125 protein-coding genes and 4 pseudogenes are annotated in these 105,082 nt (G+C 70.8%); 93 read left to right on the top strand and 36 right to left on the bottom strand.

What is annotated here, in order from left to right:
* The 3 genes and pseudogenes from AB0I73_RS17515 to AB0I73_RS17505 all read right to left on the bottom strand — a co-directional run.
* Nucleotides 1–823 (bottom strand): annotated as a pseudogene (locus AB0I73_RS17515) (Fic family protein); the annotation flags it as partial.
* 129 nt (nucleotides 824–952) lie between these two features.
* The gene (locus tag AB0I73_RS17510; RefSeq protein WP_363038236.1) at nucleotides 953–2,494 is read right to left on the bottom strand and encodes a M28 family metallopeptidase; all 1,542 of its coding nucleotides are present in this window, start codon (nucleotides 2,492–2,494) and stop codon (nucleotides 953–955) included.
* A 325-nt stretch (nucleotides 2,495–2,819) separates the two neighbouring features.
* Nucleotides 2,820–3,500, bottom strand: a complete 681-nt coding sequence (locus AB0I73_RS17505) for an endonuclease (protein WP_363038234.1) — start codon at nucleotides 3,498–3,500, stop codon at nucleotides 2,820–2,822.
* Between the two features lie 451 nt (nucleotides 3,501–3,951).
* On the opposite strand from AB0I73_RS17505, the gene AB0I73_RS17500 reads away from it, so the two are divergent.
* The 4 genes from AB0I73_RS17500 (at nucleotide 3,952) to AB0I73_RS17485 (ending at nucleotide 5,785) form a co-directional block, all read left to right on the top strand.
* Nucleotides 3,952–4,206, top strand: a complete 255-nt coding sequence (locus AB0I73_RS17500) for a hypothetical protein (RefSeq protein ID WP_363038232.1) — start codon at nucleotides 3,952–3,954, stop codon at nucleotides 4,204–4,206.
* 114 nt (nucleotides 4,207–4,320) lie between these two features.
* Entirely contained in the window at nucleotides 4,321–4,746 is a 426-nt protein-coding gene (locus tag AB0I73_RS17495) for a CBS domain-containing protein (RefSeq protein WP_363038230.1), read from the top strand.
* Nucleotides 4,747–4,758: 12 nt separating this feature from the next.
* On the top strand, nucleotides 4,759–5,100 hold the full coding sequence (locus AB0I73_RS17490; protein ID WP_363038228.1) for a DUF6343 family protein: 342 nt from the start codon (nucleotides 4,759–4,761) through the stop codon (nucleotides 5,098–5,100).
* Nucleotides 5,101–5,128: 28 nt separating this feature from the next.
* Nucleotides 5,129–5,785: an alpha/beta family hydrolase gene (locus AB0I73_RS17485; protein WP_363038226.1), complete on the top strand. Its 657-nt coding sequence runs from the start codon at nucleotides 5,129–5,131 to the stop codon at nucleotides 5,783–5,785.
* Between the two features lie 511 nt (nucleotides 5,786–6,296).
* Here AB0I73_RS17485 and AB0I73_RS17480 read toward each other — a convergent pair.
* The 4 genes and pseudogenes from AB0I73_RS17480 to AB0I73_RS17465 all read right to left on the bottom strand — a co-directional run.
* Nucleotides 6,297–6,443 (bottom strand): annotated as a pseudogene (locus tag AB0I73_RS17480) (class I SAM-dependent methyltransferase); the annotation flags it as partial.
* Between the two features lie 403 nt (nucleotides 6,444–6,846).
* Nucleotides 6,847–7,578 (bottom strand): hypothetical protein, encoded by a 732-nt coding sequence (locus AB0I73_RS17475; RefSeq protein WP_363038224.1) that lies wholly within the window; start codon nucleotides 7,576–7,578, stop codon nucleotides 6,847–6,849.
* Nucleotides 7,568–8,083, bottom strand: a complete 516-nt coding sequence (locus tag AB0I73_RS17470; RefSeq protein WP_363038222.1) for a SigE family RNA polymerase sigma factor — start codon at nucleotides 8,081–8,083, stop codon at nucleotides 7,568–7,570. Before AB0I73_RS17470 ends, AB0I73_RS17475 begins: the two co-directional genes overlap by 11 nt.
* A 218-nt stretch (nucleotides 8,084–8,301) precedes the next feature.
* Nucleotides 8,302–9,105 carry a nuclease-related domain-containing protein gene (locus AB0I73_RS17465; protein ID WP_363038220.1) on the bottom strand — a complete coding sequence of 268 codons (804 nt, stop codon included), beginning with the start codon at nucleotides 9,103–9,105 and terminating at the stop codon, nucleotides 8,302–8,304.
* A gap of 118 nt (nucleotides 9,106–9,223) precedes the next feature.
* Between AB0I73_RS17465 and AB0I73_RS17460 the strand changes: the two genes are divergently transcribed.
* Complete coding sequence (locus AB0I73_RS17460; RefSeq protein ID WP_363038218.1) at nucleotides 9,224–9,730, top strand: dual specificity protein phosphatase family protein; 507 nt, start codon at nucleotides 9,224–9,226, stop codon at nucleotides 9,728–9,730.
* Between the two features lie 33 nt (nucleotides 9,731–9,763).
* Here the strand turns inward: AB0I73_RS17460 and AB0I73_RS17455 are convergent, their stop codons facing one another.
* Nucleotides 9,764–9,946: a hypothetical protein gene (locus AB0I73_RS17455; protein ID WP_363038216.1), complete on the bottom strand. Its 183-nt coding sequence runs from the start codon at nucleotides 9,944–9,946 to the stop codon at nucleotides 9,764–9,766.
* A gap of 16 nt (nucleotides 9,947–9,962) precedes the next feature.
* On the opposite strand from AB0I73_RS17455, the gene AB0I73_RS17450 reads away from it, so the two are divergent.
* The 4 genes from AB0I73_RS17450 to AB0I73_RS17435 all read left to right on the top strand — a co-directional run bounded on the left by AB0I73_RS17450 (nucleotide 9,963) and on the right by AB0I73_RS17435 (nucleotide 13,755).
* Entirely contained in the window at nucleotides 9,963–10,346 is a 384-nt protein-coding gene (locus AB0I73_RS17450) for an SH3 domain-containing protein (protein ID WP_363038214.1), read from the top strand.
* Between the two features lie 43 nt (nucleotides 10,347–10,389).
* Entirely contained in the window at nucleotides 10,390–11,769 is a 1,380-nt protein-coding gene (locus tag AB0I73_RS17445; protein ID WP_363038212.1) for an FtsW/RodA/SpoVE family cell cycle protein, read from the top strand.
* On the top strand, nucleotides 11,766–13,223 hold the full coding sequence (locus AB0I73_RS17440) for a penicillin-binding transpeptidase domain-containing protein (RefSeq protein ID WP_363038210.1): 1,458 nt from the start codon (nucleotides 11,766–11,768) through the stop codon (nucleotides 13,221–13,223). The genes AB0I73_RS17445 and AB0I73_RS17440 overlap by 4 nt, the downstream gene beginning before the upstream one ends.
* A gap of 67 nt (nucleotides 13,224–13,290) precedes the next feature.
* On the top strand, nucleotides 13,291–13,755 hold the full coding sequence (locus AB0I73_RS17435) for a DUF3291 domain-containing protein (RefSeq protein ID WP_363038208.1): 465 nt from the start codon (nucleotides 13,291–13,293) through the stop codon (nucleotides 13,753–13,755).
* Here AB0I73_RS17435 and AB0I73_RS17430 read toward each other — a convergent pair.
* Complete coding sequence (locus tag AB0I73_RS17430; protein ID WP_363038206.1) at nucleotides 13,718–14,338, bottom strand: Uma2 family endonuclease; 621 nt, start codon at nucleotides 14,336–14,338, stop codon at nucleotides 13,718–13,720. The genes AB0I73_RS17435 and AB0I73_RS17430 overlap by 38 nt on opposite strands.
* A gap of 225 nt (nucleotides 14,339–14,563) precedes the next feature.
* On the opposite strand from AB0I73_RS17430, the gene AB0I73_RS17425 reads away from it, so the two are divergent.
* From AB0I73_RS17425 to AB0I73_RS17410, 4 genes are all read left to right on the top strand, one after another.
* The gene (locus tag AB0I73_RS17425) at nucleotides 14,564–15,514 is read left to right on the top strand and encodes a diiron oxygenase (RefSeq protein ID WP_363038204.1); all 951 of its coding nucleotides are present in this window, start codon (nucleotides 14,564–14,566) and stop codon (nucleotides 15,512–15,514) included.
* 35 nt (nucleotides 15,515–15,549) lie between these two features.
* A complete protein-coding gene (locus AB0I73_RS17420; RefSeq protein ID WP_363038202.1) occupies nucleotides 15,550–16,203 on the top strand; it encodes a helix-turn-helix domain-containing protein in 654 nt (217 codons plus the stop codon).
* Between the two features lie 57 nt (nucleotides 16,204–16,260).
* Entirely contained in the window at nucleotides 16,261–16,587 is a 327-nt protein-coding gene (locus AB0I73_RS17415; protein WP_363038200.1) for a hypothetical protein, read from the top strand.
* 102 nt (nucleotides 16,588–16,689) lie between these two features.
* Entirely contained in the window at nucleotides 16,690–17,937 is a 1,248-nt protein-coding gene (locus AB0I73_RS17410; protein WP_363038198.1) for a C40 family peptidase, read from the top strand.
* Here AB0I73_RS17410 and AB0I73_RS17405 read toward each other — a convergent pair.
* From AB0I73_RS17405 to AB0I73_RS17385, 5 genes are read right to left on the bottom strand one after another with little or no spacing between them, the layout of a single operon-like run.
* On the bottom strand, nucleotides 17,898–19,163 hold the full coding sequence (locus AB0I73_RS17405) for a styrene monooxygenase/indole monooxygenase family protein (protein WP_363038196.1): 1,266 nt from the start codon (nucleotides 19,161–19,163) through the stop codon (nucleotides 17,898–17,900). The two genes, AB0I73_RS17410 and AB0I73_RS17405, sit on opposite strands and share 40 nt — an antisense overlap.
* A gap of 55 nt (nucleotides 19,164–19,218) precedes the next feature.
* Nucleotides 19,219–19,857 carry an ATP/GTP-binding protein gene (locus AB0I73_RS17400; RefSeq protein ID WP_363038194.1) on the bottom strand — a complete coding sequence of 213 codons (639 nt, stop codon included), beginning with the start codon at nucleotides 19,855–19,857 and terminating at the stop codon, nucleotides 19,219–19,221.
* Nucleotides 19,838–20,260, bottom strand: coding sequence for a DUF742 domain-containing protein (locus AB0I73_RS17395; protein ID WP_363038193.1), 423 nt, complete (start codon nucleotides 20,258–20,260; stop codon nucleotides 19,838–19,840). The genes AB0I73_RS17400 and AB0I73_RS17395 overlap by 20 nt, the downstream gene beginning before the upstream one ends.
* Entirely contained in the window at nucleotides 20,257–20,805 is a 549-nt protein-coding gene (locus AB0I73_RS17390; protein ID WP_363038191.1) for a roadblock/LC7 domain-containing protein, read from the bottom strand. The genes AB0I73_RS17395 and AB0I73_RS17390 overlap by 4 nt, the downstream gene beginning before the upstream one ends.
* Complete coding sequence (locus AB0I73_RS17385) at nucleotides 20,802–23,690, bottom strand: nitrate- and nitrite sensing domain-containing protein (RefSeq protein ID WP_363038189.1); 2,889 nt, start codon at nucleotides 23,688–23,690, stop codon at nucleotides 20,802–20,804. The genes AB0I73_RS17390 and AB0I73_RS17385 overlap by 4 nt, the downstream gene beginning before the upstream one ends.
* Before the next feature lie 431 nt (nucleotides 23,691–24,121).
* Between AB0I73_RS17385 and AB0I73_RS17380 the strand changes: the two genes are divergently transcribed.
* Entirely contained in the window at nucleotides 24,122–24,907 is a 786-nt protein-coding gene (locus AB0I73_RS17380) for a protein phosphatase 2C domain-containing protein (protein ID WP_363038187.1), read from the top strand.
* Between the two features lie 212 nt (nucleotides 24,908–25,119).
* Here the strand turns inward: AB0I73_RS17380 and AB0I73_RS17375 are convergent, their stop codons facing one another.
* Nucleotides 25,120–25,614 (bottom strand): MarR family transcriptional regulator, encoded by a 495-nt coding sequence (locus AB0I73_RS17375; protein WP_363038185.1) that lies wholly within the window; start codon nucleotides 25,612–25,614, stop codon nucleotides 25,120–25,122.
* 216 nt (nucleotides 25,615–25,830) lie between these two features.
* Between AB0I73_RS17375 and AB0I73_RS17370 the strand changes: the two genes are divergently transcribed.
* Nucleotides 25,831–26,658 (top strand): lysozyme, encoded by an 828-nt coding sequence (locus AB0I73_RS17370; protein WP_363038183.1) that lies wholly within the window; start codon nucleotides 25,831–25,833, stop codon nucleotides 26,656–26,658.
* Between the two features lie 120 nt (nucleotides 26,659–26,778).
* Here AB0I73_RS17370 and lon read toward each other — a convergent pair whose 3' ends face one another.
* On the bottom strand, nucleotides 26,779–29,211 hold the full coding sequence (lon, locus tag AB0I73_RS17365; protein WP_363038181.1) for an endopeptidase La: 2,433 nt from the start codon (nucleotides 29,209–29,211) through the stop codon (nucleotides 26,779–26,781).
* A gap of 188 nt (nucleotides 29,212–29,399) precedes the next feature.
* On the opposite strand from lon, the gene AB0I73_RS17360 reads away from it, so the two are divergent.
* The 7 genes from AB0I73_RS17360 to AB0I73_RS17330 all read left to right on the top strand — a co-directional run bounded on the left by AB0I73_RS17360 (nucleotide 29,400) and on the right by AB0I73_RS17330 (nucleotide 38,790).
* On the top strand, nucleotides 29,400–30,113 hold the full coding sequence (locus AB0I73_RS17360) for a spermidine synthase (protein ID WP_363038179.1): 714 nt from the start codon (nucleotides 29,400–29,402) through the stop codon (nucleotides 30,111–30,113).
* Between the two features lie 122 nt (nucleotides 30,114–30,235).
* Nucleotides 30,236–30,976 (top strand): response regulator transcription factor, encoded by a 741-nt coding sequence (locus AB0I73_RS17355; RefSeq protein WP_109378072.1) that lies wholly within the window; start codon nucleotides 30,236–30,238, stop codon nucleotides 30,974–30,976.
* The gene (locus tag AB0I73_RS17350; protein WP_363038177.1) at nucleotides 30,973–32,085 is read left to right on the top strand and encodes a HAMP domain-containing sensor histidine kinase; all 1,113 of its coding nucleotides are present in this window, start codon (nucleotides 30,973–30,975) and stop codon (nucleotides 32,083–32,085) included. Before AB0I73_RS17355 ends, AB0I73_RS17350 begins: the two co-directional genes overlap by 4 nt.
* 302 nt (nucleotides 32,086–32,387) lie before the next feature.
* The gene (locus AB0I73_RS17345) at nucleotides 32,388–36,218 is read left to right on the top strand and encodes a multifunctional oxoglutarate decarboxylase/oxoglutarate dehydrogenase thiamine pyrophosphate-binding subunit/dihydrolipoyllysine-residue succinyltransferase subunit (protein WP_363038175.1); all 3,831 of its coding nucleotides are present in this window, start codon (nucleotides 32,388–32,390) and stop codon (nucleotides 36,216–36,218) included.
* 90 nt (nucleotides 36,219–36,308) lie between these two features.
* On the top strand, nucleotides 36,309–36,491 hold the full coding sequence (locus AB0I73_RS17340; protein ID WP_019058231.1) for a DUF6104 family protein: 183 nt from the start codon (nucleotides 36,309–36,311) through the stop codon (nucleotides 36,489–36,491).
* Nucleotides 36,492–36,866: 375 nt separating this feature from the next.
* The gene (locus AB0I73_RS17335) at nucleotides 36,867–37,745 is read left to right on the top strand and encodes a DUF4097 family beta strand repeat-containing protein (protein WP_363038173.1); all 879 of its coding nucleotides are present in this window, start codon (nucleotides 36,867–36,869) and stop codon (nucleotides 37,743–37,745) included.
* Nucleotide 37,746: 1 nt separating this feature from the next.
* On the top strand, nucleotides 37,747–38,790 hold the full coding sequence (locus AB0I73_RS17330) for a helix-turn-helix transcriptional regulator (RefSeq protein ID WP_363038171.1): 1,044 nt from the start codon (nucleotides 37,747–37,749) through the stop codon (nucleotides 38,788–38,790).
* A gap of 120 nt (nucleotides 38,791–38,910) precedes the next feature.
* Here the strand turns inward: AB0I73_RS17330 and AB0I73_RS17325 are convergent, their stop codons facing one another.
* Both AB0I73_RS17325 and AB0I73_RS17320 read right to left on the bottom strand, forming a co-directional pair.
* Nucleotides 38,911–39,876: a zinc-binding dehydrogenase gene (locus AB0I73_RS17325; RefSeq protein WP_363038169.1), complete on the bottom strand. Its 966-nt coding sequence runs from the start codon at nucleotides 39,874–39,876 to the stop codon at nucleotides 38,911–38,913.
* A gap of 197 nt (nucleotides 39,877–40,073) precedes the next feature.
* Nucleotides 40,074–41,312, bottom strand: a complete 1,239-nt coding sequence (locus AB0I73_RS17320) for an NADP-dependent malic enzyme (protein ID WP_363038167.1) — start codon at nucleotides 41,310–41,312, stop codon at nucleotides 40,074–40,076.
* Between the two features lie 583 nt (nucleotides 41,313–41,895).
* On the opposite strand from AB0I73_RS17320, the gene AB0I73_RS17315 reads away from it, so the two are divergent.
* Genes AB0I73_RS17315 through AB0I73_RS17305 form a run of 3 tightly spaced genes read left to right on the top strand, consistent with a single transcriptional unit; the run spans nucleotide 41,896 to nucleotide 44,610 of the window.
* Nucleotides 41,896–42,864 carry an ABC transporter substrate-binding protein gene (locus AB0I73_RS17315; protein ID WP_363038165.1) on the top strand — a complete coding sequence of 323 codons (969 nt, stop codon included), beginning with the start codon at nucleotides 41,896–41,898 and terminating at the stop codon, nucleotides 42,862–42,864.
* A gap of 37 nt (nucleotides 42,865–42,901) precedes the next feature.
* Nucleotides 42,902–43,840 carry an amino acid ABC transporter permease gene (locus AB0I73_RS17310; RefSeq protein WP_363038163.1) on the top strand — a complete coding sequence of 313 codons (939 nt, stop codon included), beginning with the start codon at nucleotides 42,902–42,904 and terminating at the stop codon, nucleotides 43,838–43,840.
* Nucleotides 43,837–44,610 carry an amino acid ABC transporter ATP-binding protein gene (locus AB0I73_RS17305; protein WP_363038161.1) on the top strand — a complete coding sequence of 258 codons (774 nt, stop codon included), beginning with the start codon at nucleotides 43,837–43,839 and terminating at the stop codon, nucleotides 44,608–44,610. The genes AB0I73_RS17310 and AB0I73_RS17305 overlap by 4 nt, the downstream gene beginning before the upstream one ends.
* Nucleotides 44,611–44,700: 90 nt before the next feature.
* On the opposite strand, the gene AB0I73_RS17300 is transcribed toward AB0I73_RS17305, so the two are convergent.
* On the bottom strand, nucleotides 44,701–45,474 hold the full coding sequence (locus AB0I73_RS17300; RefSeq protein WP_363038160.1) for a class I SAM-dependent methyltransferase: 774 nt from the start codon (nucleotides 45,472–45,474) through the stop codon (nucleotides 44,701–44,703).
* Nucleotides 45,475–45,574: 100 nt separating this feature from the next.
* Here AB0I73_RS17300 and AB0I73_RS17295 point away from each other — a divergent pair, with 100 nt between their 5' ends.
* Nucleotides 45,575–46,225, top strand: a complete 651-nt coding sequence (locus AB0I73_RS17295; protein WP_363038158.1) for a CGNR zinc finger domain-containing protein — start codon at nucleotides 45,575–45,577, stop codon at nucleotides 46,223–46,225.
* Here AB0I73_RS17295 and sodX read toward each other — a convergent pair.
* Complete coding sequence (sodX, locus tag AB0I73_RS17290; protein ID WP_363038156.1) at nucleotides 46,108–46,542, bottom strand: nickel-type superoxide dismutase maturation protease; 435 nt, start codon at nucleotides 46,540–46,542, stop codon at nucleotides 46,108–46,110. The two genes, AB0I73_RS17295 and sodX, sit on opposite strands and share 118 nt — an antisense overlap.
* Nucleotides 46,543–46,687: 145 nt before the next feature.
* On the opposite strand from sodX, the gene sodN reads away from it, so the two are divergent.
* Nucleotides 46,688–47,083, top strand: coding sequence for a superoxide dismutase, Ni (gene sodN, locus AB0I73_RS17285; RefSeq protein WP_363038154.1), 396 nt, complete (start codon nucleotides 46,688–46,690; stop codon nucleotides 47,081–47,083).
* A 137-nt stretch (nucleotides 47,084–47,220) separates the two neighbouring features.
* On the opposite strand, the gene AB0I73_RS17280 is transcribed toward sodN, so the two are convergent.
* A complete protein-coding gene (locus AB0I73_RS17280) occupies nucleotides 47,221–48,585 on the bottom strand; it encodes a LysM peptidoglycan-binding domain-containing protein (protein WP_363038152.1) in 1,365 nt (454 codons plus the stop codon).
* 422 nt (nucleotides 48,586–49,007) lie between these two features.
* A complete protein-coding gene (locus tag AB0I73_RS17275; protein ID WP_363038151.1) occupies nucleotides 49,008–49,433 on the bottom strand; it encodes a helix-turn-helix transcriptional regulator in 426 nt (141 codons plus the stop codon).
* Between the two features lie 176 nt (nucleotides 49,434–49,609).
* Between AB0I73_RS17275 and AB0I73_RS17270 the strand changes: the two genes are divergently transcribed.
* From AB0I73_RS17270 to AB0I73_RS17165, 22 genes are all read left to right on the top strand, one after another.
* Nucleotides 49,610–49,855 (top strand): helix-turn-helix transcriptional regulator, encoded by a 246-nt coding sequence (locus tag AB0I73_RS17270; RefSeq protein ID WP_363038149.1) that lies wholly within the window; start codon nucleotides 49,610–49,612, stop codon nucleotides 49,853–49,855.
* Between the two features lie 9 nt (nucleotides 49,856–49,864).
* On the top strand, nucleotides 49,865–50,092 hold the full coding sequence (locus AB0I73_RS17265; RefSeq protein ID WP_363038147.1) for a hypothetical protein: 228 nt from the start codon (nucleotides 49,865–49,867) through the stop codon (nucleotides 50,090–50,092).
* Nucleotides 50,093–50,184: 92 nt separating this feature from the next.
* Nucleotides 50,185–50,526 (top strand): hypothetical protein, encoded by a 342-nt coding sequence (locus AB0I73_RS17260; RefSeq protein WP_363038145.1) that lies wholly within the window; start codon nucleotides 50,185–50,187, stop codon nucleotides 50,524–50,526.
* The gene (locus AB0I73_RS17255) at nucleotides 50,523–51,317 is read left to right on the top strand and encodes a hypothetical protein (RefSeq protein ID WP_363038143.1); all 795 of its coding nucleotides are present in this window, start codon (nucleotides 50,523–50,525) and stop codon (nucleotides 51,315–51,317) included. Before AB0I73_RS17260 ends, AB0I73_RS17255 begins: the two co-directional genes overlap by 4 nt.
* Entirely contained in the window at nucleotides 51,314–51,514 is a 201-nt protein-coding gene (locus AB0I73_RS17250) for a hypothetical protein (protein WP_363038141.1), read from the top strand. Before AB0I73_RS17255 ends, AB0I73_RS17250 begins: the two co-directional genes overlap by 4 nt.
* A complete protein-coding gene (locus tag AB0I73_RS17245; protein ID WP_363038139.1) occupies nucleotides 51,511–51,984 on the top strand; it encodes a hypothetical protein in 474 nt (157 codons plus the stop codon). The genes AB0I73_RS17250 and AB0I73_RS17245 overlap by 4 nt, the downstream gene beginning before the upstream one ends.
* A 67-nt stretch (nucleotides 51,985–52,051) precedes the next feature.
* Nucleotides 52,052–52,591, top strand: coding sequence for a WhiB family transcriptional regulator (locus AB0I73_RS17240; protein ID WP_363038137.1), 540 nt, complete (start codon nucleotides 52,052–52,054; stop codon nucleotides 52,589–52,591).
* The gene (locus AB0I73_RS17235) at nucleotides 52,588–52,806 is read left to right on the top strand and encodes a hypothetical protein (protein WP_363038135.1); all 219 of its coding nucleotides are present in this window, start codon (nucleotides 52,588–52,590) and stop codon (nucleotides 52,804–52,806) included. The genes AB0I73_RS17240 and AB0I73_RS17235 overlap by 4 nt, the downstream gene beginning before the upstream one ends.
* Nucleotides 52,806–53,162: an HU family DNA-binding protein gene (locus AB0I73_RS17230; protein WP_363038133.1), complete on the top strand. Its 357-nt coding sequence runs from the start codon at nucleotides 52,806–52,808 to the stop codon at nucleotides 53,160–53,162. The genes AB0I73_RS17235 and AB0I73_RS17230 overlap by 1 nt, the downstream gene beginning before the upstream one ends.
* Nucleotides 53,159–53,380, top strand: coding sequence for a helix-turn-helix domain-containing protein (locus AB0I73_RS17225; protein ID WP_363038131.1), 222 nt, complete (start codon nucleotides 53,159–53,161; stop codon nucleotides 53,378–53,380). The genes AB0I73_RS17230 and AB0I73_RS17225 overlap by 4 nt, the downstream gene beginning before the upstream one ends.
* Nucleotides 53,377–53,802: a hypothetical protein gene (locus tag AB0I73_RS17220; protein ID WP_363038130.1), complete on the top strand. Its 426-nt coding sequence runs from the start codon at nucleotides 53,377–53,379 to the stop codon at nucleotides 53,800–53,802. The genes AB0I73_RS17225 and AB0I73_RS17220 overlap by 4 nt, the downstream gene beginning before the upstream one ends.
* A 54-nt stretch (nucleotides 53,803–53,856) precedes the next feature.
* Nucleotides 53,857–54,693, top strand: a complete 837-nt coding sequence (locus AB0I73_RS17215) for a hypothetical protein (RefSeq protein WP_363038128.1) — start codon at nucleotides 53,857–53,859, stop codon at nucleotides 54,691–54,693.
* The gene (locus tag AB0I73_RS17210) at nucleotides 54,690–54,932 is read left to right on the top strand and encodes a hypothetical protein (protein WP_363038126.1); all 243 of its coding nucleotides are present in this window, start codon (nucleotides 54,690–54,692) and stop codon (nucleotides 54,930–54,932) included. Before AB0I73_RS17215 ends, AB0I73_RS17210 begins: the two co-directional genes overlap by 4 nt.
* A gap of 50 nt (nucleotides 54,933–54,982) precedes the next feature.
* Entirely contained in the window at nucleotides 54,983–55,345 is a 363-nt protein-coding gene (locus AB0I73_RS17205) for a hypothetical protein (RefSeq protein WP_363038124.1), read from the top strand.
* Nucleotides 55,342–55,902, top strand: coding sequence for a histone-like nucleoid-structuring protein Lsr2 (locus AB0I73_RS17200; protein WP_363038123.1), 561 nt, complete (start codon nucleotides 55,342–55,344; stop codon nucleotides 55,900–55,902). Before AB0I73_RS17205 ends, AB0I73_RS17200 begins: the two co-directional genes overlap by 4 nt.
* 76 nt (nucleotides 55,903–55,978) lie before the next feature.
* Complete coding sequence (locus tag AB0I73_RS17195) at nucleotides 55,979–56,527, top strand: hypothetical protein (protein WP_363038121.1); 549 nt, start codon at nucleotides 55,979–55,981, stop codon at nucleotides 56,525–56,527.
* A complete protein-coding gene (locus tag AB0I73_RS17190; protein WP_363038119.1) occupies nucleotides 56,524–56,697 on the top strand; it encodes a hypothetical protein in 174 nt (57 codons plus the stop codon). The genes AB0I73_RS17195 and AB0I73_RS17190 overlap by 4 nt, the downstream gene beginning before the upstream one ends.
* Nucleotides 56,694–56,903 (top strand): hypothetical protein, encoded by a 210-nt coding sequence (locus tag AB0I73_RS17185; protein ID WP_363038117.1) that lies wholly within the window; start codon nucleotides 56,694–56,696, stop codon nucleotides 56,901–56,903. The genes AB0I73_RS17190 and AB0I73_RS17185 overlap by 4 nt, the downstream gene beginning before the upstream one ends.
* On the top strand, nucleotides 56,900–57,067 hold the full coding sequence (locus tag AB0I73_RS17180) for a hypothetical protein (protein WP_363038116.1): 168 nt from the start codon (nucleotides 56,900–56,902) through the stop codon (nucleotides 57,065–57,067). The genes AB0I73_RS17185 and AB0I73_RS17180 overlap by 4 nt, the downstream gene beginning before the upstream one ends.
* The gene (locus AB0I73_RS17175) at nucleotides 57,064–57,240 is read left to right on the top strand and encodes a hypothetical protein (RefSeq protein WP_363038115.1); all 177 of its coding nucleotides are present in this window, start codon (nucleotides 57,064–57,066) and stop codon (nucleotides 57,238–57,240) included. The genes AB0I73_RS17180 and AB0I73_RS17175 overlap by 4 nt, the downstream gene beginning before the upstream one ends.
* On the top strand, nucleotides 57,237–58,349 hold the full coding sequence (locus AB0I73_RS17170; protein WP_363038113.1) for a hypothetical protein: 1,113 nt from the start codon (nucleotides 57,237–57,239) through the stop codon (nucleotides 58,347–58,349). The genes AB0I73_RS17175 and AB0I73_RS17170 overlap by 4 nt, the downstream gene beginning before the upstream one ends.
* Before the next feature lie 154 nt (nucleotides 58,350–58,503).
* On the top strand, nucleotides 58,504–59,223 hold the full coding sequence (locus AB0I73_RS17165; protein ID WP_363038111.1) for a hypothetical protein: 720 nt from the start codon (nucleotides 58,504–58,506) through the stop codon (nucleotides 59,221–59,223).
* Between the two features lie 138 nt (nucleotides 59,224–59,361).
* On the opposite strand, the gene AB0I73_RS17160 is transcribed toward AB0I73_RS17165, so the two are convergent.
* Entirely contained in the window at nucleotides 59,362–59,628 is a 267-nt protein-coding gene (locus AB0I73_RS17160) for a hypothetical protein (RefSeq protein ID WP_363038109.1), read from the bottom strand.
* 138 nt (nucleotides 59,629–59,766) lie between these two features.
* Here AB0I73_RS17160 and AB0I73_RS17155 point away from each other — a divergent pair, with 138 nt between their 5' ends.
* The 32 genes from AB0I73_RS17155 to AB0I73_RS17000 all read left to right on the top strand — a co-directional run bounded on the left by AB0I73_RS17155 (nucleotide 59,767) and on the right by AB0I73_RS17000 (nucleotide 85,173).
* Entirely contained in the window at nucleotides 59,767–59,943 is a 177-nt protein-coding gene (locus AB0I73_RS17155) for a hypothetical protein (protein WP_363038107.1), read from the top strand.
* Complete coding sequence (locus AB0I73_RS17150; protein ID WP_363038105.1) at nucleotides 59,943–60,137, top strand: hypothetical protein; 195 nt, start codon at nucleotides 59,943–59,945, stop codon at nucleotides 60,135–60,137. The genes AB0I73_RS17155 and AB0I73_RS17150 overlap by 1 nt, the downstream gene beginning before the upstream one ends.
* 71 nt (nucleotides 60,138–60,208) lie before the next feature.
* Nucleotides 60,209–61,330 carry a hypothetical protein gene (locus AB0I73_RS17145; protein ID WP_363038103.1) on the top strand — a complete coding sequence of 374 codons (1,122 nt, stop codon included), beginning with the start codon at nucleotides 60,209–60,211 and terminating at the stop codon, nucleotides 61,328–61,330.
* Between the two features lie 169 nt (nucleotides 61,331–61,499).
* A complete protein-coding gene (locus AB0I73_RS17140; RefSeq protein ID WP_363038101.1) occupies nucleotides 61,500–62,114 on the top strand; it encodes a hypothetical protein in 615 nt (204 codons plus the stop codon).
* Nucleotides 62,111–62,623 carry a hypothetical protein gene (locus tag AB0I73_RS17135; RefSeq protein ID WP_363038099.1) on the top strand — a complete coding sequence of 171 codons (513 nt, stop codon included), beginning with the start codon at nucleotides 62,111–62,113 and terminating at the stop codon, nucleotides 62,621–62,623. The genes AB0I73_RS17140 and AB0I73_RS17135 overlap by 4 nt, the downstream gene beginning before the upstream one ends.
* Nucleotides 62,620–63,225 carry a hypothetical protein gene (locus AB0I73_RS17130; RefSeq protein ID WP_363038097.1) on the top strand — a complete coding sequence of 202 codons (606 nt, stop codon included), beginning with the start codon at nucleotides 62,620–62,622 and terminating at the stop codon, nucleotides 63,223–63,225. Before AB0I73_RS17135 ends, AB0I73_RS17130 begins: the two co-directional genes overlap by 4 nt.
* Nucleotides 63,226–63,318: 93 nt before the next feature.
* Complete coding sequence (locus AB0I73_RS17125) at nucleotides 63,319–63,828, top strand: hypothetical protein (protein WP_363038096.1); 510 nt, start codon at nucleotides 63,319–63,321, stop codon at nucleotides 63,826–63,828.
* 394 nt (nucleotides 63,829–64,222) lie between these two features.
* Entirely contained in the window at nucleotides 64,223–64,516 is a 294-nt protein-coding gene (locus AB0I73_RS17120) for a hypothetical protein (RefSeq protein WP_363038094.1), read from the top strand.
* Nucleotides 64,517–64,532: 16 nt separating this feature from the next.
* Nucleotides 64,533–64,805 (top strand): HNH endonuclease, encoded by a 273-nt coding sequence (locus tag AB0I73_RS17115; RefSeq protein WP_363038092.1) that lies wholly within the window; start codon nucleotides 64,533–64,535, stop codon nucleotides 64,803–64,805.
* A 2-nt stretch (nucleotides 64,806–64,807) separates the two neighbouring features.
* Nucleotides 64,808–65,053: a hypothetical protein gene (locus AB0I73_RS17110; protein ID WP_363038090.1), complete on the top strand. Its 246-nt coding sequence runs from the start codon at nucleotides 64,808–64,810 to the stop codon at nucleotides 65,051–65,053.
* A gap of 169 nt (nucleotides 65,054–65,222) precedes the next feature.
* Nucleotides 65,223–65,666, top strand: a complete 444-nt coding sequence (locus AB0I73_RS17105; RefSeq protein WP_363038088.1) for a hypothetical protein — start codon at nucleotides 65,223–65,225, stop codon at nucleotides 65,664–65,666.
* 440 nt (nucleotides 65,667–66,106) lie between these two features.
* Nucleotides 66,107–66,364: a hypothetical protein gene (locus tag AB0I73_RS17100; RefSeq protein ID WP_363038086.1), complete on the top strand. Its 258-nt coding sequence runs from the start codon at nucleotides 66,107–66,109 to the stop codon at nucleotides 66,362–66,364.
* A gap of 61 nt (nucleotides 66,365–66,425) precedes the next feature.
* Nucleotides 66,426–67,892 carry a terminase gene (locus AB0I73_RS17095; RefSeq protein WP_363038084.1) on the top strand — a complete coding sequence of 489 codons (1,467 nt, stop codon included), beginning with the start codon at nucleotides 66,426–66,428 and terminating at the stop codon, nucleotides 67,890–67,892.
* Nucleotides 67,874–68,071, top strand: a complete 198-nt coding sequence (locus AB0I73_RS17090; protein WP_363038082.1) for a hypothetical protein — start codon at nucleotides 67,874–67,876, stop codon at nucleotides 68,069–68,071. Before AB0I73_RS17095 ends, AB0I73_RS17090 begins: the two co-directional genes overlap by 19 nt.
* Entirely contained in the window at nucleotides 68,071–69,453 is a 1,383-nt protein-coding gene (locus AB0I73_RS17085; RefSeq protein WP_363038080.1) for a phage portal protein, read from the top strand. Before AB0I73_RS17090 ends, AB0I73_RS17085 begins: the two co-directional genes overlap by 1 nt.
* 1 nt (nucleotide 69,454) lies before the next feature.
* Nucleotides 69,455–70,501, top strand: coding sequence for an HK97 family phage prohead protease (locus tag AB0I73_RS17080; RefSeq protein ID WP_363038078.1), 1,047 nt, complete (start codon nucleotides 69,455–69,457; stop codon nucleotides 70,499–70,501).
* Entirely contained in the window at nucleotides 70,501–71,997 is a 1,497-nt protein-coding gene (locus AB0I73_RS17075) for a phage major capsid protein (protein WP_363038076.1), read from the top strand. Before AB0I73_RS17080 ends, AB0I73_RS17075 begins: the two co-directional genes overlap by 1 nt.
* A 75-nt stretch (nucleotides 71,998–72,072) precedes the next feature.
* On the top strand, nucleotides 72,073–72,333 hold the full coding sequence (locus tag AB0I73_RS17070; RefSeq protein WP_363038074.1) for a hypothetical protein: 261 nt from the start codon (nucleotides 72,073–72,075) through the stop codon (nucleotides 72,331–72,333).
* Nucleotides 72,334–72,343: 10 nt separating this feature from the next.
* Entirely contained in the window at nucleotides 72,344–73,159 is an 816-nt protein-coding gene (locus tag AB0I73_RS17065; protein ID WP_363038072.1) for a hypothetical protein, read from the top strand.
* Complete coding sequence (locus AB0I73_RS17060) at nucleotides 73,159–73,611, top strand: hypothetical protein (RefSeq protein ID WP_363038070.1); 453 nt, start codon at nucleotides 73,159–73,161, stop codon at nucleotides 73,609–73,611. The genes AB0I73_RS17065 and AB0I73_RS17060 overlap by 1 nt, the downstream gene beginning before the upstream one ends.
* Nucleotides 73,612–73,625: 14 nt before the next feature.
* On the top strand, nucleotides 73,626–73,784 hold the full coding sequence (locus AB0I73_RS17055; RefSeq protein WP_363038068.1) for a hypothetical protein: 159 nt from the start codon (nucleotides 73,626–73,628) through the stop codon (nucleotides 73,782–73,784).
* Nucleotides 73,784–74,275, top strand: a complete 492-nt coding sequence (locus AB0I73_RS17050; protein WP_363038066.1) for a hypothetical protein — start codon at nucleotides 73,784–73,786, stop codon at nucleotides 74,273–74,275. The genes AB0I73_RS17055 and AB0I73_RS17050 overlap by 1 nt, the downstream gene beginning before the upstream one ends.
* A gap of 60 nt (nucleotides 74,276–74,335) precedes the next feature.
* A complete protein-coding gene (locus AB0I73_RS17045) occupies nucleotides 74,336–74,785 on the top strand; it encodes a hypothetical protein (RefSeq protein ID WP_363038064.1) in 450 nt (149 codons plus the stop codon).
* A gap of 13 nt (nucleotides 74,786–74,798) precedes the next feature.
* Nucleotides 74,799–75,248 (top strand): hypothetical protein, encoded by a 450-nt coding sequence (locus AB0I73_RS17040; protein WP_363038062.1) that lies wholly within the window; start codon nucleotides 74,799–74,801, stop codon nucleotides 75,246–75,248.
* 131 nt (nucleotides 75,249–75,379) lie between these two features.
* Complete coding sequence (locus AB0I73_RS17035) at nucleotides 75,380–78,181, top strand: hypothetical protein (RefSeq protein ID WP_363038060.1); 2,802 nt, start codon at nucleotides 75,380–75,382, stop codon at nucleotides 78,179–78,181.
* Complete coding sequence (locus AB0I73_RS17030) at nucleotides 78,182–79,159, top strand: phage tail protein (protein ID WP_363038058.1); 978 nt, start codon at nucleotides 78,182–78,184, stop codon at nucleotides 79,157–79,159. It abuts the gene before it with no gap.
* The gene (locus AB0I73_RS17025) at nucleotides 79,156–80,343 is read left to right on the top strand and encodes a siphovirus ReqiPepy6 Gp37-like family protein (RefSeq protein WP_363038056.1); all 1,188 of its coding nucleotides are present in this window, start codon (nucleotides 79,156–79,158) and stop codon (nucleotides 80,341–80,343) included. The genes AB0I73_RS17030 and AB0I73_RS17025 overlap by 4 nt, the downstream gene beginning before the upstream one ends.
* A 44-nt stretch (nucleotides 80,344–80,387) precedes the next feature.
* Nucleotides 80,388–81,281 (top strand): hypothetical protein, encoded by an 894-nt coding sequence (locus AB0I73_RS17020; RefSeq protein ID WP_363038054.1) that lies wholly within the window; start codon nucleotides 80,388–80,390, stop codon nucleotides 81,279–81,281.
* Between the two features lie 3 nt (nucleotides 81,282–81,284).
* On the top strand, nucleotides 81,285–83,858 hold the full coding sequence (locus AB0I73_RS17015) for a hypothetical protein (protein WP_363038052.1): 2,574 nt from the start codon (nucleotides 81,285–81,287) through the stop codon (nucleotides 83,856–83,858).
* 62 nt (nucleotides 83,859–83,920) lie between these two features.
* Nucleotides 83,921–84,718 carry an N-acetylmuramoyl-L-alanine amidase gene (locus AB0I73_RS17010; RefSeq protein ID WP_363038050.1) on the top strand — a complete coding sequence of 266 codons (798 nt, stop codon included), beginning with the start codon at nucleotides 83,921–83,923 and terminating at the stop codon, nucleotides 84,716–84,718.
* Nucleotides 84,719–84,727: 9 nt separating this feature from the next.
* Nucleotides 84,728–84,913 carry a hypothetical protein gene (locus AB0I73_RS17005; protein WP_363038048.1) on the top strand — a complete coding sequence of 62 codons (186 nt, stop codon included), beginning with the start codon at nucleotides 84,728–84,730 and terminating at the stop codon, nucleotides 84,911–84,913.
* Entirely contained in the window at nucleotides 84,913–85,173 is a 261-nt protein-coding gene (locus tag AB0I73_RS17000; RefSeq protein WP_363038046.1) for a hypothetical protein, read from the top strand. The genes AB0I73_RS17005 and AB0I73_RS17000 overlap by 1 nt, the downstream gene beginning before the upstream one ends.
* Nucleotides 85,174–85,237: 64 nt before the next feature.
* Here the strand turns inward: AB0I73_RS17000 and AB0I73_RS16995 are convergent, their stop codons facing one another.
* Nucleotides 85,238–85,801 carry a hypothetical protein gene (locus AB0I73_RS16995; protein WP_363038242.1) on the bottom strand — a complete coding sequence of 188 codons (564 nt, stop codon included), beginning with the start codon at nucleotides 85,799–85,801 and terminating at the stop codon, nucleotides 85,238–85,240.
* Nucleotides 85,802–86,112: 311 nt separating this feature from the next.
* On the opposite strand from AB0I73_RS16995, the gene AB0I73_RS16990 reads away from it, so the two are divergent.
* Nucleotides 86,113–86,700: a hypothetical protein gene (locus AB0I73_RS16990; RefSeq protein WP_363038044.1), complete on the top strand. Its 588-nt coding sequence runs from the start codon at nucleotides 86,113–86,115 to the stop codon at nucleotides 86,698–86,700.
* A gap of 316 nt (nucleotides 86,701–87,016) precedes the next feature.
* Here AB0I73_RS16990 and AB0I73_RS16985 read toward each other — a convergent pair whose 3' ends face one another.
* Entirely contained in the window at nucleotides 87,017–87,262 is a 246-nt protein-coding gene (locus tag AB0I73_RS16985; protein WP_363038042.1) for a GntR family transcriptional regulator, read from the bottom strand.
* Between the two features lie 147 nt (nucleotides 87,263–87,409).
* Between AB0I73_RS16985 and AB0I73_RS16980 the strand changes: the two genes are divergently transcribed.
* Nucleotides 87,410–87,775: a hypothetical protein gene (locus AB0I73_RS16980; protein WP_363038040.1), complete on the top strand. Its 366-nt coding sequence runs from the start codon at nucleotides 87,410–87,412 to the stop codon at nucleotides 87,773–87,775.
* Nucleotides 87,776–88,018: 243 nt separating this feature from the next.
* Here AB0I73_RS16980 and AB0I73_RS16975 read toward each other — a convergent pair whose 3' ends face one another.
* The 3 genes from AB0I73_RS16975 to AB0I73_RS16965 form a co-directional block, all read right to left on the bottom strand.
* The gene (locus tag AB0I73_RS16975) at nucleotides 88,019–88,249 is read right to left on the bottom strand and encodes a helix-turn-helix transcriptional regulator (RefSeq protein WP_363038038.1); all 231 of its coding nucleotides are present in this window, start codon (nucleotides 88,247–88,249) and stop codon (nucleotides 88,019–88,021) included.
* 343 nt (nucleotides 88,250–88,592) lie between these two features.
* Nucleotides 88,593–89,747 (bottom strand): site-specific integrase, encoded by a 1,155-nt coding sequence (locus AB0I73_RS16970; RefSeq protein ID WP_363038036.1) that lies wholly within the window; start codon nucleotides 89,745–89,747, stop codon nucleotides 88,593–88,595.
* Nucleotides 89,748–89,771: 24 nt separating this feature from the next.
* Nucleotides 89,772–90,272: a helix-turn-helix transcriptional regulator gene (locus AB0I73_RS16965; protein ID WP_363038034.1), complete on the bottom strand. Its 501-nt coding sequence runs from the start codon at nucleotides 90,270–90,272 to the stop codon at nucleotides 89,772–89,774.
* Between the two features lie 121 nt (nucleotides 90,273–90,393).
* Between AB0I73_RS16965 and AB0I73_RS16960 the strand changes: the two genes are divergently transcribed.
* The 5 genes from AB0I73_RS16960 to AB0I73_RS16940 all read left to right on the top strand — a co-directional run bounded on the left by AB0I73_RS16960 (nucleotide 90,394) and on the right by AB0I73_RS16940 (nucleotide 95,811).
* Nucleotides 90,394–90,588: a helix-turn-helix domain-containing protein gene (locus tag AB0I73_RS16960; RefSeq protein WP_359918228.1), complete on the top strand. Its 195-nt coding sequence runs from the start codon at nucleotides 90,394–90,396 to the stop codon at nucleotides 90,586–90,588.
* 520 nt (nucleotides 90,589–91,108) lie between these two features.
* Nucleotides 91,109–92,365: a DUF3631 domain-containing protein gene (locus AB0I73_RS16955; protein WP_363038032.1), complete on the top strand. Its 1,257-nt coding sequence runs from the start codon at nucleotides 91,109–91,111 to the stop codon at nucleotides 92,363–92,365.
* A gap of 180 nt (nucleotides 92,366–92,545) precedes the next feature.
* Nucleotides 92,546–93,256: a hypothetical protein gene (locus AB0I73_RS16950; protein ID WP_363038030.1), complete on the top strand. Its 711-nt coding sequence runs from the start codon at nucleotides 92,546–92,548 to the stop codon at nucleotides 93,254–93,256.
* A complete protein-coding gene (locus tag AB0I73_RS16945) occupies nucleotides 93,246–94,943 on the top strand; it encodes a mobilization protein (RefSeq protein ID WP_363038028.1) in 1,698 nt (565 codons plus the stop codon). The genes AB0I73_RS16950 and AB0I73_RS16945 overlap by 11 nt, the downstream gene beginning before the upstream one ends.
* 742 nt (nucleotides 94,944–95,685) lie before the next feature.
* Nucleotides 95,686–95,811: a hypothetical protein gene (locus AB0I73_RS16940; protein ID WP_361456608.1), complete on the top strand. Its 126-nt coding sequence runs from the start codon at nucleotides 95,686–95,688 to the stop codon at nucleotides 95,809–95,811.
* On the opposite strand, the gene AB0I73_RS16935 is transcribed toward AB0I73_RS16940, so the two are convergent.
* Both AB0I73_RS16935 and AB0I73_RS16930 read right to left on the bottom strand, forming a co-directional pair.
* The gene (locus tag AB0I73_RS16935) at nucleotides 95,808–96,368 is read right to left on the bottom strand and encodes a DUF5994 family protein (RefSeq protein ID WP_363038026.1); all 561 of its coding nucleotides are present in this window, start codon (nucleotides 96,366–96,368) and stop codon (nucleotides 95,808–95,810) included. The genes AB0I73_RS16940 and AB0I73_RS16935 overlap by 4 nt on opposite strands.
* A gap of 132 nt (nucleotides 96,369–96,500) precedes the next feature.
* Nucleotides 96,501–97,052, bottom strand: a complete 552-nt coding sequence (locus AB0I73_RS16930) for a transposase family protein (RefSeq protein ID WP_363038024.1) — start codon at nucleotides 97,050–97,052, stop codon at nucleotides 96,501–96,503.
* Between the two features lie 202 nt (nucleotides 97,053–97,254).
* On the opposite strand from AB0I73_RS16930, the gene AB0I73_RS16925 reads away from it, so the two are divergent.
* Nucleotides 97,255–97,812: a DUF5994 family protein gene (locus AB0I73_RS16925; RefSeq protein ID WP_363038022.1), complete on the top strand. Its 558-nt coding sequence runs from the start codon at nucleotides 97,255–97,257 to the stop codon at nucleotides 97,810–97,812.
* Between the two features lie 210 nt (nucleotides 97,813–98,022).
* Here AB0I73_RS16925 and AB0I73_RS16920 read toward each other — a convergent pair whose 3' ends face one another.
* From AB0I73_RS16920 to AB0I73_RS16905, 4 genes are all read right to left on the bottom strand, one after another.
* Nucleotides 98,023–98,271 (bottom strand): hypothetical protein, encoded by a 249-nt coding sequence (locus tag AB0I73_RS16920; RefSeq protein ID WP_363038020.1) that lies wholly within the window; start codon nucleotides 98,269–98,271, stop codon nucleotides 98,023–98,025.
* 88 nt (nucleotides 98,272–98,359) lie between these two features.
* Nucleotides 98,360–99,601 (bottom strand): PP2C family protein-serine/threonine phosphatase, encoded by a 1,242-nt coding sequence (locus AB0I73_RS16915; protein ID WP_363038018.1) that lies wholly within the window; start codon nucleotides 99,599–99,601, stop codon nucleotides 98,360–98,362.
* A 519-nt stretch (nucleotides 99,602–100,120) separates the two neighbouring features.
* Nucleotides 100,121–100,486, bottom strand: coding sequence for a hypothetical protein (locus AB0I73_RS16910; RefSeq protein WP_363038016.1), 366 nt, complete (start codon nucleotides 100,484–100,486; stop codon nucleotides 100,121–100,123).
* A complete protein-coding gene (locus tag AB0I73_RS16905; RefSeq protein ID WP_363038014.1) occupies nucleotides 100,486–100,695 on the bottom strand; it encodes a hypothetical protein in 210 nt (69 codons plus the stop codon). Before AB0I73_RS16905 ends, AB0I73_RS16910 begins: the two co-directional genes overlap by 1 nt.
* 151 nt (nucleotides 100,696–100,846) lie before the next feature.
* Here AB0I73_RS16905 and AB0I73_RS16900 point away from each other — a divergent pair, with 151 nt between their 5' ends.
* Both AB0I73_RS16900 and AB0I73_RS16895 read left to right on the top strand, forming a co-directional pair.
* Nucleotides 100,847–101,329 (top strand): Asp23/Gls24 family envelope stress response protein, encoded by a 483-nt coding sequence (locus tag AB0I73_RS16900; protein WP_363038240.1) that lies wholly within the window; start codon nucleotides 100,847–100,849, stop codon nucleotides 101,327–101,329.
* Nucleotides 101,330–101,406: 77 nt separating this feature from the next.
* Complete coding sequence (locus tag AB0I73_RS16895; RefSeq protein WP_181384007.1) at nucleotides 101,407–101,577, top strand: hypothetical protein; 171 nt, start codon at nucleotides 101,407–101,409, stop codon at nucleotides 101,575–101,577.
* A 383-nt stretch (nucleotides 101,578–101,960) separates the two neighbouring features.
* Here the strand turns inward: AB0I73_RS16895 and AB0I73_RS16890 are convergent.
* Nucleotides 101,961–102,185, bottom strand: a pseudogene (locus AB0I73_RS16890) (acyl-CoA desaturase); the annotation flags it as partial.
* A gap of 127 nt (nucleotides 102,186–102,312) precedes the next feature.
* Between AB0I73_RS16890 and AB0I73_RS16885 the strand changes: the two are divergent.
* Nucleotides 102,313–103,520 (top strand): annotated as a pseudogene (locus AB0I73_RS16885) (PP2C family protein-serine/threonine phosphatase).
* 84 nt (nucleotides 103,521–103,604) lie between these two features.
* On the top strand, nucleotides 103,605–104,873 hold the full coding sequence (locus AB0I73_RS16880; protein WP_361456584.1) for a bifunctional GNAT family N-acetyltransferase/ATP-binding protein: 1,269 nt from the start codon (nucleotides 103,605–103,607) through the stop codon (nucleotides 104,871–104,873).
* Between the two features lie 38 nt (nucleotides 104,874–104,911).
* Here the strand turns inward: AB0I73_RS16880 and AB0I73_RS16875 are convergent.
* A partial coding sequence (locus AB0I73_RS16875) for a DUF5994 family protein (RefSeq protein ID WP_363038238.1) occupies nucleotides 104,912–105,082 on the bottom strand: 171 nt, incomplete at its 5' end.

The following is a 105,082-nucleotide window of genomic DNA, read 5'->3' as shown; positions in this document are numbered from 1 at the left end:
GCGACGGCGAAGACGCGCAGTGCACGGCGGTGATCCGGTTCGGTCGGGGCTTTCCTTCGGCGTCCCGCACCTCGCAACTTCCCGGTGCTCCCGGTGGAGCTGTGCCGGACCGTCGGCAGGAGCTGACGAACGCCGGGGGCACTTCGGGCAAGGCCATGACCGATCGCCGCACAGACCCGGACCCGTACCGGGAATCGTAAGGACCGCGGATCGGGTGGCGGCGTTGGGCGGCGTCGCGGACGTCCTGGGGAAAGCGGTCGCCGGCCACATGGTGTCGGCCCTTGGTCCGACCGACCGCGGTGAGGATGCCCGCCTTGACGAGGGCCTGCATGTCACGAGTGGCCTGCTGGGAGTTCAGCCCTTCGCTCCTCTCGTGGCGTGAGCGGCGCACGCGTCCGGCCAGGGCCACTTCGTGGAGGGCGGCGACCTGCCGTTCGCTGACATCCAGGGCGTCAGCGTGCTGGTCGAGCAGAACCCAGACGTCGGTGGAACGCCGCACACGGTGCTGCACTCGCTGTGCCTGCTCGTGATGGGCGCGCGAGTCGAAGCGGATCCACGGACCGGTGTCGCGCTGCGGCGAGCAGACGGGTCCGCCGACTTCGCGGAGCACCTTGTGGTGGTCCCAGGTGTTTCCAGGCATGCCGAGCCGCTCCTCGAGGGAGGGGAACTCAGGCGCAAGAACGCGCCGACGGGCGATGACAAGGGTTTGCGGGCCGCGGGACATGCGGCCGTCGCCGTCCTCCCACGGGTGGATCTTCACCAGGTCGAGGTGAGCCATCGCGGCGCGGATCAAGGGATCCGCGCCGAGGTCGCCCTCATTGAGCCAGTCGACCGGTTCTCCAGTGAGAGCCGGGAGTTGATCCTCGTGGGGCCCCTCGTGTTCCGTGCTGAGCGGATCACCCGCGGCGAAGGGGAGGGCCGGACCGGCCGGCCCTCCCCTGTGTGCCGGGAGTTACTCGGTGACCTCGTGGTCGTGGCCCTCGTGCAGGCCGCCGCCGCTGCCCGCCGAACCCTTGGTGTTCCGCGGCGCCACCGGCTTGCTCAGCAGGCTGGTGTCCCAGGCGTACTGGCCCGCCGCATTGGCGATGACGTCGATGTTGACGTCGAACGCCTTCATGTCGATGTTCTTCAGGTTGTCGCAGGCGGCGTGGTAGCAGGCGTCGTACGCGACACCGACCTTGCCGCCGTACGCCTTCGCCTGCTCGGCCGTCTTGATGCCCTCGGCACCGGTGAAGGTGCCGCCCGAGGGGATGCCCACCTCGATGAACGGCCCGTAGTCCGACCGGCCGGTGAAGTCGGTGCCCTCGTGCGGGATGCGCCGGCTGTCCAGGTAGTCGGTGATCTGCCGCTCCAGTTGCGCCGAGCCCTCCGGACCGGGGCCGGCACCGACCTGGTCGGAGTCGTCGCCGTCGTAGACGAACTGGGCGTAGTTCGGCGAGGCGATCATGTCGAAGTTCAGGTACAGCTTGACCTTCGCACGGTCCGCCGCCGAGAGGCTGTCGACGTACGCCTCCGAGCCCAGCAGGCCGAACTCCTCAGCCGACCACCAGCCGAAGCGCACCTTGTTCTTGGTCTTCTCGTGGGCGAGGTTCAGGGCCACCTCGAGGATGCCGGCGGAGCCGGAGCCGTTGTCGTTGATGCCCGGGCCGTCCGCCACCGAGTCCAGGTGGGCGCCGAACATCACCACGTTGTCGGCGGCGCCGCCCTTGGTCTCGGCGATCACGTTGTAGGTGCGCCGGGTCTCCGAGAAGGTGCGGATCTCCAGGTTGACGGACACCGCGCCGGCGGCGGCCTTGGCCGCGAGCGCCTCGCCGTCCGCCTGCGTGACGCCGCCTGTCGGGATCTTGGCGACGGCGGGGTCTCCCAGGGTGCCGCTGAGCGCGCCCTCGGTGTTGTTGTAGATGATCGCGCCGACCGCGCCCGCGCCGGCGGCGGCCTCCTGCTTCTCCGCGAAGGTGCAGCCGCCGCGCTTGATCAGCGCGACCTTGCCGGTGAACGTCCCGGAGGCGTAGTCCCCCGGCTCGCAGCCGGTGGTGTCGTCGACCGGCACCACCGCGACCGGGGCGGTGATGCCGCCGACCGGGCTGCTGGCGGAGTACGTCATGGCGGTCACCGGGACGTCCTGCTGCTGCGGCGACACCACCCGCAGGCTCTGCGCCAGCGTCTCGGTGAACGGGAAGTCGAACTCGTTCCGGGTCACCGAGTACCCGGCCTTCCGCAGCAGGCCTTCGACGTACTCGGCCGACTTCCGGTGTCCCTCCGACCCGGCCACCCGGGTGTTCCCGTTCTTGTCGGCGATCCGCTGGAACTGTCTCAGATGCTCGTGGGCATCCTTGGCGTCGCTCTTCTTGACGAGCTTCTTCGCGAGCTTGGCAGCCTCCTTGGCAGGGTCGCTGTGGGCGGAGGCGGTGCCCGAACCGATCAGCAGCAGCGGCGTTATGAGCCCTGCGACGGATACGGCGACTACCGTGGTGCGGCGGTTCCGAGCGTTCAAAGCGCTTCCTTCCGGCGGTCCATGAGGAACGGGCGTAAAACCGAAGACAGGCCGAACGATGTGCGGCGGTACTCCGGGCAGGCAGGGATGGCTGGATCGCTCTGCCCCTGCCACCGGCAAGGAGAAAGGTATCTGCTCACTAAACGCTTGGTAATGGGTTGACGGGAATCTTCGGCGTCGACATCACCCGTACGCACTGACCGGCCCTCGTTACAACGAAGTTGACCGGAAGTCACCGGCACCGGCCGGTGCCGCATCAGGCGGCGTTCGCCCCGTGGCGGTGTGTCACCCGGTTGCCGTGCCCCGTTCCCTGCGGAGGGTTCTGTCAGGCCGCCCCGGCGGCGGCGAGCACCTCGTCCGCCAACGGCTTGTCGAGGGCCGCGTGGACCAGGCCGTCCGCCAGCCGGGGCACCTCACGGGCGGAAACGAGGCTGCTCAGCCTGTCGGGCGAGGCCGGCAGTCCGAGCCGCCGGGCGCCGTCCAGTGCCTTGCGGTCGATGTACGGCGCGTACTCCGGCCACACGCCCTGCACATCACGCAGGAAGATGTCGACCCCGGTGGGCCCGATCCCGGGTATGTCCATCAGGGCCTTCTTCGGGTCGGGTTCCTCACGCAGTCGGCGCAGATCGCCGCCGTGGCGCTCCAGCAGCAGTTCGGCTCCCTTGCCCAGCATCGTGGAGGTCCGCTCGTCGTAGCGTCGGTAGCCGCCCTCGCCGAGTGCGTCGACGCGCTGCTGCCAGGAGGCGTCCGCCATCGCCCGCGGGGTGCGCATGCCGGCGTCGAACAGCGCCCTGGCCGCCGCCACCGCGGTGCCGGACCTGATGGGAGCGCTGAGGAGGATCGCGAGCACGAGCGTCTGGTACAGCGGCGCCGGGGTGTTGCGCAGCCGGATGCCCGCCTGCGCCGCATAGGTGCGCCGCTGCCGGTCGAGCAGTGCGCGCGCCACGGCTTCGTCCGTCGCGCCGGCCGTCTTTTCACCGGTCTTCCCCGTGGCTTTCGTAGTCATCGTCCGGTCACCCATTCGACGGTTCAGCGGTTCACCGGTGAGTCGGTCCCCCCGGCTTTCCCTGGGAGGCATCACCCACCTCGTTCGAGTACCCCTCCTCGTTCGATGAGTTCCTGCCGGGTCGCGGGGCTGTGCCGGTGACGTCACAGGACGTCGTACGACGCCGCCCGGCCGTCTTCGAGCTGGTCGCCCGGCAGGGCCTTCCGGGACGAGCTGCCGGTCCGGGAGAAGGCCACACCCGCGAGGGCGACGCCCTCGCTGCCCCGGGCCTGACGACGCTTCCCACCTCGGACCCCGGGGATCCCCTCGCCCCGTGCGGCTCTCGCATCACCGTCATCCCGGTCTGACGCCGACGTCCCGACGGGGTCGCACGGCTTCGCGGATCGTTCGGTGGCGCGCCACCTGCTGGAAGAGGACCCTGGATGCAGGGGCGACGTGATGGAGAGACGCCATGACCCGGACCAGCACAAGCCGCAAGGCGCACACACCGTTCTTTTCCCGCCCCGGCGTCCGCCGCCTCACGCCGTTCGTCCTGATCACCGCGATCGCTCTGATCTTCATCTTCGAGAACCGCGCGAGTGTCGAGATCCGGCTCCTCATTCCGATGGTGACCATGCCGCTGTGGGGCGCCCTCCTGATCGCCTGGGGCCTCGGCATGCTCGCCTGTCTCTTCACCGTGCGCCGACGCTCGAACCGGCGCTCATGACGGACGGGGTGAGTTCCTGCGTCGGCACCGCGTCCCTCCCGAACGGTTTACCGTCGGCGGTGCGGGCTACGCGGGCGGTGCGACACACCGCCGACGCAGGACCCGGAGGTTCCCATGACCACGCGGATACGTGACGTGATGTCGCCCGGCACGGCCGCCGTCGAGCCCATGACCACGGTGGCGCGAGCCGCCCGGCTGATGCGTGAGCAGGACATCGGCGACGTCCTGGTGACGTACGACTGTGATCTGTTCGGCATGCTCACCGACCGGGACATCGTGATCCGGACCCTCGCCGAGGGCCTCGACCCCGCCGTCACGTCCGTCGGCTCGGTGTGCACCCGCCCGCCGGTGGTGACCCTGGCGCCGGACGACACCACCGATCACGCGATCGACCTGATGCGGCAGTACGCCGTGCGTCGCCTGCCGGTGGTGGAGCACGGGGGCTGCCCGGTCGGCATCGTCAGTCTCGGCGACCTCGCCACCACCGACGACCCGCACTCGGCCCTGGCGGGTGTCAGCAGGGCCGCCCCCAACCGTTGACGGAGGTGCAGCGTGCGCGACGAAGAGCCCGACGCGACGACACGGGAGGCGCCGAGGGCGCGCTCCGGGTCGATCGGCCGGCGTTGGCCGCGAACGGGTACCGAACCGATCACCGCCCGCAGTCCGCTCCGGCTGCGGCTGCTGCTGGCGGGTGCCTTCCTGCCGCTCTTCACCGCGGCAGCCGTGCTCTTCGGCCTCTGGGCGGCGGAATCCGGGCCCGGCGACAGCCCCGGCCGCGGCGAGCTGGTCGTGATCACGGTCATATGCGGTGTGCTCGCCCTGTCGGCGGCGGCCGATCTGGGGGTCGTGATCCGTCGGCTGCGGCGCGAGCGGGAAGCCGGGGCCTCAAGGTAGCGGGGCAGCGAGGAAAAGGGTGAGGCGGATGTTCTCCCGAGTGTGCACGGTGCCCGCCGACGACATCGAGCTGACGGGCGACCTCGACGTGCCGACGTCCGCGCGGGCGGTCGTGCTGTTCGCGCACGGCAGTGGCAGCTCCCGGCACAGCCCGCGCAACCGTGCGGTCGCCGCCGAACTGCGTACCGCGGAGCTCGGCACCCTGCTGATCGACCTGCTCACCGAGGAAGAGGAGCGGCGTGACACGGTGACCGGCGAGCATCGCTTCGACATCGCCCTGCTGGCCCGCCGTCTGGTGGCCGCGATCGACTGGCTCGAGGTCCGGTCCGAGACCCGGGGCCTTCCCGTCGCCCTGTTCGGCGCCAGTACCGGTGCGGGCGCGGCCCTGGTCGCCGCCGCCGAGCGGCCTGCCCGGGTGCTGACCGTGGTGTCGCGCGGCGGACGGCCGGACCTGGCGGGCGACGCCCTGGAAGCCGTACGGATGCCGGTCCTGCTGATCGTCGGCGGGCGGGACGACCAGGTGATACGGCTCAACCAGGAAGCGGCCCGCAGGCTGAGCGGTCCGCACACCCTGCGGATCGTGCCGGGTGCCACCCACCTGTTCGAGGAGCCCGGCGCGCTGGAACAGGTCGCCGAGGCCGCCCGCCGGTGGTGCGACGAGCAGCTGCGGGCCGCGGCCGGCTGAGGGGCCCGGGACAGCCGTCCGCCTCGGATCCGGGCCCGGGTCCGGGTCCGCTCAGCCGTCCGTCGCCGGCCGGGTGGCGGTCGCCGGCCAGCGGCGGGCGGTGAGGCGTACGTCCTCGTCCGTCCCGTACGCGCGGAAGGCGTCGGCGGCGGTCCGCCGGGCCCGGTCGACGGCTTCGGAGCCGCGTCGCGCAGCCAGTGGCGCACAGGCCCCGGCCGAAGAGGAAGCGGGCGGCGTCCTCCGCGTCCGCGCCCCACCTCTGCGGAACTTCGGCCGGCTCGGCGACGGCCGTGTCGAAGCCGGCGTCGCACAGGACGTGTGTGGTGCGTGCGGGGTCCGCGAAGGAGGCGGGGCCGGTCTCCGTCTCCTCGGACGGACCGGGCAGGGGCACGTGCTCGGCGACGGCCGCGAAGATCACCGACTGGTCCGTCCGCTCGAAGGACCGCGGGCAGACGGAGGCGAGCCGTCCGCCCGGCCGCAGGGCGCGTCCGATGTGCGCGAACGCGGTGACCGGATCGGCGAAGGACATGCCCCCGAAGCGGCTCAGGGCGACGTCGAAGGCGGCTTCCTCGAACCGGTGCACCTGGACGTCTGCCTGGATGTGGGAGACGTGGCCGGGGTGTTCCGCGGCGGCGCTCGCGCGGGTCCGCTCCAGCATGGGCGCGGACAGGTCGACGCCGACGGCACGGTCCGCGGTGCGGCGGCCGGCCGGGTCAGGTGTGCGTTGCCGCAGCCGATGTCGAGGACCCTGTCCGTGTCCCGGACGCGGGCGGCGTCCAGGAGCGGGGTGTCGGCGGGGGCGTTGAGCGCGTCGTGACGCGACCGGTGTCCGGCCCGATGCCGGCCCCCGCGATGCTGCCGTCGGTGCTCGCCTTCCTGGCGCTGCAGCGCTCGTTCATCCGGGGGCTGACGTCGGGAGCGGTCAAGGGATAGGGAAAAGAGCAAGAACAGAGACAGGAACACGGACAGGAACACGGACAGGGACAGGCGCGGGGAGTCGGCCCGCTCCGGACTCCGGCACCTGGCGGGCTGACCGGGCGGGCCGGCCGGACGGCGGCCGTTCAGCCGGCGTGGGCCGCCGACCGGGTCGGCGGGGCCGGTGCACCCGGTTCCGGGACGGGCGTGGACGTGATCTCGATGAGTTCGCCCTGCCGGACGCGGGCGTAGAACCACCGTGCGTCCTTGACGCTCAGGCCCAGCCAGCCGGTCTTCGCGCCGAGGGCGCCCAGGTGCTTGGCGCCGCCGGCCAGGGCGCCCGCGTAGACCGGCATCCGGTTGCCGGTACTCAGCTCCACCACGTACGGGACCTCGGCGCCACGGCGGTTCTCGGCCCTCGGGTCGCCCGGCAGCGTCATGGCCTCGTGCTTGGCGCGCACGGTCAGCCGGTGGCCGGCAGGCAGCGCGGCGACGGCGTGCGAGTCGACACGCATGACGTGGCCGCCGATCGTGAGCGTGCGGCGGCCCAGGTCGAGGAAGCCGTCCGTGGCGGAGGCCGAGCGGGTGGGCGCCCCGGCGGGCGCCGACGTGCCGGAGGTCGTCGGGGTACCGGATTCCTGGGCGCCGGCCGAGGCGGCCGGGACGTGACGGTTCGGGCCGGGCTCCTCGGCGTGCACGGTGAGTCCGATCGTCGTCAGCACACAGACCGCCGTGGTCACCGTGCCGAACGCGACCGCGGTCCGGCGGCGCCGGGCGCGGCGCCGCGCCCGGATGCGCACCTCGGCGGCCGGCACGGGCGGCGGGGCTTCGTGGTCCGCCGCCAACTCGCGCAACGCGGTGGTGAGTTCATCCGACACGGCCGCCCTCCCTCCAGGCCGGGTCAGCGGCCTCGTCCACCGCCAGCTCCCTGGCCAGTGCCGCCCGCCCCCGGGACAGCCGGGTCTTGACCGTCCCCACGGGCGCGCCGGTCTCGGAGGCTACCTGCTCGACCGTGAGGTCGCACAGATGGTGGAGGACGACGGCCATGCGCTGGGTTTCCGGCAGTCGGCGCAACGCGGCCACCAGCGCGGTGCGTTCGGGGCCGGGGCCGGGGGTCGACTCCGGCGGTGCGGAATGGCGCACCAGCTCCAGCCAACGCCTCGCCCGTCTCCAGCGGCTGACCGCCAGCCGCATGGCGACCGTACGGACCCACGCCTCGGGCGCCCCGTCGGCCCGGAGCTTGTGACGCCGGTCCCAGGCCCGTACGAACGCCTCCTGGACCACGTCCTGGGCCTCGCCCAGATCCCCGGTGAAGGCGAAGAGCTGCCCGGTCAGACGGGGGAACGCGGCCGCGTAGAAAGCGTCGAACTCGTCCTCGGTCATGCCCTCCGCCGGTGTCCGTGAATGTCCCTTGCGACCCGGCCGTCCCTGTCACACGTGCGCAGGTACCGCAGATCACGCACATGGAAGCACAGCCCTGAGAGAAGACGCCGAACACGGGTCCGAGGATCCATCGACCGCCGTACGGGTGAGCCCGCACCGCGACAGGCCCGGGACAGGCCCGGCAGGTCAGCCCGCTCGGCCGGTTCCGCCCGCCCCGTTCACAGCCGGGCCCACGTGTTCCGGTCCCGTGCCATCGCGTGCAGGGCCTCCACGTCGGCCGGTTTCAGCACTCCCCCCAGACGGCCCAGGCCCTCCACGTCGCCGTCCGTCAGGACGCGCACCTCGCGCGGCGGAGTCGCCACCGTCACGTGGGACGCGCCGACCAGGACCAGCACCGGACGGGCCTCCGCGGTCAGGGCGTACGAGACCCGGTCGGCGTCGGCGCGGAGGCGGCGCAGCAGGGGGCGCGGCTCGCGGCGGCCGAGGGCCACCTCGGGGTCGGCGACCGTCACCCGCTGCTTGTGGGCGTACAGGGCGTGGACGGCGTACAGCCCGCCGGGGCCGATGAGCAGGTGGTGGACGCGGTCACCGCCGGGGAGCGGCACCGAGTGCAGGGTGCGTACGCCCAGGCCGTCCATGCGGTCCAGGGCCTCGCCCACCGCCCGCTCCGCCGTGAGCGCCTGCCGGCGCGGGTCGGCGCGGAAGCGGTGGGCCGGGCCGGGGTCGCGGTCGAGGGCGATCAGCAGGGCCTCGCCCGGGCGGTTCGGCGCGAGATCGTCGTCGGGGTGCAGGGAGAGTCTGGCCAGCTCGGCGGGGGTGGGGACGGGGGGCGGGCCGACCGAGACCGGGCCGGTGAGGAAGGGGCCGAGCGCTTCGAGCACATCCGTCTCGTGCTCCTCGCCGAGCACGTTGACCCTGGCCGACTCACGGTCGTACCAGGCGAGGTTCCTGCCGTCCGGGAGACAGACGTACAGCCGCTCCTGGCCGTGCCGCCAGGCCGGTATGACGCGCAGACCGTTCATGCACCATCACCCCATGTTCCATGGGAACAGGCGGGTGCCCCCGGGGCAAGAACACGGATACCTTTGAGAGGACTCAGGCGGCGATGTCGGTGATGTCGGTGATGTTGGGGAGGCACCGTTGCACACCCGCAGGAACCCATCCGATGTACCGGCACCGGACAGTCCGTGGAACGAGATCGCGCCCGGCCTGTGGATGGGCGGGCACGAGTTCAGGGGCCGGTCGGGGCAGCTGGAGCTCGCAGTGGTCCGACAGGAGTTCGATCTTGTGCAGACGCTGCTGCGGCTGCCGGGGCACGGGCCCGGTCCCGGGGTCGAGCACCATGTCTGGCCCATCCCGGACGGGCCGCTCGACGGAACGCAGCTCCTGGGGGTCATGCGGCTCGCCGAGGCGGCGTGCGAGGCGCTGGACGACGGCCGCAAGGTCCTCGTGCGTTGCTACCACGGGTACAACCGCTCCGGCCTGGTCGTCGCACACGCGCTGATGCGCCGGGGCAGCTCCGCCGATGCGGCCATCCAACTGATCCGGGCCCGCCGTTCGGGCTGGGCCCTGCACAACGAGCTGTTCGCCGACTACCTGCGAGCGGGGCTGACGACGGCCCGGCTGCTGGAGGAACTCACCGATTGACATCCTCGCCCGGTGAACGGGGGCGATTCCCGCCTACCGCGCCGTTGAAGGCCGCGGTGTCGGGTGGGTTCCCGCTTCGCCGCGCGGTGCCGGGACGAGTCCCGGTCTCACCTGCGCTCCACGGGCTGACACGGCCAGTCCGGCCGCCTTGGCGACGTTGACCGCCGCGTTCACATCCCAGCCCAGGACCGCCCCACAGGCTCCACAGGTCCACACACGGACGTGCAGAGGCTTGGGGCCGTCCTGGACGCCGCATACGGAGCCACACCTGCAAGGTGGGCTCAAAGCGGCCGATCCGGACGAAGGTGCGCCCGTACCGGGCTGCCTTGTACTCCAGCATGGCCACGAACGCCGACCATCCGGCGGCAACCACGGCGACCGGGGCAAGTTCAAGGGCGTCGTCACAGCCCACTCGCCGGCCCTGCGCAGCTCGCCGCACCGCGGCTCCCGCGTCATCCGCTACGCCCGCAAGGGCGAAGTCGTCTCGATCCACTGCAAGGTCGGCGGGGACTCCGTGCAGGGCGATTCGCTCCGGTACCTCCTCACCGACGGCACCTGGGCCTGGGGCCCCGCCCGCCATATCGACAACATCGGACCCGCGCCACGCTGGCGCTGACACGCAAACCACCTAAGACGCCACATATGGGTAAGTTCCGCACATGAGCAAGGCCGGAATCTCCCTGACGACGGTTGATCCGCCCACGTCCGCTGCTCCCCTCCCCCGGCGCCGTGGCATCGAACTCGCCCTCATCGTCCTGGCCGTCCTGCTGTCGGTGTTCGGCTACTGTGCCGTCGGACTCGCCAGGAACGGCTCCGTCCCGCCCGGCGCCGCCGGTTACGGCGCCGGGCTCGGCGTGCTCGCCCTGGTCGCGCATCTCGCGATGCGCTTCCGGGCCCCCTGGGCCGACCCGCTGCTGCTGCCCATCGCCGTCCTGCTCAACGGGCTCGGTCTGGTGCTGATCTACCGGCTCGACCTGGAGACACCCGGCGACCGGGCCGCCCCGACCCAACTGGTGTGGTCGACGCTGGGGGTGGCGCTGTTCATCACGGTCGTCCTGCTGCTGCGCGACCACCGGATGCTCCAGCGCTTCACCCGCGCCTGTGCCGCCTCCGCGCTCGTCCTGCTCACGGTGCCGATCCTCTTCCCGGCGGTGAACGGGGCCCGTATCTGGATCCGGGTCGCCGGATTCTCCATCCAGCCGGGCGAGTTCGCGAAGGTACTGCTCGCGGTGTTCTTCGCCGCGTACCTGGCTCAGAACCGGGCCGCGCTCACCTACGCCGGCCGCAGGGTCTGGGGGCTCCAGCTGCCCACCGGCCGGGTGCTCGGACCGATCGTCGCGGTGTGGTTGGTGAGCGTGGGCGTGCTGGTACTGGAGCGGGATCTCGGCACGTCTCTGCTGTTCTTCGGCCTGTTCGTCGTCCTGCTGTACGTCGCCACCGGCCGCACCGGCTGGCTCGCCGTCGGCCTGCTGCTGGCCTCGCTGGGCGCGGTGGCCGTGGGCCGGCTGGAGCCGCATGTGCACAGCAGGATCGAGACCTGGCTGCATCCGTTCGCCTCGATCGAGGCGGGCGAGGGCCCGAACCAGCTCGCGCAGTCCCTGTTCGCCTTCGCGGAGGGCGGGCTGCTCGGTACCGGGCTGGGGCTCGGGAACTCCGTGCTCATCGGCTTCGCGGTCAAGTCCGACTTCATCCTGGCCACGGCGGGCGAGGAACTGGGGCTGGCCGGTCTCTGCGCGATCTTCCTGCTGTACGGGCTGCTGGTGGAGCGCGGCTACCGCACGGGGCTGGTGCTGCGCGACCCGTTCGGCCGACTGCTCGCCGTGGGGCTCGCCGCGATCGTGGCACTCCAGGTGTTCGTCATCGCGGGCGGGGTGACCGGGCTGATCCCGCTGACCGGGATGGCGATGCCGTTCCTGGCGCAGGGCGGTTCGTCGGTGGTCACCAACTGGGCGATCGTGGCGCTGCTGGCCCGGCTGAGCGATTCGGCACGGCGCCAGGGGAAGGGGTGCCGTCCGGGGGGCGGAGGTGCCGGGTCGTGACGCGGTACATCCGGCACGCCGCCGTCTTCTGCGCACTGCTGCTGCTCGCCCTGCTGCTGAACGCCACGCGCGTGCAGGTGCTGCGGGCCGACGCCTACGACGACAACCCGGCCAACCGCCGTGACGCCATCGCCCGCTACGGCCAGCCGCGCGGGGACATCCTGGTCGACGGCCGACCGGTCACCGGTTCGCGGGACACCGGGGAGCATCTGCGCTACGAACGGACCTATGGTGCCGGGCCGTTGTACGCGCCGGTGACCGGGTACGCCTCGCAGGAGTACGGAACCACCCTGCTGGAGGAGGCGGAGGACGGACTGTTGTCCGGCACCGCCCCGGTGCTCCAGCCGCTGCCTTTGTGGAACGACTTCACGCGCTCGCGCAACGCGGGCGGAAACGTCGTCACGACGATCGACCCGGCCGCGCAGCGGGCCGCGTACGAGGGGCTGCGCTCGCGCAAGGGCGCGGTGGCGGCGGTGGAGCCGTCGACCGGACGGATCCTGGCGCTGGTGTCCGTCCCGTCGTACGACCCGGAGCTGCTGTCCGGGAACGGGGCGGCGGCGCGCGGCGCCTGGGAGCGGCTGAACGCCGATCCGGACAAGCCGATGCTGAACCGGGCGGTGCGGCAGACGTATCCGCCGGGGTCGACGTTCAAGGTGGTCACCGCGGCGGCGGCGCTGGACGCGGGCGCGGTCACCGACCTCGACGCACCGACCGACTCCCCCGACCCGTACATCCTGCCGGGGACGACGACACGGCTGACGAACGAGTCCCGGGGCTGTGCGGACGCCTCGGTGCGGGAGGCGTTCACCTGGTCCTGCAACACCGTGTTCGCCAAGCTGGGCGTGGCCACGGGCCTGGCGGACCTGACGACCACGGCCGAGGGCTTCGGCTTCAACGACGGCGGGCTGCGGGTGCCGTTCGCGGTGGCGCGCAGCACCTTCGACACCACGATGGACCGGGCTCAGCTCGCGCTGTCGTCGATCGGGCAGTACAACACGCGGGCCACCCCGCTGCAGATGGCGATGGTCGCGGCGGCCGTCGTCAACAACGGGCAGGTGCGGGAGCCCTATCTGGTGGAGCGGACGACCCGGGCGGGCGGCGGCACGGTGTCGACGGCCGGCTCGCGTCCGACGCGGCGTGCCATGTACCCGTCGACGGCGCTGCGGATGCAGGAGCTGATGCGGGGGGTGGTGGAGGGGGGCACCGGCGCGAACGCCGCCATCCGGGGTGCCGTGGTCGGCGGCAAGACCGGCACCGCCCAGCACGGCATCGGCAACTCCGGTACGCCGTACGCCTGGTTCGTGTCCTGGGCGCAGGGCGACGGGGACGCGGAGGCGAAGGTCGCGGTGGCGGTGGTGGTGGAGGACGCGGCGGCGAACCGCCGGGAGATCAGCGGCGGCGGAACAGCGGCGCCGATCGCACGGGCGGTGATGGAAGCGGTGCTGAACTCATAGGCAGGGAAGCCCGCTTGGTGAGACAGGGGCTACCGAAGCGTCCCGTTCCCGGCTTACCTTCCGGTGCATGACCGAAGCCGGCACCACCCATGAACTCGCCCAGGTGAACATCGCCCGTCTCAAAGCCCCGTTGGACTCGCCGCAGTTGAAGGACTTCGTCGACCACCTCGATCTGGTGAACGCGGACGCCGAGGCCGCCGACGGCTTCGTCTGGCGCCTGCAGAGCGAGGAAGGGAACGCCACCGACGTGTCGGTCTTCGGCGACGCGTGGCTGATCGTCAACATGTCGGTGTGGCGGGACACCGACGCCCTGACCGCGTACATGTACCAGGGACGGCACCGGGAGATGCTGGGGCGGCGCACAGAGTGGTTCGAGCGGGTGCGGGAGGCGATGACGGCCCTGTGGTGGGTCCCGAAGGGCCACCGCCCCACGGTGGCGGAGGCGGAGGCGCGCCTGCTGCACCTGCGCGCCCACGGCCCGACGCCCTACGCGTTCACGCTCCGAACGTCGTTCCCGGACGGCTCGGCCTGACGGCGGTGAGGTCGATGTCGATGGGGAAGGGGACGGTGAGCTTGAGGCGGTTGTGGAAGATGCCCATGGGCACGTACACCTTGGTCGCGGCGTCCAGCTCGTAGACGTAGACCACGGGGAGCCCGTCGTTCTCCTCGACGCGCCAGAAGTGCGCGATACCCGCGGCCGCGTATTTGCGGGGCTTGGCCTCGCGGTCCCGCTCCACCGAGTCCTTGGAGACGACCTCGATAGCGATCACCACGTCCTCCGGCCGATACCAGGTCTGACTCGGGCCGGTGTCGGCGTCTGCCCGGAACACCAAAACATCGGGCTCCGGCCGATTGCGCTGGTTGAGCTTGATGGTCATCTCACGGATGACGTCAAGCTCGTCCGGCACCTGAGCCAGCAAGGCGTTATCCAGCAGGCGAATGACACGTGAGTGGAAATTGGTCTGCGGACTCACGAAGACAAGGCTCCCGTCGATCAGCTCCGTGTGCGGAGGCAGGTTGGGAAGCTTGTCGAGGTCGTCCGCTGTCCAGCCGTCCTCGGGCGGACGGGGCCACTGATAGTCGTCGTCCAGTTCGGAGTCGCGTGCGGCGCTCATGATTGCTCCCATGCGCTGGAGTCTGACCGGCACGGTCAGCCTACCCAGGGTGAACGCCGATTCGCCGCTCCATGAGGTGATCCGGAGGGCGCACCATTGACGCCCGCGAGAAGGGGAGCCTCCGCCGACAAGTCGAGCACAGGGGATTGACGGGCTTGCTGACAAGCAGTCTCATAAGTGGGGTGAACCGCCGGTAACCCGATGTGCCCTCGAGGTGGAGCCGCCGTGACGAGCCAGAACCGGACCCTGACGGAAGCCGACGCGCTCGATGGGCTGCGCGACGCGCTCGGCCTGCTCAAGGACCGGGAACAGGTGGCCCAGCGGCTGCTCGACGCCTCCGCCAAGCACTCCTTCGACCCGGACGAGGAGCTGGACTGGGACGCTCCGTTCGAGGAGGGCAAGTGGTTCTGGCCGCCGGAGCTGGTGTCCCTGTACGGCACCCCGCTGTGGAAGCGGATGAGCGAGGAGCAGCGCATCGCGCTCTCCCGGCACGAGGCCGCGGCGCTCGCCTCGCTCGGCATCTGGTTCGAGCTGATCCTGATGCAGCTGCTGGTGCGGCACGTCTACGACAAGGCCGCCACGAGCGCGCATGTGCGGTACGCGCTCACCGAGATCGAGGACGAGTGCCGGCACTCCAGGATGTTCGCCCGGGTGATCACGCGTGGCGGCACCCCGTGGTACCCGGTGAGCCGGTCCCATCAGCAGCTCGGACGGCTGTTCAAGACGATCTCCACCACGCCCGGCTCCTTCACGGCGACCCTGCTCGGCGAGGAGGTCCTGGACTGGATGCAGCGGCTGACCTTCCCGGACGAGCGCGTCCAGCCGCTGATCCGGGGCGTCACGCGCATCCACGTCGTCGAGGAGGCCCGGCACGTCCGCTACGCCCGTGAGGAGCTGCGGCGCCAGATGGTGACCGCGCCGAAGTGGTCGCAGGAGTTCACCCGGATCACCTCCGGCGAGTTCGCCCGCGTCTTCTCGGTGGCGTTCGTGAACCCCGAGGTGTACCCGAACGTCGGGCTGGACAAGCGCGAGGCCGTCGCCCAGGTCAGGGCGAGCGGGCACCGGCGGGACGTGATGCGGCAGGGGTCGAAGCGGCTGACGGACTTCCTGGACGACATCGGCGTGCTGCGCGGGGTCGGACGGCGGCTGTGGAAGTCGTCCGGGCTGTTGGCATAGGCGGCCACCGGAAGCCGTTGGTTACGCTGCGGGGCATGACCCCGCAGGCCCCCACCCCCGCCTACCGGCGCCTCGGCGTCGAGGAGCGGCGCAGTCAGCTGCTCGACGCCGCGCTGTCCCTCTTCGCCCACCGCGCGCCCGACGAGGTGTCGCTGGACGACGTGGCGGAGGCGGCCGGGGTGTCGCGCCCCCTGGTGTACCGGTACTTCCCGGGCGGCAAGCAGCAACTGTACGAGGCGGCGCTCAGGTCCGCCGCCGACGAGCTGCGGCACTGCTTCGACGAGCCGCGCGAGGGGCCGCTGCTGCCCCGGCTGTCCAGGGCCCTCGACCGCTATCTCGCCTTCGTCGACGGGCACGGCCCCGGGTTCAGCGCGCTGCTGCAGGGCGGAAGCGTCGTGGAGACCTCCCGTACGACCGCCGTCGTCGACGGTGTGCGCCGGTCCGCCGCCGAGCACATCCTCAGCCATCTCGGGGTCACCGAGCCGGGGCCCCGGCTGCGGATGACCATCCGGATGTGGATCACCGCCGTGGAGGCGGCCTCGCTGATCTGGCTCGACGAGGACAGGCTCCCGCCGGTCGACGAGCTGCGGGACTGGCTGGTGGAGCAGTTCCTGGCCGCCCTGGAGGTGACCGCGCGGCGCGACGCGCAGACCGAGGCACTCGTCCGGGCCCTGTTGGCGGACGGCTGACGCACTGCCGCCGCCGACGGCGGACGGCCCGCGTGGGGCATGGCCGACACTGGAGGCGTGAAGAGTCAGGACACCCCCTTCGAGGGCGGGCCCATGGACGGGCGCGTCCTGCCCGTGCTGCTGGGCATCACCGGGCACCCGCCCAAGACGTACCGCATTCCCGTCCCGGCCCCGGACGGCGGCTCGGCCACCGTGCTGATCTACCGGCGGGTGCCCCGGGAGCAGGGCGGGCGGATCGGGCTGACGCGGGGGTGGAAGTACCTGTACGACCCGAGCGGGGCGGCGACCGGCCGGCCGAGGTGGCCGTGGCCGGGGCGCACCCGAAAGCCCGCCGTCGATCCAGACGCCACGCCGGGTGGCAAGCCGGACGACGCCGACGGGTGACGCCGTTGCGCCGAACCGCGCACACCCGGCGAGCGGGCCCGGCCAGGCCGCCGGATGCTCGCGATGCGGAGCGGAGGATCCGCCCGCGTCGGAGGTGATGGCATGTCAGGAATGCTTCTGTGTCTGGTGTGTACGGCGGCGGTCGCGGCCGGGACCGTTCTCGCACCGGTGCCCGCGACGGCCGTTCCGAAGCCACCGGGGAGCACCGCAGTGCGGCTTCCCAGGGGCGACGACGGAGCCCTCGAACCGCCTGCGGGCACCGCGGCCGAACCCCGCAAGCGGTCCGTCGCCGAGTTGCTGACGGACCTTCAGCGGCTGTACCACGCGGTGGGGAAGGCCACCGCGGCCTACGAGGCCACCAGGGAACGGCTGACGAGGCAGCGCGCCGAGACCCGGCGGCTGGAGAGCGCCCTCGCCCGCGCCCGGCTCTCCCTGCGCCACAGCCGGGGCACGGCCGGGCGGCTGGCCCGGCACCAGTACCAGAACAGCACCGGGATCTCCCCGTACGTACGGCTGCTGCTGGCACGCGATCCGCAGCACGCTCTCGACCAGGGGCATGTGATCGGGCGGCTGGCGCGCAACCGGGCGGACGCGGTGGGCCGGCTGACCGGCAGTGAGAAGCGGGCCGACGAGCTCGCCCGGCGGGCCCGCAGGGCGCTCGACGACCGGCTCGCCCTCACCGAACGGCGCGGGAAGGAGCGGGACGCGGTGCGTGAGCGGCTCGGCGAGGTCGAGAAGCTGCTCGCCTCGCTCAGCCCCGAGGAGCTGGCCGCCCTCGCCGAGCGGGAACGGGCCGAAGTGGCCCGGGACCAGGCGGAGTTCCTGGCCTCCGGCGCCCTGGGCGCACCCGGTGCTCCCGGCGGCGGGCGCACCCCCTCTGCGGCCGGCGAACAGGCCGTGCGGTACGCAGTCGAGCAGATCGGGAAGCCGTACGAGTGGGGTGCGGAAGGCCCCGGGGCGTACGACTGTTCGGGGCTGACGTCCGGGGCGTGGGGTGCCGCCGGAACACCCGTCCCCCGGACCAGTCAGGAGCAGTGGGCGCGGCTGGAGCGGGTCGCGCTGGACGAACTACGGCCGGGTGACCTCGTCGTGTACTTCCCCGAGGCCACGCATGTCGCCCTCTACCTGGGTGACGGCATGGTGGTGCAGGCACCCCGGCCCGGCGCGCGGGTCAAGGTCTCCCCGATCGCGGCCAACCCGGTCCTGGGCGCCGTACGCCCCGACCCGGGCGGGGAGCCCCTGCGGCGCTATGTGCCGCCGGAGCTCCCCGAGGGGGCGACGGAGGGACCCGACCAGGGCTACGCGCGCGCCTACGCGCCGCCCGCCGCCGCCGAGACCTCCGCCAGGTAGGCCCCGGCCTTCTCCGGGTCGTAGAAGAAGTTCTCGAGGTCGGCCGGGTCGTCGAAGCAGTTGACGAACCGGTCGGCGACGGGCTGGAGGCTGCCCGCGGCGCCGAGCACCTCGAGGACGTGCGCGGGCGGCGGGGCCAGCATGGCGTTGGTCCACTTGGTGACGTGCTGGGCCGTGTCCCAGTAGCGGTCGAAGGTCTGCCGCATCCACGCCTCGTCGAACGGCTGCTCACCGTGCTCGACGATCGAGGCGAGGTAGGAGGCGGCGCACTTGGAGGCCGAGTTGGAGCCCTGGCCGGTGATCGGGTCGTTGGCCACGACCACGTCCGCGACGCCGAGGACCAGGCCGCCGCCGGGCAGCCGGCCGACGGGGTTGCGGACGGTCGGGGCGTAGCGGCCGGCGAGGGTGCCGCCGGCGTCGGTCAGTTCGACCTTGCCGGTCCGCGCGTGCTCCCAGGGGAGGAACCTCTCCATGAGTTCCAGGGTCAGGGAGAGGTGCTCCGCCGGGTCCTTGACGTCCTTGAAGGCGTCCAGCGGGCCGCCGGGTATGCCCTCCCAGAACAGGATGTCGGCGCGGCCCGAGGTGGTGAGGGTCGGCATGATGAACATCTCGCCGACGCCGGGGACGATGTTGCAGCGGACCGCCTCGGTGTCCGGGTGCTCCGGACGCGGCTCCAGCCCGTGGACGTAGGCCACCGCGAGTGCCCGCTGCGGCTCGGCGTACGGGGAGCGCGAGGCGTCGCGGCCGAACATCCGCACGAGTTCGCCCTTGCCCGCGGCGACGAGCACGAGGTCGTACGTACGGGAGAAGTAGTCCAGGTCGCCGACGGCCGCGCCGTGGATGACCAGCTGGCCGCCGCGCTGCGCGAACGTGTCCATCCAGCCCGCCATCTTCACCCGCTGGTCGACCGACTGCGCGAACCCGTCGAGCAGGCCCAGCCAGTTGATCGCGCGCTGCGTCGGGCCCGGGTCGTGCGAGCCGGGGGCCGCGACCGAGACACCGAGCCCCTGGATCTTCGGGGCCTGGGACTCCCAGAAGTTCAGCTGGAGATCGCGCTCGTGCTGCAGGGCCGTGTGGAACATGCACTGCGTCGACATCACCCGTCCGGTGCGGATCTCGTCCGCGGTCCGGTTGGACATCAGGGTGACCTCGTACCCGTGCGACTGAAGACCGAGGGCGAGCTGGAGACCGGACTGGCCGGCTCCGACGACGAGTATTTTCCGCATGCGGGGAGTTCTCCTAGGGGACGGGGGCTTCCGGCAGCCGAGCGGGGCTTCCGGGCTACTCCGGGGTTTCCTCGAGCGCGTGACCCACCAGGGACAGGAGGGTCTCGACGACCGAGATCCGGCTCCGGGCGTCCATGATCATGACAGGTATGCGGGCCGGGATGGTGAGCGCCTCCCGCACGTCGTCCGGCTCGAACAGCTCGGTCTCGTCGAAGTGGTTGACCGCGACGATGTACGGCAGTCCGCAGCTCTCGAAGTAGTCGAGCGCCGGGAAGCAGTCCTTGAGCCGGCGGGTGTCGGCCATGACGACCGCGCCGATCGCACCGCGCACCAGGTCGTCCCACATGAACCAGAACCGCTGCTGCCCCGGCGTGCCGAAGACGTAGAGCACCAGGTCGTCGTCGAGCGTGATGCGGCCGAAGTCCATGGCCACGGTGGTGGTCAGCTTGTCCGGCGTGGCGGTGAGGTCGTCGGTCTCGGCGCTCGCCTCGGTCATCAGCGCCTCGGTCTCCAGAGGCTTGATCTCCGAGACGGTGCTGACCAGCGTGGTCTTGCCGACTCCGAAGCCGCCGGCCACCACTATCTTCGTGGCGATCGGGGCGCGGGTACGGTCCGTCTGCCAGGGCAGCAACTGCTCGTCGTCCTCGACGAGCGGGGAGACGCCTTGAACTGCGTCAGAGACGGCGGAGTCCACTCAGCACCCTTTCCAGCAGCACGCGGTCCGGGCGGCCCGTGCCGTGGCCGGTTCCCGTTCCGTAGACACGGATCTTTCCCTGGTCCGCGAGGTCGCTCAGGAGCACCCGGACCACGCCGAGCGGCATCCTCAGCAGCGCGGCGATCTCGGCCACCGTGCGCATCCGGCGGCACAGTTCGACGATGGCCTGCATCTCCGGCATGATCGTCGACTTCAGCGAGCCCTTCGTCAGCTCCTTGCGCTGCTCGGCGGCCTCCAGTTCGGCGGTGGCCGCCACGAACGTCTCGACGAGGAGCACATGGCCGAAGCGGGTACGGCCGCCTGTGAGCGAGTAGGGGCGGACCCGGGCGGGTTTGCGGTCCCCGCCGCGGATCGGGAGGTTCTTCCTGGTTTTACCGCTCAACAGGGGCTCCCGGTGGACTCGTTCTCCAGGGTCTTGTTCTCCATGGACTTGCGCAGTTCGCTGCGGAGTTCGGGGGTCAGGACATGGCCGGCCCGACCAACGAACAGGGCCATGTGGTACGCCACCACGCTCATGTCGCACTCCGCGGAGCCGTGCACCCCGAGCAGCGAGCCGTCGCTGATCGACATCACGAACAGACTGCCCTCGTCCATCGCCACCATGGTGTGCTTGACCTGGCCGTAGTCCATCAGCTTGGCGGCGCCGACGGTCAGGCTGCCAATGCCGGAGACGACGGTGGCCAGATCGGCGGCGGAGCCTCGCGGGCCGGCGCGCTTCCCGGTCCGCGCCTCGAGTGCCCCGGCGGCGGCCTCGCCCCGGTTCGCCCGGGCGGGCACGAGATCGGGGTCGGAGGAGAGCAGCAGCAGCCCGTCGGAGGAGACCACGGCGACCGAGAGGATGCCGGGCACCTCCTCGACGAGGTTGGTCAGCAGCCAGTGCAGGTTGCGGGCCTCACTGCTCAGTCCGAAGGTACTGGGCGTGGTCAACTGCTTGCCTCCTCGACGGTGCCCCCCGTGGCTTCTTCGGATGGTGCGGCCGCGGTGGACGGCGGGCGGTGCGGTCCCGTCTCCTCGGCGATCTCCACTTCGACGTCCCGGCGTCCGGCCTCCGCCCCCCGGCGGAAGCCGCCGAGGCGGCGCCGCAGGGCGTCGGCGTCCACCGAGCCGGTGCGCTGCCTGGGGGCCTCGGCGCGCGCGGCGATCTTCGGTGTGCGTTTGGGCAGGCCCTTGGCAGTGACCGGCTCCTCCTCCACCGCCGGGCCGTCGGGCACGCGCGTGTGCTCGGCGTCGGGGGCGGGGGCGGGCACCGACCGGGTCGGCGGTGCGGCCGGAGACCCGGGCCCGGTGTCCGGCTGGGCGCCCGGGGCCTTCGCGTCCGCCGTCGCGGTCGCGTCGGGCGCGGGCGAGGGCGACGGGATCAGCAGTTCCATGGTGGTCTCGGCGGGCCGCTGATGCGTCCCGTCCACAGCCTCGGGGCCACCGTCGCCGTCGCTGTCACCGGCTCCGGCGAGGGGCTCGGCGGCGGCCTCGGCAGGGACGGTCTCCGCAGGCTCCTTCGGCGCGTCGTCCGCGGGCTCCTGCTCGGTGGGAGTCTCCGCGGCCGGCGCCTCCGCGGCGGGGTGCTGCTGCTGTACCGCCTGTTCCGCCAGAGCGACCAGCGGGTCGTCGCTCTCCGTACGGCCGTGCAGGACGTTGGCGTTGGCCTCGGCGTCCGCGCCCGGCAGGGAGACGCGCTCCGCACCGGCGGCGCCGGAACCGGAGGCGGGTACGGCGGTGGGCGGGGCGGGCTTGGCGGCCAGCAGGGTCGTGGGAAGGACCACGACCGCGGCGACACCGCCCTGCTTCTGCTCCCGCAGCCGCACCCGCACCCCGTGCCGCTGGGCGAGCCGGGCCACGACGTACAGGCCGAGTCCGAGGCCGTCCTCGCCCTCGTGCTTGTAGTGCGCCTCCGGGTCGGATTCGGACAGACGGGCGTTGAGCCGCTCCAGCCGCTCCCCGTCCATGCCGATGCCCTCGTCCTGCACGGAGAGCATGACCTCGCCGCTCTCCATCAGCCAGCCGGAGATCTCGACGGGCAGGTCGGGCGGGCAGAACGAGGTGGCGTTCTCCAGGAGTTCGGCCAGCAGATGGCTGAGGTCGTCGGCGGCGAACCCGGCGATGTGCGCGTGCGGCGGCAGCGAGCCGATCCTGACCCGCTCGTACCGCTCGATCTCGCTGACCGCGGCCCGTACGACGTCGACGAGCGGCACCGGGCCCGCCGCGTGCTGGACGTGTTCGGCGCCGGCGAGGACGAGGAGGTTCTCGCTGTGCCGGCGCATCACCGTGGCGAAGTGGTCGAGCTTGAACAGGGTGGCCAGGCGGTCCGGGTCGTCCTCGCGCTCCTCCAGGCCCTCGATTACGCCGAGCTGCCGTTCGACCAGGCCGAGGGTGCGCAGCGCCAGGTTGACGAAGGTGCCGCCGATGCTGGTGCGCAGCTGCTCCAGACGGGCGGCGGACTCGGTGAGCTCGGTGCGCAGCTCCTCGCGGGCGTCGGCCATCCGCTGCCGCTGCGCGACGAGGTGCTTGCGGTCGGCCTCGAGGGTGGCGATCCGCGTGGCGAGCTGCGCGGCGTGCGCGTGCAGGGCGTTGACGGAGCGGACGACCTGGGCGAACTCGTCGTTGCGTCCGGTGAAGGTGACCGGCTCTTCGACGCTCGGGTCCTCGGCCCCGGCGAGGCGGGCCGAACCGCGGCGCAGCACGGACAGCGGGCGGGTGAGGGTGCGGGCCATGGCGGTGGCGACGCCGACCGCGAGCAGCATGAGAGCGCCGAGGACGGCGACGTGGATCTCCAGCGCGGTGACGTCGTCGTCGCGCAGCTGGGCGAGGTCCTTGGTGCGCTTCTCGAAGAGGGCGGACTCCACTCCGCGCATCGTCTCGACGCGGGCGGTGAGCGCGGCCTCCAGCTTCTTGGTGTCGGTGGCGAGTTCGTCGTCGGAGAGGGACGGCTGGTCGGTGAGGCTCGCGAGGTACTTCTCGGCGGAGTCGACCTCGGGTCCGGTCACCGTGGAGTCGTAGGACGCGCGGGCCGCCTTGGGCGCCGTGTCGCGGAAGTCGGCGAGGGCGGCGTCGGAGCGCAGGCGGGCCTGGAGGGCCGCGGCGGTCAGCTCGTCGCGCCGCTCGGTGTCGGCGTCCGAGGAGGCGGTGGACGTGGTGGGCAGACCGGTGATCGGGTCGATGACGGTCTGGGTGGTGCTCGGCACGTTGAGTGCGGCGAGCAGCAGCCCGCGGGTGGCGGCTGCCTGCTGGACGGCGGAGTCCAGTTCGGCGAGCGCGTGGGCTCCGGAGCCCGCACGGGGCGGGGTCCGCTCCGCGAGCTGCTCGGCGAGCCGGTGCAGCTGGGTGATGGCGGTGGAGTACGCCTGGTGCGCCTCGAGCGCGCCGCTCTTGCCGGTGAGCGCCGCCCTGCGCACGGCCGCGATGGCGTCGAGGTCGTCGCGCATGGCTTCGGGGGTGCCGGTGTCGGCACGCAGCTCCTCGACCTGGCGGTCGACGCGGGCGCTGTCCTGTTCGGCGGGTGCCTTGGACTTGGGGCGGCCGGCCGCGATGTAGGACGTGACCTCGTCCCGTTCGTCGGCGAGGGAGTGCGCGAGCGTCAGGGCGTCCTGGGTCCGCTCGGCGAGGGTCACCAGGCTCTGGGAGTCGTTCAGTTGCCCGGAGGCCGCCAGCACGGACGGTGTTCCGGCGCCCGCGATCGCGGCGGCCACCACCGCGACGGCCACGATGAGCCGGTTGCGCACATGGGTGGGACGGCCCTTGCCGACGGTGGGCTTCTGGTCGGCGTCCCCCGCGGGGGCCGTCTGCTTGCCTGTGCGACGAGGCCGCGTCTTCTGCACCGGTGCTCGCATTCCTGACTCGTGTACCCGTGGGTCCGGGTGACGCTCCGTCAACAGGCGTCTACGCCCTGCTCGTGGCAGGCACCTGCGTCCTGCCCGGACTGTCGACCGCGCTGGGCCCGTGAGACGCCCCCATCGCTTCCCGACCCTCCCAGCGCCTCTGGGCACTGGATGCGCATCACCTGACCCGCCACTCGAAGGAGTGAACATCGGAGGCGAGTTGAGGGGCAAGTCCCGCCACGCCCCGCAGCGGCCGTGCGCGGCGGGCCGGTTGGACGTCTGCGGCGGCCAATGGCAGGATTCGCCGCCACGCGCGCCCGGAGCGCGGCATTCCCGCCCAAACTCGGCCACTGACCTGCACGGTCTCGGGAAATCAGCGAACATGTCCGGCCTCCGGCGGTCCTCGTGGAGGCCTCGTGCAGACTGGAAGAATGCGTACTGAACTCGCCTCGGAGCCCGGCGACGCGGACCGCCCCAACGAGGACTTCGCCAGTGTCGGACTTCCGGCCTCCGGACAGGGCGGTTCACTGGTCGTACTGGACGGCGTCACGCCCCCGCGGGACGGGGCGGGCTGTCGGCACTCCGTCCCCTGGTTCACCGCGCGGCTCGGCGGAGCACTGGCCGAACTGACCGTTTCACTCCCGGATGTCCCCCTGGCCGATCTGCTGTCCCGGGCCCTTGTGCGTACCGCCGACGCACACCTCGAAACCTGTGACCTTTCTCACCCGCGCACTCCTCAGGCGACGGTGGTGCTGGCCCGCTGGTCACCGGAGTCCGTCGAGTACCTGGTGCTGGCCGACTCGGTCCTGCTCGTCGAGTCCCCCGACGGGGCGGTCACCCCGCTGCTGGACGACCGACTGGCCCTGCTGCCCCGCTCGGCCCTGGCCACGGACGCACTGGTGGACGCCACGGTGCGGAACAAGGAGGGCGGCTTCTTCACCGCGGCCGCCGATCCGTCGGTCGCGGCGCGCGCGGTCACCGGGACCCTTCCGCGTGCCGAGGTGCGCGCCCTGGCCGCGCTGACGGACGGGGCCGCGCGCTGGGTGGAGAAGTTCCGCGAGGGTGACTGGACGGAGTGTCTCGCCCTCGTCCGCAAGGAGGGGCCGCGGGCGCTGGTGGATCGCGTACGGGCCCTGGAGCGGGCGGACACGGACCGGGTGGCGCTGGGCCGGAGCAAGACGCACGACGACGCGACGGTGGTGTACGTGGAGTTCTGACTCCCCGTACGCCGTCCCGTTCACCCGGACGCCGCCGGGCTCCCCCGTACGCCGCCGGGCTCGATCGCTCCGGTACGCCGAACGGTGCCCCGCTTCCCGCGAACGGCACCCCGCCCACTCCGATTACCCGGATCATCCGGATCACCCGGATTACTCCGAACGGGGCCGTACATCCCCCGGACGGTGCCGAGTTGCCCCGAACGGCGCTCCGGTCACCTGTCCGTCCCGCGGTTCAGCTGGCGCAGCAGCCGGGCGAGTTCCGTGACCTCGCCGGTGTCCCAGTCGGCGAGGCGGCGGGCGTAGCGCGCGCGGCGGGCCTCGCGGACCCTGCTCATCCGGTCCCGGCCCTCCGGGGTGAGGGCGACCAGCCAGGCGCGGCCGTCGGCGGGGTCCGGCTCGCGGGTGACGAGCCCGAGTTCCTCCAGGGCGTGCAGCTGACGCGACATCGTCGCCTTGCCAACGCCGATGTAGGCGGCGAGTTCGGTGGCCCGCTGCTTGCCGCGCTCATCCAGACGGACGAGCAGACCGTACGCGGACGGTTCCAGGTCCGGATGGACCTCGCGGGACATCTCGCCCTGGCTGGCTCTGGCGCGGCGCAGCAGCACCGTCAACTCCCTTTCCAGAGCGAGGAATCCGGGCTGGTCCACACCGCTCGCGGGCGCCTCGGACGAGGTGTCCTCTGCGCCGCCGTTTCCGCCTTCGTGCACGTCAGTTCCTGCCTCGGTTTTCCCGGTCGTCCGTGTTCCCGCCGAGTGGCGACGCCGCTACGGCTCCGCAAGTATTTCGCAGACGCGGCCCGGCGGCGGTTTCCGAATCCCCAGGGAGCCCCGGGGACCCTCAGGGCGCACGTCGCGGTCCGCGTGCGTCGCCTCCCTTGCTTCCCCTTCTCAAGGGGCTCGCACCAAGTTCCTCGGAGACACGTCATGCCCGTGCACAGATCCGGCTTCACCCGTCTACGCGCGTTCACGACCGTCACGGCGGTCCTGCTCGCGATCCTCGCGCTTCCCCGCGCGACGCCCGCGGCCATGGTGGCCGCCCCCGGCGTCCCGCCGCGCGGCTCCGCCCACATGGGCATGGGCGTCGTCGCCCATGACGGCCAGGACGGCGCGCCCACCCATCGCACCGCCTGGACGGAGGGCGTGGACGTCTCCAGCCACCAGGGCGACGTGCCCTGGTCGACCCTCTGGAACAGCGGGGTCAGATGGGCCTACGCGAAGGCCACGGAGGGGACGTACTACAAGAACCCCTACTACACGCAGCAGTACAACGGTTCGTACGACATCGGCATGATCCGCGGGGCGTACCACTTCGCGACCCCCGACCGGACGAGCGGCGCCGCCCAGGCCGACTACTTCGTCGACAACGGCGGCGCCTGGTCACGCGACGGCATGACACTGCCGGGCGTGCTCGACATGGAGTGGAACCCCTACGGGGACACCTGCTACGGCAAGTCGCAGAGCGCCATGGTGAGCTGGATCCGCGACTTCCTGGACCGGTACCGGGAGCGCACCGGCCGGCACGCCGTGATCTACACGGCGACCAGCTGGTGGAAGCAGTGCACCGGGAACCACGCCGGGTTCGCCGCCGACAATCCCCTGTGGATCGCCCGGTACGCCTCCACCGCGGGTGAGCTGCCCGCGGGCTGGGACTTCTACACGATGTGGCAGTACACCTCGACCGGGCCGACGGTCGGGGACCACGACCTCTTCAACGGCACGGTCGACCGGGTGCGGGCGCTGGCGCTCGGCTGACGCCACCGCCTCGCGCCCGCCCCTGCCCCTGCCCCTGCCCCTGCCCCGCACGGTGACGGCCCGGGCCTCCCTCACGGGACCCGGGCCGTCGCCCTTCCGGTGGCGGGCGGCGGACGGTGATCAAGCCGCCACCGGAACCTCCGGCGCCGCGCCGTCGGCCGCCGGCGCGAGCGCCAGCTCCAGGACCTGGCGGACGTCGGTCACGGCGTGGACGTCGAGCCCGTCCAGCACCTCGGCGGGGACGTCGTCCAGGTCGGGCTCGTTGCGCTTGGGGATGATCACGGTGGTGATCCCCGCCCGGTGCGCGGCGAGCAGCTTCTGCTTCACCCCGCCGATCGGCAGCACCCGCCCGGTCAGCGAGACCTCACCGGTCATCGCCACATCCGTACGGACCAGGCGCCCGGAGAGCAGCGAGGCCAAAGCCGTGGTCATCGTGACGCCGGCGCTGGGGCCGTCCTTGGGCACCGCACCCGCCGGGAAGTGGATGTGCGCGCCCCGTTCCTTCAGGTCGGCCACCGGCAGCTCCAGCTCGGCGCCGTGCGACCGCAGGAAGCTCAGCGCGATCTGCGCCGACTCCTTCATCACGTCGCCCAGCTGTCCGGTCAGGGTCAGTCCGGCGGCGCCCGTCTCCGGGTCGGCCAGGGACGCCTCCACGTAGAGGACGTCACCGCCGGCGCCGGTCACCGCCAGCCCGGTGGCGACACCGGGGACGGCGGTACGGCGCTCGGCCGGGTCCTGGGCGGACTCGGGCACGTGGTGCGGCCGGCCGATCAGTCCTCGCAGATCGCTTTCCGTGACGGTGAACGGCAGCTCCCGCTCGCCCAGTTCGTGCTGGGCCGCGACCTTGCGCAGCAGCCGCGCGATGGACCGCTCCAGGGTGCGCACGCCCGCCTCGCGGGTGTACTCGCCGGCCAGCTTGCGCAGCGCGCCGTCGTCGAGGTCGACCTCGTCCGCGGCGAGCCCGGCCCGCTCCAGCTGACGCGGGAGCAGGTGGTCGCGCGCGATGACGACCTTCTCGTCCTCCGTGTAGCCGTCCAGGCGGACGATCTCCATCCGGTCCGCCAGTGCCTCCGGAATGGCCTCCAGGACGTTGGCGGTGGCGAGGAAGACGACGTCCGAGAGGTCCAGCTCGACCTCCAGGTAGTGGTCCCGGAAGGTGTGGTTCTGCGCCGGGTCCAGCACTTCGAGGAGGGCGGCGGACGGGTCGCCCCGGAAGTCCGAGCCCACCTTGTCGATCTCGTCGAGCAGCACCACCGGGTTCATCGACCCGGCCTCCTTGACGGCCCGCACGATCCGGCCGGGCAGCGCGCCGACGTACGTACGCCGGTGGCCGCGGATCTCGGCCTCGTCGCGGACACCGCCGAGGGCGACCCGGACGAACTTCCGGCCCATCGCGTGGGCGACGGACTCGCCGAGGCTCGTCTTGCCGACGCCGGGCGGTCCCACCAGGGCGAGCACGGCACCGCCGCGGCGGCCCCCGACCACGCCGAGTCCGCGCTCGGCGCGCCGCTTGCGCACCGCCAGGTACTCGGTGATGCGTTCCTTCACGTCCTCCAGGCCCGCGTGCTCCGCGTCGAGCACGGCCCGGGCGCCCCGGATGTCGTACGAAGCGGCGCTGTCATCGGTCCGTTCGTTCCACGGCATCTCCAGGACCGTGTCGAGCCAGGTGCGGATCCACGATCCCTCGGGCGACTGGTCGGAGGAGCGCTCCAGCTTGTCGACCTCCTTGAGCGCGGCCTCGCGCACCTTCTCCGGCAGGTCCGCGGCCTCGACGCGGGCCCGGTAGTCGTCGGACTCCTCGGCGGAGTCCTTGCCGCGCTCTCCGTTCAGCTCGCGCAGTTCCTTGCGCACGGCCTCCAGCTGGCGCCGCAGCAGGAACTCGCGCTGCTGCTTGTCGACGCCGTCCTGGACGTCCTTGGCGATGGACTCGGCGACGTCCTGCTCCGCGAGGTGGTCGCGGAGCTGCTGGGTGGCGAGCTTCAGCCGGGCCACCGGGTCGGCGGTCTCCAGCAGCGCCACCTTCTGTTCGGTGGTCAGGAAGGGCGAGTAACCGGAGTTGTCGGCGAGGGCGGCGACGTCGTCGATGGCCTGGACCCGGTCGACGACCTGCCAGGCGCCGCGCTTGCGCAGCCAGGCGGTGGCGAGCGCCTTGTACTCCGTGACCAGTTCGCCGACCTGGCCGGGCAGGGGCTCCGGCACGGTCTCCTCGATCCGGGTGCCCTCCACCCACAGCGCCGCGCCCGGCCCGGTGGTCCCGGCGCCGATCCGCACGCGGCTCCGGCCCCGGATCAGGGCGCCCGGGTCGCCGTCGGCCAGCCTGCCGACCTGCTCGACCGTGCCCAGGACGCCGGTACCGGCGTAGGTCCCGTCGAGACGCGGCACCAGCAGGACCCGGGGCTTGCCCGGCGCGGACGCGGCGGCGGCCTGGGCGGCCTCCACCGCGGCGCGCACCTCGGAGTCGCTCAGGTCCAGCGGAACCACCATCCCGGGCAGCACGACCTCGTCGTCGAGCGGCAGCACAGGCAGGGCGAGCGAGGTGGACTCAGCAGCCATGATCTCCCCTTCGGCAGTCAAGTTGAGTTCTGCCGACTCAATGCTTGTGAGCCACCGAATGTTCCCCGGGCCGCGTTCGCTCTCAGCGATCACTCGCGGGGGCGAAGAAAGGAACCTCCGCACGACACGGCCCCACGGCCCCACGGCCCCCCGGCCCGCCGAACGGGAAGTGCTGCCAGGATGAACGCATGACCACCCCGTACGACATTCCCGAAGTCCTGGACCGCCGCGAGGGCCCGTACGGGGAGGTGGTGCTCCGCCGGCACGGCAGCCTGCTGCAGATCATCGCGAACGGCTGCTTCCTGATGGACACCTCCGACGGCCGTTCGGAGCGGCGACTGATCGACGCCGCCCTGGCCGCACTCGATGCCGCCGACACCCTCGCGGGACACGGCCCGCGGCCGGGCCCGCACGTCCTCATCGGCGGACTCGGCGTCGGTTTCTCGCTCGCCCACGCCGCCGCCCAGCCCCGCTGGGGGCGCATCACCGTGGTGGAGCGCGAACCCGCCGTCATCGACTGGCACCGGGCGGGCCCGCTGCCCGCGTTCTCGGCGATCTCCGCGCGCGCCCTCGCCGACCCCCGCACGGCGATCGTCGAGACCGACCTGGTGGCGTACGTCAATGAGACGTCCGACACGTTCGACGCGCTCTGCCTCGACATCGACAACGGGCCCGACTGGACCGTCACCGAGGACAACGAAGGGCTCTACTCCCCCACCGGACTCCTGGCCTGCGCAAGGGTGTTGAGGCCCGGCGGGGTACTCGCGGTGTGGTCGGCCAAACCGTCTCCGAATTTCGAAGAAACCTTGCGTAATGCCGGGTTCCAGCAGGTGCGTACCGAAGAGGTCCCGGTTGCCCGGGGCGTTCCGGACGTCGTGCACCTCGGCGTCCGCCCTGGATAGCAAAGGCGCGGTGACTCCCCGTACGCTGCTGCCTTGGCGCCGATCATTCAAGCGTCAATCGCAGTCATGCGCAGGGACGGATCACCCCACGGATTCCGGAAAGCACACTTCAGGGGCGGGCGATGGAGCAGACACACACCTCCCACAACGGCACGGCGGCGACCACTCCGGGCGCACAACGCCGGGTCCTGGTGGTCGAGGACGACGCGACGATCGTGGACGCCATCGCGACCCGCCTTCGCGCCGAGGGATTTCTGGTGCAGACGGCGGGCGACGGTCCGTCCGCCGTCGACACGGCGGAGGCATGGCAGCCCGACCTGCTGATCCTCGACATCATGCTGCCGGGCTTCGACGGCCTGGAGGTCTGCCGGCGCGTGCAGGCCCAGCGGCCGGTGCCGGTCATGATGCTGACCGCGCGCGACGACGAGACCGACATGCTGGTCGGGCTGGGCGTCGGCGCCGACGACTACATGACCAAGCCGTTCTCCATGCGGGAACTGGCGGCACGCGTGCACGTACTGCTGCGCCGCATGGAGCGGGCGGCCCTGGCGGCCACCACACCGCGCAGCGGCATCCTGCGCCTGGGCGAGCTGGAGATCGACCACGCGCAGCGCAGGGTGCGGGTGCGCAGTGAGGACGTCCATCTGACGCCCACCGAGTTCGACCTGCTGGTGTGCCTGGCGAACACGCCCCGCGCGGTGCTCTCCCGGGAGCAGCTGCTGGCCGAGGTCTGGGACTGGGCGGACGCCTCCGGCACCCGTACCGTCGACAGCCACATCAAGGCGCTGCGCCGGAAGATCGGCGCCGAGCGCATCCGTACCGTGCACGGCGTGGGCTACGCCCTGGAGACGCCGACGCCGTGAGCGACCGGCCGGCCACACGGAGAGGCCCCGGGGACCGCGGTCCCCGGGGCGGTGTCCGCCCGTTCTCGATCAACACCAAGCTGGGCGCGCTGGTCGTCATATCGGTGCTGATCACCACCGGTCTCTCCATGATCGCGGTGCACACCAAGACCGAGCTGCGCTTCATCACGGTCTTCTCGATGATCGCCACGCTGCTCATCACCCAGTTCGTGGCGCACTCGCTCACCGCGCCGCTGGACGACATGAACGCCGTGGCCCGGTCCATCTCGCACGGCGACTACACCCGCCGGGTGCGGGAGAACCGCCGGGACGAGCTGGGCGACCTGGCCCAGACCATCAACGTCATGGCCGACGAGCTGGAGGCCCAGGACCATCAGCGCAAGGAGCTGGTGGCCAACGTCTCGCACGAGCTGCGCACCCCGATCGCGGGGCTGCGCGCGGTGCTGGAGAACATCGTCGACGGCGTCACCGAGGCCGACCCCGAGACGATGCGCACGGCGCTGAAGCAGACCGAACGGCTCGGTCGGCTGGTGGAGACGCTGCTCGACCTGTCCCGCCTGGACAACGGTGTCGTCCCGCTGAAGCGGCAGCGGTTCGAGGTGTGGCCCTATCTGTCCGGCGTGCTCAAGGAGGCCAACATGGTCGCCTCCGCGCGCGCGGGCATGGCCACCGGCTCCGGCAGCCACACCCGTACGGACGTCTATCTGCGCCTCGACGTCTCGCCGCCGGAGCTCACCGCGCACGTCGACCCGGAGCGCATCCACCAGGTGGTCGCCAACCTCATCGACAACGCGGTCAAGCACAGTCCGCCGCACGGCCATGTGACGGTCAGGGCACGGCCCGGAACGCAGCCGGATTCGCTGCGGCTGGAAATCCTGGACGAGGGACCCGGCATTCCGCGGAGCGAATGGCACCGCGTCTTCGAGCGCTTCAACCGCGGCAGCGTCAATCTGCCGCACGGCCCGGGCAGCGACGGCGGCACCGGTCTCGGTCTGGCGATCGCCCGCTGGGCCGTCGATCTCCACGGCGGACGGATCGGGGTGGCCGAATCCGAGCGCGGTTGCCGGATTCTTATCACTCTTCCGGGGGCATCCCCCGCGTCAGGTTGACGTAAGGTTCGAAGGAGAGTCACAAGATCCACGTGCGTTCGCCCTGGCGGACACGTGTGATCAGGCAAAGACCCGGGTCGCGAGTGCGCCGGGTCGCGGCCGGTGCGTGCCCGACGCATGACTGATGCGGCCCGAAGAAGCGGAACCAGGCTTGTTTCCCGCCATTTCCCGCACCGAAACACCCTCCGAGATGTGACTTACGCGACGTTGAACGGGCCCGACCTGACCTTCCTGCTCTTGGAGGCGTAGCCTTAATTTCCGCTGTCCATCATCTTGTGAAGCGGAAGAGGGCGGTTGACGCCGTGTCGCCACAGTCCCCCAGTAACTCGAGCATCTCGACCGACACCGACCAAGCGGGCAAGAACCCCGCTGCGGCCTTCGGTGCCAACGAATGGCTCGTCGACGAGATCTACCAGCAGTACCTCCAGGACCCGAACTCGGTCGACCGGGCCTGGTGGGACTTCTTCGCCGACTACAAGCCGGGGGCGCCCCAGCCTTCTGCTCCGGTGAGCAACGCGTCGACGGGGACCGCGGGCACGACGACGGCTCCGCCGGCCACTCCGGCCCCGCCCGCCGCCGCGCCCGCGCCGCCCTCCGCCCCGCAGCCCGCCGCGGCACCGGCCGCCAAGGCACCGGCGCAGGTGCCCGCTCCGGCGAAGGCCGCCCCGGCCCCCGCCCAGGCCGCCCCCGCCAAGCCCGCCGCCGCGAAGGCGCCGGCAGCCAAGGCTCCGGCAGCCAAGGCTCCGACCGCCGACGAGGCCAAGCAGGGCCCCGAGCAGGTGACGCTGCGCGGCCCGTCCGCGGCCGTCGCGAAGAACATGGACGCCTCGCTGGAGGTGCCCACGGCCACGTCCGTGCGCGCGCTCCCGGTGAAGCTCCTGTTCGACAACCGCATCGTCATCAACAACCACCTCAAGCGTGCCCGCGGCGGGAAGATCTCCTTCACGCACCTCATCGGCTACGCGATGGTCCAGGCCATCAAGGCGATGCCGTCGATGAACTGGCACTACGCGAAGGTGGACGGCAAGCCCACCCTGGTGAAGCCGGAGCACGTCAAGTTCGGCCTCGCCATCGACCTGGTCAAGCCGAACGGCGACCGCCAGCTGGTCGTCGCGGGCATCGAGAAGGCCGAGACGCTGAACTTCTTCGAGTTCTGGCAGGCCTACGAGGACATCGTCCGTCGCGCCCGCGACAACAAGCTGACGATGAACGACTTCACCGGCGTCACCGTCTCGCTGACCAACCCCGGCGGCCTGGGCACCGTCCACTCCGTGCCCCGCCTGATGCAGAACCAGTCGGTGATCCTGGGCGTCGGCTCCATGGACTACCCGGCCGAGTTCCAGGGCACCAGCCAGGACACCCTCAACAAGCTCGGCATCTCGAAGGTCATGACGCTCACGTCGACCTACGACCACCGGGTGATCCAGGGTGCCGCCTCCGGCGAGTTCCTGCGCGCGGTCGCCAACCTCCTCCTCGGCGAGAACGACTTCTACGACGAGATCTTCGAGGCGCTGCGCATCCCCTACGAGCCGGTCCGCTGGCTCAAGGACATCGACGCGTCCCACGACGACGACGTCACGAAGGCCGCCCGCGTCTTCGAGCTGATCCACTCCTACCGGGTCCGCGGCCACGTCATGGCCGACACCGACCCGCTGGAGTACCGCCAGCGCAAGCACCCCGACCTGGACATCACCGAGCACGGGCTCACCCTCTGGGACCTGGAGCGCGAGTTCGCGGTCGGCGGTTTCTCGGGCAAGACCCTGATGAAGCTGCGCGACATCCTGGGTGTGCTGCGCGACTCGTACTGCCGCACCACCGGCATCGAGTTCATGCACATCCAGGACCCGAAGCAGCGCAAGTGGATCCAGGACCGCGTGGAGCGCACGCACTCCAACCTGGAGCGCGAGGAGCAGCTGCGCATCCTGCGCCGGCTGAACGCCGCGGAGGCGTTCGAAACCTTCCTGCAGACCAAGTACGTCGGCCAGAAGCGCTTCTCCCTGGAGGGCGGCGAGTCCGTCATCCCGCTGCTGGACGCCGTTCTGGACTCGGCCGCCGAGTCCCGTCTCGACGAGGTCGTCATCGGCATGGCCCACCGCGGCCGGCTGAACGTGCTGGCCAACGTCGTGGGCAAGTCGTACGCGCAGATCTTCCGCGAGTTCGAGGGCAACCTCGACCCGAAGTCGATGCACGGCTCCGGCGACGTGAAGTACCACCTGGGCGCCGAGGGCACCTTCACCGGTCTCGACGGCGAGCAGATCAGGGTCTCCCTGGTCGCCAACCCGTCCCACCTGGAGGCGGTGGACCCGGTCCTGGAAGGCGTCGTGCGCGCCAAGCAGGACATCATCGGCAAGGGCGGCACGGACTTCACCGTCCTGCCGGTGGTGATCCACGGCGACGCGGCCTTCGCGGGCCAGGGCGTGGTGGCCGAGACCCTGAACATGTCGCAGCTGCGCGGCTACCGCACCGGCGGCACGGTCCACGTCGTCATCAACAACCAGGTCGGCTTCACCGCCGCTCCCGAGTCCTCGCGCTCGTCGATGTACGCGACGGACGTGGCCCGCATGATCGAGGCCCCGATCTTCCACGTGAACGGCGACGACCCGGAGGCCGTGGTCCGCGTCGCGCGGCTGGCCTTCGAGTTCCGCCAGGCGTTCAACAAGGACGTGGTGATCGACCTCATCTGCTACCGCCGCCGCGGTCACAACGAGTCGGACAACCCGGCCTTCACGCAGCCGCTGATGTACGACCTGATCGACAAGAAGCGCTCGGTGCGCAAGCTGTACACCGAGTCCCTCATCGGTCGCGGCGACATCACCCTGGAAGAGGCCGAGCAGGCGCTGCAGGACTACCAGGGCCAGCTGGAGAAGGTCTTCACCGAGGTCCGCGAGGCGGCGTCCCAGCCCTCGGCCGCCGAGCCCTCGGAGCCGCAGGCCCAGTTCCCGGTGGCGGTGAACACGGCGGTCACCTCCGAGGTCGTCAAGCGGATCGCCGAGTCGCAGGTCAACATCCCCGACCACGTCACCATCCACCCGCGCCTGCTGCCGCAGCTGCAGCGCCGGGCGGCGATGGTCGAGGACGGCACGATCGACTGGGGCATGGGCGAGACCCTCGCGGTCGGCTCGCTGCTCCTGGAGGGCGTCCCGGTCCGGCTCTCCGGCCAGGACTCGCAGCGCGGTACCTTCGGCCAGCGCCACGCGGTCGTCATCGACCGCGAGACGGGTGCCGAGTTCACGCCGCTGATGTACCTGTCCGAGGACCAGGCCCGGTACAACGTCTACAACTCCCTGCTCTCCGAGTACGCGGTGATGGGCTTCGAGTACGGCTACTCGCTGGCCCGCCCCGACGCACTCGTGATGTGGGAGGCGCAGTTCGGCGACTTCGCCAACGGAGCGCAGACGGTCGTGGACGAGTTCATCTCGTCGGCCGAGCAGAAGTGGAACCAGACCTCCGGCGTGACCCTGCTCCTGCCGCACGGCTACGAGGGCCAGGGCCCGGACCACTCCTCGGGCCGCCCGGAGCGGTTCCTGCAGCTCTGCGCGCAGAACAACATGACGGTCGCGATGCCGACGGTCCCGTCGAACTACTTCCACCTCCTGCGGTGGCAGGTGCACAACCCGCACCACAAGCCGCTGGTCGTCTTCACCCCGAAGTCGATGCTGCGCCTGAAGGCGGCGGCCTCGAAGGCGGAGGAGTTCACCACGGGCCAGTTCCGCCCGGTCATCGGCGACGACTCGGTCGACCCGGCCGCGGTCAAGAAGGTCGTCTTCACCGCCGGCAAGGTCTACTACGACCTGGACGCCGAGCGGAAGAAGCGCGGCATCACGGACACGGCGATCATCCGTCTCGAGCGCCTGTACCCGTTGCCGGGTGCCGAGCTCCAGGCGGAGATCAAGAAGTACCCGAACGCCGAGAAGTACCTGTGGGCCCAGGAGGAGCCGGCGAACCAGGGCGCCTGGCCGTTCATCGCGCTCAACCTGATCGACCACCTCGACCTGGCCGTCGGTGCCGACGTCCCGCACGACGAGCGTCTGCGTCGCATCTCGCGTCCGCACGGCTCGTCCCCGGCCGTCGGTTCCGCGAAGCGGCACCAGGCCGAGCAGGAGCAGCTGGTGCGTGAGGTGTTCGACGCCTGACCGACGCCGTCGCGGGTCGTTCCCGGCCGGGCCGCACCCCCTCTTCGGGGGTGCGGCCCGGCCCGTTTGCGCGCACATATCCTTGTCCTCATGTACTTCACGGACCGTGGCATCGAGGAACTGGAGAAGCGGCGCGGCGAGGAGGAGGTCACCTTCGAGTGGCTCGCCGAGCAGTTGCGGACGTTCGTCGACCTCAACCCCGACTTCGAGGTGCCGGTGGAGCGCCTGGCGACATGGCTGGCCCGGCTGGACGACGACGAGGACGACGAGTAGGCGAGTACACAGGTGAACGGGTAGCCGGGTGGACGAACAGGGGACATCCGGTCGCGCAGGGCGCCACGAGCCGACCGGGGCGTCCCCGCCCGCTCCCGGCTCCTCTCGCCACTCCCGGCCCCGGCCTCCGGCCCGGGATCGCTCCGTCGACACGGCCACACGCCAGGGCAGTTCACCCCTCCTGCATGAGGACTGATCACCAGAACGAGTGTCTTGACTTTCCCCGGCCGCGATATATCGTGAATTACGTGAGACGCGATATGGCGCGTCGGGGTTCTTGCGTGCCGGGTGCGCGTCGCCGGCACCATCCCCAGTGGGCCGTCCCGTCGCCTCGCCGTCCGGCTAGTCAGGCAGTCCGGCCCAGGAGGTTCCACCATGCCCGAAAGGTCCGTCTCAGAGCCCGCGAAGCTCACGTTCGACGAGCCGGTGAGCGAGCTCCACGTACGCATCGTCAACGGAACGGTGAATGTGGTGGGCACGGACGAAGGTCCCGCCCGCCTGGAGGTCTCCGAGATCGAGGGACCGCCCCTGACGGTCACCCAGCAGGGCGGCACCCTCACGGTGGCCTACGAGGACCTGCCCTGGAAGGACTTCCTCAAGTGGCTGGACCGCAAGGGCCGGCACCGCAGCGCGGTGGTCTCGCTGGCGGTTCCGACGCAGACGCGGGTCGAGGTGGGGGTGGTCGGTGCCGGGGCCGTGGTCTCCGGGGTCAAAGGGCCGTCGGTGGTGCGGGGAGTCACCGGCGACACGACGCTGGTCGCCCTCTCCGGCCCGGTCCGCGCGGACACGGTGTCCGGGAACGTCGAGGCCCAGTCCGTCACCGGTGACCTGCGGTTCAACTCGGTCTCCGGGGACCTCACCGTGGTCGACGGGTCCGGGTCCACCGTGCGGGCGGACTCGGTCAGCGGCTCCATGATCGTGGACCTCGCTCCCGACGGTCCCACCGACATCCGGCTGGCCAGCGTCTCCGGGGAGATCGCGATCCGACTGCCCGATCCGGCGGACGCGGAGGTCGAGGCCAACACGGCGAGCGGCGCCGTCTCCAACGCCTTCGACGGCCTGCGGGTGCACGGCCAGTGGGGCGCCCACAAGATCACCGGTCGGCTGGGCGCGGGCAACGGCAAACTGCGGGCCACCACCGTCTCCGGTTCCATCGCCCTGTTGCGCCGCCCGCCCCGCGAGGAGGAGAGCGAGCCGTGGGACGCACCGGCCGACACCACGACTGACGGCACGACCGACAAGAAGGTGCTCTGACATGGCCCCCGTCTTCGCTCACGGACGCCTCCGCCTCTACCTGCTGAAGCTGCTGGACGAGGCCCCGCGTCACGGCTACGAGGTGATCCGCCTCCTCGAGGAGCGCTTCCAGGGGCTGTACGCACCGTCGGCGGGCACGGTCTACCCGCGCCTGGCCAAGCTGGAGGCGGAGGGCCTGGTCACCCACGCCACCGAGGGCGGTCGCAAGGTGTACTCCATCACGGACGCCGGCCGCGCCGAACTGGCCGACCGCAGTGGTGAGCTGGCCGATCTGGAGCTGGAGATCCGGGAGTCGGTCGCCGAACTCGCCGCCGAGATACAGGCCGATGTCCGCGGCGCGGCCGGCGACCTGCGCCGCGAGATGCGGGCCGCCGCCGGCCAGGCCCGCCAGGGGCGGGACGCGGGGGCGGAAGCCGAACCCGGCCCCGGAGACTTCACGGGCCTCGGCGAGAAGGAGGCCTGGCGGGCCGCCAAGGAGGAGCTGCGGCGCGCCAAGCAGGAGTGGAAGGAGCAGGCCCGACGCGCCAAGGACGAGAGCCGCCGCGCCCGTGACGAGGCTCAGCGCGCCCGCCGTCAGGCCAAGGAGGCCCAGGACCGGGCCACCGCCCAGGCCCAGGAGGAGGTGCAGCGCATCGCCCGGCGGGTGCAGGAGCAGATGCAGGACCACTTCTCACGCGGCGACTGGCCGACCGGCCTGCGCGAGGGGCTGGGTGAACTGGTCAAGGAAGTGGGCGAGTTCGGCAAGGACTTCGGCTTCGGCCGCACCGGTACGGAGAGCGACACCCCGGCGCCCGGACCGTCTTACTCCCAGACCCCGGAGGACTTCCCGGCCGACTACACCCCGGCCTGGGCGCACGAGGGCGCCACGGACTCCACCGGCGACCCCGCGCGGGACCTGGACCGGCTGCTGGACCGGTTCCGGGACGACATCCGCGACGCGACCCGCGACCACGGGATCACCCCGGGCCAGCTCCGCGAGGCCCGTCGCCACCTGTCCACGGCGGCAGCCCACATCGGAGCCCTCCTGCGCGCCCCGAAACCCTGACCCGCCCCCCGTACAGGGCCCCGTCAGGGACTCGTGGGTGGCCCCGTGATCGGTTCCGACGGCCGGTCCGGAATCCGGACCGGCCGTGGAGAGGAACCGCGCACCCCGAGAGCCGCGCACCTACGGAGCCGTGAGCACGATCTTTCCGAACTGCCCGCCCGTCTCCATCCGTTCGAAGCCTTCCCGCGCCCGGTCCATGGGCAGTACCTCGTCGATGACGGGCCGCACCCCGGTGGCGGCGCAGAAGGCGAGCAGGTCCTCCAGCTCGTCCTTGGTCCCCATCGTCGATCCGACGATCTTGAGCTCCAGGAAGAAGATCCGGGTGAGCTCGGCGTGCGACGGCCGGTCGCCACTGGTGGCGCCGGAGATCACCAGCGTGCCGCCGGGCCGCAGCGACTTCACCGAGTGGGACCAGGTCGCGGCCCCCACCGTCTCGATGACCGCGTCGACCCGCTGCGGCAGCCGGGCTCCGGGCTCCAGCGCCTCCACCGCGCCCAGCTCCACGGCCCGCTTCCGCTTCGCCTCGTCCCGGCTGGTGGCGAAGACCCGCAGTCCCGCGGCCTTCCCCAGCACGATCGCGGCGGTGGCGACGCCTCCGCCGGCCCCCTGCACCAGGACGGAGTCACCGGGCCGCACCCCGGCGTTGGTGAACAGCATCCGGTACGCGGTCAGCCAGGCCGTGGGCAGGCAGGCCGCCTCCTCGAAGGACAGTTCCCTCGGCTTGGGCAGGACGTTCCAGGTGGGCACGGCGACCTGCTCGGCGAAGGTGCCGGGATAACGCTCCGTCAGGATCGACCGGGGTTCGTTCGGGCCCACTCCGTGGCCGGTCTGTCCGATCACGGAGTGCAGGACGACCTCGTTGCCGTCCTCGTCGATGCCGGCGGCGTCGCAGCCGAGGATCATGGGCAGCTTGTCCTCCGCGAGGCCCACGCCCCGCAGGGACCACAGGTCATGATGGTTGAGGGAGGCGGCCTTCACGGTCACGGTGCTCCAGCCGGGACGGGCTTCGGGAGCCGGACGCTCCCCCAGCTCCAGACCGGAAAGCGGCTGGTCACGGTCGATTCGGGCGGCGTAGACAGCGAACATGACCTTGACGATAGGCCGCCCGTCCCCCCGACGGAACAACGCGGCGCTGTGAGACACACCTTCTTGCCACCACACCGCACCGCACCCCGGAGACCCCGCCCGCCTCCCGGCGCCCGACGCGCGCGGTGTGCCCGGCCGCCGGGAAAAGCAGTCGGCCCCGTCCACCCGAGGACGGGGCCAACACAGCTCCGCGCGCCTCAGCGCCGGGCGACGCCCTCCGCGCGGGCGGCAGCGGCCACCGCCGCGGTCACCGCCGGAGCGACCCGCTCGTCGAACGGGGACGGAATGACGTAGTCGGCGGAGAGGTCGTCCCCCACCACCGAGGCCAGCGCCTCGGCCGCCGCCAGCTTCATCCCCTCGGTGATCCGCGAGGCACGCACCTGCAGCGCCCCCGCGAAGATTCCCGGGAACGCCAGCACGTTGTTGATCTGGTTCGGGAAGTCCGACCGCCCGGTGGCCACGACCGCCGCGTACTTGTGCGCGACCTCCGGGTGCACTTCGGGGTCGGGGTTGGCCATGGCGAAGACGAAGGCGCCCTTCGCCATCGACGCCACCGCCGACTCCGGCACCGTGCCGCCGGAGACGCCGATGAAGACGTCGGCCCCGTCCAGCGCGGTCTCCAGCGAACCGGAGATGCCTGCCTTGTTCGTGAACGCCGCCACTTCCCGCTTGATCGGCGTGAGGTCGTCACGCTCGCGCGAGACGACACCCTTGCGGTCGGTCACCGCGACATCGCCGATCCCGGCTTCGACCAGCATCTTGGCGATCGCGACACCGGCCGCGCCGGCGCCCGAGATCACGGCCCGCAGATCGCCCAGCGCCCGCCCGCTCAGCCGCGCCGCGTTGCGCAGCGCCGCCAGCGACACGATCGCCGTGCCGTGCTGGTCGTCGTGGAAGACCGGGATGTCCAGCTGCTCCTGCAGCCGCCGCTCGACCTCGAAGCAGCGGGGCGCCGAGATGTCCTCCAGGTTCACCCCGCCGAAGGACGGAGCGAGCCGGACCACGGTCTCGACGATCTCGTCCACGTCGGTGGTGTTCAGCGCGAGCGGAACCGCGTCCACACCGCCGAACTGTTTGAAGAGGATCGCCTTGCCCTCCATCACGGGGAGGGAGGCCTCAGGGCCGATGTCACCGAGTCCCAGCACGGCCGTACCGTCGGTGACGACGGCGACGACCGAGGACTTCCAGGTGTAGTCGTGGACGAGTTCCGGTTGCTCGGCGATCGCGCTGCACACCTTCGCGACGCCGGGCGTGTACGCCAGGGACAGATCGTCCCTGTCACGGAGCGGCACGGTGGCCTGCACAGCCATCTTGCCGCCGCGGTGCAGCGCGAATGCCGGGTCGATGGAGTCGAGGGGCTCGGCCCCGCCGTCCTGTTCCGTGTGACCGTTCCGGCTTTCGCTGTCGCTGCGAGGATTGACAATCTCCGCTGCCACTTGGTTGACCCCTTAATCGTTCTTGGTTTGAGGGTTACCGCTCCGGGTGAGGAGCGGGCGGGACCGCGCCGGGCCCGGTGGGTTGACACGTCGGGCACAGACACGACGGGCGCGCCGCACACGCGCCCTGGATCCCCGGATGAGGGGTGTAAAGCACCTTCTTACCGGACTGACGCCTTCGGCGACGAGTCCATAACGCAAAGGTCACATGCGGACGCCGGGACTCATCGACCAATTTCAGGACAAGCCCACGACAAACACTTGACAAACGCTCGAGACCCGGCAAATGCCATGGCCGGGCGACCGATACCCCACCCTGAACCGGAGATCTTCCGGCTGGAACGGAGCATTCCCGCAGACCGTCCGGTCGTGATGGAACGAATCAGTGCGGTTCGAGCGCCACCCGTTACCCGATTTTGACATGGCAAGCCCACTGGATGGAGCAGCCCGAATGGCAAGATGCGGTAATCACACGAGGTCGCGACATTCGAAGCCATGTGCTCTCGGCGACCGCGGCACTGCCGGTCCCCATCGGCAGTGGCCGAACCCATCGGCATTCCACTCATCCGCCGGAGGAACCACCATGGCCGCACGCACCACCCGTCGTACCCCCGCCGCCAAGTCCCGACTGGCAGCGGTCGGCGCGATCGCGGTCGCAGGCACTCTGCTCATCACCGGCTGCGGTGACCAGACCAAGGACAACGGCTCGGGCAGCAGCGACACCGCGTCGACGAGCGCCGCCCCGCTGGCCGACAAGCTCCCCCAGTCGATCCGCGACAAGGGCGTCATCAAGGTCGGTTCGGACATCGCGTACGCCCCGGTCGAGTTCAAGGACGACTCCGGCAAGGTGGTCGGCATCGACCCTGACCTCGCGGCCGCCATGGGCAAGCAGCTCGGGGTGACGTTCGAGTTCCAGAACGGCACGTTCGACACCCTGATCGGCGGTCTCGCGTCCAAGCGTTACGACATCGCGATGTCGGCCATGACCGACACCAAGGAGCGGCAGGAGGGCATCGACGCCGACACCGGCAAGAAGGTCGGCGCCGGCGTCGACTTCGTCGACTACTTCACCGCGGGCGTCTCGCTCTACACCAACAAGGGCGACGACCAGGGCATCAAGACCTGGGACGACCTGTGCGGCAAGACCATGGCGGTCCAGCGCAACACCTTCTCCCACGACCTCGCCAAGGAGCAGGCGCAGAAGTGCGAGAAGGCCGGCAAGAAGGCTCTGAAGATCGAGGACTTCGCGACCAACCCCGAAGCCGAGACCCGGATGCGCTCCAAGGGCGCGAACGTCGTCTCCGCCGACTTCCCGATCGCCGCGTACTCCGTGAAGAACTCCGGCGGGGGCAAGTACTTCGAGATCGTCGGCGACCAGGTCGAGGCGGGCCCGTACGGCATCGCCGTCGCCAAGGACAACACCGAGCTGCGGGACGCCCTGCAGGCGGCCGTCCAGGCAGTCATCGACAGCGGCGAGTACACGAAGATCGTGGAGAAGTGGGGTGTCGCAGACGGTGCGATCACCGAGGCCAAGATCAACGGCGGCTCCTGATCCGTCCTGTTCGACGTGGCTCTGAAAGGCTCCATCTGTGACTGCTGACGTCAACAAGACGACCGGTCCCGACGCAACGCCCCCCGCCGGGCCGGAGGCCATCAAGGCCGTTCCGGTCCGGCACCCCGGGCGGTACGTGTCCGCGGTCGTCGCGCTCGCCCTTCTGGGCGCGGTCGTCTACGCCTTCGCCCAAGGCAAGATCAACTGGGGTGCGATCCCCGAGTACTTCTTCGACGACCGCATCATCGACGGTGTCCTGAACACCCTGCTGCTCACGGTGCTGTCGATGGTGATCGGCATCGCCGGCGGCATCCTGCTCGCCGTGATGCGCCTGTCGAAGAACCCGGTGACGTCGTCGATCGCGTGGTTCTACATCTGGTTCTTCCGCGGGACACCGGTCCTGGTCCAGCTCTTCGTCTGGTTCAACCTTGGCCTGGTGTTCGAGTACATCAACCTGGGTCCGGTCTACAAGGACTACTGGTCGTCCTTCATGACGCCGCTGCTGGCGGCGCTGCTCGGCCTGGGCCTCAATGAGGCCGCCTACATGGCGGAGATCTGCCGTGCCGGTCTGCTCTCGGTCGACGAGGGGCAGACCGAGGCGTCGCACGCCCTGGGAATGAGCCACACGAAGACACTCCGCCGGATCGTCATCCCGCAGGCGATGCGCGTCATCGTGCCGCCGACCGGCAACGAAGTGATCAACATGCTGAAGACGACCTCGCTCGTCTCAGCCGTACAGTTCTACGACCTCTTCAAGGAGGCCCAGGACATCGGCCAGAACGCGGGCTCGCCGGTCGAGATGTACTTCTTGGCCGCAGCCTGGTACCTGATCATGACCTCGATCCTGAGTGTCGGGCAGTACTACATCGAGCGGTACTACGCCCGCGGTTCGAGCCGTTCCCTGCCGCAGACCCCGCTGCAGCGTTTCAAGGCCGCGGTCCTTCCCACGCGCCGCCCGAAGGGAGTCACGGCATGAAACAGTCCTCCCCTGCCATGGTCAAGGCCGAGGGTGTCCACAAGTCCTTCGGCCCCGTGGACGTCCTCAAGGGCATCGACCTGGAGGTCAGGTCCGGTGAGGTGTTCTGCCTCATCGGCCCCTCCGGCTCCGGCAAGTCCACCTTCCTGAGGTGTATCAACCACCTCGAGAAGATCAACGCCGGGCGTCTGTACGTCGACGGGGAGCTGGTCGGCTACCGCCAGAAGGGCGACAAGCTGTACGAGCTCAAGGACAGCGAGGTCGCGCTGAAGCGCCGGGACATCGGCATGGTCTTCCAGCGCTTCAACCTGTTCCCTCACATGACGGCGCTGGAGAACGTCATCGAGGCGCCGGTGCAGGTGAAGGGCGTGAGCAGGGGGCAGGCCCGGGAGCGCGCGGGGCAGCTGCTGGAGCGCGTGGGCCTTGCCGACAAGGCCGGGAACTACCCCTCCCAGCTCTCCGGTGGCCAGCAGCAGCGCGTGGCGATCGCGCGGGCGCTCGCCATGGACCCCAAGCTGATGCTGTTCGACGAGCCGACCTCGGCGCTCGACCCGGAGCTGGTCGGCGACGTCCTCGACGTCATGCGCGACCTGGCCGAGTCGGGCATGACCATGATCGTCGTCACCCACGAGATGGGCTTCGCCCGCGAGGTGGGCGACAGCCTGGTCTTCATGGACGGCGGCGTGGTGGTCGAGTCCGGCCACCCGCGCGACGTCCTGACCGACCCGCAGCACGAGCGCACGAAGTCGTTCCTGTCCAAGGTGCTCTGACACCGCGCACGGGTACGCACGGGGCGACGGCCCACGGCGAAGGGGCGGCACGGATCTCCGTACCGCCCCTTCGTCATGGACCCGCGGGTCTCACTTGAGCGCCAGCAGCAAGGTGTCCGAGGGGGAGCACCACACCGGGCGGGCCTCGGCGAACCCCTTCTCGCGCAGCACGCGCGCGTGCCACGCCGCGGACGGCATGTCGCCGTCGGCGTGCTCGCCGTAGATCTCGAAGCGGCGGGCGGTGGGCTCGGCGAGGACGGGGTCCTCGGCGGCGAGCTGCCACCATGCGGCCCAGTCGAGGACGCCGTCCCGTTTGGCCTGATTCATGCGCGCGTGACGCAGGGCGCGCTCGGCCGCGTTGATCCCGGGGGTCGTCTCGTCGATCATGTGGTCCGCGTTCATGAAGACACCGCCGTCACGGACGAGGCCGGCGACCTGTCCGTAGAGATCAGCGAGGGGTTCGTTGTGCAGCCAGTGGAGGGCGGTCGCGGTCAGCACGGCGTCGTAGGAGTCGTGGGGGAGCCCCGCCGGCCAGTCGGGGTCCTTCAGGTCGGCCGTCACGAAGGTGACCCGCGGGTCGCCGGCGAAGGTGCCCTCGGCGATGGTGAGCAGCGCCGGGTCCAGGTCGACGCCGGTGCTGGTGGCGTCCGGGAACCGGGCGAGCAGGCGGGCCGTGATGGTTCCCGTGCCGCACGCGAGGTCCAGCACACGTGGGGAGGTGCCGACGACGGCCTCCACCATGTCGAGCATGACCCGCAGCCGCTCCTCGCGGTCGGGCATGTACCACTCCTGCTGCCGGTCCCAGCTCTCCTGCCAGGCAGGCCAGTCGGTGGCGGTGGTGGTCCCGGTGTCCGCGTCCGTCATGAATCCGCTCCTTCACCCACGTCACGTAATACCCTGTAAGCGCGATCGCCTGTTACTCAACCGTTGACACGACCATAAAGCCACCACGTAAGGACTACAAGTGGAACTGGCCTATTACTCGGATTACGCCGTGCGCCTCGTCAACACTGAGGAACCGGCCCGGGGCAAGGACACCCTGACCTCGGTGGAGGCCGTGCGCGCCCTGTTCGGCGCCAACCAGTCCGCGGCGCGGCGCGCGACCGATGCGGACGTGACCCGGTTCCGCTCGGTCCGGGCCCGGCTGCGTGCGGTCTTCGAGGCGGCGGACGGCGGCGACGAGACGCTCTCCGTCGACCTGCTGAACTCGCTGTTGCTGGAGTTCCCGGTGAGCCCGCAGATCTCCGGGCACGACTTCCGTGACGACGACGGCCGACCGCTGTGGCACATGCACCTGGCCGACCATCCGTCCAACGCGACCGCCGGCTACGCGGCCATCGCCGCGATGGGCCTCGCCTTCCACCTCACCGAGTACGGCGTGGACCGCCTCGGTCTGTGCGAGGCCCCGCCCTGCCGCAACGCCTACCTCGACACCTCGACCAACCGCTCCCGGCGCTACTGTTCCGACCGCTGCGCCACCCGGGCCAACGTGGCCGCCTACCGCGCCCGCAAACGCTTGGAGGCCGAGCGGGGGGAGAAGACCGGCCGCACCGCCGACAGCACCCAGCCCACCAGCGCCAGCGGCGACCGCCGACCCGGTTTGCGCGGCCGGTAGCGCAGACGGACCCGGCCGAGCACCAGGTCGTCGGGCACCACCCCGTAGTCGGTGCTGTCACCACCGGCGTACGTGTTGTCCCCCAGCACCCACCAGCCGCCCTCGCGCCGTTCGGCGGCCCGCTTCACCACGAGCAGATCCTGCTGGAACGGGTGCCGCAGCACCACCACGTCGCCCGGCTTGACCCGGGCCCCGTAATGCACCAGGAGCCGGTCCCCGTGGTACAGCGTGGGCACCATGGACGGCCCCGTCACCTCGGCCACCCCGAAGGGCAGCGGCGCCCCCACCCGCTCGGCATCCTGCGACAGCTCCGGCATCACCCGGCACCTCCCCGGTTCTTCCTCCACCAGTCTCAGTCTGTCCCCCGACTTTTGTCCTAGGCCCCCGGGGGCACTCGCCAAATCCACTCCTCCACGGAGTAATGTCCCCTGTGAGAAGACGATCACGAGGAAGGATTGCTCCATGCTTTCCCGCCTGTTTGCCCCCAAGGTCAAGGTCAGCGCCCACTGCGACCTGCCCTGCGGCGTGTACGACCCCGCCCAGGCCCGTATCGAGGCGGAGTCGGTGAAGGCCATCCAGGAAAAGATGGCCGGCAACGACGACCCGCACTTCCAGGCCCGCGCCACCGTCATCAAGGAGCAGCGCGCCGAGCTGGCGAAGCACCACGTCTCCGTGCTGTGGAGCGACTACTTCAAGCCCCCGCACTTCGAGAAGTACCCGGAGCTGCACCAGCTGGTCAATGACACCCTGAAGGCCCTGTCGGCCGCCAAGGGCTCGACCGACCCGGCCACCGGCCAGAAGGCGCTGGACCACATCGCCCAGATCGACAAGATCTTCTGGGAGACGAAGAAGGCCTGACCCGTACCCGACAACGACGGCACTCCCGACGGGTCTGCCGCCCAGGTCGGAGCGGGAACGAGAACGGCCCGACCGCAATAACCAGTCGGGCCGTTCCGTCACCCCATGATCATTTGGGAGAGGAATGGGAGACGAGGTCAGGACGACCGCCGGCGCCTCTCCCACTGCGACGGCTCCACCTCGCCGACGGCCGACTTCTCCCACGCCTCCTGGAGCGCCCGGGCGATCGCCAGTTCCATCTCCGGCGACGTGTGGCTGTACGTCCCTTCCACACCCTGGAGCTTGTGACCCATCCGCTCCTCCACCGCGACGCGCGGGTGTCCCTGCTCATCCAGCCAGACCTTGTGGCCGTGTCGCAGGCCGTGCGGAACCATGTCGGCCAGGCCGTCGACCGCGGGCAGGGCAGGCGTCGCGCGCCGGCCTCGCCTCACCGGCTCGGCTTTCTGGCCCCCGATGATCGGCTTCCAGAAGCGGCCGTAGAACTGGTCGTCCACACGGAGCGGCCGGCCGCGCTGCGAGGGGAAGACGAGTGTCTCGTGAGCGTTCGCGGCGAGGACCTCGGACAGCAGGTCGCCCAGGAAGGGCGGCAGGATCAGCGTCCGGTAGCTGGAGTACTTCGGCGGGGTCAGGGTGAAGCCCTTCGGCAGCTTGATCTTCTGCCCTACGCGCAGGCGCGCGCCCGCGGTGAGGTCGTTGGCCTTCGCGATCTCCTCGGCCCGCTTCACGTCGGCCAGGCGCAGCCCGGCGATCGACTCCAACGTCTCGCCCTTGTTCACGGTGTGCCTCGCGGGCTCGGTCAGCCACTGTCCTTGCCACTGCACGCGCAGCGACTTGCCGTACTCGAGGGCCAGGAGGTGGAGCTGGTCGCGGCGGAGGCCGGCGACCTCCCCCATGCGGAGCCCGGTGTAGGCGACGGTGAGGATCATCGCGTGCCACTGGAGGCCGCGCAGGGTGCGGGCGTTGTCGGCAAGGAGGCGGACCTGGCGGGGGGTGGCCCACACGTAGTCGTCCTCGGCTTCTACGGTGACGTGGCGGCCACGGCGGCGCTTGGACGCGGTGGGCATCGGGTTGTGCGGGATCAGCTTCTCTTCCACGGCGTCATCGAGGAGCATCCGCATCAGGCCTTCGATGCCCTTGACGTAGTTGGGCTTGCGCTCCTTGTTCAGCTGCTGCTGCCACCGCTTGTAGCTCATCGACGTGATGTCGCCGATCGGGGTGCTCTCCCACTGCGGGAGGATGACCGACCGCAGTCGGCTGCGGTAGGTCTGGACGGACATCTCGGAGACGTCCATGATCTCCAGCCACTCGGTGACCCACTCGCCGAACAGCTTGCGTCCGTCGCTGGGGTTGATGAAGACCTTCCGCTTTACGTCGGTCTCCTGCGCGCGCCCCCAGTCGAGAGCGTCTTGCTTCGTCTCGAAGCCGGAGGCTGACGCGTACTCCCCGTTGGGGAGTTGGTACCTGACGCGCCAGGACTTCCCACGTTTCTCGGCGTATGCCACGCCCTGGTTCCTTCCGGGCCGATGACGGCAGGCACCCCTGACTGCCAGTCATCTATCCAGGACTACGCCGGTGCCGCCTTACCTGAGCGGGCACCCTGTCTGGCTGCACGCGGCGCAGTCTCCTCCTTGTCGCCGTACCAACTGGCGTGCGATCCGTCGGGTGGTGGAGTCGGTGAGGACCTTGGGCGTCATGACGCACACGATCGTTTCTCCCACCAGGCCCGACCAGCCGACGAAGCCCGGCCCTTGATCCAGCGTGATGAACTCGTGCTGCATAAGCCCCCTTCCAGCGCAGTGGCGTTACGTGTTGTTGACCATTACACACACCGCGTGGTGGCCGAAAGGAGGCGCTAGAACTCAAAATCGAACAGTCAGTAACGATGCTGCTACAACAAAAAGTTGTACGGTCAGGGTCTTGCGTTCTAGTCGTCGCTGGCCAGAATGCCGCGCCTCTTCAGCTCGGCGACAACCCCCTCACTTAGCTCCGCCATCTTGCCTGCCGGAACGTCCGGCAGGGTCGCGATGATCGCGTGCTGCACAGCCTGGCGAGCGGCGTCCGCACCGGCCACCGGAGCGATTCGGACGCCCTCGAACTCCTCACCGGCTTGCTGTAGCTCGGTGGCCCCTTCGATCACCGCCATGCAGGCGCCGGGCGCCAGGCCGAAGGCGCGCTCAATCTTCGTGTACGTGACGTCATGAACCGACTCCCCCCTCTCCACCCGCATGTAGGTGGTGTGGGTCAGGCCTGCGGCGTCGGCGGCCTGCTTCTTGTGCCAGCCGTTCTTCGTCCGTCTCTGAGCGATGAGCCTGCCGAGTCGGCGCCGGCCTTCCTGGTCGGTGGTAGTCATGAGCCCCATCGTTTCAGGTACTGCCAGGAACCGCCAGGAACACATACCGGCCAGCGATAGCCCTTGGCGAACACTCACAGGAACCTCGCATTCCACCTGCCATCACCTCCCAACCCCTGCGACTAGATGCGAGTTACTGCTAGCAGTTCCTAATAGAAACTGATAGCTTCTGAGGCATGACGGCACCCCGAGCTACCTACGAGGTGGACGGGTCAGCGATACGCAAACGCCGCATGGCACTTGGCATGCAGATCGCTGACCTCGCCCGCAACGCAGGCATCACCCGCAGCTACGTCTCGCGGCTGGAAACCGGCGTGCGGCGCCAAGTGCGACCCCCCACCTACAAGGCGCTCCGGACCACCCTCGGCGTCGACACCGCCGACGACCAACTGCTCGCCAAGCGCGAGCCCAACACCGAATGAGGTGACCCAGTGTCCGCCAAGACCCTCACCCCGGAGGACTTCACCAACGTCGCCGAGACGTCCCGGCGTCTCGGTATCGGCCAGCGCCGACTCCGTGACGGCGTCAACCACTTCGGCTTCCCCGCCCACCGCATGGGGCGCCGGCTGATGTTCAGCGCCGAGGACCGCGCGCAGATCGCTGAGATGCACCGCATCCCCGCCGGTCGCGGCGCGAGCCGCCGCATGCGCGCCGCCTGATCCACCCCTGATGCGCCGAAGGGCCGCCCGACTGCCAGGCCTGGCGACCCCCGACTCGGCGCCCCTACACAGCCAAGAAAGCAGAGGTCACCGTGACCGAACAGGCTACCTCCACCCCCCCCTCGCTGATCCGCCTGCACCACGCCTCCGTGGTGCTCCAGCTGCTGGCCACGCACCCCGAGCTGGCCGCCGCCCCGATCGACTGGGAGATCAACGACCGCGACAGCGGTCTGTGGGCGCGCGTGAAGTACGGCATCCCGGAGAGCGAGTCGGCCGCCCGGAAGCTGGCCGCCGCGCTGAACGCCAAGGTCATCGTCGACGACGTGAGCGGACGCCCGCTGTACTCGGTCTACGGCACCTGGCACGGCACGGAGGTCAACCTCCAGGCGTTCGGCCCGGCCGCCAGCGACACCGCTGAGGCGGTGACGGCATGAACCTTAAGCAGCAGCTGCCCCGCCGCACCGAGTCCGGCATGCACACCCGCGCCATCAACGCGGCCGCCGGCGTGCTGCTGGCCGCGATGGAGCAGGGACAGCAGACGCCGACCGGGCTGGCCCTCGCCCTCGACTCCGCCCGCCTGCTCAACTCGCCGGAGACCGCCGCCGAGCTCGAGCAGCTGCGCGAGCGGTCGACCGCCGTCCCCTCCGCGCTGGCCGCCGAGGAGCGCGCCGAACTCGCCGAGCACCTGGGCGACGCCAAGCCCGCGACCACCAGCCTGATCGCCTCCCTCGCCAAGACCGTCCGCGACGTCCGCGACCACGAGCACCCGACGTGGGAAGACCTGTACTGCCTCAACCTCGTCTCGTACATGGGCGAGCGCATGGCGCCGGTGCTGCGCCGCCTGCTGGACACCGAGGCCCGCGTCGCCGAGCTGGAGGCGCGGCTGGCCGAGTACGACCGGCCCGTCGACGAGGACCCCATCGCCTACGCGCTCACCGACAAGGCCGCAGCCGAGGACATCGTCCACCCGTGCGGTTGCCCGAAGCGGTTCGACCGGCACGCGTGGGGCTGCCCCACGCTGGCCGCCGAGGACGACGTGACACCGCAGGTGGCCAAGCTGCGCGCCCTGCTCGCCGGACAGCGAGAGGACGCCGCTCGCGAAGCCGACGACCCGGCTCGCTGCCTGGAGGTCCACTCGTTCAGCCCGCGTGACGGCTGGCGGATGATCTGCGGCTCCTGCGACCACGGCAAGGACGCACCGTGCCACAAGGGCGGTGCCCAGTGAACGCCGCGACGCCCGCCGAGTGGCTCACCGCCGCCGCCATCGGCACCGCTCTGTACCTGCCCTTCGTCGCCGTCATGTTCGCCGCCGGGGTCGACCTGCCGAACGTGTCACTGGACGGGGCGCGCGACGCCGCCGAGCGGGTGCGGCTGGTGCTGGCCCTGGGCTGCCGCCTGGAGACCGGGGAGGACGTCCGATGAGCGACGACTTCGTGTTCCGCACGCTGATCGCCGACCACCCGGACCCGGCGACCGCCAGCCGCGCGCTGGCGATGGCCGAGGCCGCCGTGCTGCGCCGGGCCGCTGACGCCCTGAACGCGCTGCCGCAGGACTACGAGTGCGACCCGGGTTGGGGCGACGCCGCCGAGCGCCTGCGCCGTACGGCAGACGGGATCGAGGAGAAGTGCAGCCCCGCCGGGGCCGACGCCACTCCCGGCCCGGCCGGCCACGAGGCCCGCCTCGCGCAGCTCCTCGACGCCATCCGCACCCACGGCGGTAAGTGGTCCACCCGCAGCGTGCAGGACCTGTGCCGCACGACGGGCGGACGCGTACAGCGGGGGACCGCACGCCGTGACCTCGCTGAGCTGCACCGCCGCGGTCACCTCGCGCAGCACGGCGCGGGTGACGGCCGCTTCTACACGCTCAAGACCAGGAAGGACGGCGCCGTATGACGAACGTCGCGCAGGCCGGGGCCCTCGAGGCCCCGGCCGCCGGCCAGGTCCCCCCGGGTGGTGCCCAGTGACCGCGTCGCACCAGCACCCGGACACGCTGCCCAACGCACTCGCGTGGGCGGACCGGGCCGCCTGCCGCGGCCTGCCGCTGGACCTGTTCTTCTCCGACGCCAAGGGCACCATCCGGCAGGCGAAGCGCGTCTGCCGCCCGTGCCCGGTCCGCCCGCAGTGCCTCACGGAGACGCTACGGGCGGAGGGCTCCAACCGGTACGGCGTCAGCGGCGGCCTGGACGCCGACGAGCGCGCCAAGCTGGCCGGGCAGAACGGCAAGGGCCAGGCAGCAAAGTCGTCCCGCCGGGCCCCTGCCCCGTGCGGTACGCCGGCCGCGTACCGGCGCCACTTCCGCAGGGGAGAGATCCCGTGCGCGGAATGCTCACGGGCCAACGCCGAGCGCCGGGCGCGGCAGAAGCCCGCCGAGTGCGGCACGAACGCGGGGCACCGCAAGCACGTCCGTGAGAAGACCGAGATCTGTGCGCCGTGCCGCCAGGCGCACTCGGCAGCGGAAGCCCGGCTGCGCCGCACCGGCAGCACCACCGCCCCGAAGTGACCAGCCAGACGGAGGGCGGCGGCATCGGGCCGCCGCTCCTCGACTGGCGGGACTCCTCCCACTGGTCGCACACGGAGAAGCCGTGCCGCTACTGCGGCCGGCCGACCAACCTCCGCGACTCCAAGCGGTCGCCCGCCCACAAGATGTGCGCCGAACGCGCGCTCGCCCAGCAGGCCGCCGACGCGGCCGACGCCTATCAGATCGGACACCACTGATGACCACCGTCGTCCGCCCTACCGGGCCCCTCAACAAGACCCGGCTCGCCGAGGCCGTCGCGCTCCAGCTCGGCGTGTCCAACGAGGACGGCATTCGCGCCGTCGAAGCCGTACTCAACGTGATCGCCCGGACCGTCGCCGGCGGGCACAGCGTCACCGTCACCAACTTCGGCAGCTGGATCCCCAAGCACAGGCCGGCCAGCACCCGGCGGAACCCGCAGAACGGCGACCCCGTTCCCGTGCCCGCGCACACCCGCCTCTTCTTCCGGCTCTCCGACCGCCTGGCCGCCGCCGTCCGCGCCCAGGACCCGGCCGCCGCCGACATCACCAAGCTCCCGAAGGGCAGCCTCCGATGACCCGCCCCACCCCGGGCAGCCAGGTGACCGGCACCCGCCGCCAGGAGCTCGCCGCCGAGGCGAAGGACTGGTACCTGCAGGGCTGCACCATCCAGTCCACCGCCGACCGTATCGGCCGCTCCTACGGCGCCACCCGCGTGCTGCTCCTCGAGGCCGGTGTGAAGCTCCGGCCCCGCGGCGGCATGCGGACCCGCTTCGGATCGGCGGACCGCCGATGACCCGCTACTTCCACGGCGGCATCCCCGGCCTCAAGCCCGGCGACCTGATCACCCCGCACCCGCCCAACGTCGTCGACGGCTGCGACATCTGCGCCGCCAAGGCCGCCGGGCAGCAGCCCGTCGTGGACGGCCTCGGCGTGGTCGACCCGCTCACCGAGCGCCCGGACCGCGTGTACCTCACCAGCGACCGTGAGTACGCCCGCTTCTACGCCTCCAAGTACCCGCTCGGCGACCTGTACGTCGTGGAGCCCGTCGGCGACCTGGAGCCGTCCGCCGAGGACCACTTCCCCACCTGGACGGCCCCGACCGCGCGCGTCGCCAGCGTCTACGACCGCGCCGTACGGCTCACCCCGCACCGCCGGCGGACGCTGCTGCGCCGCTGGAAGGCCGCGGACCTCGAGCACGCCCGCGCCCGCGAGTAGCCCCGCCCGGACCTTGCCGTATCGGTTCCGCACCACCCCCGAGAGAAGGACCAGTTGAGCACTGAGGAGCAGGACAGCCGCGCGAGCGGAGGCGTCCCGAACGCCTTCGGCAACGCGTTGTCGTGGAAGTGGACGCGCCAGATGTCCACCTATCTGCGCCGGTCCGGCCTGCCCCTGCTCCTGTGCCAGCTGAGGAACTTCGCCAACGCGTCGGGGGAGGTCGCCTTCTCCGGGGACCGGAAGCCCATCCGGATCACCGACATCGCCAAGGCCGCCTGCGCCGACGAGAAGGACACGCGCCGCTACATGGAGGCCGCGATCCGGGCCGGCGTCGTCCAGGTGGTCGGGGAACGGAAGCGTGGCAAGCCGACCCGGTACGTGATCGTCGTGCACCCGTTCCCGGACTGGCAGGCCGCCGAGGACTACCTGCAGTCGACCGCCCGGAAGCGTGCGCCGGCCTGGGAGACCAAGGCAGGAAGTTCGGGGGACAGCGCCCCGAACCGGAACGGGGGACAGTCCCCCGAACTTCCCGGCGGTACGGATTCAGAAGTTCGGGGGACAGCGCCCCGTATGAGTTCGGGGGACAGCGCCCCGAACGGTTCGGGGGACAGCGCCCCGAACAACCCAGGGGGGTTCCCAGGGAGTTCCCATGACGGGGCCGAGGTCGGTTTCCAACCTCAGGTAGTGGGCGCTCCGGAAGATCAGATCGATTACCAGGAACACCACCACGACGACACCAGCTCGGCGCCGGACTCCGACGACCCCGGCACGTGGCGCGTCTGCCCCGGCTGCCGCCGTCGGATCATGCCCAGCCCCTGGGACCCCGACCGCCGGGTGCACGCCCGATGCGAACCCCACCTCGCCCCGGAAGCCGAGAGGACCAGCGCATGACGCCCTACGAGCGGCTCATGGCCGAGGAGATCCCCACCGGCACCTTCGGCCACGCACGCCCCCCACGGCCCCAGGAACGCCACGCACGGCCCTGGACCCCGAAGGAGCAGGCCCAGCACCTCGCCGAACTGAACGCCGCCCTAGACGGCTGGCAGGACACCAGCGAACGCGCCCAGCAGAAGCGAGTCCGTCACCTCCACCTCATCCACGGCCGAGACCAGACACCACACGCCGCCTGACCGCCGTGCCATCCGGTTCCGCCCGCCATCGCGCACAGACAGGACTGACCATGACCACCGTCACCCCGAACCCGCACAGCCCCTACGCCAACGCCGACCCCAACTACCGGCACATCTTCGGCACGTTCGTCCTCTTCGGCGATCCCGAGCCCGGTGCACTCACCCCGACCGCCTGCAAGCGGCTGGCCGTCGTCCCCGAGGAACCGCTGCAGAACCCCAACGAGGGGGACGGAACGCTGCCGGAGGGCCTGTGCCCGGGGTGCGTGTCCGTGATGCAGGGCGGCCGGGCCGAGAAGTCGGACACCGCCGAGTGCGGGGAATGCGACGCCGCGACCTGGCACGGCGAGCTGTGCGCGCTGTGCCGGATAGCGAAGCACGACGAGTGGTGGCCGACCCGCGACCAGCAGTCGTGACCATCGCCGCGCTGCGCCGCCTCCTCGACGAGGAACTCCCCGACGTCCCACGCCACTCAGCCCCACGCCTCCCCCGCCAGCACTTCACCGCCAAGGAGACACCCGACATGGCCACCACCGTCACGAGCCCGGCGCACCCGATCGCTGGCCTCACGCTCCCCACCCCGTCGAAGCCCGCGGCCACGAGCACCGAGGAGATCCCGGTCGGCCAGCTCCTCAAGTGGGGCGACGACCACGACGACACCGAGATCCAGGACCAGGCCGCTCGAGTCCGCGCCGGCCTCCTCGGTCTCAGCAAGAGGCACGCCGCCGACCTCGAGCTGACCGCCATCACGACGGAGGCCGAGGAGCTGGAGCAGCGCCTGGCCAAACTCCGGGCCCGCGAGGCCGAGCTGGCGCCCGCGAAGAAGGCCGGCCGCCGCGCCTCCCCGTCCTACGACGCACCCGCGGTACGCGCCTGGGCGAAGAAGGCCGGCGTCGACTGCCCCGGCCGCGGCCGCGTCCCGAAGGCCGTGCTGGACGCCTGGCGCGCCGCCACCGGAGCCCCCGCCGCATGACACGCGAACGGCCGCCCGCAGTCGAGTTGCGGGCGGCCGTCCACCCCGACCCTTCCACACCACCAGGAGCCTGACCATGACCGAACCCGCCGACCGGACCGCCCTCCGCGACCGCATCGCCAACGCCATCGGCCGCATCCCCTTCGTGCTCCCCATCGAGCACCGGCGTAAGGCCGCCGATGAGGTGCTGGCGGTGCTGCCCGAGCCCGCCGAGTTCGAGCTGCGCGGCACGGCCGAGATCCGGGCCGCCGCTCTCCGCGAAGCCGCCGACCGATACGCCACGCTCGTCGACCAGAGCGAGGCCTACGAGCGTGAGCAGGGCCAGCTCGACGAGGTGGCGCGCCTTCAGTACGGGACAGTCCGCGACGTGGTGATCGGGCTGCGCCGCCTGGCCGACGAGACACCGGCCGCCGAGGCCAAGCCCGCCACGTTCGCCGACGGTGGCGTCAACGACATCCGCGAACTCTACGCCCTGCACGCAGTGATCACCGCCACCGGTGGAGAACTGACCCCGCCGGTGCACCGCGCCATCGACGACCTGCGCGGCGTGTGGGACCGGGAACTGCGGCGCGAGCAGGAGCGCCGCGCCGCCATGGCGGCGCGGCAGGGCAGGGCCACGCCGTGATCGCCGACGCCATCGACACCGCCATCACCCTCGGCTGGACCCTCGCCGCCTGGATCACCGTCCTCGCCGCCGTCGGCACAGCGCTGCTCCTCGGCACCGTGGCTGCCGCCTGGTGGACCTGCCGCACCCTCTACCGCCTCACCCGACCCCGCACCCCGGAGACCTCGTGACCACCGCCCTGTACGTCATCCTCACCGCCGTCCTCGTCGGCCCCGCCTGCTGGCGCTGGGGCCACTCCACCGCCCGCGTCCGCATCGTCCACGTCGGCGCCATCCGCGCACAGGGCGACGAGCAGCTCCTCGCCCAGGAGCGCGCCCACTTCGACCAGCTGGTGGCCGGCCTCGACCTCCCCGACGACCGTAAGGACACCGAATGAGCAGCCCGAGCTGCGGCACACCGCACCACGACTACCCGCAGACCCTCTGCACCGAGCCCGCCGGCCACTACCGGCGGCTCATCGACCCGCACGCCGGACCGCTCATCATCGACGGCCGCGAGCGTGGGGCCGCCGCCTGGGACGAGCCGGAGACCACCCGGTGACCGGCCCGTCCTCGAGCCCGCGGGGCGAGCACACGCCCCGGCCCGGCATCACCTGGACCACCACCGTCGAATGGTCCGGCGAGCAGCTGGTCGACGACGACGCCCCCGACCCCACCCCGCCCAACCGAGCCACCCGCCGCGCCGCGCGCGCAGCACGGAGGAAGAGCAAGTGACCGAGCCCCGCTACACCGCGAGCACCATCACCAGCAACGCCCTGGACGAGCTGTACGCCGAGCGCGATCGGGCGCGGCACGCCCTCCGGCACCTCCTGCGACACCTGCCCAGCCACACGGAGACCGAGGAGCAGCACGTCGACCGCACCCCGCCGGACAGCGTGCGCCAGCTGGTCGACGCGCTCGCCGACGCGCTCCCGGACTGGGCCCCCGCCGAGGAGCGGGACTTCGTGTGGAGGCATTACCAGCTCACCCACCGCGTTCTGACCCGCCGTGTCGCCCAGACCGAGGAGCGCGCCGAGAACTTTGAGGGCCGCGCCAAGGCGATGGAACAGCGCGCCAAGACGGCCGAGCGCAGCGCCGAGCTGGCCGACGCCGTCACTGCGGAGACGAAGCGGCTCATGCAGCGCCGCACCACCACTCTGCGCCACCGCGCCGAGGAGTGGGAGCAGTACGCCCGCCGCTTCTACCTCGCCTGGAAGTCCGCCCGCCGCCGCGCCCAGCGACGCAACCGGAGCGCCACCCACCGACTTGCCAAGCTCGACGAGCGCCGGCAGCAGATACGCGAGCTGGAGCAGCGCGCCGAGAAGGCCGAGCGCAACGTCAGCTCCGTGGCCCGCGCCCTCGCCCGTGGTGACCGCTACCGCACCGCATGGCGCAACGCCCGCCAGCGCGCCCGCGTGATGTCCGACGAGCTGACCCGCCGCGCCCCGCTCACCGGCCAGTACGCCGCCGCCCTCGCCCGCGTGCGCGAAGCCTTGGCATCCCTGCACCGCACCATGGCCCACGACCCCCGCGACTGGGCTCTGGATAAGCGCGACGCCTGGCTCTGGGGCATCGTCTGCGGCTGGGAGTGCGAGGCGCAGCACGACCACGATGTGGTCTGTGGGCGAGACAACCCGCTGCGCCAGGTTGCGGCGCGCCACCGCTGGCCCAACGAGGACGTCGAACGGCTGAAGACGTACCGGCGTGCGGTCGCCGCCCTGGACGGGCCAGCCGTTCCGGCAGCGACCGAGACGCACGTCCAGGTCCACGTCCAGTCCGACCCGCCGCACATCGCCGAAGCCATCCGCGACATCCGCCGCTTCGGCCCCACCTGTCGCGGGTGAGTCCACCTGTCCGCCTGCAACTGCCCGTACGGCGCCCGCTGCCCCAACTGCCGTGACTGAACACGACGAAGGGGCGCGCCTCCACGACCTCCCCAGGCCAGGCGCGCCCCTCAGGCGGAATCACCGTACCGCCCCACGCACCACAGGAGCCACGATGACCACCGCCAGCCCCACCCCGCAGCAGCACCTCCAGACCGTCATCGACAACTGGCGGTACCTCACCGACATGCTCGACACCCACGTCTCCGCGCCCTGGCCGCCCGCCGGCCGCATGGCCGACTACCTGCGGGCCCTCGAGTTCGCCGACAGCCAGACCGTCCGCCAGCAGCGCGGAACCCGCGAGCTCGAGGTCCCCGCCGGCCAACCCCCGCTCAACCTCGACGCCTTCGACGCCATCCGCACGACCGAGCTGGCGCTCCTCGGCACGGCCGACCACATCGCCGCCGTGGCGCAGCGCTACCCGATCACCGTGGACACCGGCCGCGGCTGGACCGACGACCTCCACCGGCAGGTCGCGCTCCTCGCCATCCGCGACCAGGCCGACCCGCGCCGCTGGTCCTTCACCGACACCGCCACCCGCACACCGTCACACGCTGCGGTCTGGCTCCAGCAGCGCCTGGACGAAGCGGACGGCCCGTTCCGGCCGCTCACCACCGACCAGCAGCGCCTCATCGAGAACGTGGCCCGGGAGGCCAGCACGCGCGTGCAGATGGCGCTCGCGATCCTCCGTCGCCACACCAGCGTTCCGTACCCGTGCCCGCACTGCCGCGCCCGCTCGCTCGTCGTCCAGGGCGGCGACGGGCAGACGCCGGCCGCCCAGTGCGGCCGGTGCGGGCGGACCTGGACCGGGCGGGACACCACCGCTGCCGCGTAGCCGTGGCATCCTGAGCGTGGCGGTCCGGAAGAGCCGGGTAGCGACCGGCGGCCGGTGGGATACGGGAGCCCGCCCGGGCTGCCCCACACACGACGAAGCCCCCACCGAACTGGACCCGGTGGGGGCTTCGTCGCGCGGCTACTCCTTCGGTGGCCGGCCTCTCAGGTCCGTACGCCAGCCCGGGCGCGTGACCCTGCTCCGGAAGTACGGCGCAGCGAGCCGGTAGTCCACGGCCTTTGAGCTACCGATCGTCGCCACCGGCGGGAAGTCGGGATCCTCCCGCGAGATCTTCGATACGCGCTGGTGAGAGATCCGCTCAACGATCCCGTCAGCAACGAGTCTGCGCGCGAGCTCACGGAACGACACCATGTCCGGCCCTCCTTCTGCGTTGGCCACGGGCACCATCCTGTCTGACCTAGTTGCCACGTGGCAACAAGGACGCTACGTTGAACCTGGCAACAACAAAGCCCCGGCCCGGAGTTCACAGCTCCACATGGGCCGGGGCGGACCCACCCACAACCACGACGAAGGAGCAGGTCCGCCATGGAGCGTACCGACCAGCCCGCCCCCCAGCCCACCCCCATCGCCGAGGACAACAACGCCACCGCGCCCGAACTCCTCGCCCGCGCCGCCGCCGACTACACCCACGCCCAGGCCCGCCGCAACCAGCTCACCGGCGAGGACCGCGTGAACGGCCAGCAGACCGGCGGGACCGCCTGATGGGCCTCTTCGGCCGCCGCGCCCAGTCCACCCGCGACTACCCGGCCGCCGGCGTCTCCGTCACCGGCGACGCGAGCCGCTTCCGCCGCGCCAAGACGACCGGCGCCCGCCAGGCCGGCCGCGAGGGCCAGGCGTGGGAGGACCGCGACCGCGCCCAGGACCGCCGAGGCCACTGGTACCGGCCCGCCCGCTAACCCACCGACCGGCCGCCCCGCGCGAAATTCCCCCCGCGCGGGGCGGCCACCTTCCCGCTCCCGGAGACACTGTGAAGCTCTTCGCCCGCATCCGCCGCCTTGACGTGTTCGCCGTCGTCGAGGCCCTCCTCACCCTCGCCGCACTCGCCCTCGTCGCCGTCACCGTCGGCGGCCAGCTCGGCCCCATGCTCGGCCTGCACAGCACCCTCGGCCAGATCGCCGGATGGTCCATCGCCCTCGTCTACGACGCCCTGTGGATCGGCTCGCTCCGCATGTCGGAGGTCGCGATCCGGCAGCGCTCCCGCATCGGCATGGCCGTGATGCTCGGCCTGTCTCTGACCGCGCTCGGCGTCTCCACCGGCACCCTGCTGATCCTCGGCCACGCGCGCGTGTTCGCGTTCGTGCCCCTGGCCGCCGCCGCGTTCATGGCGCTTCGTCTCTTCGCCGGCAACGTCCTCGCCGACACCGCCACCGCCAACGAGATCGCCGCACAGTCCGCAGCCGACCGCAACGACCGCGCCCTTGCCGCGGCCACCGCCCGCCACCTGCGCTCGACCGCGGTCACGGACGTGGTCACCGAGACCGCTGACCACCTCGGAGAGATGGAGCGGCAGATCGCCCGCGCTAAGACCCTCACTGCGGCAGAGGCCCGGATCAGCAAGGCCCGCGCGAAGGCGGAGGAGCGGCTTCGGAAGGCGGACAAGGAGCACGGCGCGAAGGCCAAGGCGTTCGCGGGACGGGCTCTGACGCTCGCCGTCACGACCCCCGACACACCCGCCCTGCCCACCGGCACGGACCGTCCCGCCGGCGGCACGGGGCCCACCACGAACCCGGCTCCCCAGCCCGCCCTCGACACGGCCGCCCCGCAGCCCGTGACGGACACCGGCACGCAGGCCAGCACCCCCACCGACACGATCACCGACACGGCCGACACCTCCTCGGCACACCCCGTCACGCTCGCCGACCTCGCCGCCGTCGCGGGCGTGCCGACCCCCGTGCCGGGAGAGTCCCTCACCGACGCCCAGCTCGACGTCGTCCTGCGGCACCTGCGCTACACCGACGACCCGCCCCGCTCCTACCGGCAGGCCCGTGACGACTTCCGCACCGGCGGGTTCGTCGGCAGCGAGGAGCGCGTCCGCCGCGTGTGGGGCGCCCTCCTGACGAAGGAAGAGACCACCCCCGCGGGCGAGTAGGACCCGGCATCCGGCACCACCAGTGACGGCCAGCACCCCGGTTCTGGCCCTCGCTGCGACTGCCGGAAGCAGTCGACCCAGGGACGGCGAGTGACCCGGCGAGCAGACCCCGTGCAGACCCGGCGAGCAGACCCCGACCTGTCCCTATCCGACCCGTGAGGACCGTCGCATGACCAGCCAGGGCGCCGATGAGCTGCGCGCCCGCCACTACCTCCACCGCACCGGCGCCCGCCCCATCGGCCACCAGGAGCCCACCATGCCCGACCGCCCCATCACCCCGACCCGGGTCATCCCCGCCGGCGCCCCGCTCCCGGCCCGCCCGCCGGAGCCCGGGGAGGCCCCGCCCTGGCGGATGCCGCCCCCGGCCCCGCCCGCCGCACCGCCACCGTGGCCTGGCCCCCCGCCCGGCCCGCTCGAGGTCCACATCACCCTCGTCCCCGCCACGACCCCCGAGCCCGAGCCGCAGCCCCGCATGTGGGAACGGCTCTGGGCCCGCTTGGCGACCTGGCGCATGGCTGTCGCCCTCCTCGCCGCCCTCACCCCCTGGGCAGGTGGACAGAGCCCCGTCGGTATCTGGTCCCACACCGTCCACCAGGCCCGCACCGAGGCCGGCATCGGCGCCGCCTACGTCATCGCCACCGTCGCCGTGCTCGCCGCCTGGGCCCTGGACCGGCACGCCGGCCGCGTCGTCCCCCGCTTCCTCCTCGTCACCGCCGGCCTCGGCGCCCTCGGCGTCCTGCACTGGTGGGACCCGTTCCTGCTGCTCACCGGAGTCGACCTGTGACCGCCACCGACAAGCTCACTCTGGGCGGACTCCTCGTCGCCCTGATCATCCTGACCTGCAACCTCTACCCCTGGTACCGGGGCGGCCGGGAGATGTCCAAGCTCGCCGCGTTCGGCAAGGGCACCAGCGCCGGCGTGTGCATCGCGATGTGCCCTGGCGGCATCCTCGGCTGGGCGCACTCCCGGTCCGGCACCGTCGGCAACGGCCTCGGCGAGCGCACCAGCCAGGCCGCCACCGGCACCGCGTCCGCCCAAGGGCTGACCACCGGCCAGCTCGTCGGCCTCGGCGCCACCGGCGCGGTCATCGTCGTCATCGCCATCCTGCTCGTCGTCCTCGCCTACAAGGAGGCAGGGAAGAAGGACAAGCGCCGGATCCTCGGTGGCGCCTACGTCGGCAGCACCCTGTGCCTCACCGCGGGCGTGGCCGGAGCGCTCGCCTGGCTGCCGGCCGCCGTCAACGGCGTCGGCGACGGCATCGTCACCGCGGTGCAGGGGGCGGGGATCCTGTGAGCCGCCTCGCCCGCCCCGCCGACCGGATCGCCACCGGCTCCGCGCTCGTCGCCCGCCGCCTGGGCGCCCGCGCCGCCGCATGGGTGAGCCGGGGCCGGCGCACCGACCTGACCGGCTGGCGCGCTGCCCTCGGCTGCTGGCTCCGCCTGGCCCTCCTCGGTTTCGGCCTGTACCTGCTGTGGCGCCTGATACGCGCCGTGCCGAACCTGCTGTGGCTGCTCTCCTTCGGGTGGGTGCTCGCCGCCTGGAGGGCCGGTCGACCCGCCGCCGAAGAGACCACCGAGGACGTCCTCGAGCCCTCCGGGGAAGAGGCACCCGCGGGCCCCGATCCGGAAGCCGTCCGTACCCTCCTGCGGACCCTCATGGGGGACGCCTCCGGGGTGCACCTGAACACCGTCCTCGCCCACCTCCAAGAACACGGCCAGTGGGAAGGCCGCACGGTCACCGATCTGCGCGTCCATCTGGAGCACCTCGGGGTGCCCCACGACCGCGGCGTGAAGGTGGCCGGCGTGCCGACCTGGGGAGTCCGACGGAGGGACCTCGAGGCCCCTTCCCCAGCCGCCTCCGAAGAGCCGTCTCCCGCCCCGTCTACCGCCGCCTGACCTGCACGTCTACCGCGCCATCTACCGCCATCTACCGCCCGTCTACGGGCCCATCTCCCCCAGCTGTCAGTGCCCTTCGGAAGGATCGAACCCATGACTACTCGCCAGCTCCCGCACGACGACTACATCGACGCCGTCTGCGAGGCGCTCGACAAGGCCGGCCCCGAAGTGAAGGACGGCCGCACCGGCGACTGCGAGACCCGCGGCACGTACTGCTACCTCAACGCCGTCATCGAGCTGGACATGCTCAGCGTCGGCCTCCAGGACGAGCGGAACAACCTGCTGCTGATCTGGGAGTGGCACACCGGTACCGAGGCCGACCACGGTGAGCCCGCGCGCGGCCCACAGTGGCAGTTCGCCGAGCTGAAGGACGACGGCTCCAACGAGTACCCGACCGACCTGCCCGTCCTCGGCTACGCCAGCCCGGACGCCATCGTGGAGGCCGTCCGCAAGGTCATCAGCGGCGACATCCTGCCGGGCGACTTCTTCAACGTGGGCCAGTGGCGCGGCTGGGATGGCGGGATCATCGGCGACACCTGGGAGCGGCACGCCGAGCTGAACGCCGCATGCGAGGCCTGGGGTACGGACGAGAGCACATCCTGACCCGCCCCAACTGCGGACGCAGTTGCACAACCGCCTGATCATGCCGCATCCTGGCCTCACGTCCGGCGTGCCCGGACACCGATCGAGACGCACGGCCCCCGCCCACCACATCAGCGGGGGCCGTTCGCGTACCCAGACGTCCGCGCAGGGCACCACCCGATCGCTCACGAGTGCGGGTTGCTGCTGGCGCTCCCGCCCTGCGCGGACCAGACCCCCGCTGCCCGGCGATGGGGCAGAGAGCCTCCCCCGTGGGCGTCCCGAGCACGGACGTTCACCAGGTGTGCGCGCAGCGACCGGGCAGCGGGTCAACATCACAGGACAGGCACAGCGCCCCCACGCGACCCCCACAGAGCCGATGATGGCCCCGCCAGCACCAGCCATCCCTGGGGGGACCATGCGCACCCGCACCGCACTCACAGCCGTCCTGCTCGCCCTCGCCGTGCTCACCGCCGGCTGCGGCAAGTCAGAAGCCGAGCAGCAAGCCGACTGCCAGAAGGCACTCACTTCAGAGGCCACGAAGACCAACCGTCCCGACGCCTGCAAGGGCCTCAGCCAGGACGACTACGACGCGCTCCTGATGGCCTGGGCTCTCAAGAACGCCCTCAACGAGATGCCCAAGAAGGACCGGGACACCCTCGACTACTACGACGACGGCAAGCTGAACGGCAGCATCGGCGGCGACGAGTAGCAGGGAGGTGGCGCCCGTGGCCAAGCGATGGGACGGGCGCCCCTACAGGCGTCTCACCGCCGAAGTCCGCCGCCTCGGTGACCCGTGCTGGCTGTGCGGCCACGACATCGACCTCACCCTCGATCCACGCTCGCCCTGGTCGTTCACCGTCGACCACGTCACCCCGCTCTCCCGCGGCGGTGACCTCCTCGACCCCGCCAACGCCCGGCCGGCGCACCGCCGCTGCAACTCGAGCAAGGGCAACCGCGTCACACCCCGCGCCGTCGGCCCGACCTCCAGGAGGTGGTGACCATGGTCGATCTCGGTCCCCTGTACAGCGACGATCCCCGCGCCCGGCTGCAATCTCGTCAGCCGCCGCCTCGCTGGTACGAGTACAGCTACACCGCCACCGGCGCCGAGTACTGGCTGCGCTTCCTCACCGGCGAGCCCCGCGAGTTCGCCTACGTCGTCCCGCGCCGCATCGCCTGCCGGCTCTTCCGCTGGCACAACGTCACCTGCCGAGGACGAGCCGACCACGACCACCCGAGGGGGACATGACGATGACCGAGCACGTGCAGTTCGCCCGTCGTATGCCAGGACGCGCCAGCTGGAGCAGGACCTGGGCATAGAGCCCAGCAACCCGCCAGCCAGCTTCGTCGACCAGTACGCCGACCCGGACCTGGTCGACTGCGGCAACAGCTGGTGTCAGCGTCGGAGGTGACGCCCCGTGCTGTACGTCATCTGCGGGCCGCCGGCCGGGGGCAAGTCCAGCTGGATCGCCGCCCGCGCCCGACCCACCGACATCGTCATCGACCTCGACCGGATCGCGCTCGCCCTCGCCGGGCCCGACGCCCCGTCCTGGCAGCACGACCCCACGCTGCTGAAGGTCGCACACCGAGCCCGGTTCGCCGCCATCGACGAGGCGGTCAAGCACCGGAGCACCGTGGACGTGTACCTGATCCACACCATGCCGAGCCCCAAGGCGCTCGCCCGGTACAGGCGCTGGGACGCTGAGATCGTCACCGTCGACCCGGGCAAGGACATCGTCATGCAGCGGGTCAGGGACATGCGGGACCCGGGCATGACCGCCGTCGCCACCCGCTGGTACCGGCAGCACGCCAACCGTGGGATCGGCCGGCCAGCCGGGCGACAGGCATCCCGAGCCTGGTGACCACCGCGCCCACGCGCCCCGGTCACCCACCGGGCCGGGCCCGGGAGCACCGGCAGGCAGGGCAGGCAGCACCCCACCCGGACACACCGCCCCTCGGTCGGTCCACCCCGAGCCGAGCCGCTCACACATCACGATCGCCTTCACGCGACGAAGCGGTGAGCAGCGCGGCCGCGGCCGGTCGGGCCAAGGGGAGGGGGGCCTTGGGTCATCGTGAGATCCGGGAGACGGGCGACCCAAAAGCACTTCGTGGTCTGTTTTGCGCGCGGCCCGATCGAGCCGCTATCCCGCTGAAGCAGAGGCCAGCGGAATAGGCGATGCGACCCACATGCACCCTGCGCCCCTTGTGTCCGAATTTGCAGTTTGGTTGCTCGGTTTGCTCCTAATCCGCTGATGTCAAGGCCAGCGGAATAGCGACTTGATCACGGGGGGGGGGGGGCGTCATGGGCTTCGTCGCCGAGGCGATCGCCGCCGAGATCCAGCAGCTCAACGTCGGCGACCGCGCGCCCGGCCTGTCCGAGCTGGCTGAGTCGCTGGCCCGGTCCGTCGACGAGGCGGTCGACAACCCGTCGGCGAAGGCCGCGGCGGCGCGGGAGCTGCGGGCGGTGATGAAGGAGCTGCGGGCGCTGGCCCCGGTGAAGAGCGAGGGGGGTGCGCTTGATGACCTTGCTGCCAAGCGTGCGCAGCGGCGGGGAGCTTGAGCCCGCTGTCCCCGATGCCAGGGGTGCCCAACGCCCCCGCGTCGTCACTGTCCCGCCGTTCGTGTCGAGCGCGGGGCAGGAGGCGGTGGAGCTGGCGGCCGTGGCGGGGCTGGTGCTGGACGACTGGCAGCAGTTCGTACTGCACGTCGGCATGGGCGAGCGGGAGGACGGCTCCTGGTCGGCGTTCGAGACGTGCGTGAACGTGCCGAGGCAGAACGGCAAGGGCGGCATCATCGAGGCCCGCGAGCTGTGGGGGCTGTTCCTCGGCGGCGAGAGGCTGATCCTGCACAGCGCGCACGAGTTCAAGACGAGCATTGAGGCGTTCCGGCGTATCGAGGCGCTCATCATGAACTGCGATGAGCTGCGCAAACGCGTCGCGCGGGTGCGGCGGACGACCGGCGAGGAAGCGATCGAGCTGCTGAGCGGGCAGCGGCTGCGCTTCCTCGCCCGGTCGGGCGGCTCCGGCCGTGGCTTCACCGGCGCGTGCAACATCTTGGACGAGGCGATGATCCTCGGCGACGACGCCATGGGCGCGCTGATGCCGACCATGGCGGCCGTGAAGGACCCGCAGCTCTGGTACCTGGGCAGCGCGGGTATCGGCGCGCCGTCCATGCAGCTCGGGCGGCTGCGGCGGCGGGCCCTGGCAGCGATCGAGTCCGGGGAGCCGGATCCGTCGCTGGCCTACCTGGAGTGGAGCATCAGCCCGCACGCGCGGGAGTGCCCGACCGGGTGCACGGACCACGACGACCTGAACTCGCCGGTGTCGGCGGCGCGGGCGAACCCTGCGCTCGGCTACCGGCTGACGCTGGAGCACACGGAGCGGGAGCGCCTGAGCATGGGGCCGGAAGTGTTCGCGCGGGAGCGGCTCGGTGTGGGCGAGTATCCGTCGGACGGGGCGGACGCCTGGGTGGTCATCGGCAAGGACGCCTGGGAGGCCCTGACGGACGGCGACAGCCAGATGACGGACCCGGTGGCGTTCGCCATCGACGTCACACCGGAGCGGAGCCACGCGAGCATCTGCGCGGCCGGCCAGAGCGGCAAGGCCGTGCACGTCGAGGTCATCGACAACCGGCCCGGCACGGACTGGATTGTCCAGCGGGCCAGGGAACTGGCGGAGAAGTGGGAACCGCGGTGCTTTGTGATCGATACGGGCAGTCCGGCGGGGTCGCTGATCCGCGACCTGAAGAAGGGCTTGCAGGTCGATCCGGAAGAAGAAGCGGACGGCGACGAGGAGCCTCAGCTCCTGGCTCCGGTCGTGGAGATGAAGACCCGGGATGTCGTGCAGGCCGTCGGCCAGTTCTACGACGCTGTGGCAGCCGACCGGATCGTGCACCTGGGCCAGGCGCCGCTCGCCACCGCGCTGGCAGGCGCCAGAAAGCGCGACCTTGGGGACGCGTGGGCGTGGGCGCGGCGCGGCCTCGGGGTGGACATCACGCCGCTGGTCGCGGGGACGAACGCCCGGTGGGGCCTCTCGGTGGAGATCGAGGAGCCGGAGGAGGAGGTAGAGCCGTGGGCCGAATTCGAATGACGCGGACCGCGCTTGCCCGCGCGGGCGTCGTGACGGGTGGCGGGCTGTTCACCGCGGGGATCGGGCTCGCCATCGACCTGGCGGCTGCGCTCATGACGGCCGGCCTCGGCCTGGGGGCCTACTGCCTGCTGCTGATGGACGTGGCCCCGCCGAAGGAAAGCCGAGGTGAGGGCCCGTGATGAACCTGTGGCGGGCCTCCCGCAGCCCTGCGGAGTCCCGGGCGATCAGCACGATCGACGACTACGCGCAGGCCCTCCAGGACTCTCTGGGGTACGGCGGCTACTCGGCGCTGGGGATCACCCAGACCCAGCCCGGGCAGGCCGCTGAGAAGGCGCCCACGGATCTGCCGGGGTACGCGCAGCTGTTCGCGACGAACCCCGTGATCTGGGCGTGCATGGTCGCCCGCCAGATGGTGTTCTCAGCACCGCGGTTCACGTGGCAGCGGCTGAACAACGGCACACCATCAGCCATGTTCGGTTCGTCGGAACTGCGGCTCCTCGAGGAGCCGTGGCCGGGCGGGACGACACAGGACCTGCTCTCCCGGGACATCCAGGACGCCGACCTGGCGGGCAACGCCTACTGGACACGCTTCGGGGACGAGATGGTCCGACTGCGGCCGGACTGGGTGTACATCGTGCTGGAGCGCCGCGAGCACCGCGGCGGGCACCTCGGCTGGCGGAAGCTGGGCTACATCTACCAGGAGCCCGGTGAGGAGCCGGTAGCGCTGCTCGCGGACGAGGTCGCGCACTTCGCGCCCGTCCCCGATCCGCTGGCGACGTACCGGGGCATGTCGTGGCTGACGCCGGTGATCCGCGAGGTGCAGAACGACGGGCTGATGGCCCGGCACAAGCGGAAGTTCCTGGAGAACGCGGCCACCCCGAACATGGTCGTGCGCCTGGCCCGCGAGGTGAGCCCGGAGGCGTTCGCCAAGTTCAAGGCGAAGATGGAGGCCAGCCACCGCGGTGTCGAGAACGCGTACAAGACGCTGTACCTCGGCGGCGGCGCGGACGTCACGGTCGTCGGCGCGGACTTCCAGCAGCTCGACTTCGCGAAGGTCCAGGGCGCCGGCGAAACCCGCATCGCCGCGGCCGCCGGGGTGCCCCCGATCATCGTGGGGCTGTCCGAGGGGCTCCAGGCCGCGACGTACTCCAACTACGGCCAGGCCCGGCGGCGGTTCGCGGACGGCACGATCCACCCGCTGTGGCAGAACGCCGCCGGCAGCTTCGCCCGCCTGGTCCGGCCGCCCGGCGGCGGCACGTCCGGCGCGGTGCGGCTCTGGTACGACGCCCGCGACGTCCCGTTCCTGCGGGAGGACGCGCGGGACGCAGCCGAGATCCAGGGCCTGCAGTCCCGGACGATCCGCACGCTGGTCGACGCCGGATACACCCCGGAGTCCGTCATGGCCGCGGTGACCGCCTCGGACTGGACGCTGCTCAACCACACCGGCCTGTTCTCCGTGCAGCTCCAGAAGCCCGGCGGGGACCTGCCGCAGGCCGACCGCGCGCGGGCCCTGGCCGCCGCGCTCCAGGACGCCATCCGCCCGATCGAGGGAGGGGCCTGAGATGCCCGCCATGCAGTCCGTCGCCCGTGACCTGATGCGGTCGGCACCATTCCAGCTCCAGCGCGCCGACGGCGACGAGGAAGGCGACGGCCGGACGCTGTCCGGCTACGCCGCCGTCTTCGGCCAGGCCACCGAGATCAACTCCTGGGAAGGCCACTTCACCGAGACCATCCGCAAGGGCGCCTTCCGCAAGACGATCCGCGAGCAGGCCCCGGTCCTCCAGTTCGACCACGGCCGGCACCCGCTGATCGGCAGCATCCCCATCGGCGCCATCAGCCAGCTGCGCGAGGACGACGAAGGACTGTTCGTCGAGGCCCGCATCACCGACAACTGGCTGATGCAGCCGATCCGCGACGCGATCGCCGAGCAGACCGTGAACGGCATGTCGTTCCGATTCGAGGTGGTCCGCGAGGAGTGGCGGGACGTCAACGGCAAGCTCGTCAAGCCCGACGAGGTCCTGGACCTGCTGTGGATGCCCGGCGACCGCGGCCCGCTCCAGCGCGAGCTGATCGAGATCCGGTGCCGCGAGCTGGGCCCCGTCGTCTTCCCCGCCTACGTCGGCACGAGCGTGTCGGTCCGGGCCCGGGACGTCGCGCACGGCCTGGCCGACGACAGCGATGCCCGTGCCCGCCTGCGGGCTTCCCTCGCCCGCGACGCGGCCACCCTGGCTCCGCAGGTCCCCGAGGACCCGGAGCTGCGCCGCGAGGTCGCCACCGCCCTGCTGTACCGGCAGGACGACGCCGCACCGGTCCGCCTCGTCATCGACGTGGCGGGCACCTCAGACCCGGAGCAGCTCAGCGCCGCCGTGCGCGAGGCGCTCCGTCAGCAGCAGACGGCCGCGCCGCTCCTTGTGGAGCACCCGGCCGGACGATCCGTCGCGCCGCCCGATCCTGGGCACCCGACGGCCCCCAGCAGTACCGACGCGCCGCCCGCCGATGGGCACCCGTCGCCCTCCCCCCGCACAGTCCGCATGCGCTCTCAGCTGGCCGAAATCGGCGAGCTGATGGATGGCGTACTGGCGTCCATCGACACGAAGGAGACGAGCTGATGCCGAAGGCACTGCAGCTCTCGCACGGCCAGGCGGTCATCCGCCTGCGTGAGATCCGCGCCCGGCTCGAGGAGCTGGAGAAGCGCGACAACCTGTCCGAGGAGGACGAGCGCGACTTCAACGAGCTGACCACCGAGTTCGCCGAGGTCGACGACCACCGCCGTCAGCTGGAACGCCGCAGCGCCCTGGAGCGGGTGCGCGCCGCGACCCAGGACACCGAGCGGGCCCCGGCCTCGGTCGCCGTCATGCCGGGCAGCGCGGCGACCGGGCGGTCCTACGATTCCGACCCGGTCCTCAACCCCGACTCGGTGGAGGACCGCCGGTTCCGCAACCCGTGGGACCTCGGCGAGATGCGCACCTTCGACCGCTCCCCGGAGCAGGTCGGCCAGGAGCTGAAGTCTCGTGCCCTCGCGGCCGTGGAGAAGATGGCCGCGGCCAACGACCCGATCAGGTCTGCGGCGACGAACATCATCGAGAGCTTCGACGACAAGCGGGGCACCATCGCCCGCATGTGCCTGGCGACGTCCTCGCCCGAGTACCTGCGTGCCTGGTCGAAGCTGGCCGGCGGCCGCGCTCACATGATGTCCCCGGAGGAGCAGAAGGCCCTGGAGCGGGCCATGTCCCTCGCGGACGCCGACGGCGGCTACCTGGTGCCGTTCCAGCTGGACCCGACGGTCATCATCACGTCGAACGGGTCCCGCAACCAGATCCGCCAGGCTGCCCGCCAGGTCGTCGCCACCGGCGACGTGTGGCACGGCGTGTCCGCCGGCGCCGTTCAGTGGCGCTGGGCCGACGAGGAGTCCGAGGCCGGGGACAACGCGCCGGCCTTCGGTCAGCCGACGGTGCCGGTCCACAAGGCGGACGGCTTCGTCCCGATCTCGATCGAGGCGATGAGCGACGCCGAGAACGTCACGATGGAGGTCGGGCGGCTCCTGGCCTTCGGCAAGGACACCCACGAGGCCGCTGGGTTCATCAACGGTACGGGCGTCAAGCAGCCCACCGGCATCGTCACCGCGCTGACGGGCACCGCGAGCGAGATCGCTCCGGCCACGGCGGAGACGTTCGAGTCGGCGGACATCTACGCGATGGACGGCTCGCTGCCCGCCCGGTACCGGGCGAACGCCTCCTGGATGGCCAACCGCAACATCTACAACCTGGTGCGCCAGTTCGACACCCAGGGCGGCGCGGACCTGTGGGAGCGGATCGGCGCAGACGTGCCGGCGCTGCTGATGGGCCGCCCGGCGCTGGAGGCGGAGGACATGGACTCCGGGTTCAACCCGGCAGCCGCCGGCAACAACCGGATCCTGATCCTCGGCGACTTCGAGAACTACGTGATCGCCGACAGGATCGGCATGACCGTGGAGTTCATCCCGCACCTGGTCGGCGCGAACCGCCGGCCGACGGGCCAGCGCGGTTGGTACGCCTGGTACCGGGTCGGCGCCGACAGCGTCAACGACGCCGCGTTCCGGATGCTCAACGTCGCGACCGCCGTCTGACCGAGGGCACTTCTGCGGGCCCCACCTCACGACTTCGGGGTGGGGCCCGCGGCATGCTCCAGAGAGGAGAACGTCATGGCACTGCGGTGCAAGAAGTCGTTCGCGGCATACGTCAACGGGACTCCGCGCGTCGTCAAGGTCGGTGCGCTGGTCGCGGACGACGACCCGATCGTGGAGGGCCGCGAGGCATCCTTCGAGTCCGTAGACGCCCACCTGTCCGCGCGGAAACAGCGGGTGGAGCAGGCGACAGCCGACCCGGGCCAGCCTCGCGACCTCACCCCGCCGACGCCCGCCAGCAAGACGCCGTCACGGCGCGGCCGCAGCTCCAGCAAGTAAGGGGTGAGCGATGCCGTTCGATCTCGGCGCGGCGGTGCGCCTGACCGGAGAGTGCCGGGACCCGGACGGCAACCTCACCACGGCGGCGACGGCCGTCGTGACGGTCACCCTCCCGGACGGGACGGCCCACACCCCGGCCGCCGTCGAAACGAACACCGGCCGCTACCAGGCCGACTACGTCACCACGGCGCCCGGCCGGCACACGGTGCGCTGGCTGTGGACCCAGCCCGCCGCCGCGTACACCGACGTCTTCGACGTCCAGGAGGAGGCGCCGCCGGCGATCCTGTCGCTGGCCGACGCCCGCAAGCACCTGAACCGTGTCAGCACCACGGACGACGACGAGATGCGGTTCTGGATCAACGCGACGACCCGGGTCGTCGAGAACTTTGTGGGCCCGGTGGTCGTCCGGTCGTGCACCGAGGAGCACCAGGTGCGCAACGCGGACACCGTCGTGCTGCGGCGCACACCGGTCGTCGCCGTGACCGCTGTCGAGTCCGCGCTGACCGGTGCGGTGTCCTACGCCGTTGACAGCCTCGGCGTGGACGGCGACACCGGCGAGGTCTTCCGCCTGGACGGGGGGCTCCTGTCCGGCCGCCTGCGGTTCACCTACCGGGCCGGGCGGACCGTCATCGCAGAGAACATCAGCGGCGCCGCGCGGATCATCCTTCAGCACCTGTGGGAGACGCAGCGCGCGGGCCGCGGCGGCCTGGCCGGCGGAAGCCAGGACTACGCCGTCACCGAACCCATCCCCGGCCTTGGCTACGCGGTGCCCAACAGGGCGGTGCAGCTGCTGGATCCGGACCGACTTCCCCCTGGAGTGGCGTAGTGGGATCACGAGTACCCGAAGTCATCGACCGCCTGGTCGCGCTCGGGGAAACCGACGCTGGCCTCAAGGGCGTGCGGATCACGGACGGCCCGGAGATGACCGAGGACGCCGACCTGGAGTGGTTCATCGTCGGCTTCGACGGCGACCCGAACGGCGACTTCCAGACGGCGAACACCCTCGGCGGCTGGGCAGGGCTGGGGTCCCGTCGCGAGGAACAGTTTCAGATCACCGTCGCGGTGGTCGTCTACAACGGCGACACCGACGTGCGGGCCGCTCGTGAGAGGGCGTATGAGATCGCCTCGCGAGTGGAGGCGTGGTTCGTGGCCGATCCGAGCATCGGCCTGCCCGAGCTGGAGGCCGCCATCGAGGCGAGCCAGCTCACCCAGGACCAGACCCCGAAGGGTGCGCAGGCGGTGCTGCTGCTGACGGTGGCCGGCCGCGCCTTCACATAGAGAGGAGCCGCGCCATGGTGCGGATGAGGCATCCCAACCTCGAGCAGGAGATCGAAGTCGCGGAGATCTCGGTGGTGCAGTACGAGCGGTCGGGCTGGCAGGTCGTCGACGACAACGGCCGGACAGCCAAGGGCACGGCGAAGCGCCGACAGAGCGAAGGGAATGAGAGCTGATGGCGACTCCGATTCAGGCGTCGACCCGGTACTACCGGCGCGGCGTCACGCGGGTGCTGTGGGTGCCGGTGATCGTGAACAAGAACAGCCCGGCCCGTGCCGAGTTGGACGCGGGTACGGGGCTGGAGGCCGAGACCGGCGCGATGGCCGGATGGCAGACCACCTCGGGCACCGTGCCGACCCCGGCGCTGGGCTCGCGGTTCACCCCGGTCGTGGGCGGTGAGATCACCGCCTCCGACTCGAGCCTCACGTTCTGGGCGTCGAAGGACGGTGACGACGTCCGCACGCTGCTGGTGCGTGAGGCTGATGGATTCGTCGTGTGGATGGACGAGGGCGACGTGCCCGGTCAGCCGATGGACGTGTACCCGGTCACGGTCACCTCGCAGGCCAAGGTGCGCGAGCTGGACCAGGCGGCGCAGATCATGTGCCAGTTCGCCATCACGTCCGAGCCTGCCGAGAACGTGGACATCCCGGCTGCGGCGGGCGGCTGACCGATGGCCGGGTCGGTGCGGATCACAGGCACCGGGCAGCTCATCACGCTGTCTCGCCGCATGCGAGTCGCGGGCGGCCCGCGGCTACGGCAGAACTTCGGTCGCCGTATCCGTCGGGCCGCCGAGCCGCTGCACCGCGACCTGCAGCAGTCCATCCGCACAGTGCAGCTGCCTGGTACGGGCCGCAGAGTGCGCGGCGGCCCATCGCCCACCACGCGGCCCCTGCGGGCGACGATCGCGGCCTCCATACGGATCAGTGTCCGGCAGGGGGCCAGCCCCGGCGCCCGCATCTGGATCGACCGGTCCAGGCTCCCCGCCGACATGCGGAACATGCCGTGGACGATCGAGCAAGGCCGGGTCCGGCACCCCGTGTACGGCAACCGCCGCCGGTGGGCGACGCAGTCGGCGCGGCCGCCCGGCTGGTGGTCGCGCACCGTGCAGGCCGGCACACCGCGGATGCGGGCCGAAGTGGAGCGGGTCCTGAGCGATGTGCGCCGGGACCTCCAATGAGAGAAGGAACCACATGATCATCACCCATGTGCAGGACGACGGCACCGAGCAGCGGGTGAACACTGACGACCTCAGCGCGCTCGAGGCGGCCGCCATCGAGGAGGCCATGGGCGGGGACGTGCCGTGGCGGAGCATCGAGGCCCGCCTGCAGGCGCAGGACCCCACCGCGATGCGGGCCGTCCTGTGGGCGGTCCGCCGCCGCGACGAACCCGACCTGTCCTTCAAGACGTTCGACGTCCCGGGGTGGCGGCGGCGGCTGAAGGCACGCATCACGCGTGCCGAGATGGACGAGGTCCTGACCAACATCATGCGGGAGGCCCTCGCCCGGAACGAGGACTCAACGATCGACGTGATCACCCCGCACCTGCGGAAGCTCGCCGAGGACCCGGACGACGTCGACGCCGCGCTCGCCGCCCTGGGAAAAGACCACTTGACGCGCCGCCAGAAGGAACAAAAGGGCTGATCACGGAGTACCGGTGGCTCCTCGCGCACTACCTGCACATCCGGCCCTGGGAGATCAGTCTCCTGTCCCGCGCGGAGCTGGAGTCGGCCGTGCTCTGGATACAACACCACGTCGCACGACGGTGAGGAGGCATGGTGGCCGAGCGCCTGACATTCACCCTCGCCGGGAGGGATGATCTCAGCAGGGTCCTGAACGGGGCCGGAGACAGCGCGGACCGGCTGCGGCTGCGGATGGCCGGCATCACGGCCGACGCCGACGGCCAGCTGCGCGACCTGCACGGTCGGTTCCTGTCGGTCGCCGATGCGCAGCGCCTGGTCGACGACCGGTCGGGCACCGTCCAGCGCAGCATGACGTCGCTGTCGGACGCGGCCGGCAAGCTCGGCGACGCGCTGAAGGCCAACCTCATCAGCCTCGCCCCGGCGGCGATCCCGGCGGTCGCCGGCCTGGCAGCGTCGGCCACGGTCCTGGCCGGGCAGCTCGGCGCCGTCACCGTGGCGGCCGGCGCCTACGCGCTCGCCTTGGGCCCGCAGATCGGCGCGATCGGCGAGGCCCTCGAGGCGCAGGAGAAGTACGAGCAGGCCGTCGAGAGTTCGGGGGCCACCTCGCAGGAAGCCGCCAAGGCTCAGGTGGAATGGGCGCGGCAGATGGAGAAGCTGCCGGCCCCGACGCGTGAGGCCGCGGTCGCCGTCGGCATCCTGAAGGACAACTACCAGGAATGGTCCGACAGCCTCGCAGGCGACGTGATGGCCCCGTTCACCAAGGGCATCGCCGTCGCCAACGCGTTGCTGCCGAAGACGACCGGCCTGGTCAAGGGGGCGTCCGGCGAGTTCGACCGGCTCATCACCCTCGTCGCCGGCGGCATCAGCACGCCCGGCTTCGACGCCATGAACCAGCGCTTCACCAAGTTCACGAACGACACCCTGCGGAACGGGATCGACAGCCTGACGATCTTCCTCGCCAAGCTGCAGAACGGGCAGTACGACGGCGGCAGGCTGCGCGAGTGGTGGGACTACGCGCAAGAGGCTGGGCCCCTGGTATGGGACACGCTGGAGAACGTAGGCGATGCGCTGCTCAACGTCCTCGAAGCGGGCAGCGATGTCGGCGTCGGGATGCTCGAGGTCGTCAACGTCCTGAGCAAGGTGGTGTCGGCGGTGCCGCCCGAGGCGATCGCCATGCTGCTGCAGCTGGCCGTCGCCATCAAGGCGGTCAAGCTCGCAGCGGCCGGCGGCAGTGCGGCCACCGCGGCGATGGCCGCGCTCGGCGTACAGATCGGTGCCATGCGTGCCTCTGCGGCTGGTGCACCCAGTGCGCTCGCCGGGGTGGGTGCGGCGATCTCCGGTCTGTCCCGGACGGCCAAACTGGCGATGGCCGGTACGGGGATCGGGCTGCTGCTGATCGGCCTGGACGCCATCGCGTCGAAGAGCGAGAAGCCCAAGCCCGACGTCGACAAGCTGTCGACGTCCCTCGTCGAACTCGCCCGGTCGGGCAAGGTGTCCGGGGAGGCACTGCGCGCCTACAACCAGGACCTCAGCGGCCTGGGCGAAGCCTTCCAGCTCGCCATCGACCCCGAGGGCATCGACCAGTTCCAGCAGTCCCTTGTCGGCCTCATCGGCATGGACTCAACACCGGTGAAGAACGCGAAGGAGGACATCGGCGCGCTCGACGAGGCGCTGGCCTCTCTGGTGTCGAACGGGCAGGCGGACCTGGCGGCCGCCGCCCTCGACAGAGTCATCGCCAACCTCGAGAAGCAAGGCTTCACCTCGGACCAGGTTCGAGGGCAGCTCGACGCCTACAAGGACGCGCTGGCGGGGCAGGCCCTCGAGCAGGAACTCGCCGCCGAGGCGATGGGTTTGTTCGGGGTACAGGCGCAGCAGGTGCAGGAGAAGCTGACCGCGCAGAAGGCCAGTGCGGATGGGCTGCGGCAGAGTCTGCAGGCGCTCAACGATGTGCAGCGCCAAGGCCTCAGCGGCATGATCGGGTTCGAGGCGGCGATCGACGCGGCCACGAAATCCGCCAAGGAGAACGCGGGCGTCCTCGACATGCAGGGCGGCAAACTCGTCCTCAACACGGAGAAGCAGCGCGCCGCGGCGACCTCCCTCAACGACCTGGCTGCGAAGACCGACGAGGCTGCGGCGTCCGCCAGGGAGAACGGCGAGTCGTGGGAGACGGTCAACGGGATCTATGCGCGGGGCCGCGAGCAGCTCATCAAGAGTGCGCAGCAGATGGGCCTCACCAAGGCCGAAGCCAAGGCCTTGGCTGATCAGATCCTGCAGACGCCGGACAAGACGGCGAAGCTCAAGGGCGACATGCAGGACCTGCAGCAGAAACTCGACGCCGCCAAGGACAAGTTGGGCAAGGTCCCCGACAGCCGCAAGGCGCAGGTCCGTGCTGATATCAACCAGCTCGAGCGGCAGCTGGCGGCGGCGCGCCGGCAGTTGGACGGCCTCGATGGGAAGACCGCCACGACGTATGTGGTGACGAACTACATCGTCCAGGGCGCCACCGGCGAGGCACGCAACCGGAACAAGCTGCGGCCGGGCAGCTACGCCGAAGGTGGCCTCATCCGCGGCTACGCCGACGGCGGGCAGATTCCCGGCTACCCGGACGGCGGGCTCTTGAGCGGGCCAGGCACGCCCACCTCGGACAGCATCCTTCTGTGGGGGTCGGCCAACGAGTACATGGTGAAGGCGTCGTCCGTAGCCAAGTACGGCATCGCCTTCATGGACGCGCTCAACCGGGGTGAGCTGCCGGTCGGTAGGGCGGCCCGTCCGGGGATGCCCGCCGCACCGGTCGCAGCCACGGCAGCGGCGGGCGGGGACCGGCCGTCGGTGACGTACATCGTGCAGCCCCGTAAGTCGGTCATCGACATCAACGACCTGCGGCTGCTGCAGCGGCAGGAGGAGGCACGACAGCGCGTGGGGAGGCCTGGATAGATGCCCCTGATCACAGCACCGGTCGTCACGCCGGAGGAGCCGACTACCCCGCCGCCGATCGAGATACCGGAGATCGGCTACGCGTCGATCACGTACATCGACCCGGCTGGCGGGCGGTGGCCGATGACCGACCTGAGCGCGGACTGGTACACGCTGGCCGAGGGCGTGTCCGGTCTCGGCGCGGCTCCGTACACCGTGACGTCGGACCTGCACCCGCGCGGTGGTGCGCGGGTGCGGCATGTCCAGCCGCAGGCCCGCACCATCGTGTGGCCGGTCCTCGTGCGGGGCGCCGACCACCTGGCCTTCACGAAGAACTGGAGGGACGTGGGCGGCGCGTTCCTGCGGACGTTGCGGCCTGGACGGGACGGCCGGCCCGTTTCGCCGGGCATCCTCGAGGTGGCTCGCCCGGACGGCACCGCCCGCCGCATCGAGGTCGTCTACTACGGCGGCTGGGACGGCCGCGGCCAGGTCGCGACCGGCATCACGTGGGACTCCGCGGTGCTCACCCTGTACTGCGAGGACCCGTACTGGGTCGACGTCGCCCCGCAGACCGTGCACCGGGAGACCGGCACGCAGGTCGACTACCTGGTGCCCTATCCGTCGGTGTCCAGCAGTCAGGTGCTGGGCGCCACTACCGTCACCAACCCCGGCGGCGTCGACGTCTGGCCCGTGTGGACCGTCACGGGCCCGGCCACGGCAATCGAGTTCACCCGCGACGACACCGACGAGTCTTTCACGCTGGACATGACGGCCACCGTGCACGGGCCGCTGCTGGCCGGGGAGACGGTGACGATCTCCACCGACCCGCCACAGGCCCGCTCCGACACCGGGGAGGTCCTGACGCCTGGTCTGAACTGGCCCGAGGCTGTCCTGTGGTCGCTGCCGCCGGGCGAGACACCGGTCACCTTCCAGCTCAACGGGGCGGCGGCCGGGTCGGCGGTCGACCTCACCTACCACCCGAGGTACGAGACGGCATGAGCGTGCAGCTGCTGGTCACCGACCGCAACCTGAACGTCCTGGGCGACCCGATCACCGGGTGGACGAAGCTGGCCTGCGACCTGAACTTCAACGCGCCGGCATCAGGCAGTGTCCAGCTGCCCGCGCGGCAGGAGGTGATGGAGCTCCTGCAGCCCGGCAACCGCATGCTCGTCGTGCGGGATGGCGGCATCTGGTGTGCCGGGCCGCTGGAGGAACCGCAAGACTACGTGTGGGACCTGGACCAGAACGCCGGCGTCGGCACGGTCACCGCCCGGTTCACTGACGACCTGGCGAGGGTCGCCGGGTACCTCACCTACCCCGAGCCCGCGAAGGCCTTCTCGGCGCAGACCACGACCAGCGACGTCGTCCGGAAGCTGCGGGCGAACGCCGAGACGATCATCCGGACACTGGTCAACGAGAACTGCGGGCCCGGCGCCCTGGCGGCTCGGCGGATCGAGCAGCTCGTGCTGGACACCGTGGCCGGCGTCGGCACCACCCGGACAGTGTCCACCCGTCTCGAGCCGCTGCTCGATGCCTGCCGCACCGCGGCGGCCGCCGACCGCCTCGGTTTCCGCACCTTCCAGCACGACGGGCAGATCAGGTTCGGGGTGTACGCCCCGCGGGACCTGACCGGCACCGCCCGGTTCTCCTACGGCCTCGGCAACGTGCGGCGGGTCGGCTTCACCATGGGTGCGCCGACGGCCACCTCGGAACTGGTCATGGGCGGCAACGACCCCAAGCAGCAAGTGAGCCAGGGCGACCCGCCCAACCGGCGTGTCTACGTCGAGGTTGCCTCGGGGACGGCCGCCGACTGGTACCGCGTCGAACGGCTCATCGAGAAGTCGGGGACGGACGACGACTCGGAAGGCGAGCTCACCCAGGCCGGCCTCATGGCATTCGGCAACGACAACCCGCAGGCCTCCCTGTCCACGGTGACCGTGGACACTCCCGACCTGCAGGCCGGCCGGGATTTCGGACTCGGCGACAAGGTCACCGTGGTCCTGCCCACCAACCTGGAGATTGACGACGTCGTGCAGACCATCCGCCTCGAGGCCACCCCCGACGAGGGCGAACTCGTCACCTCCGTCATCGGCAACAGCGACAAGACCACACTCACGCGCACCGTCTGGACCGTGCGCGACCTGGCCTACCGGCTGGGACAACTGGAAGCGAAGGGGAGGTAGACGTGGCGCAAAGCTCATGGCCGGACCCGGCCACTGATCGGGTCGTGACCGATGTCCAGCACGAGCTGCTGGCGGCGCGCTTCAGCGACGACGGGGTGTACGGCGATCCGACAGAGCCCGCGGTCGTGTCGGCCGGCCTCGGCCTGGCCGTGACCGTGCGCGCCGACGTGCACGCCAGCGTCCGCGGTCACGGCTGGACGTCCGGCCCCACCGGCGTCACCCTCGACATCGCCCCCAACACCAGCGGCTCGACGCGCACCGACCGGATCGTGCTGCGCCTGGACCGGTCCGACTGGACCGTGCGGGCCGTGGTCAGGCCGGGCGTCCCAGGCGCAGGCACCCCCACCCTGGTCAGGGACCCGGGCCCTACCGGCGTGTGGGAAGTCCTGCTGGCCGGGGTGACGGTGCTCAGCGGGGCAGCCTCGGTCAGCGTGACCCGCGGCGAGCTGTACGTGGGCGCCCGGGTTCGGCCCTGCACGTCGAACCACCGCAACCCGTACCCCGAACGTGGCGAGATGGCGTGGGAGACCAACACGGGCCGCCTGATCCTGTGGGACGGCAGTACCTGGCTGACGGTGTATGAGGACTCGGGGACCGTCCTGCTCGACTCGCCGCTGTCGGCGTGGTCCAACGCGAGCGCGTCCGTGCTCGAGCGGCGCAACGGGAGCGTGCACCTGCGGCTCGGCTCGTTCCAGCGGACGGCCGGCGACCTCTCCTCGAGCACCATGTCCCGGCTGCCGGCCCTGATCCCGGCCTCCTACCGGCACCCCACCCGCGACCAGCACGTCCTCGCGTATGTCTCCGGCGCCGGCCTGGCCCGGGTGATCGTCTACTCGGCCAACACCAACCGGCCCGGGCAGGTGTGGCTGGAGAACTACGAGTCCGTTCGCAGGGACCAGTACGTGATGCCGGAGTCCGGCGTCAGTTGGGCGGTGTGACAGATGCGGTACGAGTACGGGCGTGGCATCGCCGACTACGTGGTGCAGCCGACGGACGGCCTGTGGGGTGTCGCCCCCGGCGCCGCCCTCACGTTTTGGGATGAGGCTGCGGAGGGCACCCAGCACGTCGACCTCCTCGATGCCGGCGGCACTCCCATCACCGAAGTGGTCGCCGACGCGAACGGGTTCATCCCTGCTTTCTCCGGCCCTGACGGCGTGACCGGGATGTGGGCGGACGCGGGCGGTACGTCACGGGCGTGGATGCAGGCCCGCAACGCGGGCGGCGGTGAGGGCGGCGGCGGGTACACGTCGATCACCCGGATCGTGGCGTCGTCGACTGCGCCGGCGGACATCCGCGCGGCCGCCACCTGGGTATGCGACGGCATCGCCGACCAGGAACAGATCCAGGCCGCCCTCAACGACGCGAGGGACAATGGCGGCGGCGAGATCCTGCTGACCGTCGGCGACTACAACCTGACCGCCCCGCTGTCCATCGAGGGCACGGACGACGTCGATGTGGAGATCGGCATCATCCTGCGCGGGCAGGGCGCCCGCGCCACCATGCTCCGCGCCGGGCCTGGCCTGTCGTCGGCGATCCACCTGACCAAGGTGGTGCGCGTCCAGCTGGACTCGTTCGGCGTCACTATCGGCGGCGCCACCGATGGCATCACCTCGTCGACCACCAACGGCGAACTGTCCGGGCACCGGAGCTTCTGGAACAGCTCGTTCAAGAACCTGCAGATCAACGGCCCGTGGAGCAGCAGCCACACCGGGTGGGCGATCAATATGGGCAGCCCGTTCCGGTCGGTGTTCGAGAACATCGAGATCGGCGGCGTCCGTAACGGTATCCGCATGTACAGCGAGCACGCGGATTTCAACCCCGGGGACCTCACGCTCGAGAGGTGCTTTGCCGACCTGGTCGGCGACGGTGGCACCGCCTACCGAATCGAGTCCACCACCGCCGCCGGGGTGATGAACCAAATCGAAGCCGAGATGTGCGAGGCGATCGCCTCCGGCACCGGCTGCACCGGCATCCACATCACCGGCGTCGGCGGCTGGGGCACCTCCCACACCCACTGGCGCGGCATCAACCTCGAGCAGTTCGACCGCCTGGTCCACGTGGAACGCGGCAGCAGCAACACGTTCCGCCTCAACCACATCAACCTGCGCAGCGGTGCCTCCGGCTTGACCGCCTTCACCTTCGGTCCGAACTCCTTCAACAACACGATCGAGAACAACGGCCTGCTCTACGTCACCGACGATTGCCGGCTGTTCGCCGACGGCAACACGCTGGACCCGAGCGCTCCGAACCGGATCCTCAACACCCGTGTCTACCGCGGGTCGCCCAGCATCAATGTCACCGCCAGCCCCAACCCGGCCGCCACCACGGTCCGGCGCGGGATCACCGGGAACACCCCGCTCAGCACCCCGGACGACAACCCGTTCCTGTACGTGCCGCGCGGCTGGGGGCGGAAGTGGTACGCCGCCCGGGACGCTGCAGGCTCCGGCCTGGCGAAGATCGTGTGTGTCGGTGGCAGTGCGACGCTCGGCTTCTACTCCTCCAACCCGCGCACCAAGTCGTGGCCGGCCCTGGTCGCTTCCAAGCTGCAGAGCATCTACGGCGACGGCGGCTCGGGGTTCCACGGGGTCCACCTGTCCCCGGCCCTGATCGGCGGCAGCGCGCCGGACGCGCTCGCCGCGTGGCAGACGGCCGGGGCCGCCGTCGGACAGACCGGTACCTGGACACAGGGCGGCAGTACGTATGGGCCCGGAGGCACGTACATCTACAGCGACACCACGGGCGCGACGCTGACCTTCAAGGCCCGCGGAACCACGGTGAAGATCTTCACCGTGGTCGGCGGCGGCACCCGGCCCGTCATGCTGTACAGCATCGACGGCGGGGCGGACGTGTCTGTGCCGCAGCCGTCCGGGACCGCAGCGATCCAGACCACCACGATCACCGGCCTGTCGAACACGGAGCACACCGTCACTCTCAAGGCTGGCACGGCCAGCACCGGCCAGTACCTGTCGGTGTGCGGCGTCTCGGGCGAGCGGGCCAGCGGCATCCTCGTCCACAACTTGGCGTTGGCCGGGGCGACCAGCTCCCGCTACGGCACCGGCCACACCGCGGCCAGCCTGAACGGCCCGTGGAACGGCGGCTCCGACTTCCCGTGTGATCTGGCGATCTGGTCGACGGCGCCCAACGATGCGACGGCGAACAACTCGGCTGACGTCTGGGCGGGGAACGTGGCGCGATGGCTGCGGGCGGTCCGGGACTACGACGGCGGCTCCGGCGACACCGACATCATCTTCGCCCTGCCGCACTTCGGCCGTCACGAGGCAACGAACTTCAAGTACCAGGACTACGTCGCCCGGGCCCGCGGCCTGTGCGATGCCTACGGTGCAGCGTTCATCAACTGGTGGGGCCTGGGCAGGAACTCGTGGCCGTACTGGAACAGCCTCGGCTACTGGGGCACGCAGTCGTCGCCGGGCGTGGCCGGTGCCGACTCGGTGCACATGTCGGACGTCGGTTTCGCGCACATGGCCGACACGGTCCTGCCCGTGCTGCTCGGCTGACCCCTCAACACCCGCTCGCCCCGCGCCGCCTGGCCCGGGGCTTCTTCATGCCTGGAGGCCTGATGGCCACACCCTTGTCCGCTGCCAAGTTCCTCGCCGCCCTGCGCGCCGAGGGCCTGGACGTCGTCGAGGTCGGCAACTGGCGCGACCACAACCGCAACCACAAGGGCCCGTGGGGCCCGGTGCACGGCGTGCTGATGCATCACACCGTGACCCGGGGCAGCACCCGCACGGTGGACATCTGCCGCCACGGATACGCCGGCCTGCCCGGCCCGTTGTGCCACGGCGTCATCACCAAGGACGGCCGGGTCCATCTCGTCGGCTACGGCAGGGCCAACCACGCGGGCTTGGGCGACGACGACGTGCTGCGCGCCGTGATCGCGGAGAGGGCACTCCCCGCCGACAACGAGCAGAACACCGACGGCAACCGGCACTTCTACGGCTTCGAGTGCGAGAACCTCGGCGACAACGAGGACCCGTGGCCCGCGGCGCAGGTCGAAGCGATGGTGCGCGCGGCGGCGGCCGTACTGCGGGCGCACGGCTGGAACAAGGACGGCAAGGGCACCATCTCCGTCATCGCTCATGGGGAGTGGCAGCCGGGCAAGGTCGACCCGCGCGGCCCGGGCTACCCCGGCCACACCGCCATCCGTGCCCGTGTCGCCGAACGGCTGAAGCAGCCCGCGTCCTGGTCGCCCGGCGGCACCAGCACGTACACCGTCGGCCCCGGCGACACCCTCTGGGCCATCGCCGCCAGCAAGTTGGGCGACGGCAACCGCTGGCGGCAGATCGCCGACCTCAACAGTCTGAAGAACCCCGACGACCTGAGCGTGGGCCAGAAGCTCAAGCTCCCCAAGAAGTGAGGTAGCCCCATGCGGATCTCGAAGTACTGGAAGGCCGTCGTCGCCGCGGCGGCCGCGGGCGCCGGCTCTCTGTCCGTCGCCGTCACCGACGACGTCGTCACCGCCGCCGAGGGATGGGCGGCCGGCCTCGCGGTCCTGGCCACGCTCGGGTTCACCTGGGCCGTGCCCAACCGGCAGGCCCTCGAGGACTCCTGATGACGGGGCCCGACCCGGGCGTGTACATCAGCAGCGCCCAGATGTACCAGGAGGTGAGGGATCTGGCTCAGACGGTCGGCCGCATCGAGTCGAAAGTAGACGGGTTCCTCGATGAGACCAAGGACATCCGCGGCGACCTCCAGGACCACGAGCTGAGGATCCGCACCCTCGAGCGGGCCCGCTGGCCCATGCCCACGATCGGTGTCCTCGCCGGAGTCGCCGGCGCCGCCACCGGCGCGATCGCCCTCTTCGCCCGATGACCACACCACGGCCCCCTCCCATCCCTTCGCGGGGTGGGAGGGGGCCGCTTTGCTGTGTCTGGGATCAGGCGGTGGCCGGCACCGGGCGGGCCTCGCTCCACAGCGCCTCGACGTGCTCGGCGAACCGGTCGAACAGGCCGCCGCTGCCACGGCGCCGCAGGTGCAGCAGCGGCGAGTCGTGCCCGAGAAGGTTCGCCAGGTGCGGTGTCACCAGCATCTCGTCATCGAACCTGAAGACGCTGAGCGCGATGTGTCCGTCGGACAGGCGTGCCTTGACGTCGTCGCCCTCGATCCGGCTGAGCGCATCGAGGGTGATCTGGATGCGGGTGCTGACCGTGAGCGGGACTGCCTCGATCTGCTCCCGTCGGCGCGTCACTTCGGACTCGGGATCGCCAACCAGGAAGCGCACCGTGCAGCCGACCGCAGCCTTGGCTGCGAGCCGTTCGGGCATCCGGGGCTGTTCCTGCCAGATGAAGTAGTTGGTGTATCCGGCGTAGGTGATCTCCCGCTTCGCGCCGTCGAAGAGGCGAGACCACACGGCGGTCGGGCACGCGTTGCGGTACGGGTACGTCGCCACGATCTCCCGGTCGGGGCCGGGCACGAAGCCCCGGATCTTGGGCCACAGCATGTCTGCGTCCACTCCTAACGCGCTCGCCACCTCGTCCCGCGTCCGTGGGTGGGGGACGCGACTCGGGTTTGATACCCAGCGGTCCACGGTCTTGACGCTCACTCCGACTCTACGGGCCAGCCGTGAGCGGGATAATCCGGCGGTCTCGATAGCGCGCTGCAGCTCCTGGTGCAAGGCAACTCCCTGGGACGTTTGGGCCACTTCGGACGGTAGCGCGTGGCGTCCCAAATGGCCCCGGTCTGTCAGTACAACCGTCCTTCCGGGGCGTCCACGATGACGGTCACCAGCAACCCCTTACACGGGAGGTAGCAGTGGCCATCACCCTCACCCGCCCCGCACCGGAGACGATCGCCGAGCGGGCCCGCACGATCCACGACGCGTGGATGGCGGACCCGGAGATGCCCGCCGTCCTCGACGGCTGCAAGAAGTACTCCTCGGACTGGACCGACGACTACGGCCAGGTCCTCATCCCCAACTACAGCGTCGGCCGTGACGCGCCGTCGCTCATCGACGACGCCCTGCGCGTCATGGCGCTGAAGAGCGCGGTGTACGAGATGACCGACGGCGACGAGCTGGCGGCCGAGCTGCCGGTCCCGGTGCCGGTCGACACCGCGGTGCACGCCCTGTGCGCGCAGTTCACCGCTCTGTCCCGGGTGCAGCAGCGCACGGGCCACCTGTTCGTGCACAGCACCGTCCGGGAGCACGAGGCCGGCCGCGCCTGGCGGCTCGGCGACTACACCCACCAGGCGTACCGTGCCACGTTCGGCCCGGTTGACGAGCGGTACTGGATCGACGAGCCGGAGGCCGAGCGGCGCCGCCAGGTCCTCGACCGCCTGTACGCCGGCATCGGAATCACCGAGCGCGGGATGGCCTCCACCATCGACTACGCCGTGGCGTAGCCGACTGGTCCGCAGGCGGCTCCGTCTCCAGCGGCTTGGGAGGCGGGGCCTGCCTGTCGGGCGGGAGTCCGATCTTGTGCGGGTGGACGCAGGCCGGGACCCGGTCGGCTGTGTACCGGCGGCCGTCGGCCGGATCGAACGGCGCCTCCCAAGTCGGCCGGTCGTAGATGACGAAGGCCTCGCGCGGAAAGCACAGGGACGGGCAGATCCCGCACACTGGCCGGTCGTCGTGGTCGGAGTCCGGGTCGATGTACGGCTGCTGCGCGGCGTCGTCGTCCATGCCCGGGAGGCTATCGGCCACGCCGCTCACAGGGAGTCATGTCTGGGGCGGCGCATCCACGACGTAGCTGCCCTTGCCGCGCACCGTGCGGACCAGGCCCTGCTCGACGAGCAGCCGAACGGCCGCCCGCGCGGTAGGTCGGGACACACCGAACTCGTCGACGATCCCCGCCTCGGACGGGATGCGCCGGCGCGGCGGGTAGGTGCCGTCGGCTATGCGAGCGGAGAGGATCCGCGCGATCTGCTCGAACAGCGGCTCGGGGCCGTCCAGGTCCACGGTCACCTTTCGACCGTAGGAGTCATACGACGATGCTTCTCGTCATGTGACGTCACCTGACAAGTGGTGACAGGCAGAGTAGCGTCGACATAAGAGGACCCCCGCGCCGTGCGACCGGCCGGGGGCATGGCCACCGCATGAGGGAGCGGCGACATGGCAGAGCCTACGCAGCCCGCCTGTATGGACGACAGCCCCACGACGACAACCGCCCGAGATCACGTGCTCGCAGCCCTCCCGCTGCCCGCCCTGGACGGACTTACCGAAGCGCAGGTGCGCGGCGTGACGTGCGTGTGGGACGGGATCTTTCTCACCCCGGCCACGGCCATCAGTCTGGGCCCGCGGAAGAAGAAGTGGCTGGACGGCACCTACGACTGGTTCCCCCGCGGCTGCAAGCGTTGCGTGGGACGGCGGGCGTACCGGCTCTTGTTCGACCACGCGCCCGCATGCGAGCGCTGCCAGAAGACTTCCACCTGTCCGGTCGCCGTCGAGGTGCACCGCCTCATCAGGGAGGGCTGCTGATGTTCTGCCAGCGCTGCGACAAGCCCCTCAAGGAAGACGACACCCAGCAGCTCGACAACCCAGGCGCCTCGGGCGCCGGGTCCACGATCACCGTGTGCCGAATCCCCTGCCGACCGACACCGCGCCAGACCGCCCCGTCCGGCCTCGGTCGATAGCCCCCGCTCCCGGCACGTAAGTCCGCCGGCCGTGCCGGTAGCGGGACGAGCGGCCCGCCCCCCGCCACCCCCGTCGGGGACGGGCCGCTCACCCAACCAGGTCGGACAAGGGCACGCCGATCACGTCGGCGATGAGGAGGAGGGAGCTGTACGGCGGGTCGCTGGTGCCGCGCTCGATGCGTTGCACTGTGCGTCGGTCGATACCGGTCATCTCCGCGAGAACCTCCTGTGTGAGGTTGGCGTGTAGGCGCAGGTCGCGGATGCGGTCTCCCAGCTCACGTCGTCGGTCGTAGGTCCAGTTGGGGAGATCGCGGGGCACTCGACAACGCTGTGATCAGCGTGATCCCATGTCAGCGTCTGGCCAGTCGCTTTTAGTGATCTTGGTTTTCAGAGACGGCCGTCTGCCCGCCGAGCACCCCCGGCGGGCAGGCGGTCTTTCTGCTGCCTGGCCTGCGCCTCTCCCGTGGGAGGGGTGGGAGAACTCTTGGGAGATGATCATGAGGAGTCGTTACGCAAGCCTGCTAGATAGCGCTAGATGCTGCTAGTTATTGGCACCGGCAAGTCGCAGGTCAGCGGCATACGCCCAGCTCACGGGAAAGCCACTCCGGTAGCCCAGCCGATCGACAAGATCTTCTGGGAGACGAAGAAGGCTTGATCTTCGATCATGCCCTCTGACCTGCGATTTTCTTGGTTGCAGTGTCTCCGAGTCCGCACCCGGTCCGCAGGCCGCCGAGCACGGCGTCCATGACGGCCCGGGTGCGGTCTTCTTCGCCCGGCCACAGGTGGGCGTAGATCCGCAGCGTGATGACGGCGGACGCGTGCCCGAGCACGAGCTGGACCTGCTTGACGCTCGCGCCGCCGGCGATGAGCGCGGAGGCGTAGAAGTGCCGCAGGTCGTGGGTCACCATGTGCGGCAGCTCGACGGCCTTGCGCCCCTCGCGCTTGGCCGCCTCGTTCCCCTCCGCCTGGAGCGCCCTGCGGGCGCAGTTCCACTCGGTCTTCCAGCGCCGATAGTTGAGCGGCTCCCCCTCCTCCATCGTGAACAGCCAGTCCTCGGACGGGCGTGCGGCGAGGTGCGCGAGGAGTGCGTCGGTGACGACCTCTCCGACCGGGACCGTACGTCGGGACTTCGCGGTCTTCGGCGGGCCGATCTTTCCGGACTGGAGCCGCTGCCGCTCGACGCGGATGGCGCCGGCCTTGAAGTCGACGTCCGACACCTTCAGGCCGAGCAGCTCGCCGATGCGCAGCCCTGACCCGGCGAGCGTGACAACGGCCGCGCGGATGTACGGCGGCATGACGCGCGCCACCGCCTCGATCTGCTCGACCGTGGGTGGGGCGACCTCCTCGTCCGGCATGGCCGGAAGAGTGATCCTGCGGCACGGGCTGGAGGCGATGACCTTGTCGTCCACGGCCGCCGTCATGACGCGTACGAGGACGTCGTAGACGTTCCGCACGCTGCCGGGGCCGAGCTGGTCGGACAGGTACTTGAAGAGCACCTGGATGTCGTTGCGGCGTATCGCCGCCATGGAGCGGGCTCCCAGCGCCGGTACGAGGTGGAGCCTCAGCGCGTTATCAGTGATGCGCTCGCCCGCCTCACTGGCGATGAGCGAGCCCTCCCACTTCTCGGCGTACTTCTCGAAGGTGACGCGGCCGGCGCGCGGATCCACGTACTGGCCGGTGACCAGGCTGGCCGTGACCTCGTCGAGCCACCGCTGGGCGTCGAGCTTGCGGTCGAAGTGGCGCGCGTGCTCCTTGCCGTCGAGGTCGCGGTAGCGGGCTCGCCATTTGCCGTTGGGGCGCTTCTGGATGTTGGCCAAGTGGCCTCTCCTTCGTTTCGGTTGTCAGTAGTGGCCGCCGTCCTCGATGTCGCTGCTGAGGGTGCGAGCGTCGCGCTCGTCGCCCATGAGGCGGAGGCACTGCTCGTGGATCGCCCGCGAGCTGTCGGGGTGGGCCTTGATGTGGTCGGCGATGGCGACCACGGCGTGATGGAGGCGGTCGCGCGCGTCTCGGGCCTCGTAGAACGCTTCGACGGCCTCTTGGACGAGCCGCCGGCTGTCGACGTCGAGCCCCTCCAGGGGCGGGGACATCAGCTCTTCCAGAGGAAGCTCGAAGACGCGGGCGAAGGCGAGGGCCTCGTCGAGATTGATGCGCCGGCGAGGGGTGCCGTTCTCGATGCGCCAGACCGCTGTCTGGTTCATCTTGACGCCGGCCCTGGTCACCCGCTCGGCCAGCTCGGTCGTGCTCCACCCTCTGACCTCGCGCTCCAGGGCGACGCGCGCGGCCACGTTCCCTTCGCTGTAGAGCAGCGGCACTTCGCCGCCCTCGGGCCTGTCGCCTGCCATCGAACCTCCATCGTCACCGTCGCTATCCCAATTGAAACATGCGCTTCCCGATTTGGGTAACCGCTGATCGCGGGGTACAACCTTATGCAGATCGAATCGCCGCCTAGTCGAATGGGAATGCATGCGATACCTGACCACCACCGAGGTCGCCGAGCGCTACCGCACAGCCGAGAGCACCGTCCGCTACTGGCGCCACATCCAGAAGGGGCCGCGCGGCATCAAGGTCGGCAAGCGGGTGCTGTACCCCGAGGCCGAGCTGCTGCGCTACGAGCGCACCCTGATCGACGGCCGAGACGAGTGGGGCCTGGCCTCGTGAGCCGCCGACAGGCCCGGACACGGCAACGGCCCCCGGCGCGCCAACGCCGAGGGCCGGAGATTCCCCTGCACGTCGCCCATCCCTGAACGAACGAACCGGTGAGGGGCGGGACCTTGCCCGTCCCGTCCCTCACCCGAGAGGAACGTCTATGGCGGACCCTACGTCCCCCGCCACCTCGAACGCACCCTCCCAGGTTGCCTGGCCCGCCGCCGCGGTCCCCGGCCAGGGCATCCCCTGGCGCAATGGGGACCGAAGCGGGGACCGAACGGAGTCACGGTCCCCTGCTGCACCCGCCAGCGGCGATGCTTCGACGGGTGTTCCGGTCGGGGACCGAAACACCCCCAGCGCGGAACATGTGCAGGTCAGTGCCTTGGGGACCGGTCCCGCGGGAGCGGAAGTCGCGGACCGGACGGAGACTTTCGGTCCCCCGGTCCCCGAACCCGATCCCCGAATCCCGGGCGAGCACGCCGTGCTCCGAGCAGATGGTGATGGCCACGGTCCCCACGTATCTGCGGGGACCGTGGTCCCCGACGGCGGATCGGGGACCGGGGACCGCGCCGGTGCGGGCGGTGAGACGGCCGACGAAGGAGCTGCGCTGCTGGATGACCTACGTGCGGCTATCGGGCGGTACGTGGTGCTGCCGAGCGACGAGGCTCTGACGGCGGTCACGTTGTGGGTGGCAGCCTCCCACATCCAGCCCGCTCTCCAGCACGCGCCACGGCTGGCGGTCGTGGGGCCGACCAAGGGATGCGGCAAGTCCCGCGTCCTGGACGTGCTCCACGAGACCGTGCACCAGCCGATGATGACGGTGAACACCTCTCCCGCGGTGGTCTTCCGCGTCATCGGCAAGAACCCGCCGACGCTGCTGGTGGACGAGGCCGACACCATCTTCGGCCCCAAGGCCGGCGACAAGGAGGACCTGCGGGGCCTGCTGAACGCCGGGCACCAGCGCAACCGGCCCGCCTGGCGGATCTCCGGACCGGAGCACAAGCCGACCGCGTTCCCCACCTTCGCCATGGCCGCGCTTGCCGGGATCGGCGACCTGCCCGACACGATCATGGACCGGGCGGTCGTCATCCGCATGCAAAAGCGCAAGCCGGGCGAGCGCATCACCCCGTTCCGCTCGCGCTACTCACTGCCCGAACTGCACGCGCTGCGCGACCGGCTGACCGCCTGGCTGACCCCGCTGCGTGGCACGGCTGCCGGGCTGGTGCCGACGATGCCGGTCGAGGACCGGGCCGCCGACACGTGGGAGCCGCTGGTGATCGTCGCCGACCTGGCCGGCGGACACTGGCCCACCAGCGCCCGTGCCGCCTGCCTGGCGATGACCCGCAACGAGGTGGTCCAGGACGAGCAGACGACGCTGAAGACGCGGCTGCTGCGTGACGTCCGCCGCGTGTTCGAGCAGGAGGGCCACAAGGAGGCGCTGCGCAGCCAGGACCTGCTCGCCGCCCTCGTCCAGGACGCCGAGGCGCCCTGGGCCGAGTACGGGACGAAGGGCCTGAACGCCTACCACCTGGCCAACCTGCTCAGGGACTTCGGCATCAGCCCGGCCAACCACCGTTTCGAGAACGGCAGGCAGGCCAAGGCATACGCCCGCAACCAGTTCCTCGACGCCTGGGCCCGCTACTGCCTCGACCCTGCCCAACCAGCCCCCGCAGCCGGGCTCGAGGCCGCGCCCGCAGGCCCAGCCCAGGGCAAGCTGCCCGCCCCTCCGTCCGGGACGCTGCCCATCGGCCCACCCGGCGGGCCTGCCGGCCCCAAGCCCACGCGCTGACACCAGCTCCGTATCAATCCGTCGCATCCGTCCCCGCACAGGTCAGCGCGGGGACGGAGTTCCTCGCCGATACGGATCACTCCGTACCGGCGACCGCCTCCGTACCTGTCCTGACCAGCCACGGGACGGATGCAACGGACGTGACGAAGCCCCACCCCACACGACCACCGGAGCACCACCATGCCCGAAACGAGCACCGACAACGCCCCCACCCGCCGCCGCATGACTCTCTTCGGCCTGCCCCGCCGATCAGCAGCAAGCTGGAGCGAACGAGCCTCTAACGAGGCTTCGTCCGCGCTTGCCCCCGCCCCAGGGGAGGCGGAGGAGAAGGCCGAGCGCCAGGGGGCGCCCGAGCCGGAGGAGGGCATAGCCGAGACCAGCTGTCCGCCCGCGGCCGGCTCCATCGCCCCGCGCACTCAGCCGCCGGCCGATGTCCAACCGCCCGCCGAGCAGCCCTCCTGGCGGGATCCCGACGCCCCCGCCCTGCCCGCACTGATGAACCGCAAGCGCACCGTGGAGAAACGCGACCAGGAGAAGACCATCCGCTTCACCCGGACCGCGGTCCGCGTGATCAGCGCCGCCGCTCACCAGCGCGGCCAGAAGTTCGCCGGATTCGTCGGGGACGCCGCCCTCGCCGTCGCCCTGGGCAAGGCGGGGCTGGTCGGCAGCCCGGAGGACGACCCGGTCCGCCCGCTGATCGAGGCCGTCGAGGCACACACGGTCGCCCTGGACCGCATCGGCGGCAACCTCAACCAGATCACCGCAGCCATCCACCGAGGAACGGTGCCCGAGCGTGCCGAGGCGGTGTTGGACCGCGTCGAGCAAGCGGCCCAGAACAGCTACCGGCTGATCGACCAGCTCCTGGCGGAGGGCACCGCGCATGGTTCCTGACGTCTCCACCGGTTCCGACACCCGCGGACTGATCGTCTACCTCTTCGGCCCCGGTCGCCGCGACGAACACATCGACCCTCATATCGTCGCCGCCTGGGACATGGCCGGCGCCCCGGACCCGGGCCGCGACGCGGCAGCCACCTACACCCAGCTCGCCAAGCGCCTCGACACCCACGTCGACCTGCGCACCCGCGAACTGGGCGGCAAGAAACCACCTCAGCATGTCTGGCACTGCCCGGTCCGCACCGCGCCCGGCGACCGCTACCTCACCGACGCCGAGTGGGCCAAGGTCGCCCGCCGCATCGTTCACGCCACAGGCATCGCCCCCGAAGGCGACGAGAGGGCATGCCGGTGGATCGCGGTGCGCCACGCCGACGACCACATCCACCTCATGGCCACCACCGTCCGCGCCGACGGGCGCCGCCCGCGCACCCACCACGACGGACAGCGGGCCCAAGCCGAATGCCGCAAGATCGAAACCGAGTTCGGCCTGCGCCGCCTGAAGTCCGGCGACCTCACCGCACCGCGCACCCCCACCGGCGCCGAACGCGCCAAGGCCGAGCGCCGGGGCCAGACGGTCACAACACGGCAGTGGCTGCGCGAGCAGGCGTACGCGGTCGCCGCCGCCGTACGCACCGAAGCCGACTACTTCACCGTGTTGCGGTCCCTCAGCATCCAGGTCAAGCCGCGCATCGGCCCCGAGACAGGCGACGTGATCGGCTACAGCCTGGCCGCTCCCGGCGACACCAACGACCAAGGCGAGCCAATCTGGTACGGCGGCTCCAAACTCGCCCCCGACCTGTCCATCAACCGCCTGCGCGAACGCCTCGCCACCCAGGAAGTGGCCGACCGCCCACAGCACGTGGCGGATTCCAACACGCCATGGTGCCGCGTCGAGAGCGCCCTCAACACGGCGAGCGCCGTCCTCGACTCGGACGACGACGCCGCAGCCCAGGGCCACCTGGATGCCTTCGGCGACGCCCTGCACACCATGGCTCACGCCACGAACGGCCCGCATCGGGACGAATTGGTGGCGGCGGCCCAGGCGTTCAACCGGGCTCGCCGCTCAACAATCCGGGCCGACCACCAGGCCGCCACCGCTCTGCGCCAGGCCGCCAAGGAACTCTCCCATGCCCCCGATGAGCCAGGCGGGCTCGCCATCGCCCTGCTCTTCGCCGCCCTGCACCTGGCCTGCGCCTCCGCCAAGTGGCACGAGCAACGCGGCCATGAGCAGCAGGCCGCTGCGGCCGAGCAAGCCTTCCGCCACCTCCAGGCGGGCTATCAGCAGGCCGCCGAACCGGTCTTGGCGAACCTCGCCCGCCGCGCACCGCGCGCCACAACCGCCAGCCGCTTCGAGCAGGATGTTCGCGCGGCCCTCCCTGACCACGCCGACCGCGTCCTCGCCGACCCCGCGTGGGCTGCCCTGACCACAGCCCTCGCCCACGCCGAGACCGCCGGCCACAACCGCCGGCGCCTCCTGGCCAAGGTCGGCGCCCAGCGAGAACTCGACAGCGCCGAGCACCCCGCCGAGGTCCTCACCTGGCGCATCACCGCTCAACCGAGCAGGCGTGCCCAGTCAGCACGCAGGCGAAGCACCGTCAGGGGCACGTCGTCCATGTCCGCCGCGCCACAGCCTTCGGCCACACAAGTGAACATGAGGGTCGAAGAACGCGGCCGGCACCGCTGATCCCGGTCAGATGCCCTCGCCACACGTCGTGGCGAGGGCATCGACTCTTCTGCCACGGGTCCGCGTCAGGCTGCCTCAGTTCCGCTCGAAGCAGCGGGTGCACCGGTCCGCATGGCGGGCAGCCGCCCCGCCCACGCTTGGGCCTCGGCCAGGTGTTCAGCCTGCAGTCCGGCGCGGGGGTCAGGTTGGACTAGGCGCCGCGGGCGGTGCGCTCCACGGTCCAGGCGGGGCTTGATGTCGGTCTGATTGTTTTCGGCAGGATGTATGGGAGCCACTCCGGCACTGAGGTCGGGAGCCACGTTGCCCCATCCGTGGTGGGGATGGACACGACGCAGGTCCGTGATCGGCAATGAGATTGAGAGCCACCTCGATCGGGTGATTTCTGGCTCTGGCGGTGATGGCTCGACGCGCAAATGCCGGATGTGCGGCAGCCCCCTTGCTCCGCTGCACCGCTATGCCTCCAACGCTGCCCTGTGACAGAACTACGCACCGCTGGCGCCGCGGTCCGCGCCATACGCTGCCATCAACTACGCGTGGGTTCCTTGGTGGCTGGTGTCAGAGAGGTAACCTCGCCCATCTCTCCCCCCCGCGGTAGCGGTTGAGGCCACGGCGGTGGCTGAGGCAAAGGTGGCGGCCAGGGTGGCGGCCAGGGTGGCGGCCACCCGGCGATCACTACTGACATCCGTTCGGCGAGATCCATCGTGCACCTGCCAAGAGCTTCACGGGCTATGGAGTGGAGGGGATGAAGGTCCATCTCGGTGAAGTCAGCCGGGTCGTGCAGATGACGGGCGACTGGCGGTCCGAGGCCAGGCGGGGTGGGTCGAACTCGGCGGTGCTCCGCACCGACGTGCTGACCGGTGCGGGCTAAACAGGGCCTGCGGCGCCGCCCTCGGCCTCCTGGATCCGCTGGCCCTCCGCGTCGACCGCCGGCAGGGGCACCGCGTCGGGGATTTCGAGGGTGGTGCCGGTAGCGGCGAGGATCGTCGCAGCCGGCATGCGGTTGCCGGTCCGCGCGGCCATCGCCATGGCCGCCGCCGCGGCCGGCGCGGTGGCCCACGGCGGAACCACGAGAAGCATGAAGTGGTCGCTAAGCCCGCGGGTCACGCTCATCGTGTCATCGCTGGCGGTGAACCAGCCGATGTGAACGACGCGGCCGTCGATCGTGAGGCTGCGTGGGATGTCGTCCCAGGCGTCCTGGTCCAGCCCGACGCGCAGGATCGCGCCGAGGTGCGCGCTCAGTGCGGTGATGAGGCCGGGCAGCTCGGCGCGGACATCGCGGGAATGCGGCCACCACGCGCCATCGAACATCCCCGCGCGGGCCAGCGTAGGCTCCAGGATCAGCCGGACTGCCGAGGGCGCCGTCGGCCGCGGGAAGAGGTCGGGGGAGCACCCCCATACGAATGCAGTGCTGTGGTTCGGCAACATGGCGTGCCGCCCGTCTCGGTTCTCGACAGAACTGGCTTGATCTAGGGCGACGCCGACTCGGCTGCCAGCGATGAAACGTCCTGGTGACTACAATTGTACTCCGCGCAACCGGTGGCGGGGCGGGGCTCGCGCTCAGGTGGTTCGCTCCCGCAGAGCCCGCCCGACGATCTCCCCCTGCTGGCTCCGGGTGTGCGTAGTTGAGGTACAGGAAGCAGCGCCGGGATTGATCATGGTCGTGCGCTGGAGATGCATCACGCACGCGTCGGCCGGTATCTGGGCGATCTGCTCGGTGAACGACCGCCGGGGACACCGCGGCTCACGGCAGAACCAGCGGCGCTTGTGCCACAAGAACTCCAGGCCGCTGTCCCCGTAGGGAAGATCGCGGGGCCGGGTCACCGCCGAGCCCCTCGCCCGGGAGGCGAATACCCCGCAGGCCGGACAGGCCCGCGCCGACTCGTCCGCCGTGACCGATGGACCCGGCGTCTGCCGCCCTCGGGCCGCTCGACACGTGCGACGGACACCCCGTCGAGGTCGAGCAGCAACGTCGTATCGTTGACCAAGCCCGTGGCTCCTGCGTGATCGTTCTGCGTCGAGAACAGAAATGATCAGGTATGACCACGGGCGCTCTGCATTCGGATGCCGACAACCACCACGACCGTCACCATCGTGACGACAGGTCAGCACCGCCGGCCGAGTGCACCGCTCAAGTTCGAAGACCCTTCAAAACGCCCTGATATCCGTCATCCTGAAACCGCCCGGCGGGCTCTATCCGGGAGTACCCTGAAATTACCGAGGGCATTTCGCATAAGAGTTTCTAAGCTCCTGTCGTTCTCGGTGATTCACAACATCGGGCCGGTGTACACCGGTCCGGGGACAGGTCCGCGTCATGACCGCTACCATTCTGTATACGTCGGCGGCCGAGGAGCGGACCTTTTTGCTGCCGCTGCGTCTCGCGCTCGCCTCAACGGACACCCCTGGTGCTCTTCTGGACGGTGCGTGGTGGCCCCGTTCCCGTGACTCCCGCGATCTGGCGGCGGAACTTCCTGCGTTGACAGCGGTGCTGGATCCCCTTTGGGGACGCATCACCCATGTCACGGTGAACCCGACCCTGTGGCCGGTCATCCCACGGAAGGTGCCCGTTGACGGGCATGTGGTGAACGTCGGCTGGTTCAGGGCCGAGCGAGACCCCCACAAGCTGTTGCTGCTCTCCTACACCGTCGGCCGCTGGGACCTGCTGGTGATTCCGCCGCAGACGGATCCGGCCATCGCCGCCTGGCTGATGACCGCGGCTACCGGTCCGCTGCGCAGCCACACAGCGAGTGATCTGCTGGAGAGGGCCGAATCCCAACGGATGGTGACAGAAGCCGACCAGGCCCGAGAAGCGGTCTGGGACTCCGAGGGCGGCCATGGCGCCCGTGTGACCGCGCCGGCACGCTCAGCGTGATCCTCGAAACGGCCCCGGTGAAACCGCCGGGGCCGTCCTTTCAGGCGCAACACGTGAGAGTGCGCAACCCACAATCCACGGTACACCTGCAGGTAGTTTCCGACGTGATTCCGTAGGCTGACGCGAAGCATGAGCACATTCTGCTCGGACCTCAAGCACCGACGACCGGGCTCAGCAGCCGACAGCGCCCGGCCGCCGGCAGAGTGCTTGCTATTCCGCATGACCGCGCCACTGCCCCTGGGCACGGAACCGGAGTCCGGGAGCGTAGATCGATTCGACGACAGCGGCTTCGCCTTTGGTCACCCTGAGGATCCGCAATGCGCCGCTCGGAAGCAGGTCGTACTCGTACGTGGCGGGCGACTCACCTTCGGTGATGTCGTCGTAGGAAATATCTGCAGCCGCCAGCTCCGCGTATTCCTTGGGGGGCCGGTTCTCCACCAGCTTGATGAACACGCTCATACCTTGACGATAGATCCCTCGCAGTTTTCTCGCGTGACATGCCAGATCTCACCGCCAACGGCCGCACCACCAGTCGGGCGGTATCGGCTCATTCCAGGGTGGCAAGGTGGTCGGCGGCGCCCCCGCGCCACTCGATCAGGAAGAGGGTCGCGTCGTCGCTGGTGATCCCGCCCCGCTCCTCTATCAGGGCGTGGGAGAGGGAGCGCACCACCGCCCGAACCCCTTCCTCGGCGTGCTCGATGCGGTTGACCCAGGCGATGAGTTGCTCCTCGCCGAACTGCTTCCCGCCGGCTTCGTGCTCCTCGATCAGGCCGTCGGTGAAGCACAGCACCCGGTCGCCGACCTGGAGCGTCTGCTCGCTGAGCTGGGGCTCGTCGCCGCCGAAGCCGACCGGCAAGGTGGTCGCACTCTCCAGTTGCCGGACGACCTGGTGGTTGCGAATCAGCAGCGGTGCCGGGTGGCCGGCGTTGACCCATTGCAGGTGGCCGGTCGCAACGTTCAGGCGCATCATCTGCGCGGTGACGAAGTGCTCGGGCCCGAACTGCCCGGCGATGGCCCGGTCCATGAACGCGTAGATCCCGGACAGCCCGACGTCGGCGCGTCGGGCGTGCCGGTAGGCGCCGATGGCGACGGTCGCCATGGTGGCGGCGTCCAGACCGTGGCCCATCGCGTCGATCGTGGCCACGTGCAGGATGTCGTCGTTGAGGGCGTAGTCGAAGCTGTCTCCGGCGACGCTGTAGGCGGGCTCGAGGATGCCGGCCACCGCGACCTGCGGGGTGAACATCGACAGCGGCGGCAGCAGGGACCACTGGATCTCCGCGGCCACGCTCATCGGCTCGCGCCGTCGGGTCTGGAAGAACTGGTCGATGTAGCTGTTCTTGGTGACCAGCACGTGGGCGGCCAGGCCGGCCAGTCTGCGCAGCAGCCGCCGGTCGTCGTCGTCGACGGTGTCCAGGGTGAGGGCCAGCACCCCCACCTGGTCGCTGCCGTCCAGCAACGGCAGGTACATCCGGACGCCGTCGGCCTGCGGTACCTCCACAGGGGTCGCATACAGGAAGGCCGTGCCGGCGTGGGAGTCACCGATCGGCTCGGGCTCCCCGACGGACAGCCACCTACCCGCCAGCGGCACCAGCACCCGTTGGCCGTAGTCCTGCAGGAGGATCGAGACGTCGCGGCCACCGACCCTGGCCACCTCTTCCGCGATCAGCGGGGCGATCAGCTGCGGCGGCATCTCGTGCGCCCGATCCAGCAGCACCCCCAGCAGCCGCTCGCCGAACCCTTCCGACCGGTCCACCATGGCCTTGTCAGGCCGCCGCCCACCGTCCGCCACAGCCGCTCCCTTTCACCACAGCAGAGCCGGTTTCGCCCGCTGGGCGGGCCTCTCCAAGGGGCCGCTCACCAGACGGCTGGCCTCGGCCTTGGGGCCTGGGACAGACCCGGCTCACCTTGCAGATCCGCTCGAAGACCCACTCACGCGATCTGTACACACGGGTTCCTGACCGACTGTGATCAACCCGCACAGAGTGACGCGGCCGACTGGTCTAAAGGGCTCATTACGCCAAAAGCGGCATGTCGCACCCGGTCGGGACAGGTGGCTCTCAACTTCGATGCCCAAACGGTGGCTCCCGATCTCACTGTCCGAGTGGCTCTCATTCACCCTGCCGAAAAGAGGCTGATGCAGGCGCACGTTGTGGGTGGCCCACAGGATGTCAGGTCCCGGTCGTTTGGATCGCGGCGGCCCTCGGCCACGAGGAGCGCCGGTTGGTCGGTGGTGGTGTCCCCGTGGACGGCTTCGAGGCCCAGTACCCGCTGTGGCCGGGATGCCGGTGTGCAGAGGTTGACTCGGAACTCATGCCGCGTCGTGCCGGGCGGTGATACGGGTCACCGTGACCTCGACGGTGACCCGCTCCACGACACCGAGGGCGGCGAGGTGGGAGATGGCGGCGGCCCCCACCCGGTCGTGGACGTTCCGGGCGATGTCCAGCGCCCGCCGGCCCTCGGCCAGGACGCAGCGCACCTCGATGTGCCCTCCCGGACCGTCCGGTGCCCGGTCGGCGCGGATACCTGCCTCGGGCGACGTGCGGTGAGGGGTGGTGTCCGTCCGAGCGGGCGCGGTGGCTGCCGCGAGGCGGGGGGACAGGCCCGCCACGCCAGGGACCGCAAGGGCTGCCTCGGCCGCGACGCCGAGGAGCGTGGTCGTGCGGGTGACGGTCATCACATACCACCACCGGTCGGGAGGCCGGAGCCGAGGGGCGGCTCCGGCTCCAAGACGTCGATCACGGTGATGCCGGCGGCCGTCACGGCAAGCCCCAGGTCCTGTCCGGCCGAGTCGAGGACCGATCGGCGCACCTGAGGGACCCGGTGGGGCAGCGGGCGGTCCAGCAGGTCGCATCCCAGCTGTGGGGAAGCAGTGCGTTCGATCATGACACTCCCGCGCAGGCTCGGAACGAGCGCGTACCCCTGCACAAATGCGTGCCGCACGTCACACTTCATGTGTGTGAGAAATCCGCCCCGCATGTCCAACCTTTCGTCGGATACCACACCGGTGTCCGACCGACCGATCGAGGCGACCGCCATGACGGACAACATCACCAGCGTCGGCGCGGGCAGCCGGTCCGACACGGGCGTGAGCGCGCTGAAGGGCCGTACCGGAGCTGGAACTCCGGCCGAGACACGGGGGAAGACCACCATCGCGGACGGCGTGGTGGCCAAGATCGCGGGCATGGCCGCCCGCGAGGTACCGGGCATTTACAACCTCGGGGCGGGCATGGCCCGCGCCTTCGGCGCCATGCGGGAACGCGTCCCCGGCGGAGGCGGCGGCGTCACGCGGGGAGTGAAGGTCGAGGTCGGCGAGCGCCAGGCCGCCGTGGACCTGGACGTCGTCGTCGAGTACGGCGTCTCCATCGTCGACGTCGCCGGCGACGTACGCACCAACGTGATCAGCGCGGTGGAGCGGATGACGGGACTGGAGGTCGTCGAGGTGAACATCGCCGTCGACGACGTCCACCTGCCCGACGAGGAGGAAGAGTCCGAACCGGACGAGGGCCGCGTGAGGTGATCCGCCGTGACCACCGCCGCCGCGTCCCGGCGTAAGCGGCTGATCACGCGGATGACGCTCGCGAGACGGGTGAGTGCATGATGAACACAGCGACGACGGGCCTCGCGGCCGGGATGGCCCTGGGCTTCGCCGGTTACTTCGGCGGCTTCTGGGCATTCCTGCTGGTTCTGGTCCTGGGGGCGGCGGGGCTGATCGTCGGCCTCGTCGTGCAGGGCGACCTCGACGTCCGCGGACGGAGGCAGCGGTGAGGACCCGGCCCGGCTCCCCACCCTTCGACGAAGGGCCCGGCCCAGTCCCGGCGTGCCGCCCTCGATGCCCTCTGCGAAGGCCCACTCCGAACCGCCCATCGGTCCACCGACTTCCCTGACATGCCCACCGAGACCCGACTACAGGTCGCCCGCCACAAACCACACCGCGCGGAGTAAGGAGGAGGCCGACCATTCCCGTGTCCACCCCTTTGCGGTCTTTCGCAGTTCACAGGGGAACCGACACTGCTCCTCAAGGGCGAGGTCATGATCATCCTGGGCATCGTTCTGCTCGTCGTCGGCTTCGTCACCGGGATATCCATCCTGTGGGTCCTCGGCGCAATGGGACACGCCGTCGCCGGTCGACGTCACTCCTGGTGATCGGGTCAGGTCCGGCGGGCGGCCATACGGGCCGCAGTCGGCCGGCGCACGTCGTAGACCCAGCCGAGGCGTTCGAGGAGGCGGATGAACGCGACGGAGAAGTCGATCCGACCGCGGTCGACGCCGTGCCGGGCGCAGGTGGGGTCGGCGTGGTAGAGGTTGTGTCAGCTCTCGCCGAACGAGAGCAGGGCCGGCGACCACAGGTTGGTGGCCCGGTCGTGGCGACGGGATGGGAGCAATGGCCCGGGTGGATCGGGCGGCGGTCGCACGCTGCTCTGGTCGGTCAGGCTGCATCGGGAGTTCGTGTGCACAGTTTCTTCGTGAGGAGCCATCCGAGCGTCCACCGTGGCCACGGCGATGACGGTCAGTGAGCGGCAGGGCAGTGGAGGGGGCACGGACCGGTCGGAGGGGTTCGGGGAGGAGCTTCTGGGGGCTCTGCTGGACCAGGGACACGAGTTGCCGCCGCATCTGCTCGGTCCGCTCGTTGCGCAGCAGGTGGACAGGCTCGGTAGCCGCGAGACCTCGGTTTTCTTGCAGGACTACGGTCAGGTGTGGCTTGTGCCCCTGCCGGGCGACGGGCTGACGGCCGGGGATCCGCAGCCGATCGACGGCTCCGATGCCGGTCGTGCCTTCCAGGTGGCACGTCGTCTCGAGGTGCCTCAGGCCGATGGTGTACGGGTCTACTCGCCTCTGCTGGACGGCGGCGACCAGGTGGGCGTCCTGGCCGTCACTCTGGACGGGATCGACGACGATGACCGGCGGCTGCTGCGCAGGATCGCCACTCTGCTGGCCGACATGCTGGTGACCAAGCACGGGTACACCGATCTGTTCTTCCAGGTCCGGCGCAGAGAACCGATGAGTGTGGCGGCGGAGATCCAATGGTCACTGCTGCCGCCGCTGGCCATGTCCACGCCTCGGGTCATGTTGGCCGGAATGCTGGAGCCCGCCTACGACGTGGCCGGCGACAGCTTCGACTACGCCCTCAACGGTGACGTGCTGCATGTGGCCATGATCGACGCAATGGGGCACGGCCTGGACGCCGCCACGGTGGCCATCGGCGCCTACCGGCATGCCCGGCGGATCAGCGTCGGCCTGCCGGAGATCTATGCGTTCATGGACCGGGCCATCGCCGAGCAGTTCGGCCCCGACCACTTCGTGACCGCTCAGATGATGCGGCTCGACACAATGACGGGCCGTGTCCAGTGGGCCAACGCGGGACATCCCGCCCCCTGCTGATCCGCGGACACCGTGTTGTCCGGCGGCTCCGCGGCCCGACGACGCTCCCTGTCGGCTTCGGCGGTCACGAGCCCCGGATCAGTGAACTGATCCTCGCTCCCGGAGACCGGATCATGTGCTTCACCGACGGGTTGATCGAGGAGCACGATGCCGGTGGTGAGGAATTCGGTGAGGAACAGCTCATCGGCTGGGTGGACCGCATCGAACGTACGGCGCATGAGATCCGGGCCGTAGCCCGTTCCCTCTCCCACACGCTCAAACGGGCACGGGGCGGGAGCACGACGGACGACGCGACGCTCCTGCTCATCGAGTGGCGCGGCGCCGACTGATCGGACTCACGGCCGGCGCCTGTCGCGCGCGCACTCCATGCATCGGCTGATGATGGGAGTACGGCCGAACATGCGGAGCTGATGATGACGGGGTGGCGTGTCAGGGACTACTCCCAGGACGATCTCGAAGCGGTGATCCGCGTCGATGCGGAGAGCAGCACGGCCGAAGAGCCACCTCTCTTCCCGCTCTCGGACGCCGTGGCGGCCCTCCAAGCCCTCCACCCTGCGGTGGTGGCCACGGCGGACGAGGTGGTGGTCGGCGCCGCGGTGAGCAGAGTGGAGGGCGACCGCGCATGGATCCTGCGCATCTGCATGGCACCTGCCTGGCGGCACCGGGGGCTGGGCAGCGACCTGATCACCGCCCTGGAGCACCGGCTCTTCGCCGGTGGCGTCCGCGCGGTGCACGCGGTGCTGCCGGAGGGCGAGACCGGTGCCGCCGCTCTGCACAACTGCGGCTTCGGCGCCCGCTCGGGCATGGTCGTCTTCGAGAAGCGCGGGCCGGTGACTCCTCAGGAGGTCAGCATGCTCTCCTCGCTCGGGGCGGAGCTGCCACCCGGGGGACTGTGGCAGAAGGTCGCGGGCATGCACAGGGAGAAGCAGCTCATCGAGCGCCGCCTGGTCCTGCCACTGGCCCATCCCGAACTGGCCGCCCAGCACGGTGTGGAACTGCCGCGAGCGGTGATGCTGTTCGGTCCGCCCGGGACCGGCAAGAGCACGTTCGCACACGCGATCGCCGGCCGCCTGGGCTGGCCCTTTCTCGAACTGTTCCCCGCACGTCTGGCTGCCGAGTACGGTCTGGCGAGCGGGCTGAGCCGGCGCTTCGACGAGATCGCCCAGCTCGACCACGTCCTGGTCTTCATCGACGAGGTCGAGGAGGTGGCCGGTGAACGCAGTGGTGCGGACGCGACCGCGGTCGGCGTCGTCAACGAGCTGCTCAAGGCGATCGTCCGGTTCCGCACCCAGGACGGGCGGCTGCTCGTCTGCGCCACGAACAACGTGACCACCCTCGACCCGGCCTTCCTGCGGCACGGTCGCTTCGACTACGTGCTGCCCATCGGCCCTCCCGACCACAGCGCCAGGACCGCACTGTGGAGGAGCTACCTGGCCCGAGCGGGCGCCCAGGCCGACAGCGCGGCACTCTCGTCCGCCAGCGAGGGGTTCACCCCCGCCGACATCGCCCACGTGGCACGTACTGTCTCCCAGGCCCAGTTCGAGCGCACCTTCGACACCGGAACCCGGACCCTGCCCACCACGGACGACTACCTGGCCACGATCCGCGACACCCAGCCCACGGTCAGCAGCGCCACGGCTCAGGAGTTCGCCGAGCAGACCGAGAAGTTCGCCCGTATCTAGCGTCCCGACTTCCGGAGGTCCGGGCTGCGACGGAGGTGTCAGTTCGGCGGAGACGGCGTGTCGTTGCCTGTGTCGATGAGGATCTGTTCGGCCCCGGTGACGTTGTCGGCCTGGACGGCCCTGGCCATCGCGGCGCGTGCCGCGTCAGGCATCGTGTCCGGCGGGACTACCAGCAGGGAGAAATGGTCCCGGTCGCCTCGGGTGATGAG

The sequence above is a fragment of the Streptomyces sp. NPDC050388 genome (assembly GCF_040655635.1).
Classification (GTDB): Bacteria; Actinomycetota; Actinomycetes; order Streptomycetales; family Streptomycetaceae; genus Streptomyces.
This window is presented reverse-complemented; position numbering and strand designations above follow the sequence as displayed.

Coding starts and splice junctions, on each gene's coding strand:
- AB0I73_RS17220 (WP_363038130.1), top strand. CDS start 53,377: ATGACCCGCTACTTCCACGGCGGCATCCCCGGCCTCAAGCCCGGCGAC.
- AB0I73_RS17330 (WP_363038171.1), top strand. CDS start 37,747: ATGGCCCCCGTCTTCGCTCACGGACGCCTCCGCCTCTACCTGCTGAAG.
- AB0I73_RS16895 (WP_181384007.1), top strand. CDS start 101,407: ATGATGAACACAGCGACGACGGGCCTCGCGGCCGGGATGGCCCTGGGC.
- lon (WP_363038181.1), bottom strand. CDS start 29,211: ATGGCTGCTGAGTCCACCTCGCTCGCCCTGCCTGTGCTGCCGCTCGAC.
- AB0I73_RS17205 (WP_363038124.1), top strand. CDS start 54,983: ATGACCACCGTCACCCCGAACCCGCACAGCCCCTACGCCAACGCCGAC.
- AB0I73_RS17275 (WP_363038151.1), bottom strand. CDS start 49,433: ATGACTACCACCGACCAGGAAGGCCGGCGCCGACTCGGCAGGCTCATC.
- AB0I73_RS17180 (WP_363038116.1), top strand. CDS start 56,900: ATGAGCAGCCCGAGCTGCGGCACACCGCACCACGACTACCCGCAGACC.
- AB0I73_RS17150 (WP_363038105.1), top strand. CDS start 59,943: ATGGGCCTCTTCGGCCGCCGCGCCCAGTCCACCCGCGACTACCCGGCC.
- AB0I73_RS17230 (WP_363038133.1), top strand. CDS start 52,806: ATGACCACCGTCGTCCGCCCTACCGGGCCCCTCAACAAGACCCGGCTC.
- AB0I73_RS17360 (WP_363038179.1), top strand. CDS start 29,400: ATGACCACCCCGTACGACATTCCCGAAGTCCTGGACCGCCGCGAGGGC.
- AB0I73_RS17245 (WP_363038139.1), top strand. CDS start 51,511: ATGAGCGACGACTTCGTGTTCCGCACGCTGATCGCCGACCACCCGGAC.
- AB0I73_RS17140 (WP_363038101.1), top strand. CDS start 61,500: ATGACCAGCCAGGGCGCCGATGAGCTGCGCGCCCGCCACTACCTCCAC.
- AB0I73_RS17420 (WP_363038202.1), top strand. CDS start 15,550: ATGACCCCGCAGGCCCCCACCCCCGCCTACCGGCGCCTCGGCGTCGAG.
- AB0I73_RS17045 (WP_363038064.1), top strand. CDS start 74,336: ATGCGAGTCGCGGGCGGCCCGCGGCTACGGCAGAACTTCGGTCGCCGT.
- AB0I73_RS16980 (WP_363038040.1), top strand. CDS start 87,410: ATGGCAGAGCCTACGCAGCCCGCCTGTATGGACGACAGCCCCACGACG.
- AB0I73_RS17070 (WP_363038074.1), top strand. CDS start 72,073: ATGGCACTGCGGTGCAAGAAGTCGTTCGCGGCATACGTCAACGGGACT.
- AB0I73_RS17370 (WP_363038183.1), top strand. CDS start 25,831: ATGCCCGTGCACAGATCCGGCTTCACCCGTCTACGCGCGTTCACGACC.
- AB0I73_RS17300 (WP_363038160.1), bottom strand. CDS start 45,474: ATGACGGACGCGGACACCGGGACCACCACCGCCACCGACTGGCCTGCC.
- AB0I73_RS17325 (WP_363038169.1), bottom strand. CDS start 39,876: ATGTTCGCTGTCTACGCCGCCCGAATCGACCGTGACCAGCCGCTTTCC.
- AB0I73_RS17410 (WP_363038198.1), top strand. CDS start 16,690: ATGTCAGGAATGCTTCTGTGTCTGGTGTGTACGGCGGCGGTCGCGGCC.
- AB0I73_RS16960 (WP_359918228.1), top strand. CDS start 90,394: ATGCGATACCTGACCACCACCGAGGTCGCCGAGCGCTACCGCACAGCC.
- AB0I73_RS17255 (WP_363038143.1), top strand. CDS start 50,523: ATGAACCTTAAGCAGCAGCTGCCCCGCCGCACCGAGTCCGGCATGCAC.
- AB0I73_RS17055 (WP_363038068.1), top strand. CDS start 73,626: ATGGTGCGGATGAGGCATCCCAACCTCGAGCAGGAGATCGAAGTCGCG.
- AB0I73_RS16940 (WP_361456608.1), top strand. CDS start 95,686: ATGAAGGTCCATCTCGGTGAAGTCAGCCGGGTCGTGCAGATGACGGGC.
- AB0I73_RS17305 (WP_363038161.1), top strand. CDS start 43,837: ATGAAACAGTCCTCCCCTGCCATGGTCAAGGCCGAGGGTGTCCACAAG.
- AB0I73_RS16900 (WP_363038240.1), top strand. CDS start 100,847: ATGACGGACAACATCACCAGCGTCGGCGCGGGCAGCCGGTCCGACACG.
- AB0I73_RS17225 (WP_363038131.1), top strand. CDS start 53,159: ATGACCCGCCCCACCCCGGGCAGCCAGGTGACCGGCACCCGCCGCCAG.
- AB0I73_RS16945 (WP_363038028.1), top strand. CDS start 93,246: ATGGTTCCTGACGTCTCCACCGGTTCCGACACCCGCGGACTGATCGTC.
- AB0I73_RS16935 (WP_363038026.1), bottom strand. CDS start 96,368: ATGTTGCCGAACCACAGCACTGCATTCGTATGGGGGTGCTCCCCCGAC.
- AB0I73_RS17315 (WP_363038165.1), top strand. CDS start 41,896: ATGGCCGCACGCACCACCCGTCGTACCCCCGCCGCCAAGTCCCGACTG.
- AB0I73_RS17005 (WP_363038048.1), top strand. CDS start 84,728: ATGCGGATCTCGAAGTACTGGAAGGCCGTCGTCGCCGCGGCGGCCGCG.
- AB0I73_RS17025 (WP_363038056.1), top strand. CDS start 79,156: ATGAGCGTGCAGCTGCTGGTCACCGACCGCAACCTGAACGTCCTGGGC.
- AB0I73_RS17035 (WP_363038060.1), top strand. CDS start 75,380: ATGGTGGCCGAGCGCCTGACATTCACCCTCGCCGGGAGGGATGATCTC.
- AB0I73_RS17000 (WP_363038046.1), top strand. CDS start 84,913: ATGACGGGGCCCGACCCGGGCGTGTACATCAGCAGCGCCCAGATGTAC.
- AB0I73_RS17495 (WP_363038230.1), top strand. CDS start 4,321: ATGACCACGCGGATACGTGACGTGATGTCGCCCGGCACGGCCGCCGTC.
- AB0I73_RS16925 (WP_363038022.1), top strand. CDS start 97,255: ATGACCGCTACCATTCTGTATACGTCGGCGGCCGAGGAGCGGACCTTT.
- AB0I73_RS17040 (WP_363038062.1), top strand. CDS start 74,799: ATGATCATCACCCATGTGCAGGACGACGGCACCGAGCAGCGGGTGAAC.
- AB0I73_RS16905 (WP_363038014.1), bottom strand. CDS start 100,695: ATGATCGAACGCACTGCTTCCCCACAGCTGGGATGCGACCTGCTGGAC.
- AB0I73_RS17050 (WP_363038066.1), top strand. CDS start 73,784: ATGGCGACTCCGATTCAGGCGTCGACCCGGTACTACCGGCGCGGCGTC.
- AB0I73_RS16950 (WP_363038030.1), top strand. CDS start 92,546: ATGCCCGAAACGAGCACCGACAACGCCCCCACCCGCCGCCGCATGACT.
- sodN (WP_363038154.1), top strand. CDS start 46,688: ATGCTTTCCCGCCTGTTTGCCCCCAAGGTCAAGGTCAGCGCCCACTGC.
- sodX (WP_363038156.1), bottom strand. CDS start 46,542: ATGCCGGAGCTGTCGCAGGATGCCGAGCGGGTGGGGGCGCCGCTGCCC.
- AB0I73_RS17195 (WP_363038121.1), top strand. CDS start 55,979: ATGACCGAACCCGCCGACCGGACCGCCCTCCGCGACCGCATCGCCAAC.
- AB0I73_RS17485 (WP_363038226.1), top strand. CDS start 5,129: ATGTTCTCCCGAGTGTGCACGGTGCCCGCCGACGACATCGAGCTGACG.
- AB0I73_RS16995 (WP_363038242.1), bottom strand. CDS start 85,801: ATGCTGTGGCCCAAGATCCGGGGCTTCGTGCCCGGCCCCGACCGGGAG.
- AB0I73_RS17470 (WP_363038222.1), bottom strand. CDS start 8,083: ATGACCGAGGACGAGTTCGACGCTTTCTACGCGGCCGCGTTCCCCCGT.
- AB0I73_RS17030 (WP_363038058.1), top strand. CDS start 78,182: ATGCCCCTGATCACAGCACCGGTCGTCACGCCGGAGGAGCCGACTACC.
- AB0I73_RS17110 (WP_363038090.1), top strand. CDS start 64,808: ATGGTCGATCTCGGTCCCCTGTACAGCGACGATCCCCGCGCCCGGCTG.
- AB0I73_RS17165 (WP_363038111.1), top strand. CDS start 58,504: ATGACCACCGCCAGCCCCACCCCGCAGCAGCACCTCCAGACCGTCATC.
- AB0I73_RS17160 (WP_363038109.1), bottom strand. CDS start 59,628: ATGGTGCCCGTGGCCAACGCAGAAGGAGGGCCGGACATGGTGTCGTTC.
- AB0I73_RS17435 (WP_363038208.1), top strand. CDS start 13,291: ATGACCGAAGCCGGCACCACCCATGAACTCGCCCAGGTGAACATCGCC.
- AB0I73_RS17075 (WP_363038076.1), top strand. CDS start 70,501: ATGCCGAAGGCACTGCAGCTCTCGCACGGCCAGGCGGTCATCCGCCTG.
- AB0I73_RS17500 (WP_363038232.1), top strand. CDS start 3,952: ATGACCCGGACCAGCACAAGCCGCAAGGCGCACACACCGTTCTTTTCC.
- AB0I73_RS17125 (WP_363038096.1), top strand. CDS start 63,319: ATGACTACTCGCCAGCTCCCGCACGACGACTACATCGACGCCGTCTGC.
- AB0I73_RS17355 (WP_109378072.1), top strand. CDS start 30,236: ATGGAGCAGACACACACCTCCCACAACGGCACGGCGGCGACCACTCCG.
- AB0I73_RS16920 (WP_363038020.1), bottom strand. CDS start 98,271: ATGAGCGTGTTCATCAAGCTGGTGGAGAACCGGCCCCCCAAGGAATAC.
- AB0I73_RS17080 (WP_363038078.1), top strand. CDS start 69,455: ATGCCCGCCATGCAGTCCGTCGCCCGTGACCTGATGCGGTCGGCACCA.
- AB0I73_RS17015 (WP_363038052.1), top strand. CDS start 81,285: ATGCGGTACGAGTACGGGCGTGGCATCGCCGACTACGTGGTGCAGCCG.
- AB0I73_RS17120 (WP_363038094.1), top strand. CDS start 64,223: ATGCGCACCCGCACCGCACTCACAGCCGTCCTGCTCGCCCTCGCCGTG.
- AB0I73_RS17465 (WP_363038220.1), bottom strand. CDS start 9,105: ATGAACGGTCTGCGCGTCATACCGGCCTGGCGGCACGGCCAGGAGCGG.
- AB0I73_RS17335 (WP_363038173.1), top strand. CDS start 36,867: ATGCCCGAAAGGTCCGTCTCAGAGCCCGCGAAGCTCACGTTCGACGAG.
- AB0I73_RS17405 (WP_363038196.1), bottom strand. CDS start 19,163: ATGCGGAAAATACTCGTCGTCGGAGCCGGCCAGTCCGGTCTCCAGCTC.
- AB0I73_RS17270 (WP_363038149.1), top strand. CDS start 49,610: ATGACGGCACCCCGAGCTACCTACGAGGTGGACGGGTCAGCGATACGC.
- AB0I73_RS17210 (WP_363038126.1), top strand. CDS start 54,690: ATGACGCCCTACGAGCGGCTCATGGCCGAGGAGATCCCCACCGGCACC.
- AB0I73_RS17100 (WP_363038086.1), top strand. CDS start 66,107: ATGGGCTTCGTCGCCGAGGCGATCGCCGCCGAGATCCAGCAGCTCAAC.
- AB0I73_RS17380 (WP_363038187.1), top strand. CDS start 24,122: ATGCGTACTGAACTCGCCTCGGAGCCCGGCGACGCGGACCGCCCCAAC.
- AB0I73_RS17340 (WP_019058231.1), top strand. CDS start 36,309: ATGTACTTCACGGACCGTGGCATCGAGGAACTGGAGAAGCGGCGCGGC.
- AB0I73_RS17065 (WP_363038072.1), top strand. CDS start 72,344: ATGCCGTTCGATCTCGGCGCGGCGGTGCGCCTGACCGGAGAGTGCCGG.
- AB0I73_RS17430 (WP_363038206.1), bottom strand. CDS start 14,338: ATGAGCGCCGCACGCGACTCCGAACTGGACGACGACTATCAGTGGCCC.
- AB0I73_RS17445 (WP_363038212.1), top strand. CDS start 10,390: ATGAGCAAGGCCGGAATCTCCCTGACGACGGTTGATCCGCCCACGTCC.
- AB0I73_RS17505 (WP_363038234.1), bottom strand. CDS start 3,500: ATGACTACGAAAGCCACGGGGAAGACCGGTGAAAAGACGGCCGGCGCG.
- AB0I73_RS17085 (WP_363038080.1), top strand. CDS start 68,071: ATGAACCTGTGGCGGGCCTCCCGCAGCCCTGCGGAGTCCCGGGCGATC.
- AB0I73_RS17155 (WP_363038107.1), top strand. CDS start 59,767: ATGGAGCGTACCGACCAGCCCGCCCCCCAGCCCACCCCCATCGCCGAG.
- AB0I73_RS17010 (WP_363038050.1), top strand. CDS start 83,921: ATGGCCACACCCTTGTCCGCTGCCAAGTTCCTCGCCGCCCTGCGCGCC.
- AB0I73_RS16910 (WP_363038016.1), bottom strand. CDS start 100,486: ATGACCGTCACCCGCACGACCACGCTCCTCGGCGTCGCGGCCGAGGCA.
- AB0I73_RS16880 (WP_361456584.1), top strand. CDS start 103,605: ATGACGGGGTGGCGTGTCAGGGACTACTCCCAGGACGATCTCGAAGCG.
- AB0I73_RS16965 (WP_363038034.1), bottom strand. CDS start 90,272: ATGGCAGGCGACAGGCCCGAGGGCGGCGAAGTGCCGCTGCTCTACAGC.